Consider the following 111,937-nt stretch of genomic DNA (forward strand, 5'->3'; position numbering starts at 1 on the left):
AACGACACCGACAACCTCCACACGACGACGCCCCCGACACGACCGGATGATCATGTCGAGGGCGTCGTCGTAGATCAATTCGCCAACAGCATCCCACCAGGGGACCGGGGCCGTTCGGCCAAACCGCTTCGAGCACCCGCTCAGGGCTTCGGCAGCACCACCACGCGGCGCTGGGGCTCCTCGCCCTCGCTCTCGCTGTGCACGCCCGCCACGGCGGCGACGGCGTCGTGCACGACCTTCCGCTCGAACGGGGTCATCGGGTGCAGCCGCACCTTCTCACCCGTCGCCACCACCTTCTCCGCCGTGGTCCGGCCGAGGTCGGCGAGTTCGGCACGTCGTCCGGCGCGCCACCCGGCGATGTCGAGCATGAGGCGGCTGCGCACACCCGTCTCCTGCTGCACCGCGAGCCGGGTCAGCTCCTGCAACGACTCCAGGACCGTGCCGCGGGGACCGACCAGCTTCTCCAGGTCGTCACCGCCGTCGATGCTCACGATCGCCCGACCCGCCTCGACGTCGAGGTCGATGTCGCCGTCGTAGTCGAGCAGGTCCAACAGCCGCTCGAGGTAGTCCCCGGCGATGTCGCCCTCCTGGACGAGCAGGTCCTCCGAACTCCCCGAGCGCGCCGGCGGAGCCTTGTCGGCCTCCGGTGCGTCCACGTCGGCCGCCTGCAACGTCTCCGACACGATGTCTCCTCTCCAGGGTCAACGACGCTTCTTGTTGCCCTGCTTCTTGCCTGGGGATCGGTCTGGGCTCAGACCGGGAACCTCGGTGGACGGCTTCGCGGTCGGCGTCGACTCGCTCGCGTCCGGGGTGGCCTTGGCCTCGGAGGCAGCACCGGAGGCGGGCTGGGCGCCCGCGGGCTTGCGCTGCGGCTGCGGCTTCTGGCCGGGCTTGGGCTTGGTCGCGGGCTTCACGCCCGGCTTCGGCGCGAGCGCCGACCGCTGCGCGGTGGCCTCGACCTTCTTCGCCTCTTCCTCGCGGTCGATGCGGTGGTACACGACGTACTGCTGGCCCAGCGTCCACGCGTTGTTGCTCAGCCAGTAGAGCAGGATCGCGACGGGGAAGAAGAGACCACCGACGAGCACGCCGAGCGGGAAGATGTAGAGCGTCAGCTTGTTCATGATCGCGGTCTGCGGGTTGTCCGCCGCCGCCTGCGTCTGCCGGGCCACCGAGTGCCGCGCGGTGAAGTGCGTCGCGATCGAGGCGATGATCATCAACGGGATCGAGACCAGCAGCACCGCGTTGCGGCTGGTGGCGAACTGCTCCAGCTCCTGGGCCGGCATCGTGATGAAGGTCGACAGGTTCGCGCCGAACAGCTTCGCGTTGACGAACGACTCCACGCCCTGCGCGTCGAAGAAGTAGACCTCGCCCCAGCCGGGCCGAAACGAGCGCAGCACGTGGAACAGGCCGATGAACACCGGGATCTGCACCAGCATCGGCAGGCAGCCGCCCAGCGGGTTGACGCCGTGCTCCGACTGGAGCTTCTGCATCTCCTGCGCCTGGCGCTGCTTGTCGTTCGCGTACTTCTTCTTGATCTTCTGCAGCTCGGGCGCGAACTCCTGCATCTTGCGCATCGAGCGGACCTGGCCGACGAACGGCTTGAACAGGATCGCGCGCAGCGTGAAGACGAGGAACACCACGGCCAGGGCCCACGCGAACCCGCTCGACTCGCCGAAGATGTGGCCGAACACCCAGTGCCAACACCACAGGATGAAGGACACCGGGTAGTAGATGAAGTTGAGCACTAGCTACTCCTCGGCAGGAAGGTCGGGGACCGCGTTTCGCCTCGGCGGAACCGGGTCCAGGCCACCAGGGTGCCAGGGTCCGCAGCGACCCAGCCGGCGCAGGGTCAGCCAGGAACCGCGCAACGCACCGTGGACGGTCAACGCCTCCACCGCGTACGCACTGCAACTCGGGTGGAAACGGCAGGTCGGGGGCAGTGCCGGTGAGATGAACTTCCGGTAGAAGCGCACCGGTAGCAGCAGCACCCGCACGACGGGGCTCACCTGGACGGTCGTCATCGCAGCACCTTGTGCAGCGCCGCGTCGAGGTCACGGCCGAGCTCGGCGCTGTCCGCATCGGCTGACGGTGCCAACGCGCGCACGACCAGTGAAGTTCCGGGCGGCAGCACGTCGAGCCGGTCCCGGACCACGTGCCGGAGCTTGCGGCTCACGCGGTGCCGGACCACGGAGTTGCCCACGGCCTTGCTCACGACGAAGCCCACCTTGGACGGGTCCAAGGTGGGCTGCGCCGACGTCAGGACGTGCACCACCAGCCGGGACCGGCCGGCCCGGCGGCCTCGGCGGACCACCAGGCCGAAGTCCTGGCTGCGGGTCAGCCGATTGGCCGCGGGTAGCACGGCGCTGCGGCGATCAGGCGGACAGCTGCTTGCGGCCCTTGCCACGGCGCGCGGCCAGGATGGCGCGACCGGCGCGGGTGCGCATGCGCAGCCGGAACCCGTGGGTCTTGGCACGGCGGCGGTTGTTGGGCTGGAAGGTGCGCTTACCCTTGCTCACGGTCGGACTCCCGGTGCTTAACTGCCAAGCAGGTCTGTGGTTGTCCCCAGCGATCAAGCCTTAGGCGCGCGAAAAGCACCCCACGCAAGCGGGAGACGGTTACGAGGGTACGCAGCCCCGGGGGCGCGGGCCAAATCGGGGTCGCACCCGGGCGGGCCGGGCGGCGTTCCAGGCACGGAAAGGGCTTGCGCGGCGGTACGCCTTGTGGCAAGGCCCGCACCTTGTTAGCGTGCTGCCTTCGCGGGTGATGCGGGTTGGCGCGGGCCGGGTTGCACGAGGGACGACAGCCCCCGCCACGCCGGCCGCAGGTGCTCGGGAGCAACGGGGGGATCCGCTGCGCTCCGGGCCGCGTTCGTGCACAGTTGTGGATAACTCTGTGGATGCCTCTATTCTCCGTGTCCACGTCGTGGAAGTTCCCCGGGGACTGACCGCGGAGACGTCACCGAGGGGAGGGGAGCGCGGAGGTGTCCGACCACCAGACCGATCTGGGTCTCGTGTGGGAGCAGGTCGTGCAGGAGCTCGCAGCCAGCACGTTGTCCCCCCAACAGCGCGCTTGGATGCGCGTGACCCGGCCCATCGGGCTGCTCGACGGGACCGCGCTGCTCGCCGCGCCGAGTGACTTCGCCAAGGAAGCCATCGAGCGCGCGCTGCGCGAACCGATCACCGCCGCCCTCTCCCGCCGGCTCGGCCGAGCCGTCTCGCTGGCCGTGAAGGTCGACTCGCCCGACCCGCCGACGGCGCAGATCCCGGTGGCCGTGCCCGTGCCCGGACCGGTCCCCGGACCGCCGCCCGGCGCCGTGCCCATCAACGGTGTGCCGGCCTTCGACGCGGAGACCGAGGGCGACACCGAGGGCGAAGGCGAAGAGGTCGACGAGGAGGGCGAGGCGCTCGCCGCCGTCACCGAGATCTGGCCCACGTTCAGCGGTGGTCACGCCGCGCCGAGCGGCATGCCCTACACCCGGCCCGCCAACCCGGTGGCCTCGCAGACCAGGCTGAACGAGAAGTACAACTTCGACACCTTCGTCATCGGCGCGTCCAACCGCTTCGCGCACGCCGCCGCGGTGGCCGTCGCCGAGGCGCCCGCCCGCGCGTACAACCCGCTGTTCATCTGGGGTGAGTCCGGGCTCGGCAAGACGCACCTGCTGCACGCGGTCGGGCACTACGCCCAGCGGCTGTTCCCCGGCATGCGCGTGCGGTACGTGTCGACGGAGGAGTTCACCAACGACTTCATCAACTCCCTGCGTGACGACCGCAAGGTCGCCTTCCAACGCCGGTACCGGGACATCGACGTGCTGCTGGTCGACGACATCCAGTTCCTGGAGGGCAAGGAAGGCACGCAGGAGGAGTTCTTCCACACCTTCAACACGCTGCACAACGCGAACAAGCAGATCGTGGTGTCCTCCGACCGGCCGCCCAAGCGGCTGGAGACCCTGGAGGACCGGCTGCGGACGCGGTTCGAGTGGGGCCTCATCACCGACATCCAGCCGCCCGAGCTGGAGACGCGCATCGCCATCCTGCGCAAGAAGGCCGCGCAGGACCGGCTGGCCGCGCCCGCCGAGGTGCTGGAGTTCATCGCGGCCCGGATCGAGCGGAACATCCGCGAGCTCGAGGGCGCGCTCATCCGCGTCACCGCGTTCGCCTCGCTCAACCGGCAGCCGGTCGACGTGCAGCTGGCCGAGATCGTCCTGCGCGACCTGATCCCGGACTCGCACGCCCCGGAGATCACCGCGCCCACGATCATGGCGGTCACCGCGGAGTTCTTCTCCGTGTCCATAGACGACCTGTGCGGTCCCGGCAAGACGAAGGTCCTGGCCCAGGCGCGGCAGATCTCCATGTACCTGTGCCGCGAGCTGACGGACCTGTCGCTGCCGAAGATCGGCCAGACGTTCGGCGGCCGCGACCACACGACCGTCATGCACGCGGACAAGAAGATCCGCAAGGAGATGGCCGAGCGCCGCCGGGTGTACGAGCAGGTGCAGGAGCTGACGTCGCGCATCAAGCAGCGCGCCCGCCACACCCCCTGACCCGCAAACGCTTGCGTCCACCCTCCCGCCGCCGCGCCTGACGGTCAGCTCGGTCCAAGCGCCGGACGCCCCTCAACCGCGCCTGGACCTCCTGCACCCGGCGCCGCGCATCCCGGTGGACCCGGCTTCTCCCACCCCGGCCCCACCGCTCCGGCGGTCGACAGCCGTCCTCGCATCCGCCGTACCCGGCCGCCCGCATCCGGCAGACCGCCATGGCGGCGTCCCGGCACGCCCCCCAGCAGTCGGGCCGGCGTGCGGTCGCGGGCACCCAGTCGACGGCCATCCGGCAGCCGGCTCGGCGGGCGGCCGGCGTGCTCGGCGGGCAGGTGGCTCGGCGGGTGGCGGTCGGCCGGACATCGTCCGCCGCGGATCCGGGTCGCACCCGGGTGCCGCGGTCCGCTCCTCCTCGCACCCGGGTGCCGCCGTCGCACCCGGGTGCGACCCACACCGCACCCGGGTGCGATCCGGATCCGCCGCCGGCACCCGGGTGCCGCGCCCGCGGCACCCCACCGACAGGCCCCGAGGAGGCCGCGACACCCGGGCGTGGGGGCCGGGACCAACGGGGGTCGTTTCGTGTCACCCGTGTGAGGTACCCCCGCCCCACCGGGGCCGGGTAGAGGGCGTTCTCGGTGCGGCCCAACGGCCCCGTCGCAGGTGCCGTCGCTGGTGAACGGCGGGCGAAAAGTTGTCCACAGGCCCGGAGAAGTGCCCCGTCGGGGGAGATTCGGCCCACCATCACCCTGTGCAGCACCCGGGTACAACCCGGCCCACACCCGGGGATTAACCCGGGGACAACTCGGCCCGCCTGTGGACCGAACGGACGAGCCGGATAGTTCTCCCCGGGTGCGCCGACTTGTCCCCGGGTGACACCCCGTGTCCATCCACACCTCCAAGCGGGCGACACGCTGCGGAAACCGGGGTTGTCCACACAATCCACAGCCCCTACTGCTGTTGCTGTTGTCTTCCCTTGAAGATGAAGAACAAAGAAAAAACAGCCGGCGGTCGAGCCCGGGGACGAACGCTCGGCAGCGCCTCGTCCCCGGGCAGCCCCGAGGTGACGAGGACCGGGCCGACGCTCTACGGTGGGGAGCCTCCGCGCCGAGGGTCGGAAGATCCGGCGAGGGCCGCGGCTCCCCAACCCCCACCGCAACGCATGCTGTTGTTGGTCATGCCGACTTGAGGAAGGACGCCTCATGAAGATCCGCGTCGAGCGCGACGGCCTGGCCGACGCCGTCGCCTGGGTCGCCCGCAGCCTGCCGTCCAGGCCGCCTGTCGCGGTGCTCGGCGGAATCCTGCTCGACGCCGGGGCGGAGGACGGCTCCGGCGAGGCGCTGACCGTCTCCGGGTTCGACTACGAGGTGTCCGCCCAGTGCGGCGTCCCGGCCACGATCGCCGACGGGGGCAAGGCGCTCGTCAGCGGACGGCTCCTGGCCGACATCACCAAGGCCCTGCCGAACCACCCGGTCGAGATCGCGGTCGACGGCTCCCGGATGACGATCTCGTGCGGCAGCGCCCGGTTCAGCCTGCCGACCATGCCGGTCGAGGACTACCCGCAGCTGCCGTCCATGCCGCAGCTGGCCGGCGAGCTCCCGGGCGAGGTCTTCGGCGAGGCCGTGAACCAGGTCGCCGTCGCGGCGGGCAAGGACGACACGCTCCCGATGCTGACCGGCGTCCGGCTGGAGATCGGCGAGGGCAAGGTGACCCTGGTCGCCACCGACCGCTTCCGGCTCGCCATGCGCGAGTTCCCGTGGGAGCCGAACGAGGCGCTCGGCGACGTCGCCGTCCTCGTGCCGGCGAAGACCCTCAACGACGCCGCGAAGACGCTGGGCGCGTCCGGCGCGAAGATCGAGCTGTCCCTCGCCGCGAACGACGGCCTGCTCGGCCTGTCCGGCACGAACCGCCGCACGACCACCCGCCTGCTCGACGCCGACTTCCCGAAGTACCGCCAGCTGCTGCCCACCGAGCACTCGGCCGCCGCGATCATCGAGGTCGACGCGCTGGTGCAGGCGATCAAGCGCGTGTCGCTGGTCGCCGAACGCGGCACGCAGGTCCGGCTGGAGTTCGTGGACAACGGCCTGCGCCTGTCCGCGGGCGGCGACGACGAGGGCAGCGCCGAGGAAGAGCTGCCGGTCGACTACACCGGCGACCCGGTCACCATCGCGTTCAACCCGACGTACCTCCTCGAAGGGCTCCAGGCCGTCCGCACGCCGCGGGCGCACTTGTCCTTCACCACACCCAGTCGCCCCGCACTGCTCAAGCCGGTGGACGAGGATGGGAACGTGGCGCCGGGCTACCTCTACCTGCTGATGCCCGTGCGCCTGCCCGGCTGATCCACCACGCCATCCACAGACGCTAGGGAAGAGGAACGACCGTGCAGCTCGGACTCGTCGGCCTCGGCAAGATGGGCTTCAACATGCGCGAGCGCATCCGCCGCGCGGGGCACGAGGTGGTCGGCTACGACCGCAACCCCGAAGTCACCGACGCCGACTCGCTCGCCGACATGGTGGGCAAGCTCGCCGCACCCCGCCTGGTGTGGGTCATGGTGCCCGCCGGTGACATCACCCGGCAGACGATCGCCGAGCTCGGCGACCTGCTCCAGCCGGGCGACCTGGTGATCGACGGCGGCAACTCGCGCTTCACCGACGACGAGATCAACGCCAAGGCGCTGGGCGACAAGGGCATCGGCTACGTGGACGCCGGCGTGTCCGGTGGCGTGTGGGGCCTGGAGAACGGCTACGGGCTGATGGTCGGCGGCGACGCCGAGCACGTCGAGCGCGCCATGCCGATCTTCGACGCCCTGCGCCCGGAGGGCCCGCGCGAGGAGGGCTTCGCGCACGCGGGCCGCGTCGGCGCCGGCCACTTCGCGAAGATGGTCCACAACGGCATCGAGTACGGCCTCATGCAGGCCTACGCCGAGGGCTTCGAGCTGCTGGAGGCCTCCAAGCTGGTGGACGACGTGCCGGCCACGATCAAGGCGTGGCAGCGCGGCACCGTGGTCCGCTCGTGGCTGCTGGACCTGCTGGTCCGCGCGCTGGAGTCGGACCCCGAGCTGGACGACCTGCGCGGTCACGTCGAGGACTCCGGCGAGGGCCGGTGGACCGTCGAGGAGGCCATCAAGCACGCGGTGCCCGCGCCGGTGATCTCCGCCGCGCTGTTCGCCCGGTTCGCGTCCAGGCAGGACGACTCGCCCGCGATGCGCGCGGTCGCTGCGCTGCGCAACCAGTTCGGCGGCCACGCCGTGCAGGCCGCGGGTCCTTCGTCCGGTTCCGGCTCGACCCAGAGCTGACGAGTTGTACGTCCGGCACCTGCAAGTCACCGACTTCAGGTCGTGGGAGCACGCGGACCTGGTGTTCGAGCCGGGGGTGAGCGTGCTGGTGGGGCGCAACGGGCAGGGCAAGACGAACCTGGTCGAGGCGCTGGGGTACGTGGCCACCCTCGGTTCGCACCGGGTGGCCACGGACGCTCCGCTGATCCGGCACGGCGCCCCGCGCGCGGTGGTGCGCGCGGCGGTGGTCAACGAGGGGCGCGAGCTGCTGGTCGAGCTGGAGATCACGCCGGGCAAGGCGAACCGGGCGCGGGTCAACCGCGGCCCGGTGCCGCGCCCGCGCGACGTGCTCGGCATCCTGCGGACGGTGCTGTTCGCGCCGGAGGACCTGGCGCTCGTGCGCGGCGACCCCGGTGAGCGCCGGCGGTTCCTCGACGAGCTGCTGACGACGCGCGCGCCGCGGTACGCCGGGGTGCGCAGCGACTACGAACGCGTGCTCAAGCAGCGGGGGGCGTTGCTCAAGACCGTGCGCGCGGCGCGCAACGCCGACATCAGCACGCTCGACGTGTGGGACGGGCACCTGGCCCGGCACGGCGCGGAGCTGCTGGCCGCGCGGCTGGACCTGGTCGCGGACATCGCGCCGCACGTGGCGGCGGCGTACGCGGAGGTGGCGCCGGAGTCCCGGCCCGCGCGGATCGCGTACCGGTCGAGCCTGGGCGAGGCGTTCCCGGAGTCGCACGACCGGGACGTGCTGGAGGACGCGTTGCTCGCCGAGCTGCACCGGGTGCGCCCGCAGGAGGTCGAGCGGGGCGTGTGCCTGGTCGGGCCGCACCGCGACGACCTCGACCTGGCGCTCGGCGAGCTGCCCGCGAAGGGCTACGCCAGTCACGGTGAGTCATGGTCCTTCGCCTTGGCCCTGCGTCTCGGCGGGTACGAGTTGCTGCGTGTCGAGGGGGCCGAACCGGTCCTCGTGCTGGACGATGTGTTCGCCGAACTGGACCGCGGCAGGCGTCGCCAGTTGGCGAAGGTGGCCGCCGGCGCGGAGCAGGTGCTGATCACGGCGGCGGTCGCGGAGGACGTGCCCGAGGAGCTGGACGGGCTGCGGTTCGACGTTCGCCACGGGGAGGTGCACCGTGTCTGATGAGTTGCCCCGAACGGGTGTGACCCGACGCACATCTGGGGACAACCCTGTGGATGGTGTGGATAACTCGGCTCGAGAACCGGACATATCCACAGCCGGTAGTACACAAGAGGGTGCTTTGCGGGGTCCGGACCTCGCCCGGGCCGCCCTGGAAGCGGCTCGCGCCTCCGCCAAGGAGCGCGGGGTACGGGGCGTGCGCAAGGGTGGGACGGGTGCGACCGCCCGCCGCCGGCGTCGTCGCTGGTCCGGGCCGGGCCCCGACGACCGCGACCCGCAACCGCTCGGCAGGCTCGCGTCGAGGATCGCCGCCGACCGCGGGTGGGCCGAGCGGCTGGCGGGTGGCCAGGTGTTCGCCCGGTGGCCGAAACTGGTCGGCGAGGACGTGGCCGAGCACGCGCAGCCGGTAGCTCTGAGTGACGGCGAACTGACCGTCCAGGCCGACTCGACGGCGTGGGCCACGCAGCTGCGGCTGCTCCAGCGCGACCTGCTCAAGCGGATCGCGGCGGGGGTCGGCCACGGCGTGGTGAAGAACCTGAAGGTCCAGGGTCCGGCGGCGCCCAGTTGGCGCTACGGCCCCAGGCACGCTCCGGGCCGCGGACCACGTGACACCTACGGGTGACGAGCGCCAGGGCCGCAGCGGCGATCCTGTGGCGCGGTGAGCGCTCACCAGTCGATTTTGACCCCGTGACCAGCGGTCGGCACCCATCTGCGTTCACTTCGGGCCGCCTGTGAGCAAACCAGGGGTGTCCTAAGTGGGTTTCTGTCGGTATGCCCCGGTAGAATCGTGGGGTAGCGCAACCCAGCGTCGCCCGGCGACGGTCCCAGTCGCGTGAAGTCCGAGGAGACACCAGGCCCGTGGCAGCCAAGAAGAATGAGTACAACGCGTCCTCGATCACCGTCCTGGAGGGCCTGGAAGCGGTCCGCAAGCGGCCAGGCATGTACATCGGTTCCACCGGCGAGCGCGGTCTGCACCACCTGATCCAGGAGGTCGTGGACAACTCGGTCGACGAGGCCATGGCGGGCTTCGCGACGGTCGTGGACGTGACGCTGCTGGCCAACGGCGGCGTCCGGGTCATCGACGACGGCCGCGGCATCCCGATCGGCATGCACCCGGTCGAGAAGCGGCCCACGCTGGAAGTGGTGCTGACCAAGCTGCACGCGGGCGGCAAGTTCGACAGCGACTCCTACGCGGTGTCCGGCGGTCTGCACGGCGTCGGCATCTCCGTGGTGAACGCGCTGTCGACCGCCGTCGACGTCGAGGTCAAGACCGAGGGTTTCACGTGGAACCAGCGGTTCGAGAACACCAAGCCGGCGCACGAGCTGGCCAAGGGCGCGCCGACCGACGAGACCGGCACGGCCATCACGTTCTGGGCCGACCCGACGATCTTCGAGACCACCGACTACAACATCGAGACGATCTCCCGCCGCCTGCAGGAGATGGCCTTCCTCAACAAGGGCCTCACGATCATCCTGCGCGACGAGCGCGTCCAGGCGAGCGACGAGGAGGCCGACGCCGAGGGCCACGTGGCGGCCGTGCGCGAGCGCACGTTCCACTACCCCGGCGGCCTGGAGGACTTCGTCCGCCACATCAACCACACCCGCGAGGCCGTGCACCAGAAGGTCGTCTCGTTCGAGGCCAAGGGCGAGGACCTCGAGGTCGAGGTGGCGATGCAGTGGAACACCGGCTACACGCCGTCGGTGTACACGTTCGCCAACACGATCAACACCCACGAGGGCGGCACGCACGAGGAGGGCTTCCGCGCCGCGCTGACCCGCGTGGTCAACGAGTACGCGCGCGAGAAGAAGCTGCTCAAGGAGAAGGACTCCAACCTCACCGGCGACGACATCCGCGAGGGCCTGGCCGCGATCATCTCGGTCAAGCTCAAGGAGCCGCAGTTCGAGGGTCAGACCAAGACCAAGCTGGGCAACAGCGAGGCCAAGTCCTTCGTGCAGAAGTCGACCAACGAGCACCTGGCCGACTGGTTCGAGCGCCACCCCAACGAGGCCAGGGCGATCGTCACCAAGTCCGTGTCGTCGGCGCAGGCCCGCATCGCCGCCCGCAAGGCCCGCGAGCTCGTCCGCCGCAAGGGCGCCCTCGACATCGGCGGCCTGCCCGGCAAGCTCAAGGACTGCCGGTCCACCAACCCGGAGGACTGCGAGATCTACGTCGTGGAGGGCGACTCCGCGGGCGGCTCGGCCAAGGAGGGCCGGGACTCCATGTTCCAGGCGATCCTGCCGATCCGGGGCAAGATCATCAACGTGGAGAAGGCGCGCATCGACCGCGTGCTGAAGAACAACGAGGTCCAGGCCCTGATCACGGCGTTCGGCACGGGCATCCACGAGGACTTCGACATCGCGAAGCTGCGGTACCACAAGATCGTGCTGATGGCCGACGCCGACGTGGACGGCCAGCACATCCGGACGCTGCTGCTGACCCTGCTGTTCCGCTTCATGCGCCCGCTGATCGAGCACGGTCACGTGTACCTGGCGAACCCGCCGCTGTACAAGATCAAGTGGCAGCGCGCCGAACCGGAGTACGCCTACTCCGACCGCGAGCGGGACGGCATCATCCAGGCCGGTCTCGCGGCGGGCAAGAAGATCGGCAAGGACGACAACATCCAGCGCTACAAGGGCCTCGGCGAGATGAACTCCTCCGAGCTGTGGGAGACGACGATGGACCCGGCCAACCGGGTGCTGACGCAGGTGACCATGGACGACGCCGCGACGGCCGACGAGCTGTTCAGCGTGCTGATGGGCGAGGACGTGGAGGCCCGCCGCGCGTTCATCACCCGCAACGCCAAGGGCGTCCGGTTCCTCGACGTCTGACCCCTGTCGTTCCCGAACCCGCAGGCGTGCCCTCTAAGGAAGTAGAACTGTGAGCGAGACGACGCTGCCCCCGGCTGGTGGAGACCGCACCGAGCCGCGCGACATCCAGCAGGAGATGCAGAACTCGTACATCGACTACGCGATGAGCGTGATCGTGGGACGAGCGCTGCCCGACGTGCGCGACGGCCTGAAGCCCGTGCACGTCCGCGTGCTGTACTCGATGTTCGACTCGGGCTTCCGCCCGGACCGCAGCTACAACAAGTGCGCCCGCGTCGTCGGCGACGTGATGGGCAACTACCACCCGCACGGCGACTCGGCCATCTACGACGCACTGGTCCGCCTCGCCCAGCCGTGGTCGCAGCGCTACCCGCTGATCGACGGCCAGGGCAACTTCGGCTCTCCCGGCAACGACCCGGCAGCCGCCATGAGGTACTGCATCGATTCAGATGTCCGTATCAGGCTAGCAGACGGCTCGACGCCGCGCATCGGCGACATCGTTCCGGACGCCAAGCCGAACAGCGACAACCCGATCGACCTGAAGGTGCTCGACCGCAACGGCAACCCGGTGCGCGCCGACATGCTGTTCCACTCCGGCGAGCACCCCACGCTGAAGCTGCGCACCAAGAACGGCTACGAGCTGGCCGGCACCCACAACCACCCCGTGTTGTGCCTGGTGAACGTGCTCGGCGTGCCGACCCTGCTGTGGAAGCTGCTGGAAGAGGTCCAGCCGGGCGACCGCGTAGTCCTCCAGCGCATGCCGCAAGAAGTCGACCTTGACGGGCTATCGCCGGAGCAGTTCAGCTCCGCGTTCCTCGCTGGGGCATTCGTCTCGGAGGGCTGGACGGGCGTAAACGGGCAGGCGGGGTTCGACAACACCGACACCGACTACTTCAAGTCGGTGGTCAGTGCTTACGACCTGTGCGTCGGCAAGCGTCGCGGTATCGGGACTGAGATCACCAGTACCGGCAAGGTGCTGCACAAGCTGCGCTTCAGCAGGGCGGTGCTCCAGGGGAGCGTGCTCCACGAGTTGGCAGACTTGCGCAGCGCCGCCAAGCGCGTGCCCGAGTTCGTGTGGCGGCTGGAGGCGACTGGCAAGCGGGCGTTCCTCGCCTCGCTATTCCAAGGTGACGGCTCGGCGTCGGCCCTGCCGCGCAACTCCGTGCAGGTCAGCTACTCGACCCGCAGCGCGCAGCTGGCCCGTGAAGTGCAGCAGCTCCTGCTGGAGTTCGGCGTCGTCAGCACGCTGGTGAACTACGAGAACGGCGAGATCAAGGTCGTCATCACCAACCGGCGTGACGCGCGCCTGTTCGCCCGCAACGTGGGCTTCCTCGGCGCGAAGCAGGACAAGCTGAACGCGATCCTGGACGCCGTCCCGCTCGAGAGCCGGGCGATGAGCAGCGACCACGTGCCGTTCGTCGGCGACTACATCCGGGCGCACGGCGCGACCCGCTGGACGGAGCGCGACTGGCTCCGGCGGCACAACGTGGACCGCGTCGAGCGGTGGGAGCGCGACTACGAGGAGATCGCCGCGCGGATCACGAACCGCGAGGTGCTCGACGTGGTCGAGCCGCTGGTCGACGGCCGGTTCTACTACGCGCCCGTCGAGTCGGTCACCGACGCGGGTGTGCGGCCGGTGTACAGCCTGCGGGTCGACACCGACGACCACGCGTTCATCACCGACGGCTTCGTCAGCCACAACACCGAGTGCCGCCTCACGCCGTTGGCCATGCAGATGCTGGCCGACATCGAGGAAGACACGGTCGACTTCCGCGACAACTACGACGGTCGCATCCAGGAGCCGACGGTCCTGCCGTCGCGCGTGCCCAACCTGCTGATCAACGGCAGCTCGGGCATCGCGGTCGGCATGGCGACCAACATCCCGCCGCACAACCTGCGCGAGGTCGCCGACGGCGTGGTGTGGGCGCTGGACAACTGGGACGCCTCCGAGGAGGAGACGCTGGAGGCGATGATCCAGCGGATCAAGGGGCCCGACTTCCCGACCCACGGCCAGATCCTGGGCACGGCCGGCATCGAGGACGCCTACCGCACCGGCCGCGGCTCGGTGAAGATGCGCGCGGTCGTGGAGATCGACGAGGACGCCAAGGGCCGCACGATCCTGGTCGTCACCGAGCTGCCCTACCAGGTGAACCCGGACAACCTGGTGGAGAACATCGCCACCCTGGTCCGCGACCAGAAGCTGACCGGCATCGCGAACATCGCCGACGAGTCCAACCGGCGCTCGGGCATGCGGATCGTGGTCACGCTGAAGCGCGACGCGGTCGCCAAGGTCGTGCTGAACAACCTCTACAAGCACACCCAGCTGCAGTACTCGTTCGGCGTGAACATGCTGTCGCTGGTCGACGGCGTGCCGCGCACGTTGCGCCTGGACCAGATGATCCGGCACTACGTGAAGCACCAGATCGAGGTCATCGTCCGGCGCACGCGCTTCCGGCTGCGCAAGGCCGAGGAACGCGCCCACGTGCTGCGCGGCCTGGTCAAGGCGCTCGACCAGCTCGACGCGGTGATCGCGCTGATCCGCCGGTCGGACACGCCCGAGGTGGCGCGCACCGGCCTGATGGAGCTGCTCGACGTCGACGAGATCCAGGCCAACGCGATCCTGGAGATGCAGCTGCGCCGGCTGGCCGCCCTGGAGCGGCAGAAGATCGTCGACCAGCTGGCCGAGATCGAGCTGGAGATCGCCGACTACAAGGACATCCTCGAGAAGCCGGAGCGGCAGCGCGCGATCGTGCGCGAGGAGCTGCTGGCGATCGTCGAGAAGCACGGCGACGACCGGCGCACGAAGATCGTGCCGTTCGACGGCGACGTGTCGATGGAAGACCTGATCGCGGTCGAGGACGTCGTCGTCACGATCACCCGGACGGGTTACGCGAAGCGCACGAAGACCGACCTGTACCGCTCGCAGAAGCGCGGGGGCAAGGGCGTGCAGGGCGCCCAGCTCAAGCAGGACGACATCGTGCAGCACTTCTTCGTGTGCTCCACGCACGACTGGATCCTGTTCTTCACGAACAAGGGCCGGGTGTACCGGGCGAAGGCCTACGAGCTGCCCGAGGCCAACCGCAACGCGCGCGGCCAGCACGTGGCGAACCTCCTGGCGTTCCAGCCGGAGGAGGAGATCGCCCAGGTCATCCAGATCAAGAACTACGAGGTCGCGCCGTACCTGGTGCTCGCCACCAAGAAGGGCCTGGTCAAGAAGTCGAAGCTGTCCGACTTCGACTCCAACCGGTCCGGCGGCCTGATCGGCATCAACCTGCGCGACGACGACGAGCTGGTCGGGGCGGTGCTGTGCTCGGCGTCCGACGACCTCCAGCTCATCTCGGCCGACGGCCAGTCCATCCGGTTCCACGCGAGCGACGAGGCGCTGCGGCCGATGGGGCGCGCGACCTCGGGCGTGCTGGGCATGCGCTTCAACAGCGGGGACGAGCTGCTGTCGGTGGGCGTCGTCCAAGAGGGTCTGTTTGTTTTGGTGGCGACCGATGGTGGGTACGCCAAGCGCACGCCGATCGAGGACTACCCCGTCCAGGGTCGCGGTGGGAAGGGTGTGCTCACCATCCAGCACGACCGCAGGCGTGGCAGGCTGGTCGGCGCGCTCATCGTCGACGTCGACGACGAGCTGTACGCGATCACCTCCTCGGGCGGGGTCATCCGGACCAGCGCCAAGGAGGTGCGCAAGGCAGGGCGGCAGACGAAGGGCGTCCGGTTGATGAACCTCGGCGAAGGGACCACCCTGATCGCGGTGGCGCGCAACGCCGACGAGCCCGCGGACGTCACCAGTGGTGACGGCGGTGTCGTGGACCCCGCCGAAGCGGGTCCGACGGTCGACCCCGCCGGCGCGGGTCCGGTCGTGGACTCCGCCGAGGGCGACCAGGCTGAGCCTGCCAACTAGCGCGAACGAGAGGTTGAGGACTGCTCGTGACTCCACCCGAGAAGCCAGAGGACAAGACCGCGGTGATCACCCGGCCCGGCGCCGAGCCGACACCGGCGGCCGGCGATGAGCCCGCCGGCGCCGAGAAGCCGGCGGTCGACGCCTCGGGGGCGTCCGAGCAGGCCGAGACGCCCGCGGCCGACGCGACGACGGCGGACGGCAAGACCGAGACGGTCGAGCGGCCGGCCGCCGAGCACGACAGCCACCAGGCCGCGGCGCCCCCGCCGTGGCAGCGGGTGACGAGCGACGCGCAGTACGCCGAGGCGCAGCAGGTCGGTCCGGCCGACCTGATGTCCTCGCCGGAGCACCCGGCGGCCGAGGGGTCGCAGCCCGCGTACCCGGCCAGCGACCCGGACACGGTGGCGGTGGCCCGTCCCGTGGTGCCGGGCGCGGCCGGGCCGGGTGCGGCGGGTTCGGCCCGCACGCAGGTGAACCTGGGCGCGGCGAACGGTCGTCCGGCCGCCGCCGCGCCGTCGGCCCGCCGTCCCGGGCGCGGACCGCGGCGGGCGAGCCTGCAGGTGAAGCGGGTCGACCCGTGGTCGGTGCTCAAGCTCGCCCTGGTGCTGAGCGTGGCGCTGTTCTTCGTGTGGCTCGTGGCGGTCGGCGTGCTGTACGGCGTGCTGAACGGCATGGGCGTCTGGGACAAGATCAACAACACCGCCAGCGACCTGCTGCAGGGCAACGAGACCGGCAGCGACCCGCTGATCAGCGCCGGTCGCGTGTTCGGCGTGGCGGCGATCGTGGGCGCGGTGAACATCGTGCTGTTCACCGCCCTGGCGACCGTCGGCTCGTTCGTCTACAACGTCTCGGCCGATCTTGCCGGGGGCCTGGAAGTGACGTTGTCCGAGCGGGAGTGATCTACGACCAGCCGATTTGGGGCCGCGACGGGAGGTGCTGTAGTCTTGCCGTCGTTGCCCCGAGGGCCTATAGCTCAGACGGTTAGAGCGCTTCGCTGATAACGAAGAGGTCGGAGGTTCGAGTCCTCCTAGGCCCACCGGAAGTTCACAGGTGTTGCAGAGGGGAATCGCCGTGAAGAAGATCATCGCACTTGTCGCTGTCGCTGGTGCGGTTCTGTTCTTCGTCAAGCGCAGCCGCTCGGCCAAGGCCGACGCGGACCTGTGGCGCGAGGCCACTGCTCCCACCGACTGACCCGCGAGGGCGGTAAGTCTGCCGCCCCGTGAGGGGACGTAGCTCAATTGGCAGAGCACCGCCTTTGCAAGGCGGGGGTTAGGGGTTCGATTCCCCTCGTCTCCATCCGCTTCTGGGCGAGGTGTGCCGACGAACAGCGTCGGCCACCTCGCTCCTTGTGTTTTGTGGGGGTGCGACCCCCACGCCCCGCCCGGGAGGCTTCGCCCCCGGACCCCTTTCGGGGCCGCAGGCCCCGGGCCCCGCGAAGATCGCTTGGCGCGCTGGTTCCCCTTTGGCTGGGTAAAAGTCCGATTTGTCGGGTTGGTGGGGGCGCGAAAGTTTCGCGTTTGGTGTTTACTGGGGTGTAACCGCCGGGTCATCCCCTGCGTGAGGGCTGTCCGGCGGTGGCTTTCGCGGTAAGTCAACAAGTGAGGGCCCGCACCCAATGCCGCTGGGTGCGGGCCCTCGTCTTGCCCACTGCTATGCGTTGACGAGCGCCTGTTCCTGCTTCCGTGCGGAGATCACCTTGTCGACGGCCCAAGCGCCGGGACCGGTGAACGCCAACAGCAGGAACACCCACGCGTACACCGCGGCCAGCTCGCCCTTGTTCTGGATGGGCAGGAGCCCGGCGTGCTGGTGGACGACGAAGTACGCGTAGGCCATCGCACCGGATGAGATCAGCGCGGCGATCCGGGTGCCGAGGCCGATGACGATCAACGCGCCACCGACGAACTCGATCAGGCCGGCCGGGCCGGACGGCCAGTCGGTGATCGACACGGCACCCTTGGAGCCCAGCACGCCGAACAACTTCTGCGCGCCGTGGCACATGAACAGCACACCGACGACAATCCGGAACACAGCGATGGCGTGGTCTCGACCGCGGTCAAAGATGTTCATCTTGACTCAGTCCTCACATTGCAGGGGCGGCCGGCAGGGTAAGACAACCGTAATGTGGTTTACGTTGCGTGCCTAGGTGGTCACGTTGTCGATTCGCTGTCCGTCATCTGATTGACTGGCTGCCCTATGAACCGAGTGCTGCTCACCGCCCTGCCCTCCCTGCTGGTCCTCGGCGCGCTGACCGCCTGCGCGACCCCCGAGCCGACCCCCGCTCCCGCCGCCGGGACGACCACCAGCGCAGTGGCGAAGACGACGACCACACCCGTCGGGCCGCCGCCCGCGCCGGAGCCCGCGACCGACGGGCAGTGCCCCTACCTGGCCTCTTCGGTCGTGCAGGAGGCGAACGGGCAGCTGGTGCGGAAGGTTCGGCTGTCCGCAGGCCAACCCGACCCGGCCTGCTTCTTCTACGCCAACGCCACGGACGTGCAGTTGTCCGTCTGGGTGTTCCGGGGTGAGCCGGAGACCGCGAAGGCGGTGGTCGACCGGGCCGCGCCGGTTGCCGACTCGAGCCCGGCGACGGTGCCCGCCGGGTGGAGCGGCGGCTCGCTGACCACCCCGACGGGCGCGGTGTACGCCGTGGCCAAGGGCGGCAACGCGGTGGTCGTGACCAGCAACCAGAAGCAGACGATCAAGACCCGGCGGATCGCCGAGACCGTGGTGGGCAACCTCGGGCTGTGAGCGCGCACGACTTCGCGCCCGACCCCGGACGGGGCGGGCGCGAAGGTGTTCTTCTTCCGGTCAGCTGCGGCTGTGCTGGTCGGAGACCTGGCCGTTGCGGGCCGCGTGCGGGCGGACGGACTCGGCGGTGCCGGTCGTGGTGGGCTCGGACGTGATGTCCACGTCGTCCTCCTCCAGGTGCACCTCCTGGGGCCGCTTGGTCAGCGCGAGGTACCCGGCGACCGCGGCTGCGGCGAACACGCCCAGCACCCACGGCCAGCGGCGGCGCTTGGGGTGCCTGGCCGCGGCCATCTCCTTGCGCGCCTGCTTCGCGGCCTTGCGCACGTCCTTCGCACGCACCTTGGCCTCCTTGCGAGCCCGCTCGGCGGCCTTGACGACGTCCTTGCGGACGCCCTTGGCCTTCTTCGCGAGCTGCTTGCGACCGCGCCTGGTGGACTTCTCGTACTCCTCGGCCTTCTCCACCAGCGCGCCCGCCTTGTCGGCGACGACACCGCGGACGTAGTCCTTGGTCACGCCACGCTCGGCGAGCTTGCCCTCGGCGCGCTCCGCGAGTTGAACAGCCGCGTCCGCACCGACGTGACCAGCGCGGACGGCGCTGCGGCGAACAGCCCGCACCGCCTTGCCGACCGACTCCCCGGCCCGGGTCATGGCGTCTACCTCATCCATATCGCGCTCCAGAAGCTGTCGGTCAGTCACGTTCCAGGCAATACCCATCGTGCCCCTTCCCCAACCACCTCGCCCGGTGATGGCACGATGGGTGGCGTGGCAGACAGCAACGAATCGTTCGTCGGGACCAAGCTGACGGCGACCCTGCACACCTCGCAGGGCGACATCCGCGTCAACCTCTTCCCCGACCACGCCCCCAAGACGGTGGCCAACTTCGTCGGCCTGGCCGAGGGCACGAAGAGCTACTCCGACCCCAACGCGAAGGGCGAGACCTCCGGCCCGTTCTACGACGGGTCGATCTTCCACCGGGTGATCGCGGGCTTCATGCTCCAGGGCGGTGACCCCACGGGCACCGGGCGCGGCGGCCCCGGCTACAAGTTCGCCGACGAGTTCCACCCGGAGCTGCAGTTCAACAAGCCCTACCTGCTGGCGATGGCCAACGCCGGGCCCAACAGCAACGGCTCGCAGTTCTTCATCACGGTCGCGCCGACCACGTGGCTGAACTTCAAGCACACGATCTTCGGCGAGGTCGCCGACCAGGAGTCGCGCAACGTGGTGGACGCGATCGGCGCCGCACCCACCGGCGCCGGCGACCGCCCGGTCACCGACGTGGTGATCCAGAAGGTCTCGGTGGAGCGGGCCTGAGTGGCCGACTCGCCGATCTCCCCGCCGCCCGGTGAGCCGATCGGGGCGCGACCAGACCTGCCGGTCTGCGTGCGCCACCCCGATCGGGCCACCGGGCTGCGGTGCGTCCGCTGCGACCGGCCGGCGTGCCCGGAGTGCCTCCGCGAGGCGTCGGTCGGCCACCAGTGCGTCGACTGCGTGAACGAGGGCCGGGCCGCGGTGCGCCGGCCGCGCACGTTCGTCGGCGCGGAGTACTCCCAGCGCATGGTGGTCACGCCGGTGCTGATCGCGGTGAACGTGCTGTTCTTCGCGATCACGGCGGCCCAGGCGGGCAGCGTGGCGACCAACCAGCGGTCGGCGCTGTTCCTCGACCTCGTGATGTACACGCCGTCGGTCGCCTGGGACGGCGAGTGGTGGCGGCTGGTGACGTCGGGGTTCCTGCACTTCGGGCCCCTGCACCTGGCGTTGAACATGATCGCGCTGTACGTGCTCGGCCGTGACCTGGAACCCGTGTTCGGCAAGCTGCGGTTCTCCGCGGTCTACGGGGTGTCGCTGCTCGGCGGCGGGCTCGCGGTGTACCTGTTCGGCGGGATCGACACCGTGGTGGCCGGCGCGTCCGGCGCGGTGTACGGCCTGATGGGCGCGATGCTGGTGGCGGTGCTGCGGCTCAAGCTCAACCCCGGCCCGGCGCTCGGCGTGATCGGCTTGAACGTCGTGCTCAGCTTCACCCTGCCCGGCATCTCCCTGCTCGGGCACATCGGCGGCCTGGTGATCGGCGCGGCGCTGACGGCCGGGCTGGTCTACGCGCCGGCCGCGAAGCGGAACAACTGGCAGCTGGCGGCCGTGATCGCCGCGGTCGTGCTGCTGGCGGTGCTGGCGGTCGTGCGGACCGGGCAGCTGGCCTGACGGTGCGGCTGACCGTCCTGGGCGGTGTCGGCGCGTGGCCGACGGCCGCCCAGCCGTGCAGCGGCTACCTGGTGGAGCACGACGGGTTCGCGCTCCTGGTGGACCCGGGTTACGCGACGTTCCCGGCGTTGCAGGCGGTGCTGCCCGCGGCGGCGGTGGACGCCGTGCTGGTCAGCCACGGGCACCCCGACCACTGCGCCGACCTCAACCCGTTGCTTCGGGCCCGCGCGCTCGGAACTTCGGCGCCGGTGCTGCCCGTCCACGCGCCGGAGGGCGCCTTGGACCGCGTGCTGGCGCTGGACCAGGTGCCCGTGGCGCGCGCGTGCTCGGTGCACGTGGTCGAGCGGTCGTTCGAGGTGGGGCCGTTCCGGGTGGACACGTGGGACCTGCCGCACTTCGTGCCGAACGCGGGGCTGCGGCTGACGGCCGGCGGACGGGTGATCGCCTACACGGGTGACACCGGGCCGAGCCCGGCGCTGGTCGACCTCGCGCGGGACGCGGACGTGCTCGTGGCCGAGGCGACGTTCGCCCGGCACGTGCTGCCGGCGGACAACGCGCCGTACCTGTCGACGGCCGAGCAGGCGGGCGCGAACGCGCACCGGGCCGGTGTCGGCAGGCTCGTGCTGGCGCACCTGTGGCCGGGCGTCGACCCGGCGGAGCACCTGGAGGCGGCCGGGCACCCGGCCGACGTCGCCGTGCCGGGCCTGGTCCTCGACCTCTAGCGGCTCGTCAGGGGCGCAGGGCGTGCAGGACGTCCGCCACGTCGCGCGGGTCCGTGCCCAGGTCGAGCGGGGTGAAGACGTACAGCTGCTCGTGCTCGCCGCGGTGCCAGTCCAGCTCCAGCGTGGCCGTCTCGCGGCCGAGCCTGCGGGTGCGGGCCAGGCGCACCTTCACCTCGTGCCACGGCAGTTGCCGCGCGCCGCTCAGGGTGCGCACGGTGAGGCCTGAGTCGTCCACCAGCAGCCTGGGGCGCACAAAAGTGCCGTAGGCGCCCAGCGTGAGCTGGACGAGCGTGGCGAGGCCCAGGAACACCCGGCTGACGGGGTCCGAACTGAGGAACGTGACCAGCAGGAACACGGCGGCCAGGCCCCAGGCGAGGCCGACGAGGCCGGGTTGGGGCGACCAGGTGCGCGGTGGGTTCACGCTTTCGAGTCTGCCGCACTTGTGGACAACTAGGGCCTCCGACCGGGGCTTGTGCAAATTGGCGCAAAGTTGTCCACAGGAGTTGTCCCCATTGGGGATGACTTACAGCCGTGTGCTTCGGTGACCGTCAGGTGAACCGGGTGAACGACGGGGTAACGCGGAACGGCCCGGACGTGGAGCTCGTCCGGGCCGTCAGCCACTTGGCGTAGCGCGTGGTCAGCGCCATTTCATGGTCATCAGCAAGCCGACGATCATCAGGGCGAATCCGATGCCGAAGTTCCAGGACCCGAGGTCCATCATCACCGGGACCTTCTCGCCCGCGATGTAGTTGACCACCAGCCACGCCAGCCCCAACAGCATCATGCCGAGCATCACGGCGACGTAGACGGGGTGCGACGGCCCCGCTGCCTTGACCTTCACCGGGGTGCGGCGATCGGCAGGCGCCGTGTAGACGGCCTTCTTGCGGACCTTGGACTTGGGCATGCTGTCCTCGCCTGACGGGTGGATAGGCCTCCAGTGGCGCGAGTTCACGTCCACTGCTGGATGAACACGTTAACGTAACCGAGCAGGTCCCTGAAGCACCGTGTAGTCCTGGAACGTTCGGCTTGGGAGGTTTTCCGGTGAGCTACGACCCGCCCCCGCCGCAAGGCGGCCCGCCGGGCCGACCGCCACGACCCAGGCCACAGCCGCCCCACGTCACCGGCGAACCGCCGCTCCCGGGCCACCGTCCACCCACGCCGGCAGGCGGTTTCAGCAGGCCATCGACCCCTCCGGGTGGTTTCGACCGCCCGGCGGGCCCGAACCGGCCCGTCACCCCTCCCGGCGGTTTCGACCGCCCGCCGACGCCGCCGGGCGGGTTCGACCGGCCGGCGGGCCACTCCGGCGACCTCGACCGGCCGGCGACGCCCGCCGGAGGTTTCAGCCGTCCGGGGGAGTCCTACCCGCCCCGGCCCGAGCCGCCCCCGACCGGCCGCCGGGCGCGTCGCGACGAGGTGCCGCCTGCCGAGCCGTACCAGGCCGAGCCGTACGCCCCGGAGCCGCCGCCGACCGGCCGCCGAGCCCGCCGCGACGACGTCCCGCCGCCGGTCGAGCCGCCACCCACCGGTCGCCGGGCGCGCCGCGACGAGGCACCGCCGGCCGAGCCCCAGGTCGCCCGTCGCGCACGTCGTGACGAGGCCGAACCGGCCCGCGCGCGTCGTGCCGACGTGCCGCCGGTCGAGCTGCCGCAGGCCGAGCCGCCGGTCGCCCGCCGTGCCCTCCGCGATGACGTTGTACCGCCGGTGGAGCCCTACGGCGAGCCACCCGCCGTGCGCCGTGCCCGCCGGGACGACGCACCGACCCCGGTCGAGCCGCCGGTCGCCCGGCGCGCGCGCCGTGACGAGGCCGAACCGCCGTACGCCGAGCCGTCCCCGGCCGAACCGCCCGCCACGGGCCGCCGCGCGCGCCGCGACGAGATGGGCCCGCGCGTCGACCCGGCCGGCGCCGAACCGCCCGCCGGCCGCCGAGCCCGCCGCGACGACGTCCCACCGCCCGTGCCGACGCACGCCGAGGAGACCTCGTACGTCGAGCCGGTCCGGGCCGACCCGCCGCCCGCCGGCCGCCGCGCCCTGCGTGACGAAGCGCCGCCGGCGGGCCGTCGCCGTCCGACCGACGACCCGTCCGTCCGGCCCGCGCCCTCCGAGGTGGCCGCCCGGCTCGGCGGGGCCGCGCCACCGCCCGGCGCGGCGCGCCCCCGGCCCGCACCGCCGGAAGCCGACGCCACCCGCTACACGAACGCGTTCTCCGGCAGCCTGCCGCCGCCCCCGGGCGCCCGGCCGCCCGCGCCGCCGCGCCGCCCTCGCCCCGTCGACCCGCCCACCGAGGTCATCGCACCCGTGGACGACTACGACGACGAGTACGAGGACTACGAAGACGAGTACTACGAGGACGACGACTACTACGACGACGAGGACGACCAGCCCGGCCCGCCGCCCGACAGCACGGCGCGCAAGGCGGTCCGCACCGTCGGCGAGCTGCTGATCACGGCCGGCCTGGTCATCCTGCTGTTCGTGGTCTACGAGGTGTACGTCACCGACCTCATCTCCGCCGGCAAGCAGGACGACGCCACCCAGGCGCTGGACGACCAGTGGAACGCGAACACGGTCGAGTCCGACCAGCAGCGCCAGGCCCAGTACGAGCTGCTCGACGGCCAGGCGTTCGCCAAGATGTACATCCCGGTGTTCGGCCCGGACTACAAGTTCTCCATCGTCGAGGGCACCACCGACAAGGACCTGGAGATCGGTCCCGGCCACTACAAGGGCACCGCGCTCCCGGGCGACCCGGGCAACTTCGCCGTCGCGGGCCACCGGGTCGGCAAGGGCGCGCCCTTCAACGACCTGGACCTGCTCAACTCGTGCGACGCGATCGTGGTCGAGACGCAGACCCAGTGGTTCGTCTACCGGGTGATGCCGAAGTCCGGCGAGGTGGCGGACTGGGCGGCGCGGCAGTCCGACCCGAAGTGCGCCAAGGTCTCGCCGCTGGGCGCGCCGTACGACAAGGCGGTCGGCCAGGCGATCGTGCTGCCCACCCAGGGCGAGGTGATCAACCCCGTGCCCTACTTCGAGGGCGAGGTGCCCGCGGCGCAGCAGGCGGCGCTGATGACGCTGACCACCTGCCACCCGCGGTTCTCCGACAAGCAGCGGCTCATCGTGCACTCGGTGCTGACGATGAGCTACCCGAAGGCGCCCGGTTTCGTGCCCGAAGAGATGAAGGAGCAGTGATGTACGGGTGGATCTGGCGGCACCTCCCCGGCCCGCTGCCCGTGCGCGTCCTCGAAGCGCTGGTGCTCGTGGCCGGGGTGGTGGCGCTGCTGATGTTCGTGGTGTTCCCGTGGGCGGAGCCGAAGCTGCCGTTCAACAACGTGACGACGCCCCAGTAGCCCTATGACCGGCAGATGTCGGTCATCTCCGCCCGGTCGACGACCTTCACCCGGTCACGGCCGCGCGCGGCGCCGAGGGCCAGCTCGTGGGCGTCGAGCCGGCGCCACCCGTCCACGGTGGTGAACGGCACGGCGCGCTGCTCCAAGAATCGGACCACGGCGTCGGGCGCGCGGCCCGGCGCGACCGGCAGCAGCGGCGCGTCCGCGAGCAGGCTGGTGACGGTCTCCAGCGCGTCGCCCTTGGTGTGCCCGATGAGCCCGACCGGGCCGCGCTTGATCCAGCCGGTGACGTAGACGCCGGTCATCGCCTGCTCGTCCAGGTCGAGCACCCGGCCCGCCTGGTGCGGCACGGTGCCCGAGGCGTGGTCGAACGGCAGGTCCACCAGGTGCGTGGACAGGTAGCCGACGGCCCGGTACACCGCCTGCACCGGCCAGTCGGTGAACTCGCCCGTGCCGCGCACCCCGCCGTCGCCGTCCAGCTCCATCCGCTCGGTGCGCAGGCCGGTGACCGACGACGAGCCCAGCACCTCGACGGGCGCTTCGAGGAAGTGCAGGTGCAGCCTGCGGGCACGCGAGCCGACGTCGCGGATCGCCCACTCCTGCAGCGTCTTGACCACCATCTCGACCTGCTTGTTCGACCGGATCGACGCCATGCTCGCCGCGTCGAAGTCGATGCCCTCCGGGTGCACGATCACCTCGACGTTGGGCGAGTGGTCGAGCTCGCGCAGCTCCAGCGGGGTGAACTTGGCCTGCGCCGGTCCGCGGCGGCCGAACACGTGCACGTCGGTGACCGGGCTCTGCTTCAGGCCCTCGTGCACGTTGTCGGGGATGTCGGTGCTGAGCAGCTCGTCGGCGGTCTTGGCCAGCACGCGGGCGACGTCGAGCGCGACGTTGCCGACGCCGAGGACGGCGACCTCGCGCGCCCGCAGCGGCCACGTGCGCGGCACGTCGGGGTGGCCGTCGTACCAGGAGACGAACTCGGCCGCGCCGTAGGAGCCGTCCAGGTCGATGCCGGGGATGTCCAGCGGGCGGTCCTTCTCCGCGCCGGTGGAGAAGATCACCGCGTCGTAGAAGTGCCTGAGGTCGTCGAGCTTGAGGTCGACGCCGTACTCGACGTTGCCGAAGAACCGGATCTCCGGCCGGTCCAGCACGCGCTGCAGGGCGTTGACGATGCCCTTGATGCGCGGGTGGTCCGGTGCGACGCCGTACCTGATCAAGCCGTACGGGGCGGGCATCCGCTCGAAGAGGTCGACGGCCACCTCGACGCCCGACTCGGCCGCGGACTTGGTCAGGATGTCGGCGGCGTAGATGCCGGCGGGGCCGGCGCCGACGACGGCGACGCGGAGAGAACGGGTCATACCACTAGGTTAGGTGAGCCTAAGCTCACTTCTGGCGAGAGGTTCGTCACGACTACGCTGGCGCCATGCGCGTGCTCGTGGTCGACAACTACGACAGCTTCGTCTACAACCTCGTCCAGTACCTGGCCCAGCTCGGGGTCGAGTGCGTGGTCCGGCGCAACGACGCCGTCGAGCTGGACGAGATCGCCGAGGTCGGTGGCGTCCTCGTCAGCCCCGGTCCCAGCACGCCGGACAAGGCGGGCCGGAGCATGGACGTCATCCGCCACTGCGCGGACTCCGGCGTCCCGGTGTTCGGGGTGTGCCTGGGCCACCAGGCCATCGGCGCGGTGTGGGGCGGCACGGTCGACCTCGCGCCGGAGCTGCTGCACGGCAAGACCAGCGTCGTGCACCACAACGGCGGCGGCGTGCTCAACGGCGTGCCGAGCCCGTTCACCGCGACCCGCTACCACTCCCTGACCGTGCTGCCCGACACCATCCCGGCCGAGTTCGAGGTGACCGGGCGCACCGAGTCCGGCGTGGTCATGGCCATGCGCCACCGCGAGCTGCCGGTCGAGGGCGTCCAGTTCCACCCGGAGTCCGTGCTGACCGACGGCGGCCACCGGATGCTGGCGAACTGGCTCGCGGTGTGCGGGTTCGAGGTGCCCGAGGGCACCGTCCTCCAGCTCGAGAACGGCATGCGCCAGCTCGCCGCGGCGGCCCGGCGGAAGTAGCCGACCCGGCCCGTTGACGACGAAAGGCCCCCTCCGAGGTGGAGGGGGCCTTTTCGCGGTCCGGCTACCTGGTGGACGTGGGTCCGCCGACCTTGAACTCGGCCAGGATCACGTTGATCCGCGCGTTCTTGCCCGCCGGCGCGTTCGCCTTGATCTCCTGGTCCAGGATCTTGTTGTTCTGGCTGATGTCGGAGACCGTCTCCTTGTCGGTGACGGTGAGGTCGTTGCCCGTCCACCCGGCCTGGCTCAGCCTGGTGCGCGCCTGGTTCTCGGTGAGGCCGCGCAGGTCGGGCATGATGAACTGGTTGTTCTTGGACACGCTCAACGTCACCAGCGTGCCCTTCTCCGCCCGTCCCGGTCCCGGGTTCTGGGCCACGACCTCGTTGAGCGGTTCGGGGCTGTCGACGTCCTTGGTCTGCACCTTGAACCCGTTGCCCTCGAGCGTGGCGCGGGCGTTGTCCAGCGTCTGACCGGTCACGTCCGGCAGCTGCGCGGTCTCCGGCGCCTTGCCCAGCGTCACCGTGACCGCGCTGCCCTTGGCCGCCGAGACGCCGGGAGCCGGCGACTGCTCGACGACCTTGCCGACCAGGTTCGGGTCCTCGGTCTCGACGGTCTCGGTGGCCTGCTGGAAGACCCAGCCCTCGGCTTCCAGCTTCTTCTGCGCGTCGGTCGGGCTCAGCCCGGTGACGCTGGGCACCGGCGCGTTGTCGGCGCCCTTGCCGATCACCAGCTTGACCGAGCTGCGCTTCTCGACCTCGCGGTTGGCGGGCGGGTCGGTCAGGACCACCTTGCCGATCTGGTCCGCGTTGCAGGCCGGTTCGGAACCCGGCTGGCACGGCGTCAGCACGACCTCGACGGTCAACTGCCTGGCCTCCAACTCGGCCCGAGCCGCCGACTGCTCCTTGCCCACCAACGACGGCACGGTGACCTTGTCCGTGGCCGCGGTGTTGTCCTTCTCGCTGAGCAGCGTGGTGGTGATCCACGTGGCGAGGGCGAGCACGGCGATGCACAGCAGGACGACCAGGGTGACCATGATCGCCTTCTTGCGCCGGGCGCGCCGCTCTTCCTCTTCCTCGGCCAGCGGGTCGTACTCAGCGGGTTCCTCGCGCTGCGCGGAGGGCCGGTGCCGACCGCCGGCGGCCGGCGCGACCTCGGTGCGCGGCGACGACGTCTGGTTGAGCACCGCGGTGCGGTCCTCCGCCGTCATCACGGCGGGCGCCGAGGGCCGCTGACCGGACAGCACGCGCACCAGGTCCGCGCGCATCTCCGCGGCGGACTGGTAGCGGTTGGCCGGTCCCTTGGCCATCGCCTTGAGCACGATCGCGTCCAGCGCGGGCGTCACCTTCGGGTTCAGCGCCGACGGCGGCTTCGGGTCCTCCCGCACGTGCTGGTAGGCCACCGCCACGGGCGAGTCGCCGGTGAACGGCGGCTCCCCGGTCAGCAGCTCGAACAGCACGCAGCCCGACGCGTACACGTCGGACCGCCCGTCGACGGCCTCGCCGCGGGCCTGCTCCGGCGACAGGTACTGGGCGGTCCCTATCACCGCGGCCGTCTGGGTGACCGCGGCCTGGCCGTCGTGCACCGCGCGCGCGATGCCGAAGTCCATCACCTTCACCGCGCCCGCCCGGGTGATCATGACGTTCGCGGGCTTCACGTCCCGGTGCACGATGCCGTGCCGGTGGCTGAAGTCCAGCGCGGCCGACACGTCGGCCATGACCTCCATCGCCCGCTTGCCCGACAGCGGCCCCTGCGTCTTCACGATGTCGCGCAGCGTGCGGCCGTCGACGAACTCCATCACGATGTAGGGCAGCGGGCCGTACTCGGTCTGGGTCTCACCGGTGTCGTAGACCGCGACGATGGCGGGGTGGTTCAGCGCCGCCGAGTTCTGGGCCTCGCGACGGAACCGTTCCTGGAACTGGGTGTCACGGGCGAGGTCGGCGCGCAGGACCTTGATGGCCACGTCCCGGCCGAGCCGGACGTCCCGGCCCTTGTGCACCTCCGACATGCCGCCGTAGCCGAGGGTCTCACCCAGTTCGTAGCGGTTGGAGAGCAGTCGCGGAGTGCTCATCAGTGCTTCGTCCCGCTCCTCGTCAACGGTCTCACCATCAAGCCTTGCGTTCGCTTTCGTACCGTTTCAGCGTCAAGTCGGCACACACGTCACCGTGACCCGTGAGCCGATCGCAACCTCACCGGTCGGCGCCAGGTCCGACACCAGGCACCGCTCGGGCTCCAACGGCGCGCCCCCGTCCTCGGAGTGCACCTCGGGTTCCAAGCCGTGCCCGGAGAGCTTCTTCGCGACTTCGTCCACCGGGAGGTCGACGTAGTCGGACTTCGTGATCGTCACCTTCGGTTTGCCGGGGAGGCGATCGGTCGAGTCGTCCAACGGGCGGGCGCTCGTGGTGCCAGTGCCCTGCTGGTTCGCACCGCCGGGCACCTCGTCGCCCTTCAGCGCCCAGCGCAGGATGACCACGCCGAGCACCAGCAGCGCGACCAGCAGCACAGCGACCATAACCCACAGCGCGGCGCGGTTGCGCCCCGGCGGCCGCGGGCCCGGCGGCAACGGACGGAAAGCGCCCGTGTGCGGAGTGTTCATGCCTGGTGGGACGGGTTGCATGCCCGGTCGCGACCCGGGATGGGTCACCGGGTTGCCCAGATGGGGGTGCTGGGGATGGGGGTGCTGCGCGGGTGGCGTCATCGGCCCGGCCATCGGCGCGCCGACCGCCATCGCCAGGCCGGACGGCGCGGGCAGCGGCTGCCCGGCGCGCACCGCGCCCACCGCCGAGGCGAACTCGCCGCCGTTGCGGTAGCGCTGGCGCGGGTCCTTCACAAGGGTCGCCTCGATCAGCGCCCGCGGGCCCGGCGGCACGTCCGGCGGCAACGGCGGCGCGATGTCGCGGATGTGCATCATCGCGACCGTCACCGCGTTCTCCGACAGGAACGGCCGGTGCCCGGTCAGGCACTCGTAGCCGCACACCGCCAGCGCGTACACGTCCGACGCGGGCTCGGCGGCGTGACCGAGGGCCTGCTCCGGCGCGATGTAGTGGGCGGTGCCCATGACCATGCCGCTGTGCGTGACCGGCGCCGCGTCCGCGGCCTTCGCGATGCCGAAGTCGGTGATCTTCACCTTGCCGGTCGGCGTCACCAGGATGTTGCCCGGCTTCACGTCCCGGTGCACCAGCCCGCGCTCGTGCGCCGCCTGCAACGCGTTGCCCGCCTGCTCCAGCAGGTCGAGCGTGCGGTCCGCGTTCAGCCTGCCGCGCGAGATGATCGCGGCCAGCGGCTCGCCCTCGACCAGTTCCATCACCAGGTAGGCGGTGTCCTCCGGCCCGTCCGGGATCGACGCGGTCTCGCCGTAGTCGTGCACCGCGGCGATGCCGGGGTGGTTGAGCGACGCGGTGGTGCGCGCCTCGATGCGGAACCGGTTGAGGAACTCGGCGTCGCCGCTGAGCTCCGCCTTGAGCACCTTCACCGCGACCTTGCGGTCGAGCCGGGTGTCGTCGGCCTCCCAGACCTCGCCCATGCCGCCGACGGCGATCCGCTTGCTGAGGCGGTACCGCTCGGCGAGCAACTGGCCGGAGGTCAGCATCAGCGTCCCCCGAGGTAGGCGCCGATGACCGCGCGTCCGATCGGGGCGGCGACCCGGCCGCCGGTGGCCGACAGGCCCTGCTGGCCGCCGTTCTCCACGATTACCGCGATCGCGATCTCCGGCTTCTCGGCCGGCGCGAACGCCACGTACCAGGCGTGCGGGTTGGTCGAGCGCACGTTCTCGCCGTGCTCGGCGGTGCCGGTCTTGGACGCGATCGTCACGCCGCTGAGCTTGCCGCCGCCACCGGTGTTGTTCTCCGAGGCGATCATCATGTCGCGCAGCGCCTTGGCGTGGTCGGCCTCCATGGCCTCGTCGACCTCGTCCGGCTTGGTCTCGCTGATCGCCTGGAGGTCGGGCGCCAGGATCTTGCCGACCAGGTGCGGCTGCATCCGCACGCCGCCGTTGGCGATGGTCGCCGCCATCACCGCGTTGGCCAGGGGCGTCACCCGGACGTCCTTCTGGCCGATGCCGGTCTGGTAGATCGACGGCTTGTCCGACATCGGGCCGAGCGTCGAGGGCACCACCGACAGCGGGATCGACAGGTCCTGCTCGCCGATGCCGAACTTGGCCGCCTGGTCGCGCAGCTTGTCCGCGCCCAGCTCGGCGGCCAGCACCGCGAACGCCGTGTTGCACGACTTGGCCAGCGCCTCCTGCAGCGTGGCCGTGACGCCGTCGCCGCACTGGGTGTCGTTGAAGTTCGGCAGCGGGGTGTTCGTGCCGGGCAGCGTGATCACCGGGCGGCCGTCGACCTTGGTGTCGTTGGTCTTGCCCTCGGCCAGCGCCGCCGCCGTCACGACCAGCTTGAACGTCGAGCCGGGCGGGTAGTTCTCGTGCACCGCGCGGTTGAGCATCGGCTTGGACTTGTCGGCGTCGTAGCCGGTCCAGGCCTCTTCCTGCACGTCGACGTCGTGGCTGGCGAGCACGTTCGGGTCGTAGGACGGCGTGCTGGCCATGGCCAGGATCTCGCCGGTCTGCGGCCGGATCGCGACGACCGTGCCGGTCACGCCCTGGAGCCGCTCGAACGCCGCCTGCTGGAGCTTCGCGTCGATGGTCAGCTGGAGGCTGCCGCCCTTGGGGTCGCGGCCGGTGATCAGGTCCGACACCCGGCGGGCGAACAGCCGGTCGTCCGAGCCGTTGAGCAGGTCGTCCTCGGCGCGCTCCATGCCGCCCGCGCCGTACAGCGTGGAGAAGTAGCCGGTCACGGGCGCGAACACCGGCCCGTTGGCGTAGGTCCGCAGGTAGCGCAGCCGGTCGTCCACCCGCTGCACGCTGGCCAGCGGCGTGCCGTCGGCGGCGATGATCTGGCCGCGTTCCCGCGAGTACTGGTCCAGGATCACCCGGCGGTTCAACGGGTCCTTGCGGTAGTCGTCGGCCTTGATGACCTGCACGTACGTCGCGTTGCCCAACAGCAGGAGGATCATCGCCATCATGGCGAGGCCGACCCGGCGGAGCGGTGTGTTCATTTCGGACGCTCCACCATGACTGTGAACTGGTCGGCGATCGCCGGCTGCTGCGGTCGCGGCTTCGGCGTCGACTTCGGCGCGCGTGCCGCGTCCGAGATGCGCAGCAACAGCGCCACCAGGATGTAGTTGGCCAGCAGCGAGGAACCGCCGTAGGACAGGAACGGCGCGGTGATGCCCGTCATCGGGATCAGCTTCGTCACGCCGCCGACGACGATGAAGATCTGGAACGCCACCGCGAACGCCAGACCGCCGCCGAGCAGCTTGCCGAACGTGTCGCGCACGGCGAGCGCGCTGCGCAGGCCGCGCAGGGCGAACACGGTGTAGATCAGCAGCACCGCGGCCAGCCCGACGAAGCCGAGCTCCTCGCCGATCACCGCGGTGATGAAGTCGGTGTTGGCCTCGGGGATCTGGTCCGGCCGCCCGCCGCCGAGGCCCGCGCCGAACAACCCGCCGGTGCCGAGCCCGAACAGCGACTGCACGATCTGGTAGCCCGCCCCGGACGGGTCCGCGAACGGGTCGAGCCAGTTCTGCACCCGGATCTGGACGTGGCCGAACAGCTTCCACGCCACGAACGCGCCGACGCAGAACATCATCACGCCCAGCACGACCCACGCGGCCCGCTCGGTCGCCACGTACAGCAGCACCAGCACGATGCCGAAGAACAGCAGCGAGCTGCCCAGGTCCTTCTGCAGGACCATGATGCTCACGCCGACCGCCCACGCGGCGATCAGCGGGCCGAGGTCGCGGGCCCGCGGCAGGTCCAGGCCGAGGACCCGGCGGCCCGCGATGGTGAACAGGTCCCGCTTCGACACCAGGAACGCGGCGAAGAACACCATCAGCAGGATCTTCGCGAACTCGCCCGGCTGGATCGAGAACGCGCCGAAGCTCAGCCAGATCTTGGCGCCGTTGATCTCCGGCGCGATGAAGCTCGGCAGCACGCCGGGCAGCACCAGCGCCACCAGCCCGAGCAGCCCGGCCGTGTAGCCGTAACGGGCCAGCGTGCGGTGGTCGGACAGCACCTTCAACGCGGTGCAGAACAGCACCAGCGCGATCGCCGTCCAGAGCACCTGCTTCGGCGCGGCGGAGGACCACACCTGGTTGTTCGGCAGCTTCACGTCCGCCATGGCCAGGTCGATCCGGTGGATCATGACCAGGCCGAGGCCGTTGAGCAGCGCGACGCACGGCAGGATCACCGGGTCGGCGTAGGGCGCCCACTTGCGCACCGCGAGGTGCGCCACGGTCAGCAGCCCCAGGTACGCCAGGCCCAACCACAGGATCCTCATGCTGAGTTCCTGCTCCTGGTTGGCCTCCACCAGGATCAGCGCGCCCGTCACCAACGTGGCGGCGAACGCCAGCATGAACAGTTCGGTGCTTCGTCGCGTGGGCGGCCTCAACCCGGGCGACGTGCTGCTCGCCGCCGCGAGCGGTGTGCCCTCAGCGCCGGTGACCGGCGAACCCATGCGACTACTGACCCTTTCGGCAATCCGTGCCCGGCTGCTGCACGGGCGTGGTGAGGGGTGTCCCCTCCACAGTGGTGGACGCCGGCGCCTCGGTCGAGGTTGCCGTCGGCGGCGCGGCGGTGGTGGACGCCCCCGTGGTGCTCTCCGCGGTGTCCTTCGGGCAGAACGGCAGCGTCTGCTCGGTGCGCAGCCTGCGGATCGCCTCCCGGGCGCCCTCCAGGCCGTCCACGTCGGTGATGCCGTTGCGCACGACGTCCCTGGTGGCGACCTTCAGGTCCTCCACCGTGATCGGCTCGCACGCCTGCGCGCCCGGCGGGCACGAGCCCTCCACCTTGCGGTGCAGGTCGAAGCCGAACACGCTGCCGGTGACGCCGCGGAACACCGACACCTCGCCGTTGTCGCCCTCGCCGACGTAGTACTGGCGCAGGACGTACCAGCGCGTGCCCAGGCCGGCCGCGACCACCAGCAGGAGCAGGAACACCACCAGGGCGAGCGCCTTGAGCCGGTTGCCGCGCGCCCGCCGGGGGTCCGGCGGTGGCATCGGCTCGACCCGCTGCGGGATCGGGCGCGGCCCGGTGATGGAACTCGCCCGCGAGGCGGGCGAGTCGGGTGGTGGCGGGTCTTCGCTGCCGTCGCCGGCCGCGCCGCCCACTATGGGCGCGTCCTCCCCGAAGTCGACGTCGACCACGTCGGCGACGACGACTGTCACGTTGTCGGGGCCGCCGCCCTTGAGCGCCAGCTCGATCATCCGGTCCGCGCACGCCTGCGGGTCCGGGATGCGGATCGCCTCTTCCAGCGTCTCCATGCTGACCACGCCGGACAGGCCGTCCGAGCACAGCAGGTAGCGGTCGCCCGGACGGGCCTCCCGCACCATCAGCCTCGGCTCCACCTCGTGGCCGGTCAACGCGCGCAGCAGCAGCGAGCGCTGCGGGTGCGTGGCCGCTTCCTCTTCGGTGATCCGTCCCTCGTCGATCAACGACTGCACGAACGTGTCGTCGTGCGTGATCTGCGTGAACGTGCCGTTGCGGAGCATGTAGGCGCGGGAGTCGCCGATGTGCACCATGCCCAGCCGCGAGCCCGCGAACAGCACGGCGGTGAGCGTGGTGCCCATGCCGTCCAGGTCGGGGTCGCTCTGCACGAGCTCGGAGATGGCGCCGTTGCCGGCGATCACCGCGTCGCGCAGCTGGCCGAGCAGGTCGTCGCCCGGCTCGTCGTCGTCGAGCGGGGCCAGGGCGGCGATGACGACCTTGCTGGCCACCTCGCCCGCGGCGTGGCCGCCCATGCCGTCGGCGAGCGCGAGCAGGCGTGGACCCGCGTACACGGAGTCCTGGTTGTTCGAGCGGACCAGGCCCCGGTCGCTGCGGGCCGCGTATCGGAGGACGAGAGTCATGAGCGCAGCTCGATCACCGTTTTGCCAATTCGGATCGGGGAGCCGAGCGGAACCCGGATCGGGGCCGTGACCTTCGCCCGGTCGAGATACGTGCCGTTCGTGGAGCCGAGGTCTTCCACGTACCAGTCGGTGCCGCGCATCGACAGCCGCGCGTGCCTGGTCGACGCGAAGTCGTCGTCCAGCACGAGCGTGGAGTCGTCGGCACGGCCGATCATGATCGGCCTGCCGTCCAGGGAGATGCGCGTGCCCGCCAGCGCGCCGTGTGTCACGACGAGCTGTCGGGCCGCCTTGTTGCCCCGGGCGGCCTTGTTAGTGCCTCTGCCGAACTTGGGCGTCGGGACACGGAGCCCCGACGCCGCGTACAGGTCGGAGCGGACCACTCGAAGCGCAGCCAACACGAACAACCAGAGCAGGACGAGGAAACCCGCTCTGGTCAGCTGCATCACCAGCTCTGGCACCGGTTGTAACCGCTCCTGACTTGAGTGCCGTCACGCCTACGCCCGAATCGACCGCTCAGCCCTGGGTGCGGTAGACCAGCGAGGAGTGGCCGATGCGGACGACGTCGCCTTCCGCGAGCTGCCAAGTCTGCACTGGTGTGCCGTTCACCGTGGTGCCGTTTGTCGAACCGAGATCAGCGAGCATGGCACTGTGCCCGTCCCACGTGATCTCCAGGTGCCTCCTGGAGACCCCGGTGTCGGGTAGCCGGAAGTCCGCTTCCTGGCCGCGGCCGACCACGTTGCCGCCCTGCTTGAGGTTGTAGGTGCGGTTGGAGCCGTCGTCGAGGTGCAGCGTCGCGTTCAGCTGCCGGGGACCGGACTGGACCGCCGGCGGCGCGTAACCGCCCTGCGCCGGGTCGGCGTAGCCCTGCTGGCCGTACCCCTGGTCGTAGCCGGGCTGCTGGCCGTAACCCTGCTGCCCGTAGCCCTGGTCGTACCCGGGCTGCTGGCCGTAGCCCTGGTCGTAGCCGGGCTGTCCGTAACCGGGCTGCTGCTGACCGTAACCCTGGTCGTAGCCCTGCTGCTGCCCGTAGCCCTGCTCGTAGCCGGGCTGCTGCTGGCCGTAGCCCTGGTCGTAGCCGGGCTGCTGGCCGTAACCCTGGTCGTACCCGGGCTGCTGCTGGCCGTAGCCCTGGTCGTAACCGGGTTGCTGCTGACCGTATCCCTGCTGGTCATAGCCCTGCTGCTGCTGGCCGTAGCCGCCCTGTGCATAGGGGTCGTAGGCGGGCTGGCCCTGTCCTTGTCCGTAGCCGGGAGGCTGGCTCATGGATCCGTCTCCTGCAGTGCGAGGTGGTGCTGACCGTCGGCTGGCAACTTTCACGTCGGGGTCGACGGACGAGCTGGTTCGGAACTGTCCCGTGTGCAGCGCGTCGGAGCGCTCCAGGGAGACTACGACGTCACCATAGGTATCCCATCCGCTCTCTTCGAGGTGCTCCCGGATGGAGTCCCCCAGAAGCTGGGTGATGCGTAGTTCATCCTGACCGTCCCCGGCAAGCCGATCGTGGTCCTGCGGACCCAGCAGGACCTGGAAGTGGTTCGGAGCGAGCAACCTGCCACCCGCCAACTCGCGGATGTTGCTCTCCGCCTCCCGCTGCAGTGCCTGGGCCACTTCCTGCGGGACGACGTTGCCACCGAACACACGCGCGAAGGTGTTCCCGACGATGCCTTCGAGACGGCGCTCGAAGCGCTGTACGAGGCCCACGGCAACCCTCCGACCCGGTCGACTTCCAAGACCGATCGTATCCGGGCTGACGTGGCGGGACACGGGGCAATTGGTAACCCGGACGGGGACCATGCTAGTGTTCTCCACGTCGCTCCGGGCGAGTGGCGGAATGGCAGACGCGCACGGTTCAGGTCCGTGTGTCCGAAAGGACGTGGGGGTTCAACTCCCCCCTCGCCCACCAAAACCATGAAGTCCCATCCACGGTCGTGGGTGGGACTTCATGGTTTTTCCGTCTTTTCGCCGCCGGCGGTCGCGTGATGTCTGTCACCCGCACAGCCGCGGCCGAACGTGGCGGCTCGGGGGCGGTCGGTCGATTTCGCGCGGCGAGCGGTCGGCGGTGTGGTGGTCGGGCCGGCCGGCGGCCCCGGTCCGGCGGTCGTTCCAGGCGAGCGACGCACACGCTGAGCAGTCTTTCGGGCTCCGAGGGCCGCCCGGGTCACCCAGACGGCAGCACCGCCGGGCCGAAGTCCCCCCGCCGGTCGCCGACCGGTTACCGACCGCTCGACGCCGCCGATCGCAGGACGCCTTTTGCCCCGGGGGTGCGACCGGTCCCACCTGGTACGCCTTACCCAGAGCACGAGTCGAAACGCGGCGGACAGCCCGTCGTGGTTGCCGAGGAGGCCCTGGCGTGAGCAGCACACCAGCACGGATCGCGGACACCGACGACGCCAGGGCGCTGTCGGCAACCGCCGTTCCGGTTCCCGAACTGCCCGGCTCCGTCGAGGAGCTGGCCGCCTCCGCGGCGGTGCGCCTCGGCTGGCACGGCGTGGTGCTGCCCGAGATGGTCCTCATGGGGCGCAAGGTGATCGTGGTGGCGGAGCTGCTGGCCGACGCGCACGCCGAGCGGCTGTGCCTCGGCGCGGGCCCGGAGACCGACCGCACCACCGTGTCCACCTGGGTGTGGCCGGAGATGGACGGCCGCGTGCCGCCCGCCGCGGTGCGGATCGTCGGCGTCCTGGCGGTCGCCCGGCACTGGCGGACCGCGCTGGCCTCGGCGGTGCCGTTCGCCCGCTTCGGCAACGCCGCCGCCGTCCTGCCGACGTCGGTCGTCTTCACGCACGACTACCTGGCCAACTGCCTGCCGCGGGTGCGCCGCTACGGCGTCTCGGTGCTGCTGGCCGACGAGGAGCTCCAGCTGAGCACGGACGTCGCCGGCCGCAACGAGATCGTGCCGGTCGAGGACACCGCGACCACCCGTTGGGTGAACGAACTCGTCTACGAGCAGGTGCTGGCGACCGCGTCCTGACCTACGGTCGGACCATGCGGGTAGTGATCGCGGGCGGACACGGCAAGATCGCGTTGCGGGTGGAGCGGCTGTTGGCCGCGAGGGGCGACAGCGCCACGGCGCTGGTGCGCAACCCGGACCACCACGCGGACGTGCTGGACGCGGGCGGTGTCCCCGTCCACTGCGACCTGGAGGCGACCGACGTCGCTTCGGTCGCGGAACTGTTGACCGGCGCGGGTGCGGCGGTGTTCGCCGCGGGCGCCGGACCCGGCAGCGGGGTGGCGCGCAAGGACACGGTGGACCGCGCCGCGGCGGTGTTGTTCGCGGAAGCGGCGGAACGGGCGGGCGTGCGCCGGTTCATCCAGATCAGCGCCACGGGCATCGGCCGCACCACCGGCGACGAGGTCTTCGACGCCTACCTGGCCGCGAAGGGCGCCGCCGAGGAGGACCTGCGCGAACGGGACCTGGACTGGACGATCCTGCGCCCGGGCCGGCTGACCGACGACGAGCCGACCGGCCACGTCCAACTCTCCGAAAATCCGCTACGGGGTTCCGTACCGCGAGCCGACGTGGCCGCCGTCGTCGTCGCCCTCCTGGACCGCCCCGGCACCGTCCGCCGCACCTACGAACTGATCTCCGGCGACACCCCGATCGCCGACGCCTTCTAGCCCCACGACCCCCCGCGCCGTCCACTGACACGCCCTCCACCGACACGCCCTTCCCCAAAGGAAGGGCTTCGTGTCATCCCGCCGACCTGGCTCCGCCCTACCGCGCGTGTCAAGGGGGCCTGTTCACCGATACCTCGCGGCATTCACCGATGCCTGCCCCCTTGATACGTGTGGTAGCCCGTAGGGAGGTCGGTGGGATGACACGAAACCCGACCCACAACGGACCCGGCGCGTACCCACCCACCGGTCGTCATCCTGCTGATCTGCCCGTCCGGCGAGGACTCTTTGATCTTTTCGCCCTAGCCTCACCGCACCCAACCGCACCCAACCCCACCCACCGCACCCACCGCGCCCAACCGCGGCTTACCGAAGCTCACCGAGCACTCGGTCGAGGTAGGCGTTGGTGAACTTCCCCTCCGGGTCGACCTCACCCCGCACCCGCCGGAAGTCGTCGAAGTGCGGGTACCGCCCCCGCAAGTCGTCAGCCGAGAGCCGGTGCATCTTGCCCCAGTGCGGGCGCCCGCCCACCGCGCCCGCGATCCGCTCGAACGCGTCGAAGTACCGCCGGTACGGCATCCCGAGGTACTGGTGCACCGCGATGTAAGCCGTGTCACGTCCGTGCGCCGTGGACAGCCAGATGTCGTCACCCTGGGCCACCCGCACCTCGACCGGCACGATGACGCCGTGCTCGAGGCCGCCCACCGCCGCCCGCAGCTCCCGCAGCACGTCGTGCAGCGCCGCCCGCGGCACGGCGTACTCGGTCTCCACGAACCGCACCCGCCGGGGCGTGACGAAAACCCGGTGTGAGACGTCCCGGTAGTCGCGCTCCGACAGCAGCGACCCGCACACCCGGTTGAGCGTCCTGGTGGTCGACGGCACGGCCTTCGCCAGCTTGCAGACCAGCCCGAACGCGCCGTTCTCCATCACCTCGTACTCGTAGAACCGGCGCAGCGCCGACAGCGGCGCGGCGGGCTCGTCGACCCGGTTGTTCCGCTTCACGATCACCCGGTCGGAGTGCGGGAACCAGTGGAACTCCACGTGGTCCTCGACCGCGGTCAGGTGGTCGAACTCCTCCAGCACCGCGTCCAACCGACCGGGGAACTCGCGGGCGTGCAGCACGAACGACGGCACGCACCGCAGCGTGACCGTGCTGATCACCCCCAGCGCGCCGAGCCCGACCCTGGCCGCGTGGAACAGCTCGGGCCGCTCCTCGGCCGAGCACCGCACCAGCGACCCGTCCGCGAGCACGAGCTCCAGCGCCACGACCTGCGTCGCCAGCCCGCCGAGCTTCGCCCCGGTGCCGTGCGTCCCCGTCGAGATCGCGCCCGCGACGGTCTGCGCGTCGATGTCCCCGAGGTTCGCCATGGCCAACCCGAGCACGTCCAGCAACGCGTTGAGCTGGTGCAACGTCGTCCCCGACCGGACCGTCACCAAGGTTCCGGACACGTCGACGATCCCGGTCCACGCGTCGAGGTCGATCGCCACGCCGGGCGCGACCGCGATCCCGGTGAACGAGTGCCCGCTACCGCGCGGGCGGACACTGGACGCGCCCACCACGACCGAAGCGAGCTCGTCGACGCTCGCCGGGTGCTCTACCCGGTGGGGGTTCGCGGACGCCGTGCGAGCCCAGTTCGTCCACGGGGACGCCATGCCCACCTCCGGATGTGACGCGTTCCACGAACCGTAGGTGAAAGCTATTCACCTTTCAAGTACGGTGAGGCCCATGCAGCACCGCACGCGCCTGGACGCCGCGACGGAGGAGCACGACCCCCCGCTCGCGATCGTCGACCTGGACGCCTTCGACAGCAACGCGGCCGACCTCGTGCGCCGCGCGGCCGGGCGGCCGATCCGGGTGGCGAGCAAGTCCGTCCGGGTCCGCGCGCTGCTGGAACGGGTGCTCGCACGGCCGGGTTTCGCGGGCGTCATGTGCTACTCGCTGGCCGAGGCGCTGTGGCTGTCGTCGGTCGACCTCTCCGAAGACCTCCTGGTCGCCTACCCGACCGTCGACCAGGCGGCGCTGACCGAGCTCGCCAAGGACGACAAGGCGCGGGCGAGGATCACGATCGTGGTCGACTCGACCGCGCACCTCGACCTGGTCCACTCCGTGCTCGGCCCCGACCACCCGGAGATCCGGGTGTGCCTGGAGCTGGACGTGTCCTGGCGGCCGGTGCCCGGGCTGCACATCGGCCCACGCCGGTCACCCGTGCACACGGCACGTGAAGCGCGTGCCCTGGCCGAGGCGATCGTGCGCCGGCCGGGGTTCCGGCTGGTGGGCGTGATGGGCTACGAGGGGCAGATCGCGGGCCTGGGCGACCAGCCGCCGGGCAAGCCGGTGCGCGGCGCGGTCCTGCGCTGGATGCAACGGCACTCGGCCGCCGAGCTGGTCGAACGCCGCACCGTCGCGATCGCCGCCGTGCGCCAGGTCGCCGAGCTGGAGTTCGTCAACGGCGGCGGCACGGGCAGCCTGGAGATCACCGCCGCCGACCCGTCGGTCACCGAGCTCGCGGCCGGGTCCGGGCTCATCGGCCCGACCCTGTTCGACGGCTACCGCGGCTTCCAGCCCAAGCCCGCCGTGCTGTTCGCCCTGCCGGTCGTGCGCAGACCGAAGCGGCACGTGGCCACGCTGTTCTCCGGCGGCTACATCGCCTCCGGCACCGCCACCGCCGACCGCCAGCCGACCCCGTACCTGCCGGTAGGGCTGAAGCTGCTGCCGCTGGAGGGCGCGGGCGAGGTGCAGACCCCGGTGGTGGGCCGGGCGGCCGACTCGCTTCGCCTCGGCGACCGCGTGTGGCTGCGGCACGCCAAGGCGGGCGAGTTGGCCGAGCGGTTCACCCACTACCACGTCGTGCGGGGCGGCGTGGTGGAGCGGACCGTGCCCACCTACCGGGGCGAGGGGCACTCGTTCGGCTGAACAACCCAACCCGACCGACCCAACCCAACCCAACCCAACCCGACCGACCCAACCCAACCCAACCCGACCGAACCCGACCCGGCCGACCAAACCTGGCCGTGGACAGCCGACCCGACCCAACCCGACCCGACCTGGCCCGACCTGGGACCTAACTCGGAAGTCGTGTCGACAGGTACCCGCGCACCAACGCCTTGGCCTCCTCGAGGATCCGCTGGTCACCGGCCGGGTCGCGGCGGAACGCGAGGTTCAGCACGCCGTCCGCCGCCTCGACCGCGATCGAGATCGGCAGCTGCAGCTCGGTGAGCGGGATGTCGAACTTCGCCGAGATCATCTCCGCGATGCGGTCGGAGATGACCGTGTTGTTGTCGCGCCGGTCGTCGAGCAGCCGCATGTCGACCACGTCGCCGAAGTGCAGCTTCGAGAACGCGGGCACCTCGCGGTGCATCGAGACGTACACGTCGAAGATCGAGTCGACGGCGTCCCACCAGTGGTCGAGGGTGGTCGAGGTGAACCGGCCGTCCACCGTCTGGATGAACTTCTCCAGGTTGCGCAGGGTCAGCGCCTGCACGACGGCCCGTTTGTCGGGGAAGAACTGGTACAGCGAGCCGACCGCGACACCCGCGCGCTCGGCGATCAATGTCGTGGTGACTCCGTCGTAGCCGACCTCCTCGATGAGCTGTGCGCAGGCCTCGAGCATCCGCTCGACGCGCTTGGCGCTGCGCTGCTGCACCGGCTGACGGCGCAGCGGGGTCGTACTGGTCACGGCGACTCCTGCTGAATGGATGGCGGGACTCCATAGTGCCCGGTAATGGACCTTTCCACTTCACTTCACGGCGCAACACGCCTACGATCCGAATCACTTTCATGTTCTGGGAGGCTTGCGTGACCCTGTCCGACGACTTCCTGTGGGGCGTGTCGACCTCCGCCTTCCAGATCGAGGGCTCGTTCACCGCCGCCGGCAGGCAACCGTCCGTGTGGGACGCGTTCCCGGCGTTCGAGGGGCAGGACGCGTCCGTGGCGTGCGACCACTACCGCCGCTACCGCGAGGACGTCGGCCTGATGCGGTCCCTGGGCGTCGGCGCCTACCGGTTCTCCGTGTCCTGGCCGCGGGTGCTCGCGGGCGACCTGGTCTTCTACGACCGGCTGGTGGACGAGCTGCTGGAATCCGGCATCGCGCCCGTCGTCACGCTGTACCACTGGGACACGCCGCTGGCCGTCGAGGCCGAGGGCGGCTGGCTCGCCCGCGACACCGCCCACCGGTTCGCCGAGTACGCCGAGCGGGTCGCCGCACGCCTGGCCGACCGGGTCGCGATGTGGATCCCGATCAACGAGCCCGCGATGGTCACCCTGCTCGGGTACGCCACCGGGCAGCACGCGCCGGGCAAGGCGCTGCTCTTCGACGCCCTGCCGACCGCCCACCACCTCAACCTCGCGCACGGGCTCGCGGTGCAGGCGCTGCGGTCCGCCGGAGCGCGCGCCGTGGGCACGGCCAACAACCACACGCCCGCCTGGCCCGCCACCCCGGCCGACGGGCCCGCCGCCGACGCCTACTCCGATCTGCACAACTGGCTCTACGCCGACGCGCAGCTGGCCGGCCGCTACCCGGACTCGCTGGCCGACCGCTTGCCGATCGTGGACGGCGACCTGGCGATCACCTCCGCGCCGCTCGACTTCTACGGCGTCAACTACTACAACCCGACCCGGCTGCGGCTGCCGTCCGAGGGCAACCCGCTGCCGTTCGAGCTGGTGGACGTCGACGAGTACCCGAAGACCGGCTTCGGCTGGCCGGTGGTGCCGTCCGGGCTGTCCGAGATGATCTCCCTGTTGCGAGATCGATTTGTCGACTTGCCGCCCGTCTACGTGACCGAGAGCGGGTGCAGCTACCCCGACTCGCTCGACGACACCGAGCGGATCGCGTACCTGGACGCGCACATCGCGGAAGCCCTGAAGGCCGACGTGCGCGGGTACTTCGTGTGGTCCCTGATGGACAACTTCGAGTGGGACTCGGGGTACTCGCAGCGGTTCGGCCTCGTCCAGGTCGACTACCAAACGCAGCAACGCACCCCGCGTGCCTCCTACGAGTGGTACCGCGATCGGATCAGGCAGTGACGGCGGAGGCGTTGGCGGAACCGGCCGTCCCGGTCCGCCGATCGTGGATGACGTGGCTGTTCCTGGCCAACCTCGGCCTCTGGCTGGCCATCTACGCGCCCATCCAGGTGCTGCTGCCGCAGCAGGCCGAACTGCTCGACTCCACCGCGAAGGAAGCGGTGTTCGGCCTGGTCACGGGCGTCGGCGCGCTCGTTGCCCTGGTCGCGAACCCGCTGATCGGGCTGTCGTCGGACCGCACCACGTCCCGGTTCGGCCGGCGGCACCCGTGGACGCTCGCGGGCGCGCTCGTCGGCGCCGTCGGCCTGGCGGTGCTGTCGTCCGCGTCATCCGTCGGTGTGATGGTGATCGGGTGGTGCCTGGTGCAGGCCGGGCTGAACGGGATGCTCGCCAGCCTCACCTCCGCCGTGCCCGACCGGGTGCCCGTGCGGCAGCGGGCCAAGGTGGGCGGGCTCGTCGGCATCTCCCAGATGCTCGGCACGGTGCTCGGCGCGATCGTGGTGACGGTGCTGGTCAGCGGCCTGGCGAACGGGTACCTGGCGTGCGCGGCGCTGGTCGTGGCCGGTGCGCTGGCGTTCGTGCTGATCACCCCGGACGTCCGCCTGCCGCCCGCCGCCCGCCCGGCGCTGCGGTGGCGCGAGCTGTGGGTGTCGCCGAGGCGGCACCCGGACTTCGCCTGGGCGTGGTGCGCGCACTTCATGATCAACCTGGGCAACGCGTTCGGCACGCTCTACCTGCTGTACTTCCTCGGTGACGTGGTCCGGCACCCGGAACCCGAGAACGGCCTGCTGGTGCTGATGCTGCTCTACGGCGTGGCGCTGGCGATCGGCGCGTTCGCCGTCGGCGCCCGCTCCGACCGCACCGGCCGCCGCAAGCCGTACGTGCTCCTGGCGGCCGGCGTGATGGCGCTGGCCGCGTTGCTGCTGGTCGTGTGGCCGACGTGGCCGGCCGCGCTGATCGCCGCGCCGCTGCTCGGGCTCGGCTTCGGCGCGTACTGGGCGGTGGCGCTGGCCCTGCTGACGCAGGTGCTGCCCGCCGCGTCGGACCGGGCCAAGGACCTCGGCGTGCTCAACATCGCCAACTCGCTGCCCCAGGTGATCGCGCCGCTGCTGACGACGTTCGTGCTGGCGTCGCTCGGCGGGTACCGGGGGTTGTTCGCCGTGTCGGCGGTCGCCACGCTGTGCGCGGCGGCGTTCGTGACCAGGGTTCGTTCCGTGGCTTAGGGGGAGTTCGTTGCGGTTGGCGGGTAAGGCGGTCGTGGTGACCGGCGCGTCGCAGGGCATCGGCGCGGCGACGGCCCGGACGCTCGCGGGGCGCGGTTCGGTTGTCGTGCTGGTGGCACGCGGCGGTGAAGCGCTCGATGAGCAGGTCGAACGGATCACGGCGACCGGTGGGCGTGCGCTCGCCGTGCCGGCGGACCTCGCGGACGTCGACGGGATCCGCACGCTCGCCGAACGGGTGGTCGCCGAGGTCGGCGTGCCGGACGTGCTGGTCAACAACGCGGGCGTCGGCCGCTGGCTGTTCCTCGACGAGACCCCGACCCCCGAGCTGGCCGGGATGATCGCCCTGCCGTTCACCGCCGCGCTGCACCTGACCAGGGAGTTCCTGCCCGGCATGCGGGCGCGCGGCTCCGGGCGGGTGGTCAACGTCAACTCGCCGGTGTCCCGCCTGCCGATCCCCGGCGCGACCGGGTACGCGGCGGCCCGCTACGCGTTGCGCGGGATGACCGCGGCGCTGCGGATGGACCTGCGCGGCACCGGGGTCGGGGTGAGCGAGGTCGTGCCGGGCAAGGTGAGCAGCAGGTACTTCGTCAACAACCCCGGCGCCGAGGAGCGGATCCCGAGGCTGGCCAGGCTGATCCCGACCGTCACGCCGGAGGTGGTCGCGGCGCGGATCGCCGACGTGGTGGAGCGGGAGCGGGACGAGGCGGTGTTCCCGTGGCAGCTGAAGGCGTTCGACCTGGCCGGCCGGCTGTTCCCGGGGGTGACCGGGTACCTGACCTGGCTGACCGGCACCCACCGCTGACCGCGCCGACCGGCCTCACCACCGACCCGGCTGATCTCGCTGACCGGGCTGATCTCGCTGACCGGGCTGATCTCGCTGACCGGGCTGATCACGCTGAACGGCCCCGACGTCCGCGCGGGAGGTGCGGACATCGGGGCCGAGTGGTGCCCGCGGACCAGTGTCGGTCGGGGAGGGAAGGTGTGCACAACACCGGCCCGCGGATGTCTGTGTAGTTGGTTCCTGCTGCTGGAACTCTGGCTGGGTGGAGCTTGAGCTGGTGGAACTCTGGCTGGTGGAGCTTTAGCTGGCCGGCGGTCCGTTCGTCGCGGTCGGGGGTTCGCACGTCCCGGACCGCCGGCCAGTAGGCGGGTGCTCGACCTGGTCGCGTCGGGGGAACGACAGGTCGGGGCCGCCCGTTAGTGGGCTCGGACCACCATTCCCCGGCGCGAACGGGTGACAGGAGGCGTCACCGGCGCCGATCGGAGGTGCCGAGCCGGGCGCGGGGCCAAACCGCCCGCGACCAGGTGTTCGTACGCGGCGCGCCACACCGAGCAGGGGCTCTTCTGCTGCCGCCACCGTCCGGAGCACTCGGGGCAGTTGCCCTTCTCGTCCGGTTCGTGCGCGGCGAGCAGGGCCCGCCACCCCTCGGTCAGCCGAGGGAGCTCGGAACGTGCCACCGACAGGAGGGACGGGGCGTCGGCCTCGTTGGCCAGCTCTGTGAGCAGGTCCAACCGCTCCCACACCGCGTTGCGAAGAACTTGTCCGAGGATCTCGTCCACCGAAACGTCACCGTCACCTTTCCGCCTGCTCGGCGGCCTCACGTAGCGCGGCCCTGAGTTGTACGAGTTGGTCGGCCGAAAGGACCGCCGTCTCGCCGGGAGGACCGACCAGGACCACGCGGCCCCGGTCGACCATCACGGTGAGGCAGCGCTCCCGGTCGACCACGTCGCTGCAGCGGATGCGCCACCAGCGACGGTGCCCGGTCGTGCCGCGCCATCCGGAGCCGAGGTCGGTCGACTCCTGGACGGACAGGGGTGAGGGAGAGGCGTCGGTCGCGGCCACGGCAGGCGCTGCCGACCCACCAGGGGTGGTCACCGCCCGCTCGATCAGGTCCACGACATGTTCCTCTCCGTGCTCACTCGCTTACCGGAACTTAGATTGCGATGATTCAACCCGGATCGGGACGTCATAGCGCTGGCCGGTGGCCGTTCCACGGTAAGCGGTCAGTGGAGTTCGGCAGGGCCGATCAGCCTCGCCGATCGGTACTTCTCGCAGTCGGGGGAGTGCCCCTACTCTGCCGTTGACGCCCAAAGGACTGTGAGGGGGCGCAATTGAACACCATCGGTTCGCCAAGCTCTCCTGTTACCCCAGAGGTCTGGGACCAGCAGGAGATGCGTGACGCCCTGGCCAGACGAGAGATCAGCGCGGTCTACCGGCTGCTCCGACGGCACGGTGTCTCGCAGCGCCAGATCGCGGCGCTGACGGGCCAGTCGCAGTCCGAAGTCTCGGAGATCCTCAAGGGACGCCAGGTCATGGCCTACGACGTCCTCGCGCGGATCGCCGCGGGCTTGGGCGTACCCAGGGGGTACATGGGTCTCGCTTACGACGAGGCCACGGCAGTGAGGGTGGCCGCCACGGCGGAGTCACCCCATTCTGAGGAGGACGAGTCGGTGAAGCGAAGGAAGTTCCTCGCGCACGCCGCCGCCATCACCGTCGGCGCGGCCGTGTTCGGTACGGACTCCGGGTCTTGGGCTTCGTCGCCCGCGCAGACTCCGGCCCCTGGCCGCATCGGCATGACCGACGTCCGACAGGTCGAAGCGGCCACCAGGGCGTTGCGCACGCTCGACTACCAGTACGGCGGCGGCTCGTGCCGCGACGCGGTGGTCGCCCAGCTCTCGTGGGGCCAGCAGATGCTCGGCGCGAACGCGACCGACCTGGTCAAGGAACGCCTGTACGTCGCGCTCGCCGACCTGCACAACCTCGCCGGGTGGACCTCGTTCGACACCGGCCTGTACGACTCGGCCCGCAACCACTTCGGCCAGGCGCTCGGCCTGGCGAAGCAGGGGCGCAAGGAAGAGCTCGTGGCCAACATCCTGTACCGGATGGGCCGCGTCTACCTGCACCAGAACGCGCCGGACGACGCGTTGAAGGTGTTCCAGCTCGGCCAGCTGGCCGCGCAGAACTCCGGCTCGGAGCTCGCCGTCGGCATCCTGTGCGCCAACGAGGCGTGGGCCTACGCGAAGATGGGCTCCGACGACCAGGCGCTGAAGCTGCTCGGGCGGGCGCGCGACGAGTTCGCCCGCGCCAACATCGGCGAGGCGCCCGCGTGGGCGAAGTTCTTCGACGCCAACGACCTGTCCGCGATGATCGGCACCGTGCACACGGAGCTGGCGCAGACCGTGGACGCGAAGTACACGCGCACCGCCGTGCCCGCGTTGACCAAGGCCATCGGCGGCTACGGCGAGGACATGACCCGCAGCCGGTCGTTCAACCTCACCTCCCTGTCGATCAACCACCTGCTCGACGGCGACATCGACCACGGCGCGCGGCTCGGCCGGCAGGCGATCGAACTGTCCGAGGGCCTGAAGTCGGTCCGCACGAAGGACCGGATGAAGCCGCTGCAGCACGAAGCCGAGAAGCGCCGGAACAACCCCGACGCCCGTGAGCTGGCCGAACGCCTGGCCAAGTTCACCGGCAACGACAGCGCGGCCTGAACTGCGGGGAGTCGGGGTCCTGGACGGCAGGTTCACCTCCACCGCGTTGACCGCCGTGCTGAGGCGGCTGTGCGCCGACCTGGGGTTCGCGCACCGAGGCGCGCGGCTGGTGAAGTTCACCAGCAACGCCGTGTTCGACCTGCCCGTCGACCGGGTGGTGGTGCGGATCGTCGGTTCGACGACGTTGCGCCACCGCGCGGTCAAGGTGGTCGAGGTCGCGCGGTGGCTCGCCTCGCACGACGTGCCGGCCGTGCGGCTGGTCGAGGGCGTGCCGCAGCCGTTGGCGGTCGGCGAGCACCTGGCCACGGTGTGGCACACGGTGCCGTCCGGTGGCAGGCCCGTCGACGGCCGTGACCTGGGTCGGGTGCTGCGCCAGGTGCACGCGCTGCCCGCGCCGGAGTTCGACCTGCCGCGCTGGGCGCCGCTGGACGACGTGCGCCGGCGCATCGCGGACGCCGAGGAGCTGTCCGCGCCGGACCGCCGGTTCCTGGAGGACCGGTGCGCCGCGGCCGACGACCGCCTGGCCGAGCTGCGGACCGTGCTGCCGCAGGGCGTCCTGCACGGCGACGCGCACCTGGGCAACCTCATCCCCAGCCCCGACGGCCCGGTGATCTGCGACTTCGACTCCACCAGCGTCGGGCCGCGCGAGTGGGACCTGAGCACCCTGCCGGTCGGCGTCGCCCGCTTCGGCCACCCCGCCGAGTGGTACCGGCAGCTGGCCGACGAGTACGGCTTCGACGTCACCCGGTGGGCAGGCTTCCCGGTGTTGCGCGAGGTCAGGGAGCTGAAGCTGACCACGAGCGTGCTGCCGATCATGCGCAGCCACCCCGGCGTGCGCGAGGAGCTGCACAGCCGGCTCAAAGCGTTGCGCGCGGGCGACACCACCACTCCGTGGACCCCCTACCGCTGAAACGGGGGTCGTGGGGGAACGAACCGGTAACGCTCGGCGCGCGTTTCACGACTGAGGCATCGACGGATGGCGTGACGGGGTCGGCGAGGTGTGCGAGTGGTCGGGAATCTGCCGGTGTTGCGGCGAAGGCGAGCCCTGCGGGCCGCCCGCATGTTGGACGAGGTCGTGGACACGCAGCTGCCGTTCCTGGCGTCGTTCGACGAGCAGCGGCGGCGGCGCTCGGCGACCTACCTGGCCGAACTGGTGAAGCTCGCGCGGGACTACCGGTACTTCGCCAACGGTTGGATCGACGCCAAGGAGCTCGAACGGCGTGGTCAGGACGCGATGGCGGCGCTGACCCGGCTTCGCGAGGACTCTTCCGCCCGACCGGTCACCGACTAGGGCGTTCGGCGCAGCTCGTCGCACCGAACGGACCACTCGCCGACGGCTAGTCGCGCCATGCCCCTCCTTCCCACGCCTCCACCGCGTAGTCGTGGAAGCTCTTGGGCTCACGTCCGGTGATCCGGGCGACGGTGTCGGTCGGCTCGCCGTCGGCCAGCGCGTCCCACGCCTTGATCTGCTCCTCGGCCAGGTCGGGGGGCACGACGGCCCGGTAGTCGGCGGGCGTGCCGCGGAACTCCACCTCCCGGCCGGTGACCCGGGCGAGCACGTCGAGGGCCTGCGGGAACGACAACGCCTCGGGCCCGGTGACCTCGTACACCTCGCCCTCGTGCCCGTCCTCGGTCAGCGCGGCGGCGGCCACCGCGGCGATGTCGCCCGCGTCCACGAACGCCTGCTCCTTCTCGCCGAGGGGCAGCACCAGCTCGCCCGCGAGCACCGAGGGCCGGAAGAAGCCCTCGTCGAAGTTCTGGTCGAACCAGTCCGGCCGCAGCACGGTCCACCCGACGCCGGACTCGCGCACCAGCCGTTCGGCGGCGAGCAGCCGTTCGTCGCCCATCTCCACCACGCCGCGGGTGGACAGCAGCACGAACCGCCGCACGCCCCGCGCCACGGCCTCGGCCACGAAGCCGGGCTCGACCGGCAGCTCGTGCGGCGCCATCAGGTAGACCCGCTCGACGCCGTCCAGCGCGCCCGCCCACGTGCCGGGGTCGGACCAGTCGAAGCGCACCTCGCCCCGGCGTGACGCCCGGCGCACGGCGTGGCCCGCTCCGGAGAGCCGCGCGGCCAGCCGCCTGCCGGTCGAGCCGGTGGCGCCCAGTACCAGGATCGGTCGATCAGCCATGGATCGACCCAATCACAGGGGTCCGACATCCTCGCGCCTGCGCCGACCCGCCGACGGGTCAGGCGACCGGCGCCCGGGAGAGCACGACCGCCAGGCCGAACGCGATGCCCATGATCGCCAGCTCCACCGCGGCCCAGCCCACGATCGCCGTCGTCTTGTGCTGCGCGATGTGCGGCAGGAACCGCCACCGGATGTTCGCGCCGAGCACGGCCAGCGCCGCGGCGCACGCGACCTTGCCAACCAGGACCAGGCCGTAGGACGTGGTGAACAGCGAGCCGGGCAGCCCGACGACCGGGTTGAGCGCCAGCTCCAGCAGGCCGTTGAACAACCCCGTCACCGACACCAGGACCAGCGCGATCGTGGCCAGCTTCGAGAACTTCGGCAGCGCCTCGGCCAGCAGTCCCCGCCGGTGGGCGACCAGCACGACCAGCGCCGCCAGGCCACCGGTCCACGCCGCCGCGCCGAGCACGTGCAGCTCCATCGAGATCATGGAGTAGTCGTGGTACTTCCAGTTCGACGCGTGGCCGGTCACGGGCAGCGGCAGCAGGCCGAACATGGCGATCAGGATGCGCAGCTCCGCCGGCACCGACTCGCCCCGGCGCACGGCCATGACGCCGATCCACAGGTACACCAGCGCGCACACCGCGCTGAACAGCAGTCCCTGCCCGGCGCCGACGCGCTGCACGTAGTCCACGACCATCGGCATGGTCAGTTCCGCGTCCGGGCGCGTCTCGTAGGCCCGGATCACGATCGACACCAGCGCGGTGAACGCCCACACCGCCGCCGCGACCACGGCGGCGGGTCGGGCGATCCGCATCACCGGCTCGGTGATGGCGGGCCGGCTGAACCCGAGCAGCTTCGGCAGCAGCGAGAGGCCGACGACGATCGTCGCGGCCAGGTCGAGCAGCGTTCGCACCAACGGGTGGCCGAACCGGACCACCACCCCCGGCTCGGCCACGCCCACCGCTTCCGGTGCGGTGGACAGGCCGAGGCCCAGGAAGACGCCGACGGCCCCGCCTGCCAGCAGGCCGCCGACGACCCAGTACCTGTTCGCGGTGGTGGTGGTCCGGTTCGCCGTCATCGCCTGGTGCTCTCCTTGGCGCTGTCCGCGCCGCCGCGCAGCGCGAGGAACGCGCCACCGGCCAGCAGCACGGCCGCGCCGGCGATCCACACCCAGATGGGCACGCCGCCCGACCCGGACGACGGCGACGCCGGGTCCTGGGCGGCCGACGAGGAGGCGGGCGCGGGCGTGCCGCTGCCCTCCTTCGTCAGGGTGAACTTGAGCGAACCCGTCACCGGGTGCCCGTCCGCGGAGAGGACCCGGTAGCCGACGGTGTACTCGGCGGCCGGGCCCAGCGGGCGGACCGGGAAGACGACGCTGTTGTTCTTGACCGTCGGCTCGCCGTCCGCTTCCCAGCGCGTGCCCTCGGGCCCGGTGACGGTGATCGTGTTGAACTTCTCCCCGGCCTGCACGGCCTGGTCGAAGGTCAGCGTGATCGCCGCCGGCCCGGCCTCCAACCGCGACCCGTCCTTGGGGTCGCTGCTGACCAGCACGTTGTGCGCGAACGCCGGTGCGGCCGTGCCGAGCACGACCGCGCCCGCGACGAGGCCGGTCAGCAGCAGCGAGACGACGCGCCTCATGCCGTCGGCTTGCCCGCTCGGCGGGACCGCAGCACGGCTCCCGCACCCAACCCGAGCCCCAGCGCGCCGACCGCCAGACCGGCGCCGCCCAGCCAGCGGGCCGTGTCGTCGGTCGAGCCGGCCGCCGCCGGGTCGTGCCCGGTGTCCGCGACCGCCGTCGTGGTGGCCGTGCCGTGCGCGTCGCCGTCGGTCTTGGCGACGAGCTTCAGCACGGGCGCGGGGCGTTCCGGCTCGTCGGCGCCCTCGGCGGGCGGCGGCGCGTTCCAGTCGACGACCTCGCCGCTGTCGTAGGTCTGCTTGGTCGGCAGCAGCAGCTGGTCGGTGTTGTCCGGCAGCGGCCCGATGGACAGGTCGAACTCGTTGAACTGGCCGGGCTCGATGCGGTTGCCCGGCTCCGCGGTCCACGTGACCGTGCGCACGGCCTCGGTGACCTCGCGGCCGTGGCTCTTGACCGGGGTGGCCAGCTTCTCCTTGACCGCCTCGACCTTCCAGCCGGGCGTCGGCTTCGTGCTGACCGAGGCCAGCGGGTACTCGGCGGGCAGGGTCAGCTCCAGCTTGACCGTGCCCGAGTCGGGGCGTTCGTTGGGCACGCGCAGCGTGACCTTGGTGTACCCGCCCTGCACGGCGTCCTTCGGCGTGGACGCGGTGACGTGGGCGGACGCCAGGCCCGCGGTGGTCAGCGCGAGGATCGCGGCGGCGCCGAGCGCGGCGCCGCCCTTGGCGAGCGTGCGCACGCCAAATCGCTTTGTCGACATGAAGTTGTGGCTCCTGAGACCTGAGGTGTGCTTCGGGGACCCGGGTGATCAGGAACCAGGAGGGCCGCGGCGGCCGTGCACCCGCCGCAACACCACGTCGACCAGCACGTTCGCCGTCGGCGAGGGGGTGGGCGCCCACAGCGCCCCGGCCGGCGCGACCGGCGTGTGGGGCGGCGGCAGCAGCCGGGTCACCACGCCGACCAGCGCGTGCAGCGCGGCGTCGGCGCGGGCCAGCAGCAGACCGGTGAGCAGGGCGGCGAAGGCGTGCGCGGCGGTCATGGCGGTCGGGCTGAACCCGAGGCCGGGACCGTCGGCGGCGTGGTGGCCGAGGTTGAGCAGCGCGTGCTGCCCGACTTGCGCGACGCCCAGCGTGGCCAGGATCGTCCACGGTCGGCGTCCGCGTTCGGCGAGCGCCGTGCCCGCGAAGGCGACGAGCAAGGTCAACGGCAGCGCGGGCGCGAACTCGGTCACCGAGCCGCCCGCCGCGCCATGAGCGGTGACGCTGAGCGCCGCCGAGGTGACGGCCAGCAGCACGGCCCGCGCGAGGCGGGTCGGTGCGGGCCGGCTGGTCATACTCCAGAGAGTAGGAGGTCGTGCCGCCCCGGCGTCAGCCCCCACGGGGTGGCGTGGGTTTGCGCTACTCCGATCGGGGGTAGTGGTTACCCGTGACGACCGAGAGTAAACATGTCAAAGAGCCGTTGCCCGGTGATCCGAAGCTGGATCGACCAGGGCGGACGGACCGCGTGGTGTTCGGTGTCGCCGCAGTTGTCACCCTCGGGTTCGTCGCGTGGGGCATCCTCGGCACGGCATCGTTGGCCACGGCGTCGAAATCGGCCCTGACCTGGGTCATCGGCAACCTGGGCTGGGCGTTCGTGCTCAGCGCGTCGGGCTTCGTGCTCTTCGCCCTGTGGCTCGCGGTGAGCCGCTACGGCCGCATCCCGCTCGGCCGCGACGACGAGCCTCCGGAATTCCGCACGATCTCGTGGATCGCGATGATGTTCAGCGCGGGCATGGGCATCGGGCTGATGTTCTACGGCGTGAACGAGCCGCTGTCGCACTTCGTCAAGCCGCCGCCCGGCACCGTCGAGGGCGGGTCGGACCAGGCGTTGCAGACCGCGATGGCCACCACCCTGTTCCACTGGACGCTGCACCCGTGGGCGATCTACGCCGTCGTGGGCCTGGCCATCGCCTACGGCAGCTTCCGCCGCGGTCGCAGCCAGCTGATCAGCGCGGCGTTCGCCCCGCTGCTGGGCAAGCGCCGCGCCGAGGGGCCCGCCGGTCGCGCGATCGACGTGCTGGCGATCTTCGCCACCCTGTTCGGCTCGGCCACGTCGCTCGGCCTCGGCGCGCTCCAGATCGGCAGCGGCCTGCAGGTCGCGGGCTGGCTGGGCGAGGTGGGCAACGGCATCGTGGTCGGCGTCATCGCCGTGCTGACCATGGCGTTCGTCGCGTCGGCGGTGTCCGGCGTGGCCAAGGGCATCCAGTGGCTGTCGAACATCAACATGGTGCTGGCCGTGGTGCTGGCCGCGTTCGTGTTCGTGGTCGGGCCGACGGTGTTCGTGCTGAACCTCGTGCCCACCGCGATCGGCGACTACTTCCGCGAGCTGGCCGACATGGCGGGCCGCACCGCCGCGTCCGGCGGCGACGCCACCGAGACGTGGCTGTCCGGCTGGACGATCTTCTACTGGGCGTGGTGGATCTCGTGGACGCCGTTCGTCGGCATGTTCATCGCCCGCATCAGCCGCGGCCGCACCATCCGGCAGTTCGTGGCCGGCGTGATCGGCGTGCCCAGCCTGGTGAGCCTGGCGTGGTTCTGCGTGTTCGGCGGCACGGCGATCTTCGTGCAGCGGTCCGGCGCGGACCTCGCGGGCACGGCCTCCCCGGAGGGCCAGCTGTTCGGGCTGCTCGACCAGTTCCCGCTGGCCTCCGTCGCCGGGGTGGTGGTGATGCTGCTGGTGGCGATCTTCTTCGTGTCCGGCGCGGACGCCGCGTCCGTGGTGATGGGCACGCTGTCGCAGCGCGGCTCGATCCGGCCGTCGAAGCCCGTGGTGGTGTTCTGGGGCGTGCTCACCGGTCTCGTCGCGGCGGTGATGCTCCTGATCGGCGGGACGAGCGCGCTGACCGGCCTGCAGAACCTCACGATCATCGCGGCGCTGCCGTTCATGGTCGTCATGGTGGGGCTGTGCGTGTCGCTGGCCCGTGACCTGCGCAGCGACCCGCTGATCCGGCGGGAGGAACGGGTCGCCGAGGTGATGGAGGAGGTCACCGCGCACTACGACCCGCAGGACCCCAACCCGGAGGAGACCGCCTACCGGACCGTGGAGGAGCTCACACGCCGAGGCGTTTGAGCAGGTCGGCTTCCATCGCGTCCAGGTCGACCGAGACCGCGCGGTGCGCCGCCTTGCGCCGCGGTGCGGGCATCCGCTCGGACGCCCGCACCGCGGCCAGCAGCTGCGCCAGCCGCTTCTCGGTGTCCTGGACGTAGGTCGGCTCGGTGTCGCGGAGCTGGGCGAGCGCGTCGGCGAACCCGGCGATCCGGGCGTGCAGGCGCGCGCCCTTGCCCGAGTACCTGGTCAGCTGGTCGACGGGCACGCCGAGCCGCGCGGCCCGGTAGTGGTCGTAGCGGTCGCCCAGGAGCGCGGCGGCCCTGGCCGCGACCGGCGCCATCACCGGGATCAACGTCGGCGCCAGCACCTTGGCCACGCCGACGAGGTTCTTCACCCTGGCCGGGGTGAACCCCTTGCCCTTCTCGCGCGCCATGGCCGCACCTCCTGTGCCTGACCCTAGAGCCGTTCCGGCAAAAGATCGACTCGACTCCGCGAGGTTGCCGGTACAACAGCGCGCCCGGCGTCATACGCTGCACCGGTGACTTCCCAGGTGCAGCTCGACGCCGGTGTGGTCACTCGTTGCCGGCGGCGGGTGCACCTCGAACACGATCCGACCATGCGTGACGTGCCCAAACTGCCGCCGGACCCGACCGGTCAGCAGCGCAAGGCCGACGCGGACGACCACCGGCGCGCGGTCGCGACCGCCCTGGGCCGGGTGGTCGGGTCCGACCTGATGGAAATACCGCACGACGTGCCGTCGGCCGACCGCGAGCGCGTCACCGCCGCCGCGATGCGGGCCGGTGTGCCGTTCATCTGGGGCGCGGCGCTGCCCCGCGACCCGCTGGGCGGTCGGCGCGGCGGCATCGACCTGCTGGTCAAGGAGGCGACCGGGTACGTGCCGGTGCTCGTGGTCCGGCACAAGGTCAGCGACCCCGGCCAGGGCGCGCGCACGTCACCGCTGTCGCACCCGCTGCCGGGCGGCGCGCGGGTCGACCCGCTGCGCAAGGTCCGGCCCCAGCCGCGCGACCAGCTCCGGCTGGCGCACGCGCAGCGGCAGCTGCAGGCCTCCGGCTTCGCCGCGCAGGGCCGGGCGACCGGCGGCGTGATCGGCATGGACGCCGACGTCGTCGTGTGGCACGACCTGGAAGCGCCGACGTGGCCCGGCGGCAAGAACGCCCTCGCCGAGTACGACACCCGGTTCGCCGACCGGCTGGCCGTGGCGTCCGCCGCCGCCACCGGCGCCGACCCGCAGGCCCGCCCGACCCGGATCGTGGAGTGCCGCAGCTGCCCGTGGTGGCCGGTGTGCGAGGCCGACCTGAAGACCACTCGCGACGTCAGCCTCGTGGTGCGCGGCGAGGACGCCGCGGCGCTGCGCAAGGTCGGCGTCCACACGGTCGACGAGCTGGCCGCGCTCGACCCGGACGAGCAGCTCGTCCCCCTGGTCGGGATGCTGCACTCCGACGCGGTGATCCTCGCCCGCGCCTGGCTGCGCGACCTCACCGTGGTGCGCCGCGTGTCCCGGATGGAGGTGCCGCGCGCCGACGTCGAGGTCGACGTGGACATGGAGAGCTTCGGCGACCTGGGCGCGTACATGTGGGGCTGCTGGCTGTCCGGGCAGGACGTCGGCGAGGAGCACGGCTACCGCGCGTTCGCCACCTGGGACCCGCTGCCGTGCGCGGACGAGGCCCGGTCGTTCGCCGAGTTCTGGGGCTGGTTGACGGGCGTGCGGCTGCGCGCCCGCGCACGTGGCCTGTCGTTCAAGGCCTACTGCTACAACGAGCTCGCGGAGAACCGCTGGCTGCTGGGGTCGGCCGAGCGGTTCAAGGGTCAGCCCGGCATCCCCACCGTGGCGCAGGTGCGGGAGTTCATCACGTCCGACTCGTGGGTCGACCTGTTCGGCATCGTGCAGGACCAGTTCCTGTGCGCGCACGGCAAGGGCCTGAAGACCATCGCGCCGGTCGCCGGCTTCCGCTGGCGCGACCCGGAGGCGGGCGGCGAGAACTCGATGCGCTGGTACCGCGACGCCGTGGGCATGGACGGCAAGCCGGCCGACCCCGCCCAGCGCCGCCGGCTGCTGGAGTACAACGAGGACGACGTCCGCGCCACCCACACCCTGAGGCTGTGGATGACGTCGGACGCCATGGACGACCTGCCGTTCGCCGGGGATTTGTGATTGCGCCGCCTCCGGCGTCGCGGGCGAGGTCGCCCTACCGGACCACCACGCGAGGTCGCGTCGATCGTTCGTGACTCATTTCCCGGCGATCACGCTTTTCGATCGTCGGGAAATCAGGCGCGAGCGGTCGACTCCCGGGCGACCGAGCCGCCGTCTGCGGAGCAGCGGCCATGTCACCGCGGAGCCATCCGCAGTGCGCCGTCCATGCGGATGACCTCGCCGTTCAGGTAGTCGTGCTCCACGATCGACACGGCCAGCTGCGCGTACTCCTCCGGCAGCGCCAGCCGCTTCGGGAACGGCACGCCCGCCGCCAGGCCGGCCCGGAACTCGTCCGACACGGTCGCCAGCATCGGCGTGTCCACGATGCCCGGCGCGATCGTCATCACCCGCACGCCCACCGACGACAGGTCGCGCGCGGCGGGCAGGGTCATCCCGACCACGGCGGCCTTCGACGCCGCGTACGCCACCTGCCCGATCTGCCCGTCGAACGCCGCGATCGACGCCGTGTTGATCACCACGCCCCGCTGGCCGTGCGCGAGCGGCTCGGTCTTGCCCATCGCCGCCGCCGCCAGCCGCAGCACGTTGAACGTGCCGACCAGGTTGACGTCGATGACCTTCCGGTACAGGTCGAGCGGGTGCGGGCCGGACTTGCCGACCGTCCGCGTCGACGGGCCGATGCCCGCGCAGTTCACCACGACCCGCAGCGGCGAGCCGGAGCCGGCGGCCGTGTCGACGGCGGCCTGGACGTCCTCCTCGGAGGTCACGTCCGCCGCCAGGTAGGTGACGCCCTCGACGTCAGGCGCGTTGTCGGTAGAGAGGTCCAGCGCGAACACCGCCGCACCACGTGCCGCCAACGCCCGTGCGGTCGCGAGGCCAAGCCCGGACGCGCCGCCGGTGACGATCGCCGCGGTACCCGAGATCTCCATACATCCTCCTGTCCTGGGACCAGGAGGTTAACGGTCGTTCAGCCCCCGGCGCTCGGAGAAGTGGAGCAATGCGACCAACGGCACGGCCGCCAGCAGCGCAAGGCCCACGAAGAGCAGGGAGAACAGGACGAGTTCCATACCTACGACCTTGCCTTCGGCCAGGCGAAACCGCGTCCGCCGCGAGGGGTGTTTCCCCGTACACCCGGGGGACTACCCAGCTCACTCTCCGCATACGCCTGGTGTTTGACCCACGGTCAACTTCGGGTGCCACCGTCATACCCATGTTCGTCCGGCGGATCGCGGTCGTGGGAACGGGTTACGTGGGCCTGACGACGGGGGCGTGCCTGGCCTCCCTCGGGCATCGGGTCGTGTGCGCCGACGTGGACGCGCTCAAGGTCGCGCGGCTGCGTGCCGGGCAGGTCGACATCCTCGAACCGGACCTCGCCGACCTGGTGGCGGCGGGCCAGTCGGCGGGACGGCTCGCGTTCGTGGAGGGCGCGCGGCACGCCGTCGGCGACGCCGAGGTGGTGTTCCTGTGCCTGCCGACGCCCATGGGCGCGGGCGGCGCGGCGGACCTCGGCGCGGTCGAGGCGGTGGCCCGGGAGATCCGCGACGTGCTGCCCTACGGCGCGGTCGTGGTGTGCAAGTCCACCGTTCCGGTCGGCACGTCGACCAGGGTCGCGGCCCTGCTCGGGCGCGAGGACGTCGCCGTCGTCTCCAACCCGGAGTTCCTGCGCGAGGGCAGCGCCGTGCGCGACTTCCTGCACCCCGACCGGATCGTGGTCGGCTCGGACTCGCCGCAGGCCCCCGAACGCGTCGGCGCGCTGTTCACCAGGCTCGGCGCGCCCACGGTGCTCATGGACGCGGCCAGCGCCGAGATGGTCAAGTACGCGGCCAACTGCTTCCTGGCGATGAAGCTGTCCTACGTCAACGCGGTCGCCGAGCTGTGCGAGCTCGTCGGCGCGGACGTCACCTCCGTCACCGAGGGCATGGGCTACGACAAGCGCATCGGCCAGTCGTTCCTCAAGCCGGGCCCCGGCTGGGGCGGGTCGTGCCTGCCCAAGGACACGCACGCCATGGTGCGCATCGCCGATGCGGTCGGCGTGGACTTCTCGCTGGTCAAGGCCACCATCGAGACGAACGCGCGGCAGCAGCGGCGGGTGGTGGAGAAGCTGCGCCGCGCCATCGGGCCGCTCGCCGGCGCCCGCATCGGCGTGCTGGGGCTGGCGTTCAAGGCGGGCACCAACGACCTGCGCGACTCGCCCGCGCTGGCGGTGGCGGAGCTGCTCGCGTTCGAGGGCGCGGAGCTGGTCGCGCACGACCCGGAGATCAGCCGGCCGCTGGTGGGGATGACCGTGGTCGACTCCCCGTACGCGGCGGTGCGCGACGCGGACGCGGTCGTGCTGCTGACCGAGTGGCCGGAGTTCCGCGCGCTGGACTGGGCGCTGGTGGCGTCGGTGATGGCCGGTTCGACGGTGCTCGACACGCGCAACCACCTCGACCCGGATGCGCTGGCGCGGGCGGGGCTCGTGCTGCACGGCCTGGGGCGTGAGCTGCGGGTGCCCGACCAGGCGAGGTGAGCGCGGTTCGGGTTCAGCTGATCTTCAGGACACGGTCTCGTTAGCAGGGGTAACAAAATTCGGCGAGCCGACGTAGGTTGTCGAAATGTTCACCACGCGTCCTGAACTCGTCGGCACGCACGGAATGGTCGCGTCCACGCACTGGCTCGCCTCCGGCGCGGGCATGGCCGTCCTGGAGGACGGCGGCAACGCCTTCGACGCCGCGGTCGCGGTCGGCTTCGTGCTGCAAGTGGTGGAACCGCACCTCAACGGTCCCGGCGGCGAGGTGCCCGTGGTGTTCGCCGCCGCCGGCGAGTCCGCGCCGCGCGTGCTGTGCGGCCAGGGCGTGGCGCCGGCCGGTGCCACGATCCCGCACTACGCGGGCCTGGGGCTGGACCTCGTGCCGGGCAGCGGGCTGCTGGCGGCCACCGTGCCGGGCGCGTGGGACGGCTGGCTGACGCTGCTGCGCGACTACGGGACCAAGTCGCTGCGCGAGGTGCTGGGGTACGCGATCGGGTACGCGCGGGACGGCTTCCCGCTGCTGGAGCGGGCGGCGTTCACCATCTCGACGGTCGCCGACCTGTTCCGGGACCACTGGACGTCGTCGGCGGCGCTGTGGCTGGCCGGCGGCAAGCCGCCGCAGGCCGGCGCGCGGTTCCGCAACACCAAGCTCGCGGACACGTGGGAGTGGCTGCTCGCCGCCGCCGAGGCCGCCGGGTCGGACCGCGAGGCGCAGATCGAGGCGGCGCGGCGGGCGTGGTCGCAGGGCTTCGTGGCGGCGCAGGTGGACGAGTTCTCCCGGATCGCGCACCGCGACGACTCGGGCGCCGATCACGCCGGCGTGCTGACCGGCGAGGACATGGCGTCGTGGGAGGCGTCGTACGAGGACGCCGTGTCGGTGGACTTCGGGTCGTGGAGCGTGGTCAAGCCGGGGGCGTGGACCCAGGGACCCGTGCTGTTGCAGCAGTTGCTGCTGCTGGAGGGCTTCGCGGACCGGTTGTCCTATGCGGACGGCGTGCCGTCGGCGGAGACCGTGCACCTGGCGGTGGAGTGCGCGAAGCTGGCGTTCGCCGACCGGGAGGCCTGGTACGGGGACGGCGGCGACGTGCCGTTGGACGTCCTCCTGTCGAGGGAGTACGCGCACCAGCGCCGGCAGCTCGTCGGCGATCAGGCGTCGCTCGACCTGCGGCCCGGTTCACCCGGTCGGCTCGAAGCACGTCTTCCCGGGCACGTCCTGCGCGGCCCGCGCGTCGTGAGCGGGGAGGACGGTGGCGGCGCGATCGGCGAACCCACCGTGTCGAGCGCGGGCACGGTCAAGGGCGACACGGTCCACGTGGACGTGGTCGACCGCTGGGGCAACATCGTGTCGGCGACCCCGTCCGGCGGGTGGTTGCAGTCCTCGCCGACCATCCCGTCGCTGGGGTTCTGCCTCGGCACCCGGGCGCAGATGTTCTGGCTGGACGAGGGCCTGCCGAACTCCCTGGCGCCCGGCAAGCGCCCCCGGATCACGCTGTCCCCGAGCCTGGCCCTGCGCGACGGCCTGCCCGCGATGGCCTTCGGCACCCCCGGCGGCGACCAGCAGGACCAGTGGCAGCTGGGCTTCTGGCTCGCCCACACCGCGGGCGGGATGAACCTCCAGGAGGCCATCGACTCGCCGATGTGGCACACCAACGCGTTCCCGAGCTCGTTCTACCCGCGGTCGTGGACGCCCGGCGAGGTCGTGGTCGAGTCGCGGATCGGCGACGGCGCGATGGCGGAGCTGCGCGAACGCGGTCACGCGGTGCTCGACGCGGGGCCGTGGACGCTGGGCCGGATGTCGGCCGTGGCCCGGGACTCGCGCGACGGCCTGCTGCGCGCGGCGGCCAACCCGCGCGGCGCCCAGGGCTACGCCGTCGGCCGCTGAACGGCGCGTCGGGGTTCGGGTGGTTGGAACGGCCCCGGCCCGAGGGGGAGGGGGCCGGGACCGCTCCGGCTCGAGGTGGGCGTTCGGCGTGCCCGGGGTGGTGCGTCAGCGGCCGAGGCTGAGCCTGACGTCCAGCGGCCCGCCGTCGCCCAGGAGCAGGGGACCGGTGACGATCGGGCCGGCCGGGTCCGAGAGATCGACCCGGAGCGCGTCGCCGATGTTCGCGATCTCGCCCAGTTCGGCGTCGACGTCGGGCCGCGTCTGCGCACCGAGGTCGGCGGCCTGCGCGGTGCCGCCCAGCCCGAGCATGACGGCCGTGCCACCGAGCGCGACCGCTGCTCCGGCGATGGTCTTCCTGAGGTTCATGGGCGGGAAAGTTTCCCAATCCGGGTGCCCGGTTCAAGCGCCCTAACTCCGGCGAGTGGATTACTTCACCCGGCCAGGTGCACCCCGGTCCACCGCAAGCCCACCGTGCAGACCCGCGTGTCGGGCACTGGTCCCTCCGCCGCGCCGTGGGATTCCCACCCGCTGTTTCCGCCTCCGTAGCGTTGCGCGATCGGATGATCACGACTGGTCAACGGAGGTGATGCGGGTGAGCAGGAACGAGCCGACTGACCGGATGCGCAGGCTCGGCGAGGTCCTGCGGGAACTGCGCCAACGGGCGGGCCTCTCGCAGCAGGAAGCAGCCGACCGGCTCAACTACGACCACCGCAAGATCAGTCGGATCGAGAAGGGCCAGCGACCCGACTACCACGGCATGCGCGCCATGCTCGACACCTACGGCGCGTCCCGTTCTCCCAGTGGGAGCCCTACATGGAGATGTACGCGAGGGCGCTGGAGAAGGGCTGGTGGACCAAGTACGACCTCGACGACCAGGGCTACATCAGCCTGGAGCACGACGCCTCCAAGGTCTCCGACTTCCAGGTCACCTACGTGCCCGGCCTCCTCCAGACGTCCGACTACGTCCGAGCGGTGTTGGCGGGGGCTCGGGTGCAGCGGTCGAAGCGGTGGATCGCGAACCAGATCGAGGTGCGCCTGCTCAAGCAGGAGAGACTGCTCGCCGAAGAGCCGCTGCAACTGCACGCGATCATGCTGGAGAGCGCGGTGGCCCAGGCTTCGCGGGCGCAGTTGACGCACCTCGAAGAGCGTCGGCGGTTGGCCAACGTGACGGTGCAGGTGCTGCCCCACCGAGCGGGGTTCAACGAGGGGCAGTACGGGGCGTTCACCGTGCTCGACTTCCCGATGAAGGCGGACCGGTCGGTGCTGTACGTGGAGCACGCGGCTGGATCGCTGCACGTTGAAGACCCGTCGAAGGTGAAGGTCGCTAGGCTGACCTTCACCCACCTCCCGAAGTTGGCGTTGTCCCCCGAGGAGTCCGCCGATTGGCTCGGGAGGTTGGCAGCTGAACGATAGAGATCGAGGTGTCGCCATGTGGCGCAAGAGCACTCGTAGCAACGGCGGCGGGAACGGCAACTGCGTCGAGGTCTCGCTCTCGGGGGGTTCGGCGCGGGTGCGGGACTCGAAGAACCCGGCCGGGCCGACCGTGGCGCTGCCGGACTGGACCGCCTTCGTCGCGGCGGTGAAGAAGGGCTCGTACGACGGCTGACGCGCTCCCCGCGACGTACGCCCGCCGACGTAGGGGCGTGAGTCGCTCCTGACACGACGCTGACCTGCCGGACCCTCCCGTACCGTCATCGGCATGGCGTGGCTGGCGTGGGTCTGGTTCGCGGCGACGTTCGCGCCGCTGATCTGGCGCAAGCGCTTCCCCGTCGCCGTCATCGCGGTCACCGGCGCGTCGACGTGGCTGTACTACGTCACCGGCCACTGGGGTCCGCTGATCGCCGCACCCGCCATCGCCGTGTTCTCCCTGCGCCGCACCCGTGTCCACGAACAGCGGAGCCGCCAGGTGGAAGAAGAACGGTTGCGCATCGCGCGGGAGGTGCACGACGTGGTCGCGCACAGCCTCGCCATGATCAACGTGCAGGCGGGCGTCGCCGCGCACGTCGCCGACCGCCGTCCCGAAGAGGCGGTGAAGGCCCTCAAGGCGATCAAGGAGGCGAGCGGTCACGCGTTGGACGACCTGCGCGCGACCCTCGGCGTGCTGCGGACCGGTGAGGGCACGACGCCGGCGCCCAGCCTCGACCGGCTCGACGAGCTGGTCCGACCGGTGCCGGTGGCCAAGGTCGTCGGCACGCCGGGGACGTTGCCCGCACCCGTCGACGCCGCCGCGTACCGGGTGGTGCAGGAGGCGCTGACCAACGCGCTGCGGTACGCGCCGGACGCGTCCGAGATCGTCATCTCGTTCGAGCACACCGAGGACGCCCTGGTCCTGACCGTCACCGACGACGGCGCGGCCAGGGGCGTCCAGACGCCGCAGGGCGCGGGCTCCGGCATCCGCGGCATGCGGGAACGGGTCGAAGCGCTCGGCGGCACGCTGGACGCGGGGCCGTCGACCGAGGGCTTCACCGTCAGGGCGGTCCTACCGTGGGAGGTTCGTGGTGATCAGGGTGGTGCTGGCCGACGACCAGGCGTTGGTGCGCGCGGGTTTCCGCCTGCTGCTCGACACGGAGGACGGCTTCGAGGTCGTCGGCGAGGCCGGTGACGGCGCGGAGGCGGTCCGGCGGGCGCACGAGCACCGGCCGGACGTCGTGGTGATGGACATCCGGATGCCCGGCACCGACGGCCTGGCCGCCACGCGGCAGATCTGCGCCGAGCTGCCGGACGTGAAGGTGCTCGTGCTGACGACCTTCAACGTGGACGAGTACGTCTTCGAGGCGTTGCGCAGCGGCGCGTCGGGCTTCCTGCTCAAGGACACCGATCCGGTCGAGCTGCTGCACGCCCTCACCGTGGTCGCGGAGGGTGAGGCGCTCCTCGCACCGAGTGTCACCCGGAAGTTGATCGAGGAGTTCGCGAACCGGCCGGAGCACCGCCGCCCGGACCCGAAGGCGTTGGGCGTGCTGACCGCTCGGGAGCGGGAGATCCTCGCGCTCGTGGCCGCCGGCATGTCGAACGAGGAGATCGCCGAGCACCTCGTGATCAGTCCCGCGACGTCGCGCACGCACGTCAGTCGGGTGATGACCAAACTGGGCGCACGGGACCGCGCACAACTTGTCGTGCTCGCCTACGAATCAGGTTTGGTGTCACCGCGCAGAGGGTGAATATTCATTGTTGTGAACGCGCGGGGTGCACATAGACCGGCAGCGAAACTTCTGCGTAAAACAGTGAAAAATCACGGACAGTGACCGAAACGCCGATACCCGCCGCATTGTGTGTGCGGCGGGTGACGTTAACGGAAGATGTCTAGGCGATAGCGCCGGGCGGCAGCTTCAGCTTGAACGGCAGCGTGGTCACGACCGCGAGGTCGGACGCCGTCTTCTTCATCAGCGTCGGCGCGTTGCGCGAGCCGGGCTCGGGCAGGTCGAGCAGCCGGTCGACGGCCTCCACCAGTGGTCCCTCGTAAATCCAGACCGCCTGGGCGGCGCGCTGGCTGTCCCGGACGGCCGGCAGCCTGCCCGCGCGGGCCTCGGTCTCCGACCAGAACAAGATCGAGTCGATGAACCCTCTGCGCTGCTTGAACGCCATGATGCGGTCGAGCTGTCCGTCCTCGTCCCGGAGGTGGAGGAACTGGAACCCGCTTTCGCGCAGCTCGATGACCTTACTCAGTGCGAGATCCATGACGCACCTACCTCTGTTCTGAGGTCCCCTAGCAGGCACAGGTCGTACGACCCGAAATGATCGTACGGCAAGTGGACAAGCCGCCATAGGGACTAGGCCGGCGGGGCGGTCTCAATACGGGTTCGCCCACCTTCGGATTTCGATACGGATCGCAGGACTCGAACGGTTCGCACTAAAAACGCCAGTGCCCCAGAGGTGACCAGGATCACAGTGGGCCACATACGATCCTCCGCTGCGTGAGGTGCCCTGTCACCCGAAGAGACGTCTGCCATGGGCGCGGGGTTGCACGCGCAACTGTTCTTGAATCCCCTCCTTGAGGTGAACCACGAACAGGTGATGTGCGCGCCGGCTACGCTGTTCGGCGTGAGCATCGACCCGCCCAAGAGCCTCCCGGCGGTGCCGGAGTCGTTGCTCCCCCGCGAGCACGCCCTCTACCGGCCGCGGCACAGCAGCCGCCAGCGCACCGCGCTCACCCTCGCGATCCTCTTCTTCTGCGCGCCCGCCCTGCTGCTGGTCGTCGGCGTGCGGCCCGCGGAGTTCGAGAACCGCAAGCTCGCCGAGTTCCCGTCGATCACCGACGGCTGGGGCTTCTTCACCGGGCTGAACGCGTGGGCGAGCGACCACGTGCCGCTGCGCGACAAGGCGGTGGCCGCCGCGAACGGCATCAGCCGCGGCCTCTTCGGCGAGGCGCCGGACCTCGACCGGCGGCAGGACGTCGTCGGACCGGTGCCGACGCCCCCGAAGGACCCGTCCGCGGACCTGCCCGACCCGACGGCGTTCGTCGACGTGATCGAGGGCAAGGACGACTGGCTGTTCCTCGGCGCGGACGTCGAGGGCGCGTGCGACCCGGTGATGCCGGTGGCCGAGGTGCACGCCCGCCTGTCGCGCCTGCGCGCCGCGGTCGAGTCGTCGGGGCGCAGGTTCCTGCTGGTCGTCGCGCCGAACAAGAGCACGATGGTGCCCGAGTTCCTGCCGTCGAAGTTCTACGGCAAGGACTGCTTCAACAAGGCGCGGGACGAGTTCTGGCAGGGGATCGGCAAGACGGGGGCGCTCGACCTGCGGTCGCGGATCGAGCAGACGGCCGAGCTGACCAACCGCCTGCCCTACCCGAAGTACGACAGCCACTGGACCCACGAGGGCAGCCTCGTGATGGCCCGCGTCATCACCGACACCGTCAAGCCGGGCACGTCCAAGGGCTGGAAGGTCGAGCCCACGAAGGTGGTCCACCGCGAGGGCGACCTCGCGCCGCTGCTGGGCCGGACCGCGACGGACCCGGTCCAGTCCTACGACCTCGCGCCCGACGGCAGCACGGTGCGCAACCACGAGATCCCGCTCGACCCCAAGCCGCAGCGGTTCACGCAGGCGCCCTCGGAGGGCGTGGCGACGGCGAAGGTGGGGCTGCTCGGCGACTCGTTCGCCTACTACGCGGCGCAGTACCTGGTGGCCTGCTTCACCGACTTGACGATGGTGCACGTCGAACGCCTCACCCACAACGCCCGTGAGGTCGCCCGGGCCCTCGCGGAGACCGACGTCGTCGTGCTGGAGGCCGCGGAACGGCTCCTCGTCAGCGGGCTGGACCCGGTGCTCGAACCGCCGGTCATCGACATCATCGCCGAGGAGATGGCCAAGAACCCGCGTTAGCGGTGGTGGCCGTTCTCCTTGGCGTGGTTGGCGAGCAGGGATGCCACCGTCACCGACGGGCCGCTGTCCTCGCGCAGCCGCCGGCGCCTGGGCGCCTCGTCGACCTCGGGGTCCTCGGCCGGCCAGACCGCCGCGGGCAGGTGCTGGGTCGCGTCCTCGACCCGCGGGGGTGCGGGCGTCGGGCGTGGGGCGGGCGGGCGCGGCGGGGGTTGGGCCGGGGTTCGCTGGGCCGGGGTGCCACGCGGGGGTGTGCCGGGGACCGGTGAACCGTTGGCGGGCACACCGCGAGGTGGGGTGCCGGGAGCCGGCGTGCCGTTGGTGGGCGTGGCGCGCGGCGTGCCGTTGACGGGCGTGCCGCGCGGCGGTGTGCCCGGAGCCGGCGTGCCGTTGGCGGCTGCGCTTCGCGGTGGCGTGCCGTTGACCGGTGAGCCGTTGACCGGCATACCGCGCGGTGGCGTGCCGGGAACCGGTGTGCCGTTGACGGGCACACCTCGGGGCGGCGTGCCGGGGACCGGCACGCCGTTGACCGGCGTGCCTCGGGGCGGCGTGCGCGACGGCGGGGTGCGCTGGAGCGGTGTGCCGTGCGGTGGGGTGCCCTGCGGTGGGGTCGCGGTGCGTGGAGGTGTGCGCTGGGGCGGTGGCGTGCGCAGGCGGACCGGGCGGATCACCACGGTCGGGGCTTCCCGCACGGGCTCCGGTTCGTCCGGTTCCTCGGACTCCTCCGGCCACTCGGCGTCCTCGGCATCGTCGAACTCGTCCTCGAAGTCGTCGTCCTCGAACTCGTCCTCGACCTCCGCCGACTCCGCCTCCGCCTCGACCTCCGCCTCCTCGGGCTCCGGCTTGGGCGCGGGCTTGCGGGACAGCTTCCGGGCCAGCGCGTGGCTCGGCTTCTCCACGAACCGGTAGCTCACCTCGACCACGCCGAACGTGAGGGCCACCGCGAGCGGGATCGCCAGCCACAGCGGCACGGCCGGCCGCATCAGGTCCAGCGACACGAACGCCACGAGACCGTGCAGCAGGTAGATCGAGTAGCTGCGCTCCGAGAGCGCGATCCAGATCTTGCGCTCCTTGAGCCGCGACTCCGCGAAGTACCCGACCATGAAGAACAGCAGCGCGAACGCGAGCGCGAGGTTGTAGGAGGTGTCGAGCCGGCCGAGCTTCAGGTGCTCGGCGAGCACGTACAGCGACCACGCGATGCCGACGTACACCCCGCCCAGCCACAGCGGCACGCGCTTGCTCGTGGTCGCCCAGATGATCTGGCCGATGATCGGGATGGGCAGGTACGACACGTTCACCGCGAACAGCGCCCACGACGCGCCGAACTCGCGGGCGCTCATCATCACCACGAACACGAACGTCAGCTGCGCGCCGATGGCGAGCCACGTCCAGCGCCGCATCACCGGCAGCAGCAGCACCAGCAGGATGTAGAAGACGACCTCGACGACCAGCGTCCACGCGACGCCGACCATCACGACCTGCGGCACGATCAGGTAGTTGATCACCAGTGAGTTGGTGATGATGGTCCACCAGGTGATCACCGGCTCTTTCGCGCCGATCAGCGTCTGCGCGCCGAGCAGGATCACCGCGGCGGTCAGCAGCACCACGAACGTCATCGGGATGTAGACGCGCACCAACCGGTTGAGGCCGAACCGGCGCTGGCCCTGGCGCAACGCGATCGGCGTGACCACGAACCCGCTGACCAGGAAGAAGAACGGCACCGCGATCTGGCCGATGCCCTGCAACCCCATGTGCATCGGGTCGCTGGTGAGCGCGTCGATGAAGTCGACGCCCGGCGTCGGCCCGACCTCGCGCTTGGCGACCCACTGCTCGGCGATGTGGCTGTAGAAGACGAGCAGCGCAGCCAGCCCGCGTCCGATGTCGATGAACGCGATGCGAACCTTCGGCGGTGCCGTCTGACCGTCCAGGGGTCCGCCCCTTCCCCGTCGCCGCCGCCTCCCCGCCGTCCAGCATGGTAACGGAAGGCTCTCGATCAGACGGCGGATCGTGACTATCCCGAGCGGCCGGTAACGCTGCCCCGCCGTTCCCAACGGCGGACCGCCCGGTCGGCGGGCATCTCGACCCAGCGGTGCAGCGCCTCGGCCGCCAGCGCGGTCGTCACCAGGCCGAGCACCGCGACCAGCGTCGGGTCGAGGTGCGGCATCAGGGCGTCGTACAAGGGGTACATCGCGCTGAGGTGGATCAGGTAGATCGCGTACGTCCGCTTGGACCAGCCGCGGATGAACGCCGACCGGCTCACCGGACCGCTCGCGGCCACCAGCAGCACGGTCAGCAGCACGGCGAACAGCAGCGTGCGCGGCACGGAGCCGCCCTGGTCCGTGTGGCCGCCGACCTTGTCCACCCAGACGAACAAGGTGAAGTGCACCGCGCCGATGGCCGTGCCCGCGACCGGGTGCACCTTGCCGGAGTGCACCAGCGAGATCAGCTGCCCCAGCACCAGCACCGGCAGGTACACCCCGAACTGGGCGATCCCGTGGCTGAGCATGGTCGGGAAGTGATCGGTGATCAGCAGCACGGTGAAGCACAGCGGCGCGGCGGCCAGCGGCGGGATCCAGGCGCGCTTGCGCAGCACGGGGATGGTCAGCGCCACGTAGCAGTAGAAGACGACCTGCACCTGGAGTGTCCACGTCACCGCGACCAGCGCCACCTGGGGCGTCTGGAAGAAGTTGACCAGGACCATGCCGCTGAGCAGGTCGCCGACGTCCAGGTTCGACTCGCGGGCCGACGACACCCGGTGGCCCAGGTTGATCAGGACCCACACGATGATCGTGACGACCCAGAGCAGCGGGATGAGCCGCACGACGCGGCGGCGCAGGAACTGCAGCGGGCGCTCGCGGTTCGCCACGTGCGTCACCACCACGCCGCTGACGACGAGGAACAGCGCGACGCCGAGGAACGACAGGCGCGGGTTGAGGTGCAGCGTCTCGACCACGCCGCGCTCGACCGCCGTCGCCAGCCAGAACTCGCGGTCGTTCAACGTGAACCAGGCGATCAGGTGGGTGAGCACGACCGCGCAGGACGCGACGACCCGCAGCAGGTCGAGGCCGTGCAGGTACCCGGCGCTCTTCGGGATGACCTCGGTCCGTTCCAGCGTGCCCGCCGTCATGCCACCTTCTCCAAACCCCGGTGCAACGCCTCCGCGGCACCTCCCGCGCACACCGTCCCGAGCAGCAGCGCGAGCAGCACCGGGACGCCGTTCGCCAGCACGCCGGTCACCGCGTAGCCGACGACCGGGACGGACACGTACAGCGGCACCGCGCGGCTGCTCAGCCAGCGCACCGGCCGCGTCGACGCCAACGCCGCGCCGCGCGGCAGCGCGATCAGGAACAGCAGCAGCGCCAGCACGCCGCCCAACGGGTGCCAGTACCCGGCCAGGTCCGGCGCCATCCGGTCGGCCAGCGCCAGCACCACCACGGCGAGCAGGCCGAGCCCGACGCCGCGCGCCGCGCTCAGCCGTCCCGCCCGCACCTGCCACGCCACCTGGCCGAGCGCGGTCAACGGCAGGAGCCCGCCGACCAGGCCGAGCAGGCGCAGCACGTCGGGACCCCCGGCGCGGGCGGCCCAGCCGCCCGCCATCACCAGCACGCAGGTGATCTCCAACTGCACCGGCACCGCGAGCCACGGCGCGCCGCGCTCCACCGGCCGCAGCACGAGCACGAGCAGCCCCGCCAACGCCACCGCCGCGACCGGTGTCGTCACCGCGGCGTCGGTCAGCGGCTCCGCGCCGACCAGCGACAGCAGCGCGCCCACCAGCACCGCGCCCACCACCGCGGGCACGACCCGGCGCAGCAGCCGGACCGCCACCGACCACCGGTCGACGCCCGCGACCGCGTACCCGGCCGCCATGAGGAGCAGCGCGATGCCGAGGAAGCCGAAGTCCTCGCCGATCCCGGTCGGTTGGTTGACCCAGCTGCGGATCACCACGACCAGCTCGGAGTCGTGGCCGTGCCGGTTGGGCCACAGGCCGAACAGGTAGCTGTAGGCGATCAGGCACACGGCGGTCGCGGTCACCACGCGCACACCGGGCAGGGTCGTGCCGCCGGTCTCGACGGACGTTTTGGTCTCAGCCATCGGCGGGCAGCGCCTGCAACTGCATGGCCAGCAACGGACCGAACTCGGAGGTGAGGTCGAACGACTTGGCGTTCAGCTCGACCCGCACCAGCAGGTCCCGGTGCACGTAGTAGCCGCGCGCGGTCGGCCGCGGCGGGGGCTGGACGTCGAGGTTCTGGATCACCCGGGTCACCCTGGTGACGCCGTGCTCGGGCGGTACCCGCTCCAGGCCGAACGCCAGCTGCAGCTCGTCCAGGCGGTCGGCGGCCCGCAGCGCGGCGTCCCGGTCGGCCATCCGGATCACGGCGACCAGCACCCGGCCCTCGGGCCGCTTCGACGACACGGTCATCCGCGCCGCGCCCGCGCCCTCCTCCTGGTAGACCGCGACCTCGGCCTCGTTGAGGAACTCGAGCCTGATCAGGTCCGGGAACGCGCGCACGTAGTCGTAGGACTCGGTGCCCGAGTCGAAGTCCGCCAGCGCCAGCGGATCGGCGGCCAGCCGGCCCGCTTCGCCGGTCGGCGGCACGTTGCGCGCGCTGGCCGGCAGCGGCTGCCCGCCCCACAGGCTCCACGCGCCGAAGGCGACGGCCGCGAGCAGGCCGACCACCAGCAGCGCGCCGAGCGTGGACGTGCGAGTCCGAACCTCACCCACGCGGCGCTACCTCCACACTCGGAACCCGGCCCCCTTACCGGAACCGGGATCGAGTGTCGCAGGACCGGCACCTCGAAACACAGCGAATGCTGTGGTCAGAGTGGCCGAAGCCACAGCGTGACGAAGCCGGTGTCGGCCGCGTCCGCCTGGCGCACCAGGTCTTCGTCCACGTGCTCGGCCTCCGGGTCGGCGCCGAGCGGCACGGGGGCGTAGCCCATCTTGCGGTAGCCGAGCAGCACCTGGAGCGGGTCGTCGCCGAGTTCCACGATCGCCGCCGGGCAGAACTCGCACACCACGTGCGGGCGGTCGCGTTCCAGCACGGCGGTCAGGCCGGCGAGCGCCCGGTGGTCGCGGCCCTGCAGGTCGACCTTCACCAGCGTGACGCGGCGGTCGGCCACCTCGGGCCTGCCGTCGAGCCGGACCGCGGGGATCACCACGCCGCCCGCGCCCTCGTCGGACACCTCGTGCGCCCGGTGGTCGCCGCTGTTGTCGTCCTCGGCCTGCACGAGGCGGATGCTGCCGTCCTCGTCCCACGCCGCGACCGGCAGCACGTCGACGGTCTTCGCGCCCTCCGCGCCCAGGTTGGCCACGACGTTGCGGCGCAGGTACTCGGCGTTGACCGGGTTGGCCTCCACCGCGACGACCGACGCGACGCCCTTGGCCCGCTGGAGCAGGCGCAGCGTGTGGTAGCCGACGTGCGCGCCGATGTCGAGGAACGTGCCGTCGCCGACGAGCCCGGCCATCAGGTCGGCCTCCTCGACCTCCCACGACCGGTGGTAGGCGAGCCACGGCAGCACGACGTTGTCCACGGGCAGCAGCAACGCGCCCGCGTCGCACACCACCACGTCCGCGCCCGCGGGCACCGGCGCGTGCCGCAGCCGTGCCGTGTCCTGCACCGCGGACAGCGTCCGGGCCAGCTCGGTGATCCGCTGCTCGTCGCCGTCGAGCCGCTGGTCGCGCTCGGCGAACCGGGTGAACGTCGTGCGCTCGTCGTCCGCGAGCCGCGACCACACCCGCTCCAGCGTGTTGTCGAGCTGCTGCTCCAGGTTCGTCAGGTTCGCCGCGTTGTCCTCGACGGCGGAGCGGACCTCGTCCTGCACGCTCGCGAGCCGGTTCTTGAGGCCCTCGTTCGCCCAGCGCGTGGACTCGACGTTCGACTCGACCGCCTCCAGCCGCGCGACCACGCTGTTCAGCGTGTCCTCGACGCCGCCGACGAGCGTGCCCATCACCTTGCGCTGGTGCACGTCGTAGTGGTCGATGGCGCGCAGCACGGCCTTGCGCAGCGCGGGCGCCAGCGGCGTGCGCGACGCCGTGCCCACCTCGGCCCGCCACAGCAGCGCCTGCTTGGACTCGCGCAACGGCCGCAGCAGGTCCGCGCCCGGCAGCTCGGCCCGGTAACCCGCGCCACCGCTGCCCCGCCAGCTCTCGTGCGCCGCGCGCAGCTGCTCGGCCATCCACGAGGCGGCCCGCTTCACCGAACGGGTGCGCAGGATGTGCTCGCGCGCCGCACGACCGCGGCGGGCGGCCTCGGCCGGGTCGTCCGCGACCTCGCGCATGGCGCGGGCGGCGGCGTCCAGGTCGGGCTCGGCCCACACCGCGTTCGCCGGGTACGGGTGGTTGCCCGGCCCCACCGGCACCAGCTTGTGGGGCACCGGCCAGCCGGTCTTGGCGTCCAGGAACTCCGTGGTGCTGGAGTAGTCGGTGGAGATCACCGGCATGGCCCGCGCCATCGCCTCGGCCACGGTGAGGCCGAAGCCCTCGCTGCGGTGCAGGGAGACGTAGGCGCTGCTGGACGCGTAGAGGTCGTCGAGCTCCTGCACGGACAGGTAGCGCTCGACCAGCTCGATGCGCGGGTCGTCCATGACCTTCACCCGCAGCCGCTCGGCGGTGTGCGGGTTCTTGTCGCCGTTGATCGCCTTGAGCACCAGGCGCACGTCGTCGCGGCCCTCGAAGGCCCGCTGGAACGCCTCGACCAGGCCCCACGGGTTCTTGCGCTGGCCGATGCTGAAGAAGTCGAACGCGAACAGGAACTGCACCGGGTCGCCGGGGCGGCGTTCCGGCCGGGCCACCGGACCGGGGTCGCGCACCGGCACCGGGATCGCCTTCACCGGCACGGACGTGTGCTTGGCGATGGCGTCGCGGCAGAACTCGCTGACCGTCCACACCTCGTCGACCAGGTCGAACGCGTGGTGCATCTCGCCGGGGAACTCCTCGAGCTCCCACGCCCACAGGCCGATCCGGTAGCGGTGGTGGCCGACGTGCGGCTGGTGGTCGAGCACCGCGCGGGTCTGGTCGGCGTTCACGCACAGCAGGCTGACCGGGAACCGCGGCTGACCGACCGTGCCCGGCTCGGCCAGGCCCGTGCGGTTGGACACCAACCGGTCCTCGACCACCGAGACGACCGGCACGCCGGACTCGCGGATCGCGTCGTGCACCAGCCGGGCCATCTCGCCGACGCCCAGCTCCGCGGTCAGGTAGCCGACCACGTTGACGCCGAAGTCGTCCGACGGCTCCGACGGCTCGACCGGCTCGGCGGGCAGCGCCCACGCCGGCAGCGACGCCTCGACCACGCCGGAGCTCGCGCACCAGGAGCGGAACGGCGCGGCGTCACGGCTGTGCGGCAGCGGGAACGCGGTCTTCAGGTCGGGCCGCGAGTCCCACACCGCCTGCACCAGGCGGCTCAGCGCGGTGCCGACGGGCGCGTCGTCCGGCGGAGCGGCGAGCCACTCGCGCAGCGCCGCGCCGCCGTCGGCGTCGAACGCGTGCGGCGGGACCGCCGTCGGCCGCTCGCCGGTCAGGCCGAGGGCCTCCCAGCGCTCGGCCCTCACCCACGCGTCCCGGTACAGGGTGCGCATGGCCGGGCTGATCTTCGTGCCGTCGGCCATCTTCGCGAAGCCGTACGGGATCGACTCCAGCGTCTCGGCGTAGCCGTTGCCCTGCAAGGACGCGCGGTAGCCGTCGCACAGCTCGCGGACGGTGGGGTGCTCGGACAGCACCACGCGCGGCCGGGTCGGCGTGTGGTGCGACAGCAGCCACGGCTTCTCCGGCCGGTAGCCGCTGTAGTGGAAGAACCGCAGCCGGTGGCCGCCCGCGGTCAGCACGCCGTCCGCGTCGCGCTCGACGGGCCGCTCGTGGATGTTCCAGTAGGCGACGTTGAAGCCGGGGTCGCGCAGCACGGTGTTGTCGAACAGCGCGGGCACCTGGTCCACCCACCGCTGGTCGGTGAACAGCTGCTTCTCCGGCGCCACGATCGCGTCGTGGCGCAGGCGCTCGGCCCAGAAGTCCAGGAACGGCTCGGAACCGGGACCGGTGGCCACGAAGCCGAGGTTGAAGATCCCGGCGCCCATGATCGCGGCTTCGCTCGGGTCCTTGCCGTCGCGCGGCAGCGGGTTGAGGAAGTGCGGCGTGAGCACGATGCCGTGCGCGAGCGCCAGCTCCTCCAGCTCCGGCATCGGCGCGAAGACCTCGATGTCCGGGTCGAGGTAGATCACCACGTCGGCCTGCGAGCGCAGCTCGCGCAGCAGGTACGGCTTCACCGCCGTGGCCATCTCGGTGACGTTGTAGGCGGTGGCCATGCGCAGGTAGTCGTCCGCGTCGATGCCGGTGGCCTCGGGGCCGACCGTGCGCAGCCGGCCCTGGCGCTCGCCCGTGCCGCGCGGCACGTCGATCACCGCGATCACGAACTCGTGGTCCGGGTGGTGCCGGAGGTAGGACGCGGCGAGGACGCGCGCGGCGGGCAGGTAGTTGCGGGCGACGACGGTGCACGCGGTCACGGCACCGCCGTCGTGGCGCGGGTCAGCCATCGGCGGCGAGCACCTCGAGCTGCGCCTTCAGGGCCTGGTCGAAGGCCTTGCGCGCGAGGGCGAGCGTGGCGGCGGAGGCGTCGACCCGGACGATCAGGTCCTTGCTGCTGTAGTGGCCGCGGACGCGGGCCTTCTGCCCGTCCTTCACGTCGACCTGGGCCGCCATCACGCCGGCGGGGCCGTCCGTGATCTGCGTCATGCCGTTGTTGAGCTGGGTGTTGTGCAGTTCGAGCGCGGCAGCGGCGGCCGCTGTGGCGTCGGTGCCCTGCACGATCAGGACGACGCCCGCGGAGCCGTCGTCCATGACGAACTGCGAGAGCTTGGTCTTCGTGGCGCCCGCGGTCGTGTAGAGCGCGGCCTCCGTGGGCAGCAGGTAGTTGAGGCCCGGGACACCCGAGAAGTCGGTCACGGCCTTGTTGGTGCTCATCCTGCCGGGGAGCTTGCCGACCGGCAGCGGGTCCGGCGGTGGCGGCGGCGTGGTGGTGGTCGCGGCCGTGCTGGCCTCGGTGGTGTTGCCACCGGCGGTCGGCGACGACTCGCCGCGGCCCCAGATCCAGTAGGCGCCGAACGCGATGCCCGCGAGCAGCACGACGGCCAGCACGATGCCGATGACCTTGCCCTTGCCGCCGCCGCCGGTGTCGTCGAAGACCTCGGGGCCCTGCGCGATCCAGCTCGGGTTGGCGTCGCCGATCGGGCTGTAGCTGTCGCCGCCCCACGGCGGCGTGCTCGACGGCGGGCCGGACTGCCAGCCACCCTGCTGCTGCTGTTGCTGCTGCTGAGGCGGCATCTGCTGCTGCGGCGCGATCGGGGTCACGTACTGGGTGCGGTCGGCGTCGGGCGGCCGCTGGCTCACCACCTGCGTCCGGTCCGGGTTGGCCTGCGGGACCGCTCCGGGCGTGACGATCTGGGTGGCGTCGGGGTTCTGGTTCGGCTGCGACGGCGGCACCGCGTCCCACCGCACCGGCGGCGCGAACGGGCCGCTGTTGGGCGGTGCGGCCGGGCCGCCACCCGAGGCGGCGGCGAGGAGTTCATCCCGGCGTCGGCGGTAGTCGTCGGCGCTGATCCGACCCTCCGCCAATGTGCGGTCCAGCTCTGCCAGGTCCTCTTGCCAGGACATTCCGCTCCTCCAGGGGTTGCCGCGCGAGCGCCATTGTTGCTTATGCGTCCGTGGCCGGTGCGGGCATCCGGCACTTGTGATGCGGTCGTTGCCGGCGGTTGGTCCCTCCGGTCGCGACGAGGCCACCGAACAGCACGTGGACCGGGGTGCGGCCGTGACGAAAGCGGAGTGATCGATCCAGCCGGAGCCGGCTCCGGCGCCCTCGCGCCGGGCGGCTATGCCACAGGTCACACGCCGAGTCCCGGAGCACTCGGGGATGACGATGAGCCACGGCCCGGCACTCGGAGTGTCCAGATGGTCGAACCGGTTCGCGGACCGGAGTGCTTTGATCGGTGAGCCGCCGCCGCGTTCTTCGAGCGGAAGGACCGTCAATGCGCTTGCTCGCGACAGCGCTCGCCCTGCTCGCGGCACTGGTCGTGCCCGGCCAGGCGAACGCCGCCAGCCCGATCGGCATGACCAGTGGTTTCTACGTGGATCCCAACTCGAACCCCGCCGTGTGGGTGCGCAACAACCCCAACGACGGGCGGACGTCGGCCATCAGGTCCAACCTCTCCACCAAGCCGATGGCGCGGTGGTTCGGCAGCTGGAGCGGTGACATCCGCACGGCCGTGGGCAACTACGTGGCCGCCGCCGACGCGGCCGACAAGCTGCCGGTCCTCGTCGCCTACAACATCCCCGGCCGGGACGCGTGCGGCGGCCACTCCGGCGGCGGCGCGGGGTCGCCCGAGGCCTACCGGACGTGGATCTCGGCCTTCGCGGGAGCCATCGGCGCGCGGCCCGCCGTCGTGGTGATCGAGCCTGACTCGCTGGCCGACTTCAACTGCATGACGCCCGACGCCGTCACCACGCGCAACGCGATGATCCGCTACGCCACGGAGCAGTTCCGCGACCGCGCGCCCAACACCTGGGCCTACCTGGACGCGGGCAACGCCCGCTGGGTGGCCGCGAACACCATGGCGGGCCGGTTGGACGCGGCCGGCGTGCGCAACGTCCGCGGGTTCGCGATCAACGTCTCCAACTACCACACCACCAGCGAGTCGGTGTCCTACGGCAACTCCGTGAACGGCTCCCTGCCCGGGTACGCCAAGGCGTTCGTCGTCGACACCAGCCGCAACGGCAACGGGTCCAACGGCGAGTGGTGCAACCCCGGCGGGCGCAAGCTCGGCGTGACCGCGCAGACCGGCGGCGGCGCCGAGATGCTGCTGTGGGTGAAGGTGCCCGGCGACTCCGACGGCAACTGCGGCACCGCGCCGAACACGCCCGCGGGCACGTTCGACCCGGAGATCGCCTACCGGCTGGTGTTCGGCTACTGACCGGCAGGGGGCGGGTGTCCCGCGGCACCCGCCCCGGCCAGGGCAAATGCGGTGGACCGGCCACCTACGATGTGAGAGCGCTCCCCACACGGCGCGGTGTGGGCGTCTCGTGACCCCCCGTTCGCAGGAGCCCTCGCCCCATGCCCCACGGTCCGCTCGACCACCGCTACCGCGGCGAGCACCCCGTCCGCACCCTCCTCTACCTCTTCCGCGAGGACCGCGCGAAGCTCGGCCTCGGCGCCGGCGCGTTCTTCGTCAAGCACAGCCCCACCTGGCTCACCCCGGTCATCACCGCCCACGTCATCGACGTCGTCGTGGAGCGCCGACCGGTCACCGGCATCTGGCTCGGCGCGGGGTTGTTGCTGGTCACGCTGGTGCTGAACTACCCGTTCGCGATCCTCTACACGCGCTGGTGGTACGGCAGCGCGCGCCGGATGGGCATGCGGATGCGGTCGGCGCTGAGCCGGCGCATGCAGCAGCTGTCCATCGGCTACCACGCGCGGGTCAGCGCGGGCGTGCTGCAGACCAAGGTCATCCGGGACGTCGAGAGCATCGAGACGTCCACCCAGCAGGTCGGCGACCAGGGCCTGGCGGCGTTGGCGACGTTGAGCGGCGCGCTGGTCGTGATCGGGTTGAACGCGCCCGCGTTCCTGCCGGTGTTCCTGGTCGTCGTGCCCGCGGCGGCGGTGCTGGTGATGTGGCTGCGCGGCCGGCTGCGCGCGTACAACGAGTCGTTCCGGCAGGAGGTCGAGCAGCTGTCGTCCCGGGTCGGCGAGATGACCACGCTCATCCCGATCACCCGCGCGCACGGCCTGGAGAGCACCGCCCTCAACCGGATGGACGGCACCCTGCGCCAGGTCTTCGCGGCCGGCATGAAGCTGGACGGCCTCAACGTCCGCTTCGGCGCGCTGGCCTGGATCCTGCTCAACGCCCTCGGCGTCGGCTGCCTCGCCGGCTCGGCCCTGGCCGCCTACCACGGCCGGCTGTCCGTCACGCCCGGCGACGTGGTCATGCTCAGCGCCTACTTCGCCTCCCTGACCGGCGCGGTCACCACGTTGATGAGCCTGACGCCGCTGATCAGCAAGGGGCTGGAGTCGGTCCGCTCGCTCGGCGAGGTGCTCCAGGCCCCGGACCTCGAGCACAACGCGGGCAAGGCGCAGGTCGACGCCGTGCGCGGCGGCGTGCGGTTCGAGCGGGTGGGGTTCGCCTACCCGGAGTCCGCGCGGAACTCGGTCAGCGACTTCGACCTCGACGTGCGGCCGGGGGAGACGATCGCGCTGGTCGGCGCGTCCGGCGCGGGCAAGTCGACGGCGTTGAACCTGGTCATCGGGTTCCTGCGGCCGACCGAGGGCCGCATCCTGCTCGACGGTGTCGACATGGAGACGTTGGACCTGCGCAGCTACCGGCGGTTCGTGTCGGTGGTGCCGCAGGAGTCGATCCTGTTCGAGGGCACGATCCGGGACAACGTCACCTACGGCCTGGACGACGTGTCCGAGGACGTGGTGCGGCAGGCGCTGGCCGACGCCAACGCGCTGGAGTTCATCGACCGGCTGCCGACCGGGCTGGACACCGTGGTCGGCGAGCGCGGCGCGCGGCTGTCCGGCGGGCAGAAGCAGCGGCTCGCGATCGCGCGGGCGCTGATCCGCGACCCGCGCGTGCTGGTGCTGGACGAGGCGACCTCGGCGCTGGACACCAAGTCCGAGGCGCTGGTGCAGCAGGCGCTGGCCCGCCTGGTGCACGGCCGCACGGTGTTCGTGGTGGCGCACCGGCTCTCCACGATCCGCAACGCCGACCGCATCGTGGTGATGGAGGACGGTCGGATCGAGGAGATCGGCTCGCACGACGAACTGCTCCGGTCGGGTGGCCTCTACGCGCGGGCGCAGAGCGCGTAGCCGGGGACCGCACGGGCTTCGGCGGGGCGAAGGGGGCGGTTCCCGGCCGGCGGGGCCGCCCTCAGTTCTTCTTGGTGAGCAGGGTCGGGCCGACGATGCGGCGCGCGATCCGGCGCAACCGGCTGCGCGGGGTGGCCGGCGGCGTCGGCTTGGCGGCGGGCGCCGGCGCTGCGGCGGGCTCGGCGACGGGCGCCACGTCGGGTGCGAACGCTCCGGCCGCGGGCTGGGCGGCGGCCGGCGTGGTCGCGGGGTGCGCGGGTGCGAACGCCGGGGCCTGGTCGGCGGCTGCGGGGGTCGCGGCGGGCTCGAAGAGCGACGGCCCGGCGGGCGCGGGGGCGAACGCGGGCGCGGCGGTGGTGGACGACGTGGTGGGTGCGGCGGGTGACGGAGCTGCGGCGGTCACGGACGCGGCGGGCTGTGCGGGTGCGGAGGCGGCGGCAGGCGCGGGGGTAGCGGGCCGACCGGGAACCGCGACGGGCGCTGCGCCGGCCTGGCCGTCGAGCTTGCCCTTGAGCGCGTCGACGAGCCTGCCGTTGCTGTGGCCGTTGCCGTTGGTCTGGCCGTTGCCGTTGGTGTGGCTGCCGTTGGCGTGGCCGTTGAGCGTGCCGTTCGGCGTGCCGTTCGGCGTGCCGTTCGGCGTGCCGGTCACCGGCTCGAACTTCGTGGTCGCCGCCGCGACGGGCGTCAGGTTGGTCGCGGTCATCGGCTCCGTGGTGGGCCAAGCGGGTTCCCGCACGGCGACGGGCTGCACGCGGACCGTGGGCGTGTCGTTGGTTCGCTGGGGCTGGGTGGGCACCTGGCTGGACGTCACGCCTCGATCTTGCCAAAACACGTTCGGTTATCCAGTGCCGGGCGATCAGCAGAAGATGAGCCCGCACTGCCTGCGGGTCGTCGTCGTGGTCGTCGTGGTGGTGGGGCGCCGCGTCGTGGTGGTCGTCGTGGTCGGCCGCGCGGTGGTCGTCGTCGTCACGTCCGACGTGGTGGTGGCCGTGGTGTCCGTCGTCGTCGTGGTGGTCGTGGCCGAGGACGTCGACGTGGCGCCGGCCCCGCTGGACGAGCTGGTGCTCGACGACGTCGTGCCGGTCGCGGTGATCGTGCGGTCCGGCTGCCGGCTGCCCTTGACGATCACGATCTCGCCGCCACCGCCGGTCGGTTCGAGGCCTCGCGGCGACTTGGCCATGCTCCCCTGGGCGACCAACAAGGCGGCCACCGCCGCGCCGATCAAGGCGCCGAACGCGAGCCGACCGGGTCCACCCAACGCCGTGAGCATCCCCAACGACTACCGGCCTCACTCATTCGGGTCAAATCCCCGCGGACAACTGGTACCGGCCTGACACTTTGAGGTATCGGACCGGTACCAGAGCTCATCCGGGAACCCGGGTCACGCCTGGAGCTCGGCCGTCAGCGTGATCTCCGTGCCGGCCAGCGCCTTGCTCACCGGGCAGTTCTCCTTGGCGCCCTCGGCCGCGGCGGCGAAGCCCTCGGCGTCCAGCCCCGGCACGGTCGCGGTGACGGTCAGGTGGATGCCGGTGATGCCGGTGCCGGGCTGGAACGTCACCTCGGCCGAGGTCTCGACCTGCTGCGGCGGGGTCCCCGCCTGCGCGAGCGCGTGCGACAGCGCCATCGAGTAGCACGACGAGTGGGCCGCGGCGATCAGCTCCTCGGGGCTGGTCTTGCCGTTCGCCGCCTCGGCCCGGGAGGGCCAGCTCACGTCGAACGTGCCGACGCCAGACGACTCGAGGGCGACGCTGCCCTTGCCCTCCAGCAGGTTGCCTTCCCAGTGCGTGGTCGCCTTGCGGGTGGTGGCCATGTCTGCAACTCCGTCTTCGACGAGGAAAACCTTCGCCGCCAAACCTAATGGTGGTCGTCGGAGCGCGCCGTGGCGCATGCGAAAGGCCCCCGGTGCGATACCGGGGGCCTTCGAAGAGCGGATGACGAGACTCGAACTCGCGACCCTCACCTTGGCAAGGTGATGCGCTACCAACTGCGCTACATCCGCCTGTTGGTGACAACTATAGACCACGTTCAAACCGCGTTTCGACCGGGGGGTCCCGTCTGCGCCAGCAGCCGGTCTACCTCGGTCAACCGCTCCTTCGGCCAGCGCCACTCCCACAGCGGCCTGACCCGGTCGACGACCTCGGCCGGCAGCCACGGCGCCACCTCGTCGCGCAGCTCCCACTCGTCGAACACGTGCTCGTAGAAGCTGACCACGGACGCGTCGGAGAGGAACCGCTCCGGCTGCCGGAAGCACCAGTGCGCGAAGCCGTACACCCGGCCGAGCACCTCGCGGTCGCCGTCGCGGTGCGCCTCCAGCGCGAGTTGCCACAACTCGGACAGGAACACGTGGCAGGACCAGGACTCGCGCTCGACAACGGCGCTCAGCTCGGGGAGGAGGGCGGAAGCCCTTGTGCGCCAATCGACCACGCGGCAGGAGACTACTCGTCACCGGGCGGTCCGCAGCGCGATCGGCCACCAGCCGACGCCCACCCGTGACCGCGCCGTCACCGACCGCAAGCAACCTTGATCCGGTGCACAGGTGCTCTGACTAGGCCGAACGGTCGACGTCGTCCGTCGGGTGTTCGGTATCGGCTCGCTATCACTTCGGCGCGAGACCAGCCGACTGTGGCATCTTGACCAGTGGACCACAGGCAGGGCGGGAGGTGCCGGGGCGGGATGGCCGGAGATGCCGATTTCGACCGGGAACTGCTCGCCAGGGTCAGGGCGGGCGACGACGGCGCGTTCGGCGAGCTGTTCACCCGTCACGCCGACGCCGTTCGTCGGTTCGCCCTCCGGCACGTGCGTGAACACGCCGAGGCCGACGACCTGACCGCCGAGGCGTTCTTCCGCGTGCTCCAGGCGATCCGCCGGGGCAACGGGCCCACCGAGCACGTCCGCACCTACCTGCTGACCGTCGCGCGCCGGGTGGCGTGGGAGTGGAGCGGGCGGCGGCGGGACGTCCCGGTGGAGGACGAGGAGCTGAGCCTGCGGGTCGAGCCGTTCCCGGACGTCACCGCGAACCGGCCGGAGCACGCGCTGATCTCCCGCGCGTTCACCAGCCTGCCCGAGCGGTGGCGCACGGTGCTGTGGCAGGTCGAGGTGGAGGGCGAGCGGCCGGCCGCGGTCGCGCCGCACTTCGGCCTGAGCCCGAACGCGATGGCGGCGCTGGCCCGCCGCGCCCGCGAGGGGCTGCGGGCGGCGTACCTCCAAGCGCACCTCGCCGAGGAGACCGGGTCGCGCGCGTGCGGCTCCGTGGTCGCGAAGCTGGGCACCTACACGGCGGGCGGCGCGCAGGGCACCGAGCACCGGCGCATCCGCAAGCACCTGCAGACCTGCTCGTCCTGCAACGCCCTGCACGCCGAGCTGGTCGAGGTGTGCTCGACGTTGCGGGCGCACGCGGCGAGCATCGCGGTGCCGGTGGCCGCGACCGCGCTGCTGGGTCCGGCGGCGCTGGGCTCGTCGGTGCTGGGCCCGGCGGTGCTGGGCAAGGCGGCGTGGCTCAGCGGGCGGGTGAAGCTGGCGTTGGCGGCCACCGCCTCGGCCGCGGCCGTCGGCCTGTTCGGGGTGGTGGCCGGGACGTTCACCGGCGCGCCCGGCCCGGCGCTGGTCCAGTCCGGCCCGGACGGCGCGCCCGGCGAGAACGTGCTGGCCCTGTGCACGACCGAGCCGACCACGACCGCGACCGGCACGGCCACCAGCGCGACGTCGCCGACGCCGGTCGACGCGCGGCGGGTCGGGCACACGAAGGCGGAGCAGGCGGGGCGCTCGACGCCGACGACGTCCACCTCGGTCCCGCCGCGGGTGGCGCCGACCACCTCGACCGCGCCGGCCGAGCCGCGCGACCTGGCGCCGACCACGACGTCGACGCCGGTCACCACGACCGACTCGCGCACGGTCCTGCTGGACACGACCACCGCGACGACGACCACTACCACCACCGAACCGGACAAGTCGGCCGGCACGGCGACGCCCACGGTCACGCCGACGACCGTGACGCTGCGCCCGACGACGAGCGCCCTCGACCCCGCGTGACCGCCGGCTTTCACCCACGAGGTGCAAGACTTTGCCGGTAGCGTGGAGAACGCTGAGTGATCGCTCGACGTCTTGAGGAGACGGTGATGACGCGGCTGGTGCGCGGAGCTGACGGCCGGATGTGGACGGTGCGCAGCCAGATCGAGTGGCGCAACCCGTCCACCGAGGAGGACTTCGAGCACGACGTGAGCGGCGGTCACGGCCCGGGCGTGCTGATGCTGGCGATCGTCATCGGCATGGCGGTGGTGCTGGTCGCGTGGACCCCGCCGGAGGTCGTCGTGCCGGGGTGGCTGCTCGTGGCGCTGGTCCTGGTGTTCCTGTTCTTCCCGGTGCGCTGGGCGGTGCGGCGGCCGTGGCTGGTGGCGGCGGAGTCGAAGAAGACCGAGGAGCTGCCGCCGGAGCGGTGGGTCGGCTCGGTGCGCGGCTTCCTGACCGTGCGCAACGAGGTGGCCAACGTGGCCCGCAAGATCGAGATGTACTCGCTGCCCGACCTGGACGGCCCGCTGCAACCGGTCGACTGATCGCCGTTCGCGGGTGACACTGTCCGGGTGCCGGAACTGCCCGAGGTCGAGGCGCTCGCCCACCACCTGCGCGAGCACGCCGTTGGACGGCGCGTGCACCGGGTGGACGTCGCGTCGTTGCAGGTGTTGAAGACGTTCACGCCGCCGTGGACCGAGCTCCAGGGGCGCGAGGTGACCGGCGCGGGCCGGTTCGGCAAGCACCTCGACCTGGACTGCGACGGCCTGCACCTGGTGGTGCACCTGGCGCGGGCCGGGTGGCTGCGCTGGTCGGAGCACCTGTCGGCGGCCCCGCCCAAGCCGGGCCGCGGCCCGCTGGCGCTGCGCGTGCACCTGGGCCCGCCGGGTGAGGGGCCCGGGTTCGACCTGACCGAGGCGGGCACCAAGAAGGGCCTGGCCGCGTGGGTCGTGAACGACCCGGCGGACGTGCCGGGCGTCGCGCGCCTCGGTCCGGACGCCCTGTCGCTCACGCGCACCCAGCTCGAGGACCTGTTCGCCGGCCGCACGGAGCGGCTGAAGACCGCGTTGACCGACCAGACGGTGATGGCGGGCGTCGGCAACGCCTACTCCGACGAGATCATGCACACCGCCCGGCTGTCGCCGTACGCGACGGCGGGCAAGCTGCCGGCGGAGGCGTTGGACCGGCTGCACGAGGCGTTGATCGCCGTGCTGAACGACGCCGTGGCCCGGTCGGTCGGCCAGTCGGCCGCGACACTGAAGGGTGAGAAGCGGTCCGGGCTGCGGGTGCACGCGCGGACCGGCCTGCCGTGCCCGGTGTGCGGTGACACGGTGCGCGAGGTCTCGTTCGCGGACAAGGCTTTCCAGTACTGCCCGACCTGCCAGACGGGCGGTAGGCCGCTCGCCGACCGGCGGATGTCGCGGCTGCTCAAGTAGGTCACACGGACGAGTGGCTTGGCCCGTTCGTCGGCTGAGCCGCGCCGTCGGGGGAACTCCTCCGGGGTCCGACCGACCTACTTGGAGGAGTCATGAACCAGCGCATCGCCGCCGCGCTGATCGGGGCCACGATGGGACTGGCCACGTTCGCCGGCTCGACCATCGCCGTCTCGGTCGCCGCGCCGGAGGACGAGCAGCCGCCCCGGTTGCAGCAGGACCAGGTGTCCGAGGTGATCTGCCGCGTGCTGGAGGACCTCGACCTGCTCGACGAGCCCGCGCTGGCGGACCTGGTGGAGAAGCTGCAGTGCAAGAAGTCGGAAGACCCGAGCGAGACGAAGCCGTCCGACCCGGGCGAGAGCGGTCGGCGCTGACGCGGGGTGAGCGCCGGGGCGGGGTGCGCGGCCCGAGTGATCGGGTCGCACCCACGCTCCGTGATCGTGAACGTTCTTGATCACCCGTTCGGGTAAGCACTCTGCCACGGTTGCCCGCAATTCATCGGATGTGCACGTCTCGCACCGCCCATCCCCTTGCCTATACCGCCCCCACGGCACAGCATGGACGCCGTGCGGGACCTCCTGACCGAGCGCGCTGTGCTCGGACTCATCGCGACCCTGGCCGTTCTCGGCCTCTTCGTGATGCTGTGCCGCGCCCGCCGCGTGAGCACGTCGGTCGAGGACGCCGTGATGGACATGCTGCACCGCATGTCGAAGGCGTCGGCCGACCTGCGCGAGGGCTTGACCGAGGACGCGGCGAACAAGGCGACGCCGCACCTGCGGGAGATGCTGCGGTGCGTCGCGGTCGGCATCACCGACCACGAGGGCACGCTGCTGTCTTGGGACGGCGGCGCCAACGACCACTACGAGTTCCTCCGCGCCTACATCGAGCGCGCCATCGGCGAGGGCCACAAGGAGCACGTCGAGCACCGCAAGCTGGAGTGCGAGCTGCCCGGCCCGTGCTCGATGCACAGCGCCGTGATCGTGCCGCTGGTGGTGGAGGGCGACGTCGCCGGCACGTTGATCGTGATCAGCGGGGTGGCGAACAAGCGGCAGATCCGGATGGCGGAGGAGACCGCGCGGTTCGTCTCCACGCAGCTGGAGCTGGAGGTGCTGCAGAAGTCCCGCCAGGCGTTGGCGCAGGCCGAGGTCAGGGCGCTGCGGGCGCAGATTTCGCCGCACTTCGTCTACAACGCGCTGAACACGATCTCGTCGCTGATCCGCACCGACCCGGGGCACGCGCGGGAGCTGCTGCAGGAGTTCGCCGAGTTCACCCGCTACTCGTTCCGCACCGACGGCTTCTTCACCACGCTGGCCGACGAGCTGACCAACATCCACCGCTACCTGACCATCGAGCAGGCGCGGTACGGGTCGAGGCTGAACGTCCGGCTCAAGATCGCGCCCGAGGTGCTCCAGGTCGTGCTGCCGTTCCTGGTGCTGCAACCGCTGGTGGAGAACGCCGTGCGGCACGGCCTGGCGAAGAAGCCCGGCGGCGGCGAGCTGACGATCATCGCCGAGGACAACGGCGCGGAGGCGTTGATCTCGGTCGAGGACGACGGCGTCGGCATGGACCCCGACCGCCTCTTCGACGACCTCAAGGACGCGCACCAGACCGGCGCGCACGTCGGCCTCGGCAACATCAACCACCGGATGCGCGCGGTGTTCGGCGACGACTACGCGCTGGTCGTGGAGACCGCGCCGGAAGCCGGCATGAAGATCATCCTGAAGATCCCGAAGTACCGGCCGGGCGTGCAGACGAACCTGCCGCTGGTGCCGCCGCGGCTGGAGGACACCACCGAGCAGCCCGTCGTGCGCGCCTGATCAGCTCAGGCGGCGGCGATGGCGAGGACGGTCACCACCATGACCGCGCAGACGCTCCACGTGATCCACATCCAGTAGACGTGCATGGCGGTGGGACCGTCCGCATTCTTGCGGCCCCGGTCGTCCCACCACTCGACGTAGCGTTCGAGCCACCGGAACGGGTTGAACGTCACCGGTCGATGTTAGCCGTGTCACGCCACCTCCGTTCACACGTAAGGTCGGAGCCATGAGCGTGACGGACAAGATCGCGGCCCGGCTGCCGAAGATCGTGAGCGAGCGGACCGAGCGCGGCCCCGTGGTGGCCGCCGTCCGACTGCACGGCGTCATCACCCCGACGCCGACGCCGATGGCCCGCAACACCATCAGCATGCAGACCGTGGAGAGCGCGCTGACCCGCGCGTTCGAGCACGACCGGCTGGTCGCGGTCGCCCTGCTGATCAACTCGCCCGGCGGCGCGCCGACGCAGTCCGCGCTGGTCGCCGAGCGCGTCCGCGAGCTGGCCGCCAAGAAGAAGGTGCCCGTCCTGGCGTTCTGCGAGGACCTGGCGGCCTCCGGCGGCTACTGGCTGGCCTGCGCGGGCGACGAGATCTACGCGCACGGCACGTCGCTGGTCGGCTCGATCGGCGTGGTCAGCGCGGGCTTCGGCCTCAACGGCCTGATCGAGCGCTACGGCGTCGAGCGGCGCGTGCACACCGCGGGCGAGGCCAAGGTCCGCCTGGACCCGTTCAGCCCGGAGAAGCCCGAGGACGTCGAGTGGCTCAAGGGCTTGCAGGCGCAGCTGCACGAGCAGTTCGCCGACTGGGTCAAGCAGCGCCGCGGCGCGAAGCTCAAGGCGACCGACGACGAGCTGTTCAACGGCGAGGTGTGGACCGGGGCGAAGGCGGTCGAGCTCGGTCTGGTCGACGGCCTCGGCACGCTGCGCGGCGTGGTGGCCAAGCGCTACCCGGACGCGGAGATCGCGATCGCCGAGCCGCGCCGACCCCTCCTCGCCCGTCTCGGACTGGCCGGCGCGACCACCCGATCGGGCGACTTCCTGGTGGAGGGGTTGGCGGCGCTGGAAGAGCGGGCGCGCTGGTCGCGATTCGGCTTGTGAGGTCACGGCCCCGCGGCCGTCCGGCAACCGGCGTAGACAGCGACCCCACCGGGTCGGCAAGATGCGCGGCACAGTGAGTACCCCAGTGAACAATCGCACGGACAGCAACGGCCTCCTCGTTCTGGCGGTGGACGACGAGGCACCCGGTCTGAGCGAGATCAAGTACCTGCTCGAAAGCAGCCCGCACATCCGACGCGTGCTCACGGCCTTCGACGCGGCCGAGGCACTGCGCATCCTCCGGGGTGACTACGACGTCGAGGTGATGGACCGCACGCGGGCAGGGCTACCGCCGGTCGACGCCGTGTTCGCCGACATCAACATGCCCGGGCTGAGCGGCACGGACCTCGCGCGCGTGCTCGGCGCGTTCCGGCAGCCACCGGCGTTGGTGTTCGTGACCGGGGTCGAGCACTCGGAGGCCGTGGTGGCGTTCGAGGTGGGCGCGCTGGACTTCGTGACCAAGCCGATCAACTCCGACCGGATCAACAAGGCGATCTCGCGCGTCGTCGACCGGGTGGCCGCGACACCGGCGATCACGCCGGAGCCCGCCGCGGCGGAACCGCAGGACGACGAGGTGATCCCGGTCGAGCTGGGTGGCACCATCAAGCTCGTGCCGCGGGCCACCGTCCGCTACGTCGAGGCGCAGGGCGACTACGCGCGCCTGCACACCAACGACGGCGCGAGCCACCTCGTGCGCATCCCGCTGGCCCAGCTGGAAGAGCGCTGGGAGAACGCCGGGTTCGTCCGGATCCACCGGTCCTTCCTGGTGGCGCTGCCGCTGGTGACCGAGCTGCGGATGACGTCGAACGGGTACGCGGTGGTGATCGGCTCCGGCGAGGGCGCGAAGGAGCTGCCGGTCAGCAGGCGGCACACCCGCGAGTTGAAGGAGAGGATCGTGCGTCCCCCCAAGAGCAGTTGGGGATGACCAAGCACTCCGGCCCCCCCGGGCAACCGGACCAGCCGCAGCCGGCCGAGCGCGACGCCTGGCTGTCGGTCTCCGCGCGCAAGAACCGCCGGCGGCGCGTGGTGCTGGCGGACCCGCGCGGGCGCGGCCGGGTGCTGCGCACGATCATCGAGCTGGAGGAGCAGACCAGCGTCGGCGAGAAGCTGATCCGCGACCTGATCCGGACCCAGCTGCGCACGGGCCTGGCGCTGGGCGGCGGCACGTTGCTGCTGCTGGCGCTGCTGCCGCTGGTGTTCTACCTGCTGCCGTGGCTGGCGGAGGTGGAGCTGGTGGGCGTGCGGCTGCCGTGGCTGCTGCTGGGGCTGGTGCCGTTCCCGCTCTGCTACGGCGTCGGCTACGCGTACCGAAGACTCGCCGAGCGGCACGAGCACGACTTCGTGAGTTCGGTGGACCGGTGATCGACAACCCGTGGAGCCTCGTGCTCGTCGGCGTGATGGCGTTGCTGACGTTCTCGTTGGGCTACGTGGGTTCCCGCCGGGCGAACACGACACCGGACTTCCTGGTGGCCCGGCGCGCCATCCCGGCCACCCGCAACGCCGCCGCGATCTCCGGCGAGTACCTGTCGGCGGCGTCGTTCCTGGGCGTGGCGGGGCTGGTGCTCAAGGACGGCATCGACGCGCTGTGGTACCCGATCGGCTTCACCGCGGGGTACCTGGCGATGATGCTGTTCGTGGCGGCGCCGCTGCGGCGGTCGGGCGCGTACACGCTGCCGGACTTCGCCGAGGCGCGGCTCGGCCCGTCGAACCTGCGGAGGGTCTGCACGTTCTTCGTGATCTGCATCGGCGTGCTGTACCTGGTGCCGCAGCTGCAGTCGGCCGGGTTGACGCTGAACACGATCACCGGCCTGCCCGCGTGGCTCGGCGGCGCGGCGGTGACCGTGATCGTCGTGGTGAACGTCCTCGGCGGCGGGATGCGCGCGATCACGCTGGTGCAGGCGTTCCAGTACTGGGGCAAGCTGTTCGCGATCGCCGCGCCGACGTTCGTGCTGTTCGCGCTGTTCCTGACCGGTCCGGGCAACGGCGCGCAGCCGGTGGACTCCGCGGGCGTGCTGCGGTTCCCCGAGGACGTCGAGGTGACCACGGTCGACCCGGTGCGGGTGCGCGTCGACGTGCCGATGGAGCTGTCCGCGACCGGCCGGGTGAACGGCTCGCCCGCCGACGGCCCGGCGTACTGGACGCCCGGCCTGTACGAGGTGGGCGCGGAGACGAAGCTGCGGTTCGCCGCGGGCTCGCCGGTGCCGGTGGTCGAGGGGTCGCCGACGTCGAACCACGACTGGCTGCGGCCCCAGACGGAGGGCCTGTCGGGGCTGTTCGAGACGTACTCGCTGATCTTCGCGACGTTCCTGGGCACGATGGGGCTGCCGCACGTGCTGGTGCGGTTCTACACGAACCCGGACGGGCGCGCGGCGCGGCGCACGGCGCTGCACGTGCTGTACCTGCTGGGCCTGTTCTACCTCTTCCCGACCGTGCTGGGCGTGATCTCGCGCCAGTACCTGCCGCAGCTGCTGGTCACGGGCAAGACGGACGCGGCGGTGCTGCTGCTGCCGGACACGATGCAGCCGAACGTGCTCGGCCAGGTGCTCGGCGCGATCGTGGCGGCGGGCGCGTTCGCGGCGTTCCTGTCCACGTCGTCGGGGCTGCTCGTGTCGGTGGCCGGGGTGGTGTCGACGGACATCCTGCCGGGCAAGGTGCGCGACTTCCGGTGGGCGACCGTGCTGACCGGCGCGGTGGCGATCGGGTTGGCGCTGCTGCTGCCCCGGTCGGACGCCTCGTTGACGGTGGCGATGTCGTTCGCGCTGGCGGCGTCCACGTTCTGCCCGTTGTTGTTGTTGGGCATCTGGTGGCGCGGGCTGACGTGGGTCGGCGCGATGGCCGGTCTGCTGGTCGGCGGCGGGCTGGTGATCGGCGCGCAGGTGGCGACGGTGGTCAGCTCGTACACCGGGGATTGGGCGCCGTCGGTGTTCTCGCAGCCGGCGCTGGTGACCGTGCCGGCGGCGTTCCTGACCATGGTGATGATCAGCAGGCTGACCGCGCGCCGCAAGCCCGACGACGTGAACCAGATCCTGCTGCGGTTCCACGCGCCGGATCCGCTGGGTTTCATGCGCGACCGGGAGTCGCAGTTCGGCGCCGGCGAGGAGAAGGCGCGCGCGGCGGACCGCGAGCCCGGCGCCGGCGGGCCGGCGCAGTCCTGAGCCGGTGTGAAACGGCTCACAGTGACGTTTGAGCGCCCGGCTGCCGGTTAGGCCTTCGGGCAGGCCTGTCGCCGGTGCTGCCCTGCGATGACCTGCGGTGGACGGGACGACCCGACGGTCTGTCGCTGAGAGTGGAGATAGGTCTCAATCGGGTGAAGATAAAGACACCGATCCGGCTATCGGTGACTTCGATCACCCGAGTGGCAGTTCGTCTCAGAGTTACTACCGCTCATCGCATCACTCGACTGTTGAGCGCAAGGTCACACAAAAGGTCTTTCAGGCGTGAGCCAGGTCTCCCTACGGTGCACGGCGTATCAGGAACGCACCAGGAGGACTTACGTGCCGTTCACACCGTCGTCAAGTACGCGAGGAGGGGACCGTGAGCACCTCTGAGCAGCACACCCCCGACGCCCAGGACAACCACAACTGGGTGGATGTGCAGGACAGCCCCGACTTCCGCGAGTTGCGCCGGCGGCTGCGCAGTTTCGTCTTCCCCATGGCCGGTCTCTTCCTGGCCTGGTACCTGCTGTACGTCCTGCTCGCCGACTACGCCCACGGGTTCATGTCGACGAAGGTCATCGGCAACATCAACGTCGGCCTGATCCTCGGGCTGCTGCAGTTCGTGTCGACCTTCGCCATCACGACGCTGTACGTGCGGCACGCGAACAAGAACCTCGACCCCATGGCGGAGAAGCTCCGCAACGAGCTCGAAAGGGGTCAAGCGTGAACGGCAACGCCCTGCTCAACATCGGCATCTTCGGCATCTTCGTCGCGGCAACCCTGGTCGTCGTCATCCGGGCCAGCCGCAACACCAAGACGGCCGCCGACTACCTCGCCGCGGGCCGCTCGTTCACCGGCCCCCAGAACGGCGTCGCGATCGCGGGCGACTACCTGTCCGCCGCGTCGTTCCTCGGCATCGCGGGCGCCATCGCGCTCAACGGCTACGACGGCTTCCTGTACTCCATCGGCTTCCTGGTGGCGTGGCTCATCGCGCTGCTGCTGGTCGCCGAGCTGCTGCGCAACACCGGCAAGTACACGATGGGCGACGTGCTGAGCTTCCGCATGCGCCAGCGCCCGGTGCGCGCGGCGGCGGCGACGTCGACCATGGCCGTGTCCTTCTTCTACCTGCTGGCCCAGATGGCGGGCGCGGGCGGCCTGGTCGCCCTGCTGCTCAACATCACCGGCAAGCTCGGCCAGGCGATCGTGATCGCGATCGTGGGCGCGCTGATGATCGCGTACGTGCTCATCGGCGGCATGAAGGGCACCACCTGGGTGCAGATCATCAAGGCGGTGCTGCTGATCGTCGGCGCCGGCGTGATGACGCTGTGGGTCCTGGCCAAGTTCGGCCTGAACCTGTCCAGCCTGCTCGGCTCGGCCGTGGAGAACGCGCCGAAGGCCGGCGAGAAGCTGCTCGGCCCCGGCCTGCAGTACGGCGCGACCGGCACGTCGAAGCTGGACTTCCTGTCGCTGGCCCTCGCGCTGGTGCTCGGCACGGCCGGCCTGCCGCACATCCTGATGCGCTTCTACACCGTGCCGACCGCGAAGGAAGCCCGCCGCTCGGTGGTCTGGGCGATCTGGCTGATCGGCCTGTTCTACCTGTTCACGCTGGTCCTGGGCTACGGCGCGGCGGCGTTGGTGGGTCCGGACAAGATCAGGGCGGCTCCGGGTGGGGCGAACTCGGCGGCTCCGCTGCTCGCCGAGGCGCTCGGCGGACCGCTGCTGCTCGGCCTGATCGCCGCGGTCGCGTTCGCCACGATCCTCGCGGTGGTGGCCGGTCTGACGATCACCGCTTCGGCGTCGTTCGCGCACGACATCTACGCCAACATCATCAAGAAGGGTGAGGCGGAGGACAAGGACGCCGAGGTCAAGGTGGCGCGGCGGACGGCGATCGTGATCGGCATCGTGTCCATCGCCGGCGGTATCGCGGCCAACGGCCAGAACATCGCGTTCCTGGTGGCGCTGGCGTTCGCGGTGGCGGCGTCGGCGAACCTGCCGACCATCCTGTACTCGCTGTTCTGGAAGCGGTTCAACACCTCCGGCGCGCTGTGGAGCATCTACGGCGGTCTCGCCGTCACGATCACGCTGATCGTGCTGTCGCCCGCGGTGTCCGGCAAGTCGACCTCGATGTTCAAGAACGTCGACTTCGCGTTGTTCCCGCTGTCCAACCCGGGCATCGTGTCGATCCCGGTGGCGTTCCTCCTCGGCTACCTCGGCACCGTGCTGTCGAAGGAGAACGACAAGGACAAGTACGCGGAGATGGAGGTGCGCGCCCTCACCGGCGTCGGCGCCGAGAAGGCGGTCGCGCACTAGCCCGCCGTTCCGCGCTCACCACGCCGGCCACCATCCTTTCGGGGGAGGTGGCCGGCGTGCTCCTTATCCCCGGTTTATAAGCCGCGTGGCAGCATGGACCCGTGACGGTTCCCAGCGTTGAAGTGTCCGAGGTGCCGGCCGAGCTGCCGGAGGGCAAGGTCCTGCTCGACGTGCGCGAGGCCGACGAGTGGGCGGCGGGCCACGCCCCGGGCGCCCTGCACATCCCGATGAGCGAGTTGGCGGGCAAGCTCGACGAGCTGCCCGGCGACTCCGAGTTCTACGTCGTGTGCCGCTCCGGCGGCCGTTCCGCGCGGGTCACGCAGTACCTGAACGCCAACGGCTGGGAGGCGAGGAACGTCGACGGCGGCATGCAGCTGTGGGCCGCGACCGGCCGTCCGCTGGTCGGTGAGGTCGACGGCGCGGAGCCCGAGGTCATCTGACATGGCGCTGCGACCGCTGCGGGTGGACTGGGTGGCGACCCCGCCACCCGGCGCCTACCCGCACCGTCGCCAGGGCGCGCCGCGCCGGGTCTACACCGGCCCGCCGTCGTACCCGGTGCCGCCGCGCTGGGGCTTCCCGCTGCTGGCGTGGCGCTGGCCCACGTCCGTGGCGATGGACGACGACCGGTCCGCGGACACCGTCGAGCACGTGCAGAGGCTGGCGCGCACGGCGTCGCACGCCCTGGGCCTGGCCGCGCTGACGGCGCTGTGGGCGGCGGGCAGCGAGCTGTGGCGTTACGCGTTGTTGCTGCTCAGCCGCTACGGCGCGATGTCGGAGACCACGGTGGGCGTGTCGGACGCGATGGTCGTGGCCTCCTCGGTGGTGACGATCGTGGCGTCCGCGGTCGCCCTGGTCTTCACCCTGCTGTGGCTGCGCCGCGCCCGCAACGCGGCCGCCGCCGAGGCGGGCTACGGCCCGTCGAGGTCGGACCGGGAGGTGCTGGTCGGCCTGGTGGCGCCGGGGGTGAACCTGGTGGTGCCCGGCTCGGTCCTGGCCGAGCTGGAGCACGCCGCCCTGCGCGAGCCGGCCACCGCCCGCCCGGCGCCGTCCAAGCTGGTCCGCTGGTGGTGGGGCCTGTGGGCGTTCACCGGCCTGTTCGTCGGGTTCACCGTGGTCTGGGGCTTCCGCTCCAGCGTGCAGGCCATGGCGGACGGCGTGCTGTTCCACGCCGTCGCCGACCTCCTGGCCGCCGCCGTGGCGATCGTGACGGCGGTGCTGGTCCGCCGCATCACCACGCTCCTGCTGCCGGTGGACGCGGGCGCCATCCGCCGGATGCGGGTCGTGGACGTCAAGGACGCCCCGACCCCGGTCCTGCGCCCCGTCCGCTCCTCGGGCTCGCCGCGCTGACCGCTCCGGCCGCTGGGGACTGGGGCTGTCCGCCTCTCGGGTGCGCGGTCGTCGCGGTTCCCCCGTGGGCGGCTGGTCCGCGTGGCCCGGAGGGGCGCGCCCTCGCACGCCGCCGACCACGTCACCGGTTCGCCGGCACCCGTTCGGCCAGGAAGTCCTCCCAGGTCCGGGCGCCCCTCGCGGCTCCCTCGCCCGCCAGGTTCTCGCCCGCGCGGTAGGCGCGGCCCGCCTTCCCGGGCATCCGCACGGGGACCAGCAGCCGGCGCTTGTCCCGTCCTGCCAGGTAGCCGCGGACCAGGTCGGCCAGGCCGTGGACCTCCGGGCCGGCCAGGTCGGGCACCAGGCCGGCCGGTGCGGCGAGCGTCAGCTCCGCCAGGCGTTCGGCCACGTCACGGGCGTCGACCGGCTCGAACCGCAGCCCGCCCGGGATCGGGACGACCGGCATCTTCGCCATCTTCTCGACCACGGTCAGGACCAGGTCGTGGAACTGGGCGGCGCGCAGGGTCGTCCACGGCAGGCCCGACCCGGCCACCGCGCGCTCCGCGCCGAGCTTCTCCCGGAACCAGGCAAGCGGCACGCGGTCCGCGCCGATGGCCGAGATGTGGACGAAGTGCCGCACACCGCCGGTCGCCGCCGCCGTGCGCACCAGCCGCTCGGTCGCCTCCGCGTCACCCTTCGGGCCGCCGGCCAGGTGCAGGACGACCTCGACGCCGTCCACCGCCGCCTCGACGCCCTCGCCGGTGAGCAGGTCGCCGGTCAGGTGCTCGACGCCGTTCACCGGCCCGTGGCCGCGCCGGCTGAGCACGCGCACCCGGTGTCCCGCGAGCAACGGCGTGACGAGCCGTCCGAGGGTGCCGGTACCGCCCGTGACCAGGATGGATGTCATTGTTCCTCCGAACATGTCGAATGGGTCTACTGCCTCGACCCGCGGCGCGGAGGGAACGTGACACGGTGGACGACCGGGAGCTGCGCGCCGAGCGCTTCGAGGAGCACCGGACCCACCTGCGTTCGGTGGCGTACCGGATGCTCGGCTCGGTGGCCGAGGCGGACGACGCCGTGCAGGACGCCTGGCTGCGGTTCGACCGCGCCGACACCGACGAGGTGGAGAACCTCGGCGCGTGGCTGACCACGGTCGTCGCCCGCCTCTGCCTGAACGTCCTGCGCTCCCGCGGGCAGCGGCGCGAGGACCCGTTCGACGTCCACGTGCCCGACCCGGTCATCAGCTACGACGGCGGCGCCGACCCCGAGTACGAAGCGGTGCTCGCCGACTCGGTCGGCCTGGCGCTGCTGGTCGTCCTGGACACCCTCACGCCCGCCGAACGCCTCGCGTTCGTGCTGCACGACCTGTTCGCCGTCCCGTTCGACGAGATCGCCGCGGTGATCGAGAAGTCGACGGCCGCGACCCGCCAGCTGGCCAGCCGCGCCCGCCGCCGCGTCCAGGGCCGGGTCCCGACCCCGGACACCGACCCGACCCGGCAACGGGAGGTCGTGGACGCCTTCTTCGCCGCCGCGCGCGACGGTGACCTCGACGCCCTGGTCGCGGTGCTCGACCCGGACGTCGTGCTCCGCTCCGACGGCGGGGCGGGGTCACGCTTCAGCGTCACCCTGTCCGGCGCGCGCACCGTGGCCGGCCAGGCCGTCACCTTCGGCCGGCTCTTCCCGCTCGCCCGTCCCGCCCTGGTCAACGGTGTCGCCGGGGTCGTCGTCGCGGCCGACGGCCGGGCGCTGTCGGTCATGGCCTTCACCGTCACCGGGGGCCGGATCGCCGCCATCGACGTGCTGGCCGACCGCGAACGCCTCAAGGACGTGCTCGTACTCCCAGACCAGGGCCAGGGGGACGCGCCTGCCGTAGCGCTTGAGGGCTGATTCGGCGGACACGTGCTGCCCGATGAACGTCCGGCCGGTCTCGGGATCACGCCGGTAGACGACCGCGTCCGACCGGTCCTCGTCCACGATTTCCATGCCCCAGGCGAAGATCCGGCGGCGGTCGGTCGCGTCCACCAGGCTGAAGAGGTTCGCTTCCACGGGGACCACTGTGCGGCCGGGAGATCCGCCCGATGCGGTGACGCGCGGCGGGAATCCCGCATCCGCGAGTCCCACCGGATCATGCTGCCCTGTGCCCACTCCGCCACCGTTCCGCCGCCGTCGGCTGGGGCGCAAGCTCGCCCGGATGCGGACCCAGGCCAAGTTGACCCTCGACGAGGCCGCCAAAGCCCTCTACCGCACCAAGTCCACCCTCCACCGGCTGGAGAAGGGCGAGACGATCCTCGACGTCCACCTCGCCAAGTCGATGATGGACCTCTACGACCAGTACGACCCCGACCTCATCGACCAGGCGCTGCGGGCCCGCGAGCCCGGCTGGTGGACCACCTACGGCATCGAGAACCAGGGCTACATCGACGTCGAGACCGAGGCCGACCACGTGCGCGACTTGTCGCCGCTGATCATCCCGGGCCTGCTCCAGACGACCGCTTACATGCGCGCGCTGTTCGAGGCGCACCGGCTCAAGCGGACCAAGCGGTGGCTGGAGAACGACATCCGGGTCCGCCAGATCCGCCAGGACCGGCTGACCGAGTCGGACCACCCGCTGCGCCTGCACGCGATCGTCGAGGAAGCCGCGCTCCGCAAGGTGGTCGGCAGCCGCGAGGTCATGCGGGAGCAGTTGGCGCACCTGCTCGACATGGCGAAGCTGCCCAACGTGACGATCCAGGTGGTGTCGAACGGGCAAGGGGTTGTCGACGGCATGGCGACCGCGTTCACACTCCTCGGCTTCTCGGGGCCGGACGAGCCGGGGGTCCTGTACATCGAGTACCTCACCGGGGCGCTGCACATCGAACAGGAGCGCGAGTTGCGGGAGGCTAGACTGACGTTCGGTTTCGTGGCCTCCCGGGCGTTGGACCCGAAGGATTCGGTGGCCTTGATCGAACGGGTTCTGGCCGAGTGAAAGAGGCGGTGGCCGTGTCCACAGTGGACCTCTCCGGCGTGACGTGGCGCAAGAGCAGCCGGAGCAACGGTGCCAGCAATGCCAACTGCGTCGAGGTGGCGTTCGCGGGGCCGGCGGTCGCCGTGCGGGACTCGAAGAACCCGGACGCCGCAACGCTCGCGTTCCCCGCTGTTCAGTGGTCGTTCTTCCTCCAGCACTTGGGCTCCTGACCTGCCACGTGCCACCGTGACCCCATGCGGGCACTCGCGGCGGCACTGATCCTGACCCTGCTGACCTCCGGGCTGACCTCTGGGCTGAGCTCCGGCGTGGCGAACGCCGACAGCGGGCGCAAGTTCGACCTCCAAGCCCACCGCGGCGGGATCGGGCTGACGGTCGAGAGCACGTTGGCGGCGTTCGCCAAGGCGCTCGAACTGGGCGTCACGACGCTGGAGCTGGACGTCCAGATCACCAAGGACGGCCGTGAGGTCGTCACGCACGACCGCAGGACGAACCCGGCGAAGTGCGTCGACACCGCGCCCGCGTTCCCCGGCGACCCGGCGTTCCCGTACGCGGGCAAGTACGTGAAGGACCTGACGTTCGCGCAGGTCCGCACGCTGGACTGCGGATCGCGGCGGTGGGCGCAGTACCCGGAGCAGGAGCTGTCGCCGGGCGCGCGGATGCCCACGTTGGCCGAGGTCTTCGCGCTGGCCCGCGACTACCGCGCGTTCACCGTGAAGTTCAACATCGAGACCAAGGTCGAGGCCGCCGCGCCGCACGAGACCGCGCCGCGCGAGCAGTTCGTCGAGGTCACGGCCCGCGAGATCCGCAGGTCCGGCTTCTTCCGCAACGTCACCGTGCAGTCGTTCGACTGGGGCACGCTGATGCTCTGGCGCAAGGCCGAGCCGCGCCTCCCGCTGGTCGCGCTGACGCAGCCCGAGTTCCTGCGCCCCGGCTCCCCGTGGACGGGCGGACTCGACCTGGCCGACTTCGACGGCAGCGTGGTCAGGGCGGTGAAGAGCTTCGGCGCGTCCGCGCTCTCCCCGGTGCACGGCAACCCGCAGAACGGCAAGGTCGGCGACCCGGACTACGTCCCGTTCACCACGAAGGCCCTGGTGGACGAGGCGCACGCGCACGGCCTGAAGGTCGTCCCGTGGACGGTCAACGACCCGGCCACCATGCACAAGCTGATCGACGACGGCGTGGACGGCCTCATCACCGACTACCCGGACCGCCTGCGCGCGGTGATGGCCGAACGCGGCTTCAAGCTGCCGAAGAAGCACACGCTCAAGCGCTAGCGGCCCGCGCCCAGCGGCTCTTGTGGAAGATCGGGTCGCGGCCGTAGACGTCGAGCGCCACGTCGGGCTCGGCGAACACCCTCCGCAGGCCGGTCAGGTGCGCGTGCCCGTGCCGGTGGACCTCCCGGTCCGCGGCGACCAGCTCGCCCGCCTCGGTGAACAGGTCGCCGAGGCGGAGCAGCGAGCGGCTCGTGCTGGAGACGACGAGGGTGGCCGCGTGCTCGGCGAGGGTGATCCGGTGCGACCCGGTCCACTCCCGGTCGCGCCACTCCTCGTCCGTGCGCGCTGGTGGCGTCGTGAACCGCGCGGGACGTGCCGTCGCCCGCCGCAACGCCCGCCGCACCTCGGGCCACCCCGACGGCCTCAGCCCGACGTCACGCCGCACCACCAGCAGGTCGACGGGCCGGGCGCAGCCCATCCGCCACAGCTCTCCCTCCGGCACGTTGTCTCGCGCCGGGACGAACAGCGCGCTGTGCCGACTGGTCGCCGCCAACCGCACCAACGCGCCCAGCCGCAGCAGGTCGGCGCGCGACCCGGTCACCGTCGCCGTGCCGACGATCGGCTCAGGGGGCCGCACCCAGAGGTTGCGCAACCGTGCGGCGGGCACGAGGACGCGGTGCAGCGGCGCGTGCCGCACCACCGGGTGCGCGATCACCGACAACCTCATCGACGCAGGGTGGCGGCCGGTTGCCGTGCCGTCCACCGGATTACCGGGTCACCGGATCACGCGGACGTCAGCGGCAGGTCGTGCAGGCCCCGGATGACGAACTCGGCCCGGCGGCGCGGTTCGGCGGCCAGGGTCGCGTTCGGCAGCTTGCGGATCAGGGAGGACAGGGCCGCCTGGACCTCGATGCGGGCCAGGGGCGCGCCCAGGCAGTAGTGGATGCCCATGCCGAAGCCCAGGTGGGGGTTCGGGTCGCGGGTGATGTCGAAGGTGTCCGGGTCGGTGAAGACCTCGGGGTCGCGGGCCGCCGCGCCCAGCAGCGCGGCGATCTTCTGCCCCGGCTCGACCCGGTACCCGGCGATGGTCACGGGCTCGGTGGCGGTGCGCTCGAACAGCTGCAGCGGCGAGTCGTAGCGGATCAGCTCCTCCACCGCCGTGGGTAGCAGAGCGTGGTCGTTCACCAGGCGTCGCCACTCGTGCGGGTGGTTCATCAGCGCTTGGACGCCGTTGCCGATGACGTTGACCGTGGCCTCGTGTCCGGCCATGAGCAGCAGCACGGCGGTCGCCACCAGCTCGTCCTCGGTCAGCTTCGCGCCGTCGGTGTCGGTGACCGCCACGAGGTCGGACACCAGGTCGTCACCGGGCGACGTGCGCCGCAGCGCGACCAGCTCCCGCAGGTAGGCGACGAACTCCGCGGCCGCGCGCTCGGCCGCCTCCTGCTTGTCCGGGGCCAGGTCGTACTCGTACATCTTCACGATGGCGTTCGACCACGGCTGCAACAGCGCGCGGTCCCGCGCGGGCACGCCCAGCAGCTCGGCGATCACCTCGACCGGCAGCGGCGCCGCCACGTGGGACAGCAGGTCGGCCTGCCCCTCCGACGACACCTTGGCCACGAGCTCGTCCACCAGGCGGTCGGCCAGCTCGACGATCCACGGCCGCAGCCGCTCGACGTGGCCGCGGCCGAACGCGGCGGCCACCAGCCTGCGCAGCCGGCTGTGCGTGGGCGGCTCGTTCTCCAGCATCGAGTTGCGGTGCAGGAGGTTGAACGACGCGAACCGGTCCACCGGCTTCGCGTCGGTCCAGATGCGGCCGAGGGACCGGTGCCTGAGCACGGCCGACGCCGCCGCGTGCGACACCGCCACCGCCACGCCCAGGTCCTCGTGCCAGTGCACCCCGCCCTGCGCGCGCATCGCGGCGAACGCGGGGTACGGATCCGCGATGAATGCCAGATCGTGCTGGTCGAAGGATGCCACGGTGACGGACGGTAGGTCTTGAGCGCGGCTCGCGTCCATCCGAGTGTGGTTGTTGTTTCAAATATTCAGCGAGCTGTGACATCGGGTAGTCAGGTTGACCCCGTGCGTGCCCCACCAGGAGCATCCCTGACGTGTCACCTGACGTCATCGCCCACCGCGGCGCGTCCACCCGCCGCCCCGAGCACACCCTCGCCGCCTACGAGCTGGCCCTGCGGCAGGGCGCCGACGGGCTGGAGTGCGACGTGCGGCTCACCAGGGACGGACACCTCGTGTGCGTGCACGACCGCACGATCGACCGCACCAGCGGCGGCGAGGGCAAGGTCAGCGCGATGACCCTGGAGGAGCTGCGGCGGCACGACTTCGGCAGCTGGCACGGCGGCGAGCCCGCCGAGGTGCTGACCCTGGACGCGCTGCTCGGCCTCGCCGCCGACCACGGCAAGCGGCTGTTCGTCGAGACCAAGCACCCCGTCCGGTACCGGGGCCTGGTCGAGCGCCGCCTCGCCGAGGAGCTGGGCCGCCACCGGGTCGACGCGGTGATGATGTCGTTCTCCGTCTTCGCCGTGCACCGGTTCAAGAAGCTCAGGCCCGAGGTGCCCACGGTCCTGCTCTACGACCGGCTGTGGCCGAGGACCAAGCCCCACTTCGCCGACTACGCCGGACCGGGAGTTCACCTGCTCAGACGTCACCCGGGCAGGGGAGAGGGCGCCTACGTGTGGACGGTGGACGACCCGGCCGACATCGCGTTGTGCCGTGAGCGCGGCGTCCGGTTCCTCGCCACCAACAACCCGGAGGAGACGCGCGAGCACCTTGCGGATAACTTGACGCCCGACCAGCCCTGAGACCGAGGAGGCGCGGTGGCGAAGCGGACAGCCGTGAAGAACAAGCCGGCGGACGGCGTCAACCCGCGGCAGCCGTGCCCGTGCGGCTCCGGCAAGCGCTACAAGGCCTGCCACGGTTCGGCGGGCGGCGCGGCGGATGTGATCGTCTCCCGACCGTTCCAGGGCCTGGCCGCCGAGGCGGAGCTGATCGCGCTGCGCGAGTTCGTGCCCTCGGCGACGGTGAAGCTGCCGCTCAAGGCGACCGACGGCGGTCGTGAGGTCGTGCTGGCGACCGTGCTGCCGATGGCGGCGGCGGGCCTGGTGCGCTCGGACGGCACCGCGTTCGTCGGCCTGCAGGTGCAGACCCGGTCCGGCGACCTCAGCCGCGACCTGGCGCGCGCCGTGCGGTGGGCGCAGACCGCGAAGACCGGTGACGCCCTCGCGGTCGTCGGCCCGGACGACGGCTCGAACCCCGGCCGCCTGCAGGACCTGCTGGACGTCGAGGCGACGCTGAGCCCGGAGCTGCACGCCGACTTCGCGTGGTGGCTGCCGCCGGACAACGAGCCCGCCGGCGAGGTCGCCCTGTCCCTGGAGCGCGCCAACGCCGCGATCCTGCCCACCGAGCGCCTCGACGCGCCCGGCGTGGCCGCCGCCTACTGGGTGGACGCGGGCGACAAGGCGCACCTGCGCTGGGTCCGCCCCGAGCCGGAGGAGACGCTGCTCGCGGCGCTCGCCCGGCTGTCCGTGCGCGGCGAGCTCGACCTGGGCGAGGGCTCCCGGTACGCCGGGTCGTTCCGCGCGCACGGCCTGCTGGTCCCGGTGTGGGACCTGGACCGCGAGCTGCACTCCAGCGAGTGGGCGCCGGGCGCGGAGGCGTTGGGCAACCGTTTGCGGGACGCCCTGACCAGCCTCGACGACGAGCCGCTCACCGAGCAGGAACGGCGGGCGCGCGACGGTCTGCGCGGGCGGCAGATCACCCTGCGCTGAACCTGTCCACAGGTATCCCCAGCTTTGTCCACAGGGTCCTGTGGACAAGTGAGGAGTCGGAGTGATCCTGCGGATCAGCCCGAAGGAGGACTGGAGGCGGGCCCGCGAGGACGGCGCGATCCCGCTCGACCTCGACGGTTTCGTGCACTGCTCGGACCCCGGGACGGTGCACCTGCCCGCCAACCGCCTGTACCCGCACCGCCACGACCTCGTGCTGCTGGTGATCGACCCCGAGGGCCTGCCCGTGCTGTGGGAGCCGGGCGAGACCGAGGACGGCCCGTGGTTCCCGCACGTCTACGGGCCGATCCCGGCCGACGCGGTGGTGGCCGTGCACGAGTTCACGCCGGACGCCGACGGCGCCTTCCGGCCGTTGCCCGTTTTGTGACCTCGGTCTGAGGCAACCGACACCCCCTCTCGAACGTGTCCTCTCCGACGGTGGCCGAGGGGCCGCCGCCGGAGGGGGTTGTCGAGGTGACCGCGGTCTTGCCGGGGGAAAGAGCCACCGATCGGGGTGGGGGGACGACGGCCGACTTCGCCGACTTCGTGCGGATGTCGTTACCGGGCCTGTTGCGCTACGGGCACGCCTTGACCGGCAACCCGCACGACGCGGGAGACCTGGTGCAGACCGTGCTGGAGAAGGTCGGCGCGCGGTGGGCGGCGGTGCTGCGCAAGGGCGACCCCTTGGCGTACGTGCGGCGGTCCATGGCGAACGCCAACACCAGCCGGTGGCGCCGTCGGCGGCGTGAGGACCTGGTGGCGGAGTTCCCCGACGGGGTGGCCGCGGCCGGGCACGACCGCCTGGAGCACGAGCCGCTGTGGCAGGCGCTGCGGTCGCTGCCGCCGCGTCAGCGCGCCGTGGTCGTGCTGCGCTTCTACGACGGTCTGTCCGAGGCCGAGATCGCCCGCACGCTCGGCGTGTCCGCGGGCACGGTCAAGAGCCAGAACAGCAAGGCGATGGCGACCTTGCGCGCACGACTGGGGGACGCGGGGTGAACCTCGAGGAGGAGCTGGGCCGGTTGCTGCACGACGACCGGTTGGACGTGCGGCCCAGGCCGGACGCGACCGAGGTGGTCGTGGCGGGTGCGCGCCGGGCGCGTCACCGGCGGACCGCGGTGGTGGGCGCGGTCACGGCGGTCGCGCTGGTGGCGAGCGGGTGGGGCGTGACGGCGCTCGGCGGCTCGTTGAGCCTGCCGCCGGTGGACCCGGCCGTGCTGCCGACCACCACCACGACCGCCACGACGGCGACGCCCGCCGGCGGGACGGAGGTCGCGCCGCCACCGCACACCGTGGTGGAGACGGTCACGGTGGTGGTGACCGTGGGGCCGACGCGGCCGAACGTGGGGTACGGCGCGGTGAAGTTCGGCATGACCGCGCAGGAGGTGGCGGCCACCGGTCTGGTGACCGGGGCGCCCGGTGGCGAGTGCGCGGCGTTCACGTGGACGAGCGACCCGGGCACCGCGAACGCCGTGCTCGTGGCGCCGGGACAGGGCGTCGTGCGCATCACGTTGCCCGCGGCCGGCACGACGTCGAAGGGGATCGGCGTCGGCTCGACGCTGGAGCAGGTGAAGGCGCAGTACCCGCAGGGGGAGCCGACCCACGGTGGTTACCAGGTCTCCATGACCGGTGACGTGGGCTGGATGTACGTGTTCGCGCTGGACGCGGAGCGGGTCGTCGGTATTCGGATGCAGCGGCTCACCGCCGACTGCGCGCAGCAGGGGGAACAGCGATGAAGGTCAGGGGTGCCGTGGTGCTGGTGGTCGCGGGTCTGGCGCTGGTGGGGTGCACGGCGGGCACGGACGCGTCGATCGGCTCGGCGTCGTCGGCGTCGGCCACGACCACGACGGCGGTCACGACCACCGCGCCGTCGAGCGCGTCGGCCACGTCGAGCGCGTCGGCCGTCGCGCCGAGCACCGTCACGGTGCGGTCGACGGTGACGAGCACCGTGCAGGAGACCGTGGTGGTGGACACGACGCCGGTGCTCGGCCACTCCGCGTTCGGCGCGGTCAAGCTCGGCATGACGCGCGAGCAGCTCGTGGCGACCGGCCTGGTCGGGGAGCCGACGCTGCGGATGAGCGCCATGTGCGACATGTACCCGCTCAAGTCCGGCAACGGTTCCGCGTGGATCCAAGACGGCCAGGGCCTCATGGCGATCTTGATGAACCACGGCGCCGTGACTGCGGAGGGCCTGCCGGTCGACATCGGCCCGGCCGACCCGCGGCTCGCCGAGACCTACCCGAGCGGCGAGCCTTGGGAGGATGGCGGCGGAGTGACGGCCGCCTTCAAGGTGTGGGTGAGCGACGACGTGAGGTACACGTTCCGGGGCAGCACGTCGCTGGCCCGTCGGGGTCAGGCCTGCTTCAGCTGATCCTGCCGCGGGTGGGGCCGAGCGGGAGGATGGACGGATGAAGTGGCTGGTCGTGGTGGCGGCAACCCTGCTGCTGACCGCCTGCGAGTCGTCCGCGCCGCAGGTCGTGCCACCCGTCACGAACGTGAGCGGCACGTCCGGGGCGGGTGACGCGGCCGTGCTCGACGCCCGCGGCATCGGCGCGGTGCGGCTGGGGATGTCGTTGGAGCAGCTCAAGGCCACCGGCGAGGTCGGCGAGGAGATGACCGAGCCGGAGTTCTCGTGCCCGGTGCACGAGCTGCGGACCGTGGAGGGCTGGGTGGGCCTGCACGACGGCGTCGCGGTGGACCTCCGGGTCGAGTCGGGCGCCCGCACCCCGGAGGGCCTGCGCCTCGGCGACTCGCGGGCCCGCATGCACGAGGTCTACCCGGACGTGGAGCAGACACCGCACGGGTTCGTCCGGGCGGCGGAGAGCGGGACCTGGTCGTGGTTCTACTTCCGCGACGCGGGCGACACCCTCACCGGCATCGGCCTGACCAGGGAAGGCCACGGCTGCCTGAACTGACCGCGACGCCCGCCACCCCCAAGGGTGACGGGCGTCGTCCGCTGTCGGCGGGTCGGCCTGTGCGGGCCCTTTACAGGGCGCCACCCGCGGCGCGCGGCGTGCCGTTGTCGGCTTCCTCGCCCACGCTCTCGCGGGTCAGGAAGGCCTCCACGTGGAACAGGTTGCCGTCGGCGCGGTCGATCACGGTGAGCAGCGTGCTCATCGACGCGACCTCCTCCACCTGCTCCTTCAGGAACCACTGGAGGAACTGCTCGCCGATGTAGTCGCCCTCGTCGCGGGCCGTCTTGGCGAGCGTGACGATCTGCTCGGTGACCTTCTTCTCCTGCTCCAGCGCGAGCGCGACCGGCTCGCGCGGCGCGGTGAAGTCGTTGCGCACGTCGTCCACACCGGGAATGGCCACCGGCAGTCCGCTGTCCATCAGGTACTGCACGATCATCATGGCGTGGTTGCGCTCTTCCAGCGCCTGCTTGTAGAAGTGCGACGCGAGGCGCGGCAGGTCGGCGGCGTCGAACCAGACCGCGATGGCCACGTACTGCTGCGAGGCCGTGAACTCGTTGCGCACCTGCTCCTGAAGCAGGTCGTGGAACTTCGAGGAACGCGCGGCGGTAATCTTCTTCAAGTTGACAGCCATACTCGCAGAATAACCGAAAGTGCGCTTTAATGCATTTCAGGTAAGGCTTACGAAGGTAAGGAAAGGGTTGCCGAAGAAAGCTTAGGCAAGCCTTTCCGTTACGTTTCAGACGAGCGGCGCGCGGTCGATCGGGCACGACATGCAGCGCGGTCCGCCGCGGCCGGAGCCCAGCTCGGAGCCGCTGATCCGGATCACCTCGACGCCCGCGTCCTCCAGGCGCGCGTTCGTCTCCACGTTCCGCTCGTAGGCCACCACCAGGCCGGGGCCGACGGCCAGCGTGTTGTTGCCGTCGTCCCACTGCTCGCGCTCGGCGGTCACCGGGTCGAGCCCGGTGTCGATCACGCGCAGCCGCTCGATGCCCATCGCGTCGGCCGCCGCCTCCAGGAACGGCCGCCGGTCCTCGACCACGACGCCGCCCCCGCCGTCGGACCGCACGGGGTAGGCGAACAGGTTGTCCCGCACCGCCGGGTACATCACCACGGCGTCCCGGTCGACCATCGTGCACACGGTGTCCAGGTGCATGGTCGCCCGCTCCTGCGTGATCGGCACCGCCAGCACGGTGTGCGCCAGGCCGTCGGCCAGCGCGGACCGGGCGAACGACTCCGCGCCCGCGGGCGTGGTCCGCTCGCCGACGCCGATCGCCAGCACGCCCGGCGCGAGCAGCAGCACGTCACCGCCCTCGACCGGCGCGGAGTGCGCGCCGTACGCGCGGCCGGTGCGGCGGAACCGCGGGTGGTAGGCGTAGATCAGGTCGGTCAGCGCGGTCTCCCGGTCGCGCGCGGGCAGCGCCAGCGACGTGATCGCGACCCGGTCGCCGACCCACACCGACGAGTCGCGGGTGAACAGCAGGTTCGGCAGCGGGTCGACGGCGAAGTCGATCGGGTGGTGCATCTTGCGCACCAGCGACGCGCCCTCGGCGGCGGGCAGCTCCTCGAACGTCATCCCGGTCATCAGCGCGGTGGCCAGCTGGTCGGGGCTGATCGAGGCCAGGTGCGAGCGCAGCGCGTCGGCCAGGTCGATGCCCAGCCGCCGCTCGTTGACCGCGCTGTGGATCCCCGCGATCCGGGCCCGGTCGTCGTGCAGCGCGTCGACCAGCAGGTCCGCCAGCAGCAGCACCTCGACGCCGCGCCCGCGCAGCAGCTCGGCGAACGCGTCGTGCTCCTCCTGGGCCCGGTCGACCCACGGCACGCCGTCGAACAGCAGCTGGTCGTTGTTGCGCGGGGTCAGCCGCTTGAGCTCGGCGCCGGGACGGTGCAGCAGCACCGTGCGCAGGGGTCCGACTTCGCTGTCGACGCGGGGCGCCGCTGCCGGCTCGCCGTCGGTGGACGCGGTCTGGGCGATGTGCGCAGTCACGGATCGAGGGTAACCCGAGGTCGGTCGGATCAGCAGCTCTGAGTGGCCTGTTCCGGCGAGACTCGATCGTATGACCGCCTTCGAACGGCGATTCATTGCGTGATCGGGTGCTGGGGCTTTGTGAACGTTGCGTTGTCACGTGGACTACCGGTCCGGGGGTGCGGTTGCGGGATGATCGTGTTCTACCGGGGGAGGATCAGTGTCGGACTTCCGCTTGTTCGTCGACGCGCCTGGCCACGCCGCCTCGGCGACGAGCCAGTTGCTGCAAGAGCTGGTCAGGGGCGCGAAGGTCGACGCGCGGCCCGCGCCCGCCGCGTCGCCGGAGGGCTCCAAGAGCGGCGCGGGCGCGACCGTCGCCGAGCTCGTGCTCAACGGCGCGCTGCCCGCCGCGGTGGCCGCCGCGGTCGCGTCCGTGGTCACGTCGTTCGTGCAGCGCGGCAGCGCGCGCAAGGTGACGATCAAGACCCGTGACGACGAGATCACCGTCGAGGGCGTGGACGCCCGCTCGCAGAAGGCGCTGCTGGAGGCGTGGCTGCGCGAGCACGAGGGCGAGGGGTGAGGTGGGCCGGCACGCGCTCCTGGTGGCGACCGGCGAGTACGAGGACGTCCGGCTGAGCCGGCTGCGCGCGCCGGAGCAGGACGTGGAACGGCTCGCCGCCGTGCTGGAGGACCCGGACGTCGGCGGCTTCACGACGGTCGAGGTGCTGCGGGACCGCGCCGACCACGAGATCCGGCGCGCGGTCGAGGACCTGCTCGCGCCGCGCGAGGCCGACGACCTGGTGCTGCTGTACTTCTCGTGCCACGGCCTGACCACCCCCGCGCGGCGGCTGTACTTCGCCGCGTCGAACACCGTGCAGGACCGGCCCGCCGGCACCGCGATACCGCGCTCGTTCCTCAACGAGCAGCTGGAGGACTGCCGGGCGTCCGGGCGGGTCCTGCTGCTGGACTGCTGCTTCAGCGGCGCGTTCGTGGAGGGCTTCAAGGCGGGCGGGACCGGCGTGCTCGACGGCGGGGGCCTGGACGGGGCGGGCTCCGGGTACGTGGTGATGACCGCGTCCAACGCGTACGAGTACGCGTTCGAGCAGGACTCGCTGTCCCTGGACGCGCCGCTCGCGTCGCTGTTCACCGACGTGCTGATCGAGGGCCTGGCAGGCGGCGGCGCCGACCTCGACGGCGACGGGTGGATCGACGTCGACGAGCTGTTCAAGTACGCGCAGGCCGAGGTGCGCGCCAGGCGCCCCGACCAGACGCCGCAGTACTTCGCGCACGGCTCGTCGCAGCCGCTGCGGATCGCCCGCGCCGGTGGCTCCTCGGGACGTCGGCCGCGCGGCACGGCGTCGTACACGTCCGCGCAGTTGCTGGTGGCGCGTGGTTTCCGGGCCGCCGCCGAGCCGGTGTGCCGGACGCTGGGCCCGATGGGGCGGCGGGCCGTGGTGTTCGTCGACCGGCGGCCGGTGGAGCTGTCCGACGCGTCGGCGATCGCGGACGCGTTCGAGCCGGACGACCCGCGTGACCGGCTCGGCGCCGGGTACGTGCGCGACCTGGTGCGGGAGGTCCGACGGGAGGCCGGTGACGGCGCGGCGTCGGCGGTGGCCGTGGCGCGCGGCGCGATCGGCGGGCTGGTCGACGCGATGCGCGACGGGCACCACCCGGTGCGGCTGCTGCGCGGCGTCACGGCCGCCGCCGCCCGTGCGGACGAGCTGATCGAACTGTCGCTGGCGCGGCCGTTGCAGCCGGACGAGCTGACCCTGCTGGCCACCACCGCTTCAGGTGACCCCGAGGTCGGGCGGCTCGTCGGGTCCGTGGCCGTCGGCCCCGTCCTGGTCGAGGAGAGCAAGCGGTTCGAGCTGGAGCTCGAGTTCCACCGCGGCCTGCGCCTGGACCGCGGCTACGCGTCCGACCGGTTCGTCACCGACACCGTCGGCGGCACCGTCGTGCTGCAGGACGCCTGGGTGTTGCTGGCCGCCGGTCGGCTGACCGACGTCGACCGGTTGACGGGAGGGCTGGAGCTCGGCGAGCACCCGCTGCTCGTGGTCTGCGAGATGCTGCCGCACGCGGAGCTCGCCGAGCTGCTGCGGGTGGGCGGGACGCGGGACGTGGTCGCGGTGACCGCCGAGCTGGACGAGGTGGAGCGGCTCCAGCGCGTGGTCGGCGGCGCGATCCACTACCCGTACTGGGGGAGCGACCCGGCGTTGAAGTCGTCGTTGGGCCGCGCGGCGAGGGTCGTGGTGACCGAACGGGCCACAACGGTGCTGGCCCACCCCGGGGCGAACCGCGGTCACACCGCCGCTCTCATCCGGGCGCCCGCCGCTGACGTGGAGAAGGTGCGGCGGGCCGTGCGCGCGGTGGACAGCGCGGTGCAGGAGGGCGTGATCCGCGGCGGTGGCGTGGGCCTGGCCGAGGTGGGCGCCCTGCTCGCGCGGGACGCCGCCGGCGGCCCGGAGGAGATCGCCGGCTGGCGCGCCTTCGCCGCCGCCCTGTCGGAACCGGCCGCCCGGATCGCCGAGAACGCCGCCCTGGCCGTCGCCGACCTGGACGAGACCCTGCTGGACTCGGCCGGCGTCGCCCGCACCGTCGTCACCGCCGCCGCCCGCACCACCTCCCGCTTCCTCCTCGTCCACTGACCCGGGTCGAACGCTCAGACGATGAACCGCACGTCGGGGTGCTGCGGCGAGTCGCCCCGGAACAGCCCGGTGTCGCGCCCCTTCAGGTGCAGGTCGAAGTACCCGGCGAAGTACTCGTGCTGCGCGGCCGACGACCGGGTCGCGTCGATCTCGCCCACCAGCTCCCGCTGCTTGTCCGGGCTGATCACCCCGCCCAGCTGCGGCACGGCGAACTGCAGGTCGGTGAAGCTGTAGTGCGTCGCCCCGTCGAAGTGCAGGTCGCGCTTCCACCCGCGCTGGTTCACCCAGAAGTCCGCCCACGTCGGGTCGAACTCCGGCGTCAGGTGCGAGTGCTCGACCCGCCCGCCCGTCACCGGGTCCACGAAGTCCGCGCCCACCAGCATGAACGGCCGGTCCAGCCCGCGCGTCACGACCTCGCCCGGCCGGTAGCCGTCACCGAAGCCGTGGGACATGGCGCCGTCCACGTTGATCCCCGCGTCGATCCGCCGGTCGTGCACCATCGTCTCGCCCGCCGTGAACCCGCCGTACGAGTGGCCGAACATGCCGACCCGCGACAGGTCCAGCGCACGGCCGAGCCCGCGCGGCAACGGGTCGCGTTCGGCGTCCGGGTTGTGCCCGCGCGCGATCGAACCCAGCTGGTCGAGCACGAACCGGGTGTCGGCCACCCGCGCGTCGAGCGCGGTCTTGAACTGGGTGGGGTCGTCCTCGTCGATCATCGGCGGCTCGACCCGCCCGTCGGGGAACTCGACCGCGAGCGACTCGTGCGTGTGCGACATCGAGACGACGACGTACCCGCGGCTCGCCAGGTCGTCGACGAGACCCGCGCCCAGCTCCCGCGCCGAGCCGAAACCGGGCGAGTGCAGCACGACGGGCCACCGGCCGAGGACCGGCGCGCCGGTGCGGGCGTGCCGCCGGGTCGAACCCCAGTCGACCGCGCCGGACGGGATGTCGAGGAGCCCCGCCTCCCGGTCGACGGCCGCCGCCACGCCCGAGGTCATCCACGGCGCGCGTCCGCCGCCGGAGCCGTGCGCCGGGTAGGTGACGGTGACCATCACCTCCCGGTCCTCCGCCGGTCGCCACGGGTCCGGCCGCCGGTCGACCAGGTGCAGCTCGGTCGTGCCGACGGCGTGCCGGCCGCTCAGCTCGGGCATCGTGATCCGCAAGCCGGTGTCGGCGGCCGCGGGCGCGGCCAGACCGAGAGTCGCGACGGCCGCGACGGCGAGTGCTGTGGTGCGCATCAGGTCCCCCCTCTTGTCGGGTCACCTGATGCTGTCGGGAGCGGCTGTCGCCACGCGTCCGCCTCGCGGCTGACCGGGCGTCGTTCGCGCGGAGGACCTCAGGGCAACCAGGACACGTGCCCGCGCAGCAGCGTGTAGCCGACGAACGCGACCACGTCGAGCAGCGCGTGCGCCACCACCAGCACCCACAGCCGGTTCGTGCGCTGCCACACCTTGCCGAACACCAGGCCCATCACCACGTTGCCGATGAACCCGCCGAACCCCTGGTACAGGTGGTACGAGCCGCGCAGCACCGCGCTGGCCAGCAACGCCGTGTTCTCCCGCCACCCGAGCTGCCGCAGCCGGGTGATGAAGTACCCGACGACCAGCACCTCCTCCGCCCACGCGTTGCCCACCGCGGACAGCACCAGCACCGCGCTGCGCCACCACGAGGAGTCCAACGTGGACGGCAGCACGGCCAGGTTCAACCCCAGGTTCCACGCGACCAGGTAGAACACCAGCCCCGGAACGCCGATCACGG

The 111,937-nt window shown here is 71.5% G+C and carries 109 protein-coding genes, 4 tRNA genes and 2 pseudogenes (1 of these 115 cut by a window edge); 67 read left to right on the forward strand and 48 right to left on the reverse strand.

Annotated features, from left to right (window positions below; translation table 11 throughout):
- Window positions 1-140 precede the first annotated feature (140 nt).
- From ABTZ99_RS04010 to rpmH, 5 genes are read right to left on the reverse strand one after another with little or no spacing between them, the layout of a single operon-like run.
- Complete coding sequence (locus ABTZ99_RS04010; RefSeq protein ID WP_498771365.1) at window positions 141-683, reverse strand: Jag family protein; 543 nt, start codon at window positions 681-683, stop codon at window positions 141-143.
- An 18-nt stretch (window positions 684-701) separates the two neighbouring features.
- The gene (gene yidC, locus ABTZ99_RS04015; protein WP_498771363.1) at window positions 702-1,745 is read right to left on the reverse strand and encodes a membrane protein insertase YidC; all 1,044 of its coding nucleotides are present in this window, start codon (window positions 1,743-1,745) and stop codon (window positions 702-704) included.
- Between the two features lie 3 nt (window positions 1,746-1,748).
- The gene (gene yidD / locus ABTZ99_RS04020; RefSeq protein ID WP_230569489.1) at window positions 1,749-2,021 is read right to left on the reverse strand and encodes a membrane protein insertion efficiency factor YidD; all 273 of its coding nucleotides are present in this window, start codon (window positions 2,019-2,021) and stop codon (window positions 1,749-1,751) included.
- Window positions 2,018-2,359 carry a ribonuclease P protein component gene (rnpA, locus tag ABTZ99_RS04025; RefSeq protein ID WP_230569488.1) on the reverse strand — a complete coding sequence of 114 codons (342 nt, stop codon included), beginning with the start codon at window positions 2,357-2,359 and terminating at the stop codon, window positions 2,018-2,020. Before rnpA ends, yidD begins: the two co-directional genes overlap by 4 nt.
- Window positions 2,360-2,372: 13 nt before the next feature.
- Window positions 2,373-2,516, reverse strand: coding sequence for a 50S ribosomal protein L34 (gene rpmH / locus ABTZ99_RS04030; RefSeq protein ID WP_073897783.1), 144 nt, complete (start codon window positions 2,514-2,516; stop codon window positions 2,373-2,375).
- Between the two features lie 464 nt (window positions 2,517-2,980).
- Here rpmH and dnaA point away from each other — a divergent pair, with 464 nt between their 5' ends.
- From dnaA to ABTZ99_RS04085, 11 genes and pseudogenes are all read left to right on the forward strand, one after another.
- Window positions 2,981-4,540, forward strand: a complete 1,560-nt coding sequence (dnaA, locus tag ABTZ99_RS04035; protein ID WP_498771360.1) for a chromosomal replication initiator protein DnaA — start codon at window positions 2,981-2,983, stop codon at window positions 4,538-4,540.
- 1,193 nt (window positions 4,541-5,733) lie between these two features.
- Window positions 5,734-6,870: a DNA polymerase III subunit beta gene (gene dnaN / locus ABTZ99_RS04040; protein WP_498771358.1), complete on the forward strand. Its 1,137-nt coding sequence runs from the start codon at window positions 5,734-5,736 to the stop codon at window positions 6,868-6,870.
- A gap of 41 nt (window positions 6,871-6,911) precedes the next feature.
- Entirely contained in the window at window positions 6,912-7,826 is a 915-nt protein-coding gene (gnd, locus tag ABTZ99_RS04045; RefSeq protein WP_498771356.1) for a phosphogluconate dehydrogenase (NAD(+)-dependent, decarboxylating), read from the forward strand.
- 4 nt (window positions 7,827-7,830) lie between these two features.
- Window positions 7,831-8,946: a DNA replication/repair protein RecF gene (gene recF / locus ABTZ99_RS04050; RefSeq protein ID WP_498771354.1), complete on the forward strand. Its 1,116-nt coding sequence runs from the start codon at window positions 7,831-7,833 to the stop codon at window positions 8,944-8,946.
- 58 nt (window positions 8,947-9,004) lie between these two features.
- Window positions 9,005-9,565, forward strand: a complete 561-nt coding sequence (locus ABTZ99_RS04055) for a DciA family protein (RefSeq protein ID WP_499608278.1) — start codon at window positions 9,005-9,007, stop codon at window positions 9,563-9,565.
- 236 nt (window positions 9,566-9,801) lie between these two features.
- Window positions 9,802-11,772, forward strand: a complete 1,971-nt coding sequence (gene gyrB, locus ABTZ99_RS04060) for a DNA topoisomerase (ATP-hydrolyzing) subunit B (protein ID WP_498771352.1) — start codon at window positions 9,802-9,804, stop codon at window positions 11,770-11,772.
- 49 nt (window positions 11,773-11,821) lie between these two features.
- On the forward strand, window positions 11,822-15,676 hold the full coding sequence (gene gyrA / locus ABTZ99_RS04065; RefSeq protein WP_499607983.1) for an intein-containing DNA gyrase subunit A: 3,855 nt from the start codon (window positions 11,822-11,824) through the stop codon (window positions 15,674-15,676).
- A gap of 26 nt (window positions 15,677-15,702) precedes the next feature.
- On the forward strand, window positions 15,703-16,572 hold the full coding sequence (locus ABTZ99_RS04070; protein ID WP_498771348.1) for a DUF3566 domain-containing protein: 870 nt from the start codon (window positions 15,703-15,705) through the stop codon (window positions 16,570-16,572).
- Window positions 16,573-16,635: 63 nt separating this feature from the next.
- Window positions 16,636-16,709: transfer RNA gene (locus ABTZ99_RS04075), tRNA-Ile, on the forward strand.
- Between the two features lie 35 nt (window positions 16,710-16,744).
- Window positions 16,745-16,861, forward strand: a pseudogene (locus ABTZ99_RS04080) (DLW-39 family protein); the annotation flags it as partial.
- A gap of 35 nt (window positions 16,862-16,896) precedes the next feature.
- A tRNA-Ala gene (locus ABTZ99_RS04085) sits at window positions 16,897-16,969 on the forward strand.
- A 354-nt stretch (window positions 16,970-17,323) separates the two neighbouring features.
- Here the strand turns inward: ABTZ99_RS04085 and ABTZ99_RS04090 are convergent.
- On the reverse strand, window positions 17,324-17,740 hold the full coding sequence (locus ABTZ99_RS04090) for a DoxX family protein (protein ID WP_230569482.1): 417 nt from the start codon (window positions 17,738-17,740) through the stop codon (window positions 17,324-17,326).
- A 126-nt stretch (window positions 17,741-17,866) separates the two neighbouring features.
- On the opposite strand from ABTZ99_RS04090, the gene ABTZ99_RS04095 reads away from it, so the two are divergent.
- Window positions 17,867-18,418 carry a DUF2020 domain-containing protein gene (locus ABTZ99_RS04095; RefSeq protein WP_498771344.1) on the forward strand — a complete coding sequence of 184 codons (552 nt, stop codon included), beginning with the start codon at window positions 17,867-17,869 and terminating at the stop codon, window positions 18,416-18,418.
- A gap of 60 nt (window positions 18,419-18,478) precedes the next feature.
- Here ABTZ99_RS04095 and ABTZ99_RS04100 read toward each other — a convergent pair whose 3' ends face one another.
- Complete coding sequence (locus ABTZ99_RS04100; protein WP_498771342.1) at window positions 18,479-19,084, reverse strand: hypothetical protein; 606 nt, start codon at window positions 19,082-19,084, stop codon at window positions 18,479-18,481.
- 96 nt (window positions 19,085-19,180) lie between these two features.
- Between ABTZ99_RS04100 and ABTZ99_RS04105 the strand changes: the two genes are divergently transcribed.
- Genes ABTZ99_RS04105 through ABTZ99_RS04115 form a run of 3 tightly spaced genes read left to right on the forward strand, consistent with a single transcriptional unit; the run spans window position 19,181 to window position 21,336 of the window.
- The gene (locus ABTZ99_RS04105) at window positions 19,181-19,729 is read left to right on the forward strand and encodes a peptidylprolyl isomerase (RefSeq protein WP_498771340.1); all 549 of its coding nucleotides are present in this window, start codon (window positions 19,181-19,183) and stop codon (window positions 19,727-19,729) included.
- A complete protein-coding gene (locus ABTZ99_RS04110; protein WP_498771338.1) occupies window positions 19,730-20,614 on the forward strand; it encodes a rhomboid family intramembrane serine protease in 885 nt (294 codons plus the stop codon).
- Between the two features lie 2 nt (window positions 20,615-20,616).
- Complete coding sequence (locus tag ABTZ99_RS04115; protein ID WP_499607986.1) at window positions 20,617-21,336, forward strand: MBL fold metallo-hydrolase; 720 nt, start codon at window positions 20,617-20,619, stop codon at window positions 21,334-21,336.
- Between the two features lie 7 nt (window positions 21,337-21,343).
- Here the strand turns inward: ABTZ99_RS04115 and ABTZ99_RS04120 are convergent, their stop codons facing one another.
- Window positions 21,344-21,757, reverse strand: a complete 414-nt coding sequence (locus ABTZ99_RS04120) for a PH domain-containing protein (RefSeq protein ID WP_499607989.1) — start codon at window positions 21,755-21,757, stop codon at window positions 21,344-21,346.
- A gap of 216 nt (window positions 21,758-21,973) precedes the next feature.
- The gene (gene crgA, locus ABTZ99_RS04125; RefSeq protein WP_053714567.1) at window positions 21,974-22,240 is read right to left on the reverse strand and encodes a cell division protein CrgA; all 267 of its coding nucleotides are present in this window, start codon (window positions 22,238-22,240) and stop codon (window positions 21,974-21,976) included.
- 509 nt (window positions 22,241-22,749) lie between these two features.
- Here crgA and ABTZ99_RS04130 point away from each other — a divergent pair.
- The gene (locus tag ABTZ99_RS04130; protein WP_499607992.1) at window positions 22,750-24,516 is read left to right on the forward strand and encodes a class E sortase; all 1,767 of its coding nucleotides are present in this window, start codon (window positions 22,750-22,752) and stop codon (window positions 24,514-24,516) included.
- Window positions 24,516-24,674: a hypothetical protein gene (locus tag ABTZ99_RS04135; protein ID WP_170185175.1), complete on the forward strand. Its 159-nt coding sequence runs from the start codon at window positions 24,516-24,518 to the stop codon at window positions 24,672-24,674. Before ABTZ99_RS04130 ends, ABTZ99_RS04135 begins: the two co-directional genes overlap by 1 nt.
- Before the next feature lie 2 nt (window positions 24,675-24,676).
- Here ABTZ99_RS04135 and ABTZ99_RS04140 read toward each other — a convergent pair whose 3' ends face one another.
- On the reverse strand, window positions 24,677-26,032 hold the full coding sequence (locus tag ABTZ99_RS04140; RefSeq protein ID WP_499607995.1) for an FAD-dependent oxidoreductase: 1,356 nt from the start codon (window positions 26,030-26,032) through the stop codon (window positions 24,677-24,679).
- A gap of 65 nt (window positions 26,033-26,097) precedes the next feature.
- Between ABTZ99_RS04140 and ABTZ99_RS04145 the strand changes: the two genes are divergently transcribed.
- Window positions 26,098-26,742 carry an aminodeoxychorismate/anthranilate synthase component II gene (locus tag ABTZ99_RS04145; RefSeq protein WP_498771328.1) on the forward strand — a complete coding sequence of 215 codons (645 nt, stop codon included), beginning with the start codon at window positions 26,098-26,100 and terminating at the stop codon, window positions 26,740-26,742.
- A gap of 64 nt (window positions 26,743-26,806) precedes the next feature.
- Here the strand turns inward: ABTZ99_RS04145 and pknB are convergent, their stop codons facing one another.
- From pknB to ABTZ99_RS04180, 7 genes are all read right to left on the reverse strand, one after another.
- Window positions 26,807-28,810, reverse strand: a complete 2,004-nt coding sequence (pknB, locus tag ABTZ99_RS04150; RefSeq protein WP_498771326.1) for a Stk1 family PASTA domain-containing Ser/Thr kinase — start codon at window positions 28,808-28,810, stop codon at window positions 26,807-26,809.
- Between the two features lie 72 nt (window positions 28,811-28,882).
- Window positions 28,883-30,328 carry a serine/threonine-protein kinase gene (locus ABTZ99_RS04155; protein WP_498771324.1) on the reverse strand — a complete coding sequence of 482 codons (1,446 nt, stop codon included), beginning with the start codon at window positions 30,326-30,328 and terminating at the stop codon, window positions 28,883-28,885.
- Window positions 30,328-31,791, reverse strand: a complete 1,464-nt coding sequence (locus ABTZ99_RS04160; RefSeq protein ID WP_498771322.1) for a peptidoglycan D,D-transpeptidase FtsI family protein — start codon at window positions 31,789-31,791, stop codon at window positions 30,328-30,330. The genes ABTZ99_RS04155 and ABTZ99_RS04160 overlap by 1 nt, the downstream gene beginning before the upstream one ends.
- Window positions 31,788-33,251 (reverse strand): FtsW/RodA/SpoVE family cell cycle protein, encoded by a 1,464-nt coding sequence (locus ABTZ99_RS04165; protein ID WP_498771320.1) that lies wholly within the window; start codon window positions 33,249-33,251, stop codon window positions 31,788-31,790. Before ABTZ99_RS04165 ends, ABTZ99_RS04160 begins: the two co-directional genes overlap by 4 nt.
- Before the next feature lie 4 nt (window positions 33,252-33,255).
- A complete protein-coding gene (locus tag ABTZ99_RS04170) occupies window positions 33,256-34,641 on the reverse strand; it encodes a PP2C family protein-serine/threonine phosphatase (RefSeq protein ID WP_499608000.1) in 1,386 nt (461 codons plus the stop codon).
- Entirely contained in the window at window positions 34,638-35,099 is a 462-nt protein-coding gene (locus tag ABTZ99_RS04175; RefSeq protein WP_498771316.1) for an FHA domain-containing protein FhaB/FipA, read from the reverse strand. Before ABTZ99_RS04175 ends, ABTZ99_RS04170 begins: the two co-directional genes overlap by 4 nt.
- 55 nt (window positions 35,100-35,154) lie before the next feature.
- A complete protein-coding gene (locus ABTZ99_RS04180; protein ID WP_498771314.1) occupies window positions 35,155-36,339 on the reverse strand; it encodes an FHA domain-containing protein in 1,185 nt (394 codons plus the stop codon).
- A 116-nt stretch (window positions 36,340-36,455) separates the two neighbouring features.
- Between ABTZ99_RS04180 and ABTZ99_RS04185 the strand changes: the two genes are divergently transcribed.
- The 3 genes from ABTZ99_RS04185 (at window position 36,456) to ABTZ99_RS04195 (ending at window position 38,253) form a co-directional block, all read left to right on the forward strand.
- Window positions 36,456-36,541: transfer RNA gene (locus ABTZ99_RS04185), tRNA-Leu, on the forward strand.
- Between the two features lie 447 nt (window positions 36,542-36,988).
- Window positions 36,989-37,606, forward strand: coding sequence for a hypothetical protein (locus tag ABTZ99_RS04190; RefSeq protein WP_499608002.1), 618 nt, complete (start codon window positions 36,989-36,991; stop codon window positions 37,604-37,606).
- 14 nt (window positions 37,607-37,620) lie between these two features.
- Entirely contained in the window at window positions 37,621-38,253 is a 633-nt protein-coding gene (locus ABTZ99_RS04195) for an SDR family oxidoreductase (RefSeq protein ID WP_498771309.1), read from the forward strand.
- A 363-nt stretch (window positions 38,254-38,616) separates the two neighbouring features.
- On the opposite strand, the gene ABTZ99_RS04200 is transcribed toward ABTZ99_RS04195, so the two are convergent.
- Entirely contained in the window at window positions 38,617-39,903 is a 1,287-nt protein-coding gene (locus tag ABTZ99_RS04200; RefSeq protein ID WP_499608006.1) for a D-arabinono-1,4-lactone oxidase, read from the reverse strand.
- A 73-nt stretch (window positions 39,904-39,976) separates the two neighbouring features.
- Between ABTZ99_RS04200 and ABTZ99_RS04205 the strand changes: the two genes are divergently transcribed.
- Window positions 39,977-41,164, forward strand: a complete 1,188-nt coding sequence (locus ABTZ99_RS04205; RefSeq protein ID WP_498771305.1) for an amino acid deaminase/aldolase — start codon at window positions 39,977-39,979, stop codon at window positions 41,162-41,164.
- Window positions 41,165-41,312: 148 nt separating this feature from the next.
- Here the strand turns inward: ABTZ99_RS04205 and ABTZ99_RS04210 are convergent, their stop codons facing one another.
- Window positions 41,313-41,927, reverse strand: coding sequence for a TetR/AcrR family transcriptional regulator (locus ABTZ99_RS04210; protein WP_498771303.1), 615 nt, complete (start codon window positions 41,925-41,927; stop codon window positions 41,313-41,315).
- Between the two features lie 101 nt (window positions 41,928-42,028).
- Between ABTZ99_RS04210 and ABTZ99_RS04215 the strand changes: the two genes are divergently transcribed.
- From ABTZ99_RS04215 to ABTZ99_RS04225, 3 genes are read left to right on the forward strand one after another with little or no spacing between them, the layout of a single operon-like run.
- The gene (locus ABTZ99_RS04215; protein ID WP_499608009.1) at window positions 42,029-43,273 is read left to right on the forward strand and encodes a glycoside hydrolase family 1 protein; all 1,245 of its coding nucleotides are present in this window, start codon (window positions 42,029-42,031) and stop codon (window positions 43,271-43,273) included.
- A 47-nt stretch (window positions 43,274-43,320) separates the two neighbouring features.
- Entirely contained in the window at window positions 43,321-44,493 is a 1,173-nt protein-coding gene (locus ABTZ99_RS04220; RefSeq protein ID WP_499608011.1) for an MFS transporter, read from the forward strand.
- Window positions 44,494-44,509: 16 nt separating this feature from the next.
- Window positions 44,510-45,295 (forward strand): SDR family NAD(P)-dependent oxidoreductase, encoded by a 786-nt coding sequence (locus tag ABTZ99_RS04225; RefSeq protein ID WP_498771299.1) that lies wholly within the window; start codon window positions 44,510-44,512, stop codon window positions 45,293-45,295.
- Between the two features lie 395 nt (window positions 45,296-45,690).
- Here ABTZ99_RS04225 and ABTZ99_RS04230 read toward each other — a convergent pair whose 3' ends face one another.
- Entirely contained in the window at window positions 45,691-46,053 is a 363-nt protein-coding gene (locus ABTZ99_RS04230) for a hypothetical protein (protein ID WP_053714584.1), read from the reverse strand.
- 13 nt (window positions 46,054-46,066) lie between these two features.
- A complete protein-coding gene (locus ABTZ99_RS04235; RefSeq protein WP_499608014.1) occupies window positions 46,067-46,390 on the reverse strand; it encodes a hypothetical protein in 324 nt (107 codons plus the stop codon).
- A gap of 275 nt (window positions 46,391-46,665) precedes the next feature.
- Here ABTZ99_RS04235 and ABTZ99_RS04240 point away from each other — a divergent pair, with 275 nt between their 5' ends.
- The 3 genes from ABTZ99_RS04240 to ABTZ99_RS04250 all read left to right on the forward strand — a co-directional run bounded on the left by ABTZ99_RS04240 (window position 46,666) and on the right by ABTZ99_RS04250 (window position 49,279).
- Window positions 46,666-47,988 carry an NsdA family TPR-like regulatory protein gene (locus ABTZ99_RS04240; RefSeq protein WP_498771295.1) on the forward strand — a complete coding sequence of 441 codons (1,323 nt, stop codon included), beginning with the start codon at window positions 46,666-46,668 and terminating at the stop codon, window positions 47,986-47,988.
- A gap of 19 nt (window positions 47,989-48,007) precedes the next feature.
- On the forward strand, window positions 48,008-48,898 hold the full coding sequence (locus ABTZ99_RS04245; RefSeq protein WP_499608280.1) for an aminoglycoside phosphotransferase family protein: 891 nt from the start codon (window positions 48,008-48,010) through the stop codon (window positions 48,896-48,898).
- A 96-nt stretch (window positions 48,899-48,994) separates the two neighbouring features.
- Window positions 48,995-49,279 carry a hypothetical protein gene (locus ABTZ99_RS04250; protein ID WP_498771293.1) on the forward strand — a complete coding sequence of 95 codons (285 nt, stop codon included), beginning with the start codon at window positions 48,995-48,997 and terminating at the stop codon, window positions 49,277-49,279.
- Window positions 49,280-49,325: 46 nt separating this feature from the next.
- Here ABTZ99_RS04250 and ABTZ99_RS04255 read toward each other — a convergent pair whose 3' ends face one another.
- Genes ABTZ99_RS04255 through ABTZ99_RS04275 form a run of 5 tightly spaced genes read right to left on the reverse strand, consistent with a single transcriptional unit; the run spans window position 49,326 to window position 53,089 of the window.
- Window positions 49,326-50,120, reverse strand: coding sequence for an NAD(P)H-binding protein (locus ABTZ99_RS04255; RefSeq protein WP_499608019.1), 795 nt, complete (start codon window positions 50,118-50,120; stop codon window positions 49,326-49,328).
- A 58-nt stretch (window positions 50,121-50,178) separates the two neighbouring features.
- Window positions 50,179-51,201, reverse strand: coding sequence for a CopD family protein (locus ABTZ99_RS04260; RefSeq protein ID WP_499608022.1), 1,023 nt, complete (start codon window positions 51,199-51,201; stop codon window positions 50,179-50,181).
- Window positions 51,198-51,761, reverse strand: coding sequence for a copper resistance CopC family protein (locus ABTZ99_RS04265; protein WP_499608025.1), 564 nt, complete (start codon window positions 51,759-51,761; stop codon window positions 51,198-51,200). Before ABTZ99_RS04265 ends, ABTZ99_RS04260 begins: the two co-directional genes overlap by 4 nt.
- A complete protein-coding gene (locus ABTZ99_RS04270) occupies window positions 51,758-52,516 on the reverse strand; it encodes a YcnI family copper-binding membrane protein (protein ID WP_499608028.1) in 759 nt (252 codons plus the stop codon). The genes ABTZ99_RS04265 and ABTZ99_RS04270 overlap by 4 nt, the downstream gene beginning before the upstream one ends.
- 48 nt (window positions 52,517-52,564) lie before the next feature.
- Window positions 52,565-53,089 (reverse strand): hypothetical protein, encoded by a 525-nt coding sequence (locus tag ABTZ99_RS04275; protein ID WP_498771283.1) that lies wholly within the window; start codon window positions 53,087-53,089, stop codon window positions 52,565-52,567.
- Between the two features lie 125 nt (window positions 53,090-53,214).
- Here ABTZ99_RS04275 and ABTZ99_RS04280 point away from each other — a divergent pair, with 125 nt between their 5' ends.
- Window positions 53,215-54,864 carry a BCCT family transporter gene (locus ABTZ99_RS04280; RefSeq protein WP_498771281.1) on the forward strand — a complete coding sequence of 550 codons (1,650 nt, stop codon included), beginning with the start codon at window positions 53,215-53,217 and terminating at the stop codon, window positions 54,862-54,864.
- Here the strand turns inward: ABTZ99_RS04280 and ABTZ99_RS04285 are convergent.
- Window positions 54,845-55,276 (reverse strand): DUF6474 family protein, encoded by a 432-nt coding sequence (locus tag ABTZ99_RS04285; RefSeq protein WP_498771279.1) that lies wholly within the window; start codon window positions 55,274-55,276, stop codon window positions 54,845-54,847. The two genes, ABTZ99_RS04280 and ABTZ99_RS04285, sit on opposite strands and share 20 nt — an antisense overlap.
- 105 nt (window positions 55,277-55,381) lie before the next feature.
- On the opposite strand from ABTZ99_RS04285, the gene ABTZ99_RS04290 reads away from it, so the two are divergent.
- Complete coding sequence (locus ABTZ99_RS04290) at window positions 55,382-57,016, forward strand: TM0106 family RecB-like putative nuclease (RefSeq protein WP_498771277.1); 1,635 nt, start codon at window positions 55,382-55,384, stop codon at window positions 57,014-57,016.
- 173 nt (window positions 57,017-57,189) lie between these two features.
- Here the strand turns inward: ABTZ99_RS04290 and ABTZ99_RS04295 are convergent, their stop codons facing one another.
- Window positions 57,190-57,942 (reverse strand): SDR family NAD(P)-dependent oxidoreductase, encoded by a 753-nt coding sequence (locus ABTZ99_RS04295; protein WP_499608033.1) that lies wholly within the window; start codon window positions 57,940-57,942, stop codon window positions 57,190-57,192.
- A gap of 281 nt (window positions 57,943-58,223) precedes the next feature.
- Here ABTZ99_RS04295 and ABTZ99_RS04300 point away from each other — a divergent pair, with 281 nt between their 5' ends.
- Together ABTZ99_RS04300 and ABTZ99_RS04305 are read left to right on the forward strand one after the other, a co-directional pair.
- Window positions 58,224-59,522, forward strand: coding sequence for a UDP-glucose dehydrogenase family protein (locus tag ABTZ99_RS04300; protein ID WP_499608036.1), 1,299 nt, complete (start codon window positions 58,224-58,226; stop codon window positions 59,520-59,522).
- An 85-nt stretch (window positions 59,523-59,607) separates the two neighbouring features.
- Window positions 59,608-61,404, forward strand: a complete 1,797-nt coding sequence (locus ABTZ99_RS04305) for a gamma-glutamyltransferase family protein (protein ID WP_499608038.1) — start codon at window positions 59,608-59,610, stop codon at window positions 61,402-61,404.
- A 105-nt stretch (window positions 61,405-61,509) separates the two neighbouring features.
- On the opposite strand, the gene ABTZ99_RS04310 is transcribed toward ABTZ99_RS04305, so the two are convergent.
- Window positions 61,510-61,770 (reverse strand): hypothetical protein, encoded by a 261-nt coding sequence (locus tag ABTZ99_RS04310; RefSeq protein WP_499608041.1) that lies wholly within the window; start codon window positions 61,768-61,770, stop codon window positions 61,510-61,512.
- 253 nt (window positions 61,771-62,023) lie between these two features.
- On the opposite strand from ABTZ99_RS04310, the pseudogene ABTZ99_RS04315 reads away from it, so the two are divergent.
- The 5 genes and pseudogenes from ABTZ99_RS04315 to ABTZ99_RS04335 form a co-directional block, all read left to right on the forward strand.
- A pseudogene (locus ABTZ99_RS04315) lies at window positions 62,024-62,185 on the forward strand (helix-turn-helix domain-containing protein); the annotation flags it as partial.
- A 32-nt stretch (window positions 62,186-62,217) separates the two neighbouring features.
- Window positions 62,218-62,817 (forward strand): DUF5753 domain-containing protein, encoded by a 600-nt coding sequence (locus ABTZ99_RS04320; RefSeq protein WP_499608043.1) that lies wholly within the window; start codon window positions 62,218-62,220, stop codon window positions 62,815-62,817.
- A 16-nt stretch (window positions 62,818-62,833) separates the two neighbouring features.
- Entirely contained in the window at window positions 62,834-63,010 is a 177-nt protein-coding gene (locus ABTZ99_RS04325) for a DUF397 domain-containing protein (RefSeq protein ID WP_499608046.1), read from the forward strand.
- Between the two features lie 93 nt (window positions 63,011-63,103).
- Window positions 63,104-64,006, forward strand: a complete 903-nt coding sequence (locus ABTZ99_RS04330) for a sensor histidine kinase (RefSeq protein ID WP_499608049.1) — start codon at window positions 63,104-63,106, stop codon at window positions 64,004-64,006.
- Window positions 63,903-64,562, forward strand: a complete 660-nt coding sequence (locus ABTZ99_RS04335) for a response regulator transcription factor (RefSeq protein WP_498771258.1) — start codon at window positions 63,903-63,905, stop codon at window positions 64,560-64,562. Before ABTZ99_RS04330 ends, ABTZ99_RS04335 begins: the two co-directional genes overlap by 104 nt.
- Before the next feature lie 142 nt (window positions 64,563-64,704).
- On the opposite strand, the gene ABTZ99_RS04340 is transcribed toward ABTZ99_RS04335, so the two are convergent.
- The gene (locus ABTZ99_RS04340; protein WP_141979792.1) at window positions 64,705-65,079 is read right to left on the reverse strand and encodes a hypothetical protein; all 375 of its coding nucleotides are present in this window, start codon (window positions 65,077-65,079) and stop codon (window positions 64,705-64,707) included.
- Window positions 65,080-65,442: 363 nt separating this feature from the next.
- Here ABTZ99_RS04340 and ABTZ99_RS04345 point away from each other — a divergent pair, with 363 nt between their 5' ends.
- Window positions 65,443-66,720, forward strand: coding sequence for an alginate O-acetyltransferase AlgX-related protein (locus ABTZ99_RS04345; RefSeq protein WP_498771256.1), 1,278 nt, complete (start codon window positions 65,443-65,445; stop codon window positions 66,718-66,720).
- Here the strand turns inward: ABTZ99_RS04345 and ABTZ99_RS04350 are convergent.
- The 6 genes from ABTZ99_RS04350 to ABTZ99_RS04375 form a co-directional block, all read right to left on the reverse strand.
- Window positions 66,717-68,768, reverse strand: coding sequence for an acyltransferase family protein (locus tag ABTZ99_RS04350; RefSeq protein WP_499608053.1), 2,052 nt, complete (start codon window positions 68,766-68,768; stop codon window positions 66,717-66,719). The two genes, ABTZ99_RS04345 and ABTZ99_RS04350, sit on opposite strands and share 4 nt — an antisense overlap.
- Window positions 68,729-69,844, reverse strand: coding sequence for an acyltransferase family protein (locus tag ABTZ99_RS04355; protein WP_498771252.1), 1,116 nt, complete (start codon window positions 69,842-69,844; stop codon window positions 68,729-68,731). The genes ABTZ99_RS04350 and ABTZ99_RS04355 overlap by 40 nt, the downstream gene beginning before the upstream one ends.
- Window positions 69,841-70,809 (reverse strand): hypothetical protein, encoded by a 969-nt coding sequence (locus ABTZ99_RS04360; RefSeq protein ID WP_499608055.1) that lies wholly within the window; start codon window positions 70,807-70,809, stop codon window positions 69,841-69,843. The genes ABTZ99_RS04355 and ABTZ99_RS04360 overlap by 4 nt, the downstream gene beginning before the upstream one ends.
- Window positions 70,802-71,440, reverse strand: a complete 639-nt coding sequence (locus ABTZ99_RS04365; RefSeq protein WP_498771248.1) for a hypothetical protein — start codon at window positions 71,438-71,440, stop codon at window positions 70,802-70,804. The genes ABTZ99_RS04360 and ABTZ99_RS04365 overlap by 8 nt, the downstream gene beginning before the upstream one ends.
- 95 nt (window positions 71,441-71,535) lie before the next feature.
- Window positions 71,536-75,243 (reverse strand): FkbM family methyltransferase, encoded by a 3,708-nt coding sequence (locus ABTZ99_RS04370; protein WP_499608058.1) that lies wholly within the window; start codon window positions 75,241-75,243, stop codon window positions 71,536-71,538.
- Window positions 75,236-76,360, reverse strand: a complete 1,125-nt coding sequence (locus tag ABTZ99_RS04375) for a hypothetical protein (protein WP_498771244.1) — start codon at window positions 76,358-76,360, stop codon at window positions 75,236-75,238. Before ABTZ99_RS04375 ends, ABTZ99_RS04370 begins: the two co-directional genes overlap by 8 nt.
- A 371-nt stretch (window positions 76,361-76,731) precedes the next feature.
- Between ABTZ99_RS04375 and ABTZ99_RS04380 the strand changes: the two genes are divergently transcribed.
- Window positions 76,732-77,673 carry a glycoside hydrolase family 6 protein gene (locus tag ABTZ99_RS04380; RefSeq protein ID WP_498771242.1) on the forward strand — a complete coding sequence of 314 codons (942 nt, stop codon included), beginning with the start codon at window positions 76,732-76,734 and terminating at the stop codon, window positions 77,671-77,673.
- 140 nt (window positions 77,674-77,813) lie between these two features.
- Window positions 77,814-79,565 (forward strand): ABC transporter ATP-binding protein, encoded by a 1,752-nt coding sequence (locus tag ABTZ99_RS04385; RefSeq protein ID WP_498771240.1) that lies wholly within the window; start codon window positions 77,814-77,816, stop codon window positions 79,563-79,565.
- Between the two features lie 61 nt (window positions 79,566-79,626).
- Here the strand turns inward: ABTZ99_RS04385 and ABTZ99_RS04390 are convergent, their stop codons facing one another.
- Window positions 79,627-80,376 carry a hypothetical protein gene (locus ABTZ99_RS04390; protein WP_499608061.1) on the reverse strand — a complete coding sequence of 250 codons (750 nt, stop codon included), beginning with the start codon at window positions 80,374-80,376 and terminating at the stop codon, window positions 79,627-79,629.
- A gap of 34 nt (window positions 80,377-80,410) precedes the next feature.
- Between ABTZ99_RS04390 and ABTZ99_RS04395 the strand changes: the two genes are divergently transcribed.
- On the forward strand, window positions 80,411-80,899 hold the full coding sequence (locus tag ABTZ99_RS04395; RefSeq protein ID WP_499608063.1) for a hypothetical protein: 489 nt from the start codon (window positions 80,411-80,413) through the stop codon (window positions 80,897-80,899).
- A 47-nt stretch (window positions 80,900-80,946) separates the two neighbouring features.
- Here ABTZ99_RS04395 and ABTZ99_RS04400 read toward each other — a convergent pair whose 3' ends face one another.
- The 3 genes from ABTZ99_RS04400 to ABTZ99_RS04410 form a co-directional block, all read right to left on the reverse strand.
- Window positions 80,947-81,375, reverse strand: a complete 429-nt coding sequence (locus ABTZ99_RS04400; protein WP_498771232.1) for an OsmC family peroxiredoxin — start codon at window positions 81,373-81,375, stop codon at window positions 80,947-80,949.
- 116 nt (window positions 81,376-81,491) lie between these two features.
- Window positions 81,492-81,564, reverse strand: a tRNA-Gly gene (locus ABTZ99_RS04405).
- 26 nt (window positions 81,565-81,590) lie between these two features.
- Window positions 81,591-81,989 carry a DUF7674 family protein gene (locus tag ABTZ99_RS04410; protein ID WP_498771230.1) on the reverse strand — a complete coding sequence of 133 codons (399 nt, stop codon included), beginning with the start codon at window positions 81,987-81,989 and terminating at the stop codon, window positions 81,591-81,593.
- A gap of 249 nt (window positions 81,990-82,238) precedes the next feature.
- Between ABTZ99_RS04410 and ABTZ99_RS04415 the strand changes: the two genes are divergently transcribed.
- From ABTZ99_RS04415 to ABTZ99_RS04435, 5 genes are all read left to right on the forward strand, one after another.
- On the forward strand, window positions 82,239-83,594 hold the full coding sequence (locus tag ABTZ99_RS04415; RefSeq protein ID WP_499608066.1) for an RNA polymerase sigma factor: 1,356 nt from the start codon (window positions 82,239-82,241) through the stop codon (window positions 83,592-83,594).
- 86 nt (window positions 83,595-83,680) lie between these two features.
- Window positions 83,681-84,115 carry a DUF983 domain-containing protein gene (locus tag ABTZ99_RS04420; RefSeq protein ID WP_498771226.1) on the forward strand — a complete coding sequence of 145 codons (435 nt, stop codon included), beginning with the start codon at window positions 83,681-83,683 and terminating at the stop codon, window positions 84,113-84,115.
- 27 nt (window positions 84,116-84,142) lie between these two features.
- Entirely contained in the window at window positions 84,143-85,006 is an 864-nt protein-coding gene (locus ABTZ99_RS04425; protein WP_498771224.1) for an Fpg/Nei family DNA glycosylase, read from the forward strand.
- A 92-nt stretch (window positions 85,007-85,098) separates the two neighbouring features.
- On the forward strand, window positions 85,099-85,377 hold the full coding sequence (locus ABTZ99_RS04430; RefSeq protein WP_498771222.1) for a hypothetical protein: 279 nt from the start codon (window positions 85,099-85,101) through the stop codon (window positions 85,375-85,377).
- 183 nt (window positions 85,378-85,560) lie between these two features.
- Entirely contained in the window at window positions 85,561-86,820 is a 1,260-nt protein-coding gene (locus ABTZ99_RS04435) for a histidine kinase (protein WP_498771220.1), read from the forward strand.
- Between the two features lie 5 nt (window positions 86,821-86,825).
- Here ABTZ99_RS04435 and ABTZ99_RS04440 read toward each other — a convergent pair whose 3' ends face one another.
- Entirely contained in the window at window positions 86,826-86,993 is a 168-nt protein-coding gene (locus tag ABTZ99_RS04440) for a hypothetical protein (RefSeq protein ID WP_498771219.1), read from the reverse strand.
- A 53-nt stretch (window positions 86,994-87,046) separates the two neighbouring features.
- Between ABTZ99_RS04440 and ABTZ99_RS04445 the strand changes: the two genes are divergently transcribed.
- The 8 genes from ABTZ99_RS04445 to ABTZ99_RS04480 all read left to right on the forward strand — a co-directional run bounded on the left by ABTZ99_RS04445 (window position 87,047) and on the right by ABTZ99_RS04480 (window position 94,722).
- A complete protein-coding gene (locus tag ABTZ99_RS04445) occupies window positions 87,047-87,913 on the forward strand; it encodes a S49 family peptidase (protein ID WP_230569419.1) in 867 nt (288 codons plus the stop codon).
- Between the two features lie 61 nt (window positions 87,914-87,974).
- Window positions 87,975-88,835, forward strand: a complete 861-nt coding sequence (locus tag ABTZ99_RS04450) for a LytR/AlgR family response regulator transcription factor (RefSeq protein ID WP_498771217.1) — start codon at window positions 87,975-87,977, stop codon at window positions 88,833-88,835.
- The gene (locus tag ABTZ99_RS04455) at window positions 88,832-89,272 is read left to right on the forward strand and encodes a hypothetical protein (RefSeq protein WP_498771215.1); all 441 of its coding nucleotides are present in this window, start codon (window positions 88,832-88,834) and stop codon (window positions 89,270-89,272) included. The genes ABTZ99_RS04450 and ABTZ99_RS04455 overlap by 4 nt, the downstream gene beginning before the upstream one ends.
- 35 nt (window positions 89,273-89,307) lie before the next feature.
- Complete coding sequence (locus tag ABTZ99_RS04460) at window positions 89,308-91,065, forward strand: sodium/solute symporter (protein ID WP_498771950.1); 1,758 nt, start codon at window positions 89,308-89,310, stop codon at window positions 91,063-91,065.
- 379 nt (window positions 91,066-91,444) lie between these two features.
- Window positions 91,445-91,792 (forward strand): DUF485 domain-containing protein, encoded by a 348-nt coding sequence (locus ABTZ99_RS04465; protein ID WP_498771213.1) that lies wholly within the window; start codon window positions 91,445-91,447, stop codon window positions 91,790-91,792.
- Entirely contained in the window at window positions 91,789-93,375 is a 1,587-nt protein-coding gene (locus ABTZ99_RS04470) for a monocarboxylic acid transporter (protein WP_498771211.1), read from the forward strand. Before ABTZ99_RS04465 ends, ABTZ99_RS04470 begins: the two co-directional genes overlap by 4 nt.
- 101 nt (window positions 93,376-93,476) lie before the next feature.
- Window positions 93,477-93,815 carry a rhodanese-like domain-containing protein gene (locus ABTZ99_RS04475; RefSeq protein WP_498771209.1) on the forward strand — a complete coding sequence of 113 codons (339 nt, stop codon included), beginning with the start codon at window positions 93,477-93,479 and terminating at the stop codon, window positions 93,813-93,815.
- Window position 93,816: 1 nt separating this feature from the next.
- A complete protein-coding gene (locus tag ABTZ99_RS04480; protein ID WP_499608074.1) occupies window positions 93,817-94,722 on the forward strand; it encodes a DUF4328 domain-containing protein in 906 nt (301 codons plus the stop codon).
- A gap of 121 nt (window positions 94,723-94,843) precedes the next feature.
- On the opposite strand, the gene ABTZ99_RS04485 is transcribed toward ABTZ99_RS04480, so the two are convergent.
- Window positions 94,844-95,608 carry an SDR family oxidoreductase gene (locus ABTZ99_RS04485; RefSeq protein ID WP_499608077.1) on the reverse strand — a complete coding sequence of 255 codons (765 nt, stop codon included), beginning with the start codon at window positions 95,606-95,608 and terminating at the stop codon, window positions 94,844-94,846.
- A 65-nt stretch (window positions 95,609-95,673) separates the two neighbouring features.
- On the opposite strand from ABTZ99_RS04485, the gene sigJ reads away from it, so the two are divergent.
- The 4 genes from sigJ (at window position 95,674) to ABTZ99_RS04505 (ending at window position 98,940) form a co-directional block, all read left to right on the forward strand.
- Window positions 95,674-96,588 carry an RNA polymerase sigma factor SigJ gene (sigJ, locus tag ABTZ99_RS04490; RefSeq protein ID WP_499608080.1) on the forward strand — a complete coding sequence of 305 codons (915 nt, stop codon included), beginning with the start codon at window positions 95,674-95,676 and terminating at the stop codon, window positions 96,586-96,588.
- 250 nt (window positions 96,589-96,838) lie between these two features.
- Window positions 96,839-97,666, forward strand: coding sequence for a helix-turn-helix domain-containing protein (locus ABTZ99_RS04495; RefSeq protein WP_499608083.1), 828 nt, complete (start codon window positions 96,839-96,841; stop codon window positions 97,664-97,666).
- 14 nt (window positions 97,667-97,680) lie between these two features.
- Entirely contained in the window at window positions 97,681-97,875 is a 195-nt protein-coding gene (locus tag ABTZ99_RS04500; RefSeq protein WP_499608085.1) for a DUF397 domain-containing protein, read from the forward strand.
- Between the two features lie 24 nt (window positions 97,876-97,899).
- Window positions 97,900-98,940, forward strand: coding sequence for a glycerophosphodiester phosphodiesterase (locus tag ABTZ99_RS04505; RefSeq protein ID WP_498771197.1), 1,041 nt, complete (start codon window positions 97,900-97,902; stop codon window positions 98,938-98,940).
- Here ABTZ99_RS04505 and ABTZ99_RS04510 read toward each other — a convergent pair.
- Both ABTZ99_RS04510 and ABTZ99_RS04515 read right to left on the reverse strand, forming a co-directional pair.
- Window positions 98,930-99,607 (reverse strand): hypothetical protein, encoded by a 678-nt coding sequence (locus ABTZ99_RS04510; RefSeq protein ID WP_499608088.1) that lies wholly within the window; start codon window positions 99,605-99,607, stop codon window positions 98,930-98,932. The two genes, ABTZ99_RS04505 and ABTZ99_RS04510, sit on opposite strands and share 11 nt — an antisense overlap.
- Window positions 99,608-99,663: 56 nt before the next feature.
- The gene (locus ABTZ99_RS04515) at window positions 99,664-100,896 is read right to left on the reverse strand and encodes a cytochrome P450 (RefSeq protein ID WP_498771193.1); all 1,233 of its coding nucleotides are present in this window, start codon (window positions 100,894-100,896) and stop codon (window positions 99,664-99,666) included.
- A 92-nt stretch (window positions 100,897-100,988) separates the two neighbouring features.
- Between ABTZ99_RS04515 and ABTZ99_RS04520 the strand changes: the two genes are divergently transcribed.
- The 7 genes from ABTZ99_RS04520 (at window position 100,989) to ABTZ99_RS04550 (ending at window position 105,571) form a co-directional block, all read left to right on the forward strand.
- Entirely contained in the window at window positions 100,989-101,696 is a 708-nt protein-coding gene (locus ABTZ99_RS04520) for a glycerophosphodiester phosphodiesterase family protein (RefSeq protein WP_499608090.1), read from the forward strand.
- A gap of 15 nt (window positions 101,697-101,711) precedes the next feature.
- On the forward strand, window positions 101,712-102,662 hold the full coding sequence (locus tag ABTZ99_RS04525) for a DUF5926 family protein (protein WP_498771189.1): 951 nt from the start codon (window positions 101,712-101,714) through the stop codon (window positions 102,660-102,662).
- A 61-nt stretch (window positions 102,663-102,723) separates the two neighbouring features.
- On the forward strand, window positions 102,724-103,047 hold the full coding sequence (locus ABTZ99_RS04530; protein ID WP_498771187.1) for a DUF952 domain-containing protein: 324 nt from the start codon (window positions 102,724-102,726) through the stop codon (window positions 103,045-103,047).
- 86 nt (window positions 103,048-103,133) lie between these two features.
- Window positions 103,134-103,655 carry a SigE family RNA polymerase sigma factor gene (locus ABTZ99_RS04535; RefSeq protein WP_498771185.1) on the forward strand — a complete coding sequence of 174 codons (522 nt, stop codon included), beginning with the start codon at window positions 103,134-103,136 and terminating at the stop codon, window positions 103,653-103,655.
- Entirely contained in the window at window positions 103,652-104,392 is a 741-nt protein-coding gene (locus tag ABTZ99_RS04540; protein ID WP_499608093.1) for a hypothetical protein, read from the forward strand. The genes ABTZ99_RS04535 and ABTZ99_RS04540 overlap by 4 nt, the downstream gene beginning before the upstream one ends.
- Window positions 104,389-105,027, forward strand: a complete 639-nt coding sequence (locus ABTZ99_RS04545) for a hypothetical protein (protein ID WP_499608095.1) — start codon at window positions 104,389-104,391, stop codon at window positions 105,025-105,027. Before ABTZ99_RS04540 ends, ABTZ99_RS04545 begins: the two co-directional genes overlap by 4 nt.
- Window positions 105,028-105,064: 37 nt before the next feature.
- Entirely contained in the window at window positions 105,065-105,571 is a 507-nt protein-coding gene (locus ABTZ99_RS04550; RefSeq protein ID WP_498771180.1) for a hypothetical protein, read from the forward strand.
- 70 nt (window positions 105,572-105,641) lie between these two features.
- Here the strand turns inward: ABTZ99_RS04550 and ABTZ99_RS04555 are convergent, their stop codons facing one another.
- Complete coding sequence (locus ABTZ99_RS04555; RefSeq protein ID WP_498771178.1) at window positions 105,642-106,202, reverse strand: ferritin; 561 nt, start codon at window positions 106,200-106,202, stop codon at window positions 105,642-105,644.
- Window positions 106,203-106,307: 105 nt separating this feature from the next.
- On the reverse strand, window positions 106,308-107,555 hold the full coding sequence (locus ABTZ99_RS04560) for an arginine deiminase (protein WP_498771176.1): 1,248 nt from the start codon (window positions 107,553-107,555) through the stop codon (window positions 106,308-106,310).
- A gap of 199 nt (window positions 107,556-107,754) precedes the next feature.
- On the opposite strand from ABTZ99_RS04560, the gene ABTZ99_RS04565 reads away from it, so the two are divergent.
- Both ABTZ99_RS04565 and ABTZ99_RS04570 read left to right on the forward strand, forming a co-directional pair.
- Complete coding sequence (locus ABTZ99_RS04565) at window positions 107,755-108,114, forward strand: hypothetical protein (RefSeq protein ID WP_498771174.1); 360 nt, start codon at window positions 107,755-107,757, stop codon at window positions 108,112-108,114.
- A 1-nt stretch (window position 108,115) separates the two neighbouring features.
- Complete coding sequence (locus ABTZ99_RS04570) at window positions 108,116-110,179, forward strand: caspase, EACC1-associated type (protein ID WP_499608099.1); 2,064 nt, start codon at window positions 108,116-108,118, stop codon at window positions 110,177-110,179.
- Window positions 110,180-110,193: 14 nt separating this feature from the next.
- Here ABTZ99_RS04570 and ABTZ99_RS04575 read toward each other — a convergent pair whose 3' ends face one another.
- Both ABTZ99_RS04575 and ABTZ99_RS04580 read right to left on the reverse strand, forming a co-directional pair.
- Window positions 110,194-111,417, reverse strand: coding sequence for an alpha/beta hydrolase family protein (locus ABTZ99_RS04575; RefSeq protein WP_499608101.1), 1,224 nt, complete (start codon window positions 111,415-111,417; stop codon window positions 110,194-110,196).
- 98 nt (window positions 111,418-111,515) lie between these two features.
- Window positions 111,516-111,937 carry the 3' portion of a CPBP family intramembrane glutamic endopeptidase gene (locus tag ABTZ99_RS04580; protein ID WP_498771168.1) on the reverse strand. It continues 343 nt past the right edge of the window, so the window shows 422 of its 765 coding nt (coding positions 344-765); its start codon lies off the right edge, out of view — the gene reads right to left on this strand; it ends in the stop codon at window positions 111,516-111,518.

Origin of the sequence: Actinosynnema sp. NPDC002837, assembly GCF_040295345.1 — a bacterium.
Lineage (GTDB): Bacteria > Actinomycetota > Actinomycetes > Mycobacteriales > Pseudonocardiaceae > Actinosynnema.

What these genes read in the sequence shown, in the direction of transcription:
- yidD (WP_230569489.1), bottom strand. Translation starts at nt 2,021, where the DNA reads ATGACGACCGTCCAGGTGAGCCCCGTCGTGCGGGTGCTGCTGCTACCG.
- dnaN (WP_498771358.1), top strand. Translation starts at nt 5,734, where the DNA reads ATGAAGATCCGCGTCGAGCGCGACGGCCTGGCCGACGCCGTCGCCTGG.
- ABTZ99_RS04090 (WP_230569482.1), bottom strand. Translation starts at nt 17,740, where the DNA reads ATGAACATCTTTGACCGCGGTCGAGACCACGCCATCGCTGTGTTCCGG.
- ABTZ99_RS04095 (WP_498771344.1), top strand. Translation starts at nt 17,867, where the DNA reads ATGAACCGAGTGCTGCTCACCGCCCTGCCCTCCCTGCTGGTCCTCGGC.
- ABTZ99_RS04100 (WP_498771342.1), bottom strand. Translation starts at nt 19,084, where the DNA reads ATGGATGAGGTAGACGCCATGACCCGGGCCGGGGAGTCGGTCGGCAAG.
- crgA (WP_053714567.1), bottom strand. Translation starts at nt 22,240, where the DNA reads ATGCCCAAGTCCAAGGTCCGCAAGAAGGCCGTCTACACGGCGCCTGCC.
- ABTZ99_RS04135 (WP_170185175.1), top strand. Translation starts at nt 24,516, where the DNA reads ATGTACGGGTGGATCTGGCGGCACCTCCCCGGCCCGCTGCCCGTGCGC.
- ABTZ99_RS04140 (WP_499607995.1), bottom strand. Translation starts at nt 26,032, where the DNA reads ATGACCCGTTCTCTCCGCGTCGCCGTCGTCGGCGCCGGCCCCGCCGGC.
- ABTZ99_RS04145 (WP_498771328.1), top strand. Translation starts at nt 26,098, where the DNA reads ATGCGCGTGCTCGTGGTCGACAACTACGACAGCTTCGTCTACAACCTC.
- pknB (WP_498771326.1), bottom strand. Translation starts at nt 28,810, where the DNA reads ATGAGCACTCCGCGACTGCTCTCCAACCGCTACGAACTGGGTGAGACC.
- ABTZ99_RS04155 (WP_498771324.1), bottom strand. Translation starts at nt 30,328, where the DNA reads ATGCTGACCTCCGGCCAGTTGCTCGCCGAGCGGTACCGCCTCAGCAAG.
- ABTZ99_RS04160 (WP_498771322.1), bottom strand. Translation starts at nt 31,791, where the DNA reads ATGAACACACCGCTCCGCCGGGTCGGCCTCGCCATGATGGCGATGATC.
- ABTZ99_RS04165 (WP_498771320.1), bottom strand. Translation starts at nt 33,251, where the DNA reads ATGGGTTCGCCGGTCACCGGCGCTGAGGGCACACCGCTCGCGGCGGCG.
- ABTZ99_RS04170 (WP_499608000.1), bottom strand. Translation starts at nt 34,641, where the DNA reads ATGACTCTCGTCCTCCGATACGCGGCCCGCAGCGACCGGGGCCTGGTC.
- ABTZ99_RS04195 (WP_498771309.1), top strand. Translation starts at nt 37,621, where the DNA reads ATGCGGGTAGTGATCGCGGGCGGACACGGCAAGATCGCGTTGCGGGTG.
- ABTZ99_RS04200 (WP_499608006.1), bottom strand. Translation starts at nt 39,903, where the DNA reads ATGGCGTCCCCGTGGACGAACTGGGCTCGCACGGCGTCCGCGAACCCC.
- ABTZ99_RS04205 (WP_498771305.1), top strand. Translation starts at nt 39,977, where the DNA reads ATGCAGCACCGCACGCGCCTGGACGCCGCGACGGAGGAGCACGACCCC.
- ABTZ99_RS04215 (WP_499608009.1), top strand. Translation starts at nt 42,029, where the DNA reads ATGTTCTGGGAGGCTTGCGTGACCCTGTCCGACGACTTCCTGTGGGGC.
- ABTZ99_RS04220 (WP_499608011.1), top strand. Translation starts at nt 43,321, where the DNA reads ATGACGTGGCTGTTCCTGGCCAACCTCGGCCTCTGGCTGGCCATCTAC.
- ABTZ99_RS04240 (WP_498771295.1), top strand. Translation starts at nt 46,666, where the DNA reads ATGCGTGACGCCCTGGCCAGACGAGAGATCAGCGCGGTCTACCGGCTG.
- ABTZ99_RS04255 (WP_499608019.1), bottom strand. Translation starts at nt 50,120, where the DNA reads ATGGCTGATCGACCGATCCTGGTACTGGGCGCCACCGGCTCGACCGGC.
- ABTZ99_RS04260 (WP_499608022.1), bottom strand. Translation starts at nt 51,201, where the DNA reads ATGACGGCGAACCGGACCACCACCACCGCGAACAGGTACTGGGTCGTC.
- ABTZ99_RS04265 (WP_499608025.1), bottom strand. Translation starts at nt 51,761, where the DNA reads ATGAGGCGCGTCGTCTCGCTGCTGCTGACCGGCCTCGTCGCGGGCGCG.
- ABTZ99_RS04270 (WP_499608028.1), bottom strand. Translation starts at nt 52,516, where the DNA reads ATGTCGACAAAGCGATTTGGCGTGCGCACGCTCGCCAAGGGCGGCGCC.
- ABTZ99_RS04275 (WP_498771283.1), bottom strand. Translation starts at nt 53,089, where the DNA reads ATGACCAGCCGGCCCGCACCGACCCGCCTCGCGCGGGCCGTGCTGCTG.
- ABTZ99_RS04285 (WP_498771279.1), bottom strand. Translation starts at nt 55,276, where the DNA reads ATGGCGCGCGAGAAGGGCAAGGGGTTCACCCCGGCCAGGGTGAAGAAC.
- ABTZ99_RS04295 (WP_499608033.1), bottom strand. Translation starts at nt 57,942, where the DNA reads ATGGAGATCTCGGGTACCGCGGCGATCGTCACCGGCGGCGCGTCCGGG.
- ABTZ99_RS04300 (WP_499608036.1), top strand. Translation starts at nt 58,224, where the DNA reads ATGTTCGTCCGGCGGATCGCGGTCGTGGGAACGGGTTACGTGGGCCTG.
- ABTZ99_RS04305 (WP_499608038.1), top strand. Translation starts at nt 59,608, where the DNA reads ATGTTCACCACGCGTCCTGAACTCGTCGGCACGCACGGAATGGTCGCG.
- ABTZ99_RS04310 (WP_499608041.1), bottom strand. Translation starts at nt 61,770, where the DNA reads ATGAACCTCAGGAAGACCATCGCCGGAGCAGCGGTCGCGCTCGGTGGC.
- ABTZ99_RS04320 (WP_499608043.1), top strand. Translation starts at nt 62,218, where the DNA reads ATGGAGATGTACGCGAGGGCGCTGGAGAAGGGCTGGTGGACCAAGTAC.
- ABTZ99_RS04325 (WP_499608046.1), top strand. Translation starts at nt 62,834, where the DNA reads ATGTGGCGCAAGAGCACTCGTAGCAACGGCGGCGGGAACGGCAACTGC.
- ABTZ99_RS04330 (WP_499608049.1), top strand. Translation starts at nt 63,104, where the DNA reads ATGGCGTGGCTGGCGTGGGTCTGGTTCGCGGCGACGTTCGCGCCGCTG.
- ABTZ99_RS04340 (WP_141979792.1), bottom strand. Translation starts at nt 65,079, where the DNA reads ATGGATCTCGCACTGAGTAAGGTCATCGAGCTGCGCGAAAGCGGGTTC.
- ABTZ99_RS04355 (WP_498771252.1), bottom strand. Translation starts at nt 69,844, where the DNA reads ATGACGGCGGGCACGCTGGAACGGACCGAGGTCATCCCGAAGAGCGCC.
- ABTZ99_RS04360 (WP_499608055.1), bottom strand. Translation starts at nt 70,809, where the DNA reads ATGGCTGAGACCAAAACGTCCGTCGAGACCGGCGGCACGACCCTGCCC.
- ABTZ99_RS04370 (WP_499608058.1), bottom strand. Translation starts at nt 75,243, where the DNA reads ATGGCTGACCCGCGCCACGACGGCGGTGCCGTGACCGCGTGCACCGTC.
- ABTZ99_RS04375 (WP_498771244.1), bottom strand. Translation starts at nt 76,360, where the DNA reads ATGTCCTGGCAAGAGGACCTGGCAGAGCTGGACCGCACATTGGCGGAG.
- ABTZ99_RS04380 (WP_498771242.1), top strand. Translation starts at nt 76,732, where the DNA reads ATGCGCTTGCTCGCGACAGCGCTCGCCCTGCTCGCGGCACTGGTCGTG.
- ABTZ99_RS04385 (WP_498771240.1), top strand. Translation starts at nt 77,814, where the DNA reads ATGCCCCACGGTCCGCTCGACCACCGCTACCGCGGCGAGCACCCCGTC.
- ABTZ99_RS04400 (WP_498771232.1), bottom strand. Translation starts at nt 81,375, where the DNA reads ATGGCCACCACCCGCAAGGCGACCACGCACTGGGAAGGCAACCTGCTG.
- ABTZ99_RS04415 (WP_499608066.1), top strand. Translation starts at nt 82,239, where the DNA reads ATGGCCGGAGATGCCGATTTCGACCGGGAACTGCTCGCCAGGGTCAGG.
- ABTZ99_RS04420 (WP_498771226.1), top strand. Translation starts at nt 83,681, where the DNA reads ATGACGCGGCTGGTGCGCGGAGCTGACGGCCGGATGTGGACGGTGCGC.
- ABTZ99_RS04430 (WP_498771222.1), top strand. Translation starts at nt 85,099, where the DNA reads ATGAACCAGCGCATCGCCGCCGCGCTGATCGGGGCCACGATGGGACTG.
- ABTZ99_RS04435 (WP_498771220.1), top strand. Translation starts at nt 85,561, where the DNA reads ATGGACGCCGTGCGGGACCTCCTGACCGAGCGCGCTGTGCTCGGACTC.
- ABTZ99_RS04445 (WP_230569419.1), top strand. Translation starts at nt 87,047, where the DNA reads ATGAGCGTGACGGACAAGATCGCGGCCCGGCTGCCGAAGATCGTGAGC.
- ABTZ99_RS04450 (WP_498771217.1), top strand. Translation starts at nt 87,975, where the DNA reads ATGCGCGGCACAGTGAGTACCCCAGTGAACAATCGCACGGACAGCAAC.
- ABTZ99_RS04455 (WP_498771215.1), top strand. Translation starts at nt 88,832, where the DNA reads ATGACCAAGCACTCCGGCCCCCCCGGGCAACCGGACCAGCCGCAGCCG.
- ABTZ99_RS04460 (WP_498771950.1), top strand. Translation starts at nt 89,308, where the DNA reads ATGGCGTTGCTGACGTTCTCGTTGGGCTACGTGGGTTCCCGCCGGGCG.
- ABTZ99_RS04480 (WP_499608074.1), top strand. Translation starts at nt 93,817, where the DNA reads ATGGCGCTGCGACCGCTGCGGGTGGACTGGGTGGCGACCCCGCCACCC.
- ABTZ99_RS04485 (WP_499608077.1), bottom strand. Translation starts at nt 95,608, where the DNA reads ATGACATCCATCCTGGTCACGGGCGGTACCGGCACCCTCGGACGGCTC.
- ABTZ99_RS04505 (WP_498771197.1), top strand. Translation starts at nt 97,900, where the DNA reads ATGCGGGCACTCGCGGCGGCACTGATCCTGACCCTGCTGACCTCCGGG.
- ABTZ99_RS04510 (WP_499608088.1), bottom strand. Translation starts at nt 99,607, where the DNA reads ATGAGGTTGTCGGTGATCGCGCACCCGGTGGTGCGGCACGCGCCGCTG.
- ABTZ99_RS04515 (WP_498771193.1), bottom strand. Translation starts at nt 100,896, where the DNA reads ATGGACGCGAGCCGCGCTCAAGACCTACCGTCCGTCACCGTGGCATCC.
- ABTZ99_RS04545 (WP_499608095.1), top strand. Translation starts at nt 104,389, where the DNA reads ATGAAGGTCAGGGGTGCCGTGGTGCTGGTGGTCGCGGGTCTGGCGCTG.
- ABTZ99_RS04550 (WP_498771180.1), top strand. Translation starts at nt 105,065, where the DNA reads ATGAAGTGGCTGGTCGTGGTGGCGGCAACCCTGCTGCTGACCGCCTGC.
- ABTZ99_RS04555 (WP_498771178.1), bottom strand. Translation starts at nt 106,202, where the DNA reads ATGGCTGTCAACTTGAAGAAGATTACCGCCGCGCGTTCCTCGAAGTTC.
- ABTZ99_RS04575 (WP_499608101.1), bottom strand. Translation starts at nt 111,417, where the DNA reads ATGCGCACCACAGCACTCGCCGTCGCGGCCGTCGCGACTCTCGGTCTG.